This is a genomic window from Flavobacterium sp. GQ95 (assembly GCF_059758655.1).
Map to the genome: position 1 here is coordinate 1 of NZ_JCAXEB010000015.1, position 115,343 is coordinate 115,343.

Genomic DNA, 115,343 nt, shown 5'->3' on the forward strand with positions numbered 1-115,343 from the left:
GTTGATTACGTCTGCAAAATTATTCGTTACATCTCCCACAACATTAATAGGGGTAACAGTTCCGTTCTCACTCGTGTACTCATAAACACCATTTCCTTTATCAACCAAAGTAGTCAGCGTCTCGTTCGCCTTAACCATAATGCTCAAATTGATAGTCTGGGTATTTCCAGAAGCATCAACGTATGTAAAGACATTGTTAACCGAATCATAGATTACTGTACCTTCTGCCCTATTAATAATACTTTTAATAAGCTCCTGATTAGCAGGATTATTAATTATAGTATCAAAATTCGAAGTCACATCACCCACAACATCAACATATGTTACATCTCCGTTTTCGTTCGTATAAGTATAATGCCCTTTGCGATCAGTGTCTTTATGCAAGGTTGAAAGCGTATTCTTATCTACATCCTGAGAAGTTCCCGTCAACACTTTTACCCATTTTAAGTCTGCTTCTAACCAAAAATAGTACCCCGGAGTCACACCATTATCACCAACACCAGCTGTAGCAGTATTATAAACAAACAAACTGTTTATATTACCAGACGTAATAGTGATTGAATCATCTTTTCCTCTAAGAGCAACCTGAGGAAACAAGACCCCTTTATTATTTGAAACAATTTCCAATTGAGTCGAAGGATTTGGTGTTGTAGTACCAATTCCAACCTGCGCATTTGCTGTAAACCCAAGCCCTACTAAAGCTGCAAGGCAAATAAATCTTCTTTTCATAATTTCACTTTTTAACCTTTTTAAACACACATCATTATGCAAACAAAAAAAAGGAATAATGACATTTAATTAACTTCAAACAAACTACAGACACCCGTCTATAAAATTTCAATAATCTTAATTTAAATTGTTCTTTTATACTTAAATCACAATGAATCTTAAACCATTAAAAACTATTTACTTACTTAAAAACTTGAGGCAAAATTATTTCTAATTTCATTTTAAAACCTCCTCAAAAAGCCATTTAACTATCAATATAAGTCTTACTTAATCAAAACACCATATTAACAATACCCCTCTTCAAATAACATCACAAAAAAAGTTCACAACAATCAAAATTAAAGTCTTTTAAACACAACCTAACACAGTGCAAAACCTTAATTAAGTAAACCAGCTAAACAACATTACAAAGAAATAACACTTTCCTACACAAAAACACCGCAATAAGACACCTAACTAACACAATAGGACTTATATTCAACATCACTCATTTCAACACTTGTACTTGCATACTTTAAAATTCCTGTTTAGCCCACACCTTAAACCTTAGCAATAGCGAAAAATTCAATAACCGTTATTATGTAAAAAACTGAAGAGCCGTTTCTAACAAAACGTTCTCCAAAGTCATAAAAAATAATTATAACAAAAAAAAACTTTAGACATACTTGCATAATCATATCACAACTTTAACTCAAACACTTTGTTATGATTATCTTTTTTTTTACACTCTCACCATTAGTTATACAAGATCAACCGCCAACACTTCCATTTTCTATACTTTTCAAAAAACACCTCATCAATATTCTCCATAACAAACAGATCAATACATATAGTTATAAGGAATATTAAAAAGTCGTTTTTTTTTGCATTTAAAATTTAATTAGAAATAAAAGCTTCTTTTACCAACCATCTCAAGTTATTATTACCACAAATAATAGTACGCTATTTTAAGCTTACCTCTTATGAGAAAGGAGAGGAGACACTTCATTTGCATTTAAGAGAGATTAATTCGATTCCAAAAAAATACAAAGACTCTAAATTAAACCCGAAAGGATTCTTTAAGCAGATAGCTGTTCAGGATTTTCCAATTCATAAACATCAGAGATATCTTCATATTACCCGCAGAAGATTACTTAATAAAAATACTGGAAAAGTAGTTTTCAGGGACTGGAATTTACCAGCAGACGGAACTCGCGTCCCCCAGGAGTTTGCGTCTTTTTTAAAAGAAATCAATAGATTCCAGGCCAAATGACTGTAATACGACCACTTCTTCCTATGGTGTTTCCGGCAGAAATTTACAATCTCAATACAGCTTGAGATCAAAAACCACATGCCAAAAAAATGGCTTGTTTCCCTAAGAAAATTAGAAAACGCTTGTCCATAGACAAAACATCTCTCTCCAATGGAAAACTTCACACTATTATAACTAACAACTCCACTAAAGGCAGAAAAGGGAGAATCATTGCTATGGTTACCGGAAATAAAGTCGATACAGCAATTTCATTTCTTAAACAAATACCTCTCAGCAAAAGGAACCTAGTAAAGGAAATCACTTTGGATAAGGCCGGTAATATAGAATTAATTGCCCGTAAATATTTTCCTAATGCATCACGTATTACCAACCGTTTTTATATTCAAAAGCTGACCACTGAAGCCCTAGATAAGATTAGAATCAAATATCACTAGGGAGCTATAGATCAAGAAAACCAAGCTATGAGGAGAGGCAGCAAATCAAATGTAAATTTTGAATCCAAGATACTTCCTAACGGTGATACACCGAAACAATTACTTGCCAGAAGTCGCTATTTCTTATACAAAGACAAATCTAAATGGACTTCGAACCAAATAGAACGTACTGCATTATTATTTGAATTGTATCCCGATATTCAAAAAGGCTATAATCCAACCTAAGAACTTCGTAGTATCTTCGAGAATACAAAAAATAAAATCATTGGTTTTGCCAAACTAGCCAAATGCCACGAAAAAATAAACCAATCCGGCTTTAAGCCTTTCAACACAATCTCCCGAACAATTATGAACCATCATCAAACGATATTGAATTATTTTGACAACAGAAGCACCAATGCTTCAGCAGAATATTTTAATGCAAAAATAAAAGCTTTTAAATCTCAATTCAGAGGTATCAGAAATCTAGATTTTTTTCTTTTCAGGCTAACCAATATTTATGCTTAAATTTTAACATTCCACAGGTTTTAGTGTTGATCCATCAAAAGTCATTTATAAAAAATTGATTTCTTTTCGCTAAAGACATTGAAAAGCACTTACAAATAGACCAAACACCTCTCCTCTATGAAGAACCATATATTATTGCAACAAAAAAATCGATAAAAAAAAGGAAAGAAACAATAACAGCAATGGCTACTAAAACCAAATCAGAAGCTTATCATATTATAGCTATTGAAAAAAAAGAAAAAAAAAGAAAAAACTCTCATAGAAAGGAAACCACGTTAAACATAACTGACAATATAAGGAGAGTTAATTACCCTGAAATTTTTCTCTAATACAACTCCTGTTAATGATCGTCCTTACATCCAAAAGACAACCACGGAAGCTTTTTACAAGAAATTATAATAAAATACGCTAGCAAAGATCCAAAAAAAACAAAAAAACAAGGTAAACCAAAAAGCCAAATGTAAATTTACAATCTAGAACACTCCTCAATAGCAGCACACTTAAACAATCACAACTAAAGGTTGCTACATCTTATACAAAAGCAAATCTAAATGAAGCATAAATTAAAAAGAATACCGACCCAACTCAAGAACTTTACCGTATCTTCGACAAAATCATTAGCTTTGCCCCACTAGCCAAATAGCATAAAAAAACGAACCAGTTTGAACTCTAAACCTTTTAATACAATCTCTTGAACAATTACAAATCACTATAAAACCACATTAAATTATTTTGATAATATAAAAACACTAATACTCCGGCAAGAATCCTTCAATGTCAAAACAAAACCTTTTAGTTCGTAATTCAGAGGTAATAGGAACATAAAACTCCTTCTCTTTTTTATACCAACAAATATTTTGCTCAATTTCATCACTCCACAGATTTTGGCCTTGACCCTAGTAAATCTTAATTCTTTTCTATCATTTAAAACAGAATACTAATCAACTTTATCTAATACTACCATCCACATCACACTTCCTCTACTCTTACAAGTCAATTTAACCACACAATCCTAACATTCCGGAAATTGATTTTCTTTTTACAAACAAACTATCAAAAGCTATTTTTGAATCTTAAAGGCAACTTCCATCAAAATCTCATAATTTAAATACACTATATAAAAACCCAAATAATGAGCTGTTTTTTTTTTACGAAAATAATATTTAATCAAAAAAAAATTCTAACTCACACACCACTTATTAGGAAACAACATTCAAATTCATCATTTATAACCTATAGACACTTCTAGAATGATAGTAAGCAGGCAGCCAATTATATCGTTTGCTATACAAATTCTCCAACCCCCCTCCATTGTAACTCCATACATAACATCCTCTTTCATCATACATATACAACCCCTTGTTCGTTATAGGATCTAAAAAAAAAATCCCCTGGGAAATATTCGATTCAAATTCCACTTTATAATCAACAAGCACTTTTAGTATTTTCGACACACCAATTTCTGATAGTTTTATTTTTCCAAAAACCACTCTGGCACAATCTTCATCATTTTTTTTTGCCGTGCTTTTAATTGTTGAACCCTTTTGAAATTCGTTTTCTTTTATATTGTCATAGAAAACCTCTCTAGCAATCAATGGAAGTTCATCTAATAAATTCTCAATAAAATTATTGCTGAATTTTCCAGGATATTCATAAATCAGCATCCAAATTTCAGCATCTAAATTCTCAAAAACATCATGAAAAAGCACGTTTGACCTAAAGATTGCCCGAAATTTTTTATTTTGAATAGCACATTTATGATCTATTTTACCCGTTTCTACCATTTTTTCTTTATCACCCCACCACTCAAGTTCCTTACCCTTCCTAAAAATCTTAAACATTTCATTACCTCCGAATTCAAATCGCAAATTCATATCACCTAACAAGGAATGAGGCGTTTCAATCTTTGCACCTGGACAAACAGAATTCAAATAGAATCGAAACTCACTTCTTATATCTACCATGACTCACTATCATTATTTTTTCCTATACCTCTTTCTCTAATCATAAACTATTACTATTAAAAACTTTAAAGAACAAAAATAAAACTAACGCAAAAAAAACAAACACCTTTGAAGACATAACAACAACAACATAAGACTTATTTGGTTTAAATTTTGCTATATATAAATAAATAAGTTTTGCAGCAACAAAAACCAAACAAACCTAACAAACCTAACAAACCTAACACAGCAGCACGATAATAAACTCATCATTTGCCAGTCCCTAGATTTTTTTGCTTAATAAGCAAAAAAAAACTGCAACAATACAGAAATAGCCTTATGATCCAAAAAATCCGACTATATCTTCTGTCAATATTCATACTTTCAATGACAAAAACTTAACCATTAAATTTAATGCCGAATTTGTAAAAAATCTAATATTTTAATACCTATTTCAATTCTCGATTTCAATCCCGCATAATAATTCAACGAGTTTACTAACGCCTCAAGCCAATAATATTTTGATACGTATTATTTCATTTTACAACTTCCCACTGCTAAACTTCAAGATCTCAACCAATATCCGATCCAACACTATACCCCTAATGGTTTTCTAATTACATTATGATTGCTTATAGTTACATTGTATAGATTAATTAAGGAACCGTATAAATTCACACCATATGCAGATGGACTAGTATTATAAAAACTTGAATTAATTCTCATATAATGTTCACCACCTTTGGCCGACCTGGGAATAAAAAAACTCAAATTAGTAACCTCCCATCCTCCATTACAATAGCCATCAACAAGAACTCTTTCATCATTTATATACAGCGTTGTCATTAAAATCAATCCAAATCGATACTTTTTGCGCATTAAGTGTACAAATATTCAATTTATACTGAGTACCTATTGAAAAATCAAATTTCTGATTACTATTAATCGCATCAGCAGTCCAATTCCAATCACTCACAACATGATCTGACGAATTATCAGTAATTTTCACATAATGCAATACTACGTTACCATTTTTCCCTATCCATGTTGATTCTGAAGAAATACCTCTATAGAGTCTTTTTTTGCTCCAAATCAGTAACACCAAAATATACCTACCCTGATTAAACATTTCGCGTACCTTATAACCGCCTAAATACGCATAATCATACTCATGACCATAACCGATAAAGACATAAAAACACAACAATCCGTTTCTTTTACAATAACCAAGATCAACTTCAAAGCAATTTAAAAAAAAAGACTTAAGACACACTATACAAACAACTTAATACACAAGAGAGCACTTATCCCAATTCAAACAAAAAAGACTTATTTTAATAGTTTTCAGACTTACTAAGGAGGTTCTACAAAAGATTCCATTCTACTTTTGCAAAGTGCAGTTAAACTAAAAAAACGATCAACTCTATAGACATTAAATATCAAAATTAAGCATCATTAGGCTTGTCAAAAATACAAATCCAAGGACAATCTAAATCAATAAAAACAGCTTTAAACATCCTTAAATTACTATTTTAAATAAAATCGGACATGAAAAAAACAGTTCATTACGGAGCAGATTTAGACTGGGTACACTCTGTAGCTAAAGAATTAGAAGGAACAGTGGACGGTAACTTTATAAGGGTTCCTGAAAAAATACATACCGGCGATCGCTACTATTTAGATTGCGGGGGAGGGATAGTAACTTTATACGTAGATGTGGTATACAACAGCGACATTACATTTATTACGAAAAATAAAAAAGATGACTATATAGCACTCTATTACAATCTTAGCGAAGGAGATTCTGAACTTATAATAAATGGCATTAAAAACAACGTGGGGATTTGGGCTTATAATCTATCTGTATTTGATAGCGTTTCCAGATTTCAGCACAATGTCAAAGCTGGCACAAAAACGTTCATATTGTTTATTTTTATTAAAAAAGAAACTATTAATTCTTACATAAAAGATGATATTATTCTACAACATAGAATAAAAAAAACATTGGATCCAAAAAAAAGACCTTTAATCGATTGGGGAAGAATGAGCAATCATAGTCAACAGGCAATTACAGAGCTAAGAAAACTTAAGGTTGGCAGCACCTTATTTGATCTTAATTTAATGGGGACTGTGCAACTGTTAATCTCCGACTATTTGTTTAAAATTTCTGACAATGATATAATTACACAATTATCAGATCAGCCTGATTTACCCATTATTATTGAAATTCAAAAATTTTTAACAGCCCACCTCAATGACGTTTTCCCTGGCAATGAAACAATCGCACAAAGATTTAATCTATCAGCAACCAAATTAAAACGTTTGTTTAAACAAATCACAGGCCAAACACCAAACTCTTTTTTCATGGAAAACAAATTGCAAAAAGCAAAAGAGATTCTGGAAAAAAAAGAACTATCCATCGAACAGATTTCAGAACAATTTAATTTTTCAAATCAGTCACACTTTACTTCAAGATTCAAAAAACAGTTTCGAATGACACCAAAAGATTATATTAAACAATTATAAAATGACAGAGTTAAAACACTACTATTCCCTTACGCCCGAATGGCAATATGACTTTGCTAAAAAATTACAGACAAACCTTATCTATGATAAGATACTGATGCTTCCAAAAAAAATCGGGCATGGCTTCTTTTATTTCTCACAAGTCATCCCTGGCGTGTCTATTGCCCTGCTTGACGTTGTTTTTACCACTGAAGTCGTAATAAACAGACTTAAATCACAAGATAATTTCTACATCATACAATATGATCTTAGCGATGAAATCAATCAAATTATTATTAAAGATGAAAATAATAAAACAAAACACAATGGAGATTCTGTTTTTGCCGTAATAAATAATCATGCAGAAAGCTATTTTAAACCTGTAGTTGGCAAAAGAACATTCACATTACGAATGCTGGTAGATAAAAAAAAATTAAATGGTTATATTAAAAAGGAAAAAATAGAAACCAAAACAAATGATATTGGAACTGAATTACTTTTTTATAAAAACATGGATAGTAAAAGCCAACTACTAATTCATTCCATAATGGAAAAATCAGTATTTGACATTGAATTTGATACCTGCATAAAAAGCATTACATTAAAAATGCTGGCCAACTTTATTAGCGGATATGTGAAGCCAGCTAGAAATAAAATTAACCGAATTGAAAGGGAAAGTATAATAAGAACAACCGAATATCTATCGAATAATTTATACGAAAAATTTCCTTCAATAAAAATTTTATCACAAATGGCAGGAATGTCAACTACTAAATTTAAATCAATATTCCGCAAAATGCACAACAGCCCTCCAAAACAGTTTTTTATTGAAAAAAAAATACACTTAGCAAAAGAGCTGCTCTCAAGTCAAAAATATTCTTCCCCAACCGAAGTAATAAACGAACTAGGATATAATAACATAGAATATTTTCATGTCAAATATTTTGAATATTTTGGAAAGAAGGTTTCAGATCATTTTATCAAGAAAGCCAGTAAGTTTTGAAACAAACAAAAAAGACGCCATCAATCCGGCAACAAAAATGTTACACCATAAAAATACAAACAACAATTAAAAACACACCGAGAATAAACAAACGATACCATTATCATTAAATACAAAAATTAAAAGCCTCCCTAAAACGAAAGGCTTTTATATTTTCTTTCCGAGTCTCGTCCCAAAATAAGTTGACACTAAATCGACTTTTTCAAAGAGAAAGAAAACAAACTCACTAGACACCCTTAACAGGAGGATTATATAGTTTTTAATTAGCTACATCTACAGCATTGAAAATAGCGAGATGATATATAAAACAAACTCAAAGAATTTATACCACACAAAGAAGAAGTACAACTTTAATATTGCTCAGAAAATTTACCTCATTAAATTAAAACAAACCAAAACTCAAAAACCAACAAGAAAACAAGAAGTAACAGAAATAATTAAAAAACAAAATTACAGCAGCCTACTTATTCCAATTACCACGATAAAACATCAACACATTACAATAAGACATACTTTCCAATTCACAATTCGCACCTGTATTCATTAATAAAGTTCAATTCTAAAACCAAACAAACAACAGCCTACATGCATTTCAATTTTAACAGAATCACATATATTAAAACAGGACTCTTGATAACAAACTAATATCTTTATAAACTAAATTGAATTAATAAATTAATCAATATTTGCCATCTATTTTATAAAAACATAAACCGAGCACTATAACACAAACACCTCGATATTTGTAAAAAAAATTAGCGATGAACACATATAAAATATCCATCTATTAGGACAGAAACAACAATATCATCCTTTTTATAGGTAATAACCAGAATAGCTTCGCATATTCTTACACAATACTACCCATTATTTAATATCCCTGGCAATATATATAGTACCTTTAACAAAAAACAGCTATTTACTGTCTCGAATTTATATCCAGAGTAAGACAATGAAAACTATACAAAACTAGTTGATAACTACACATGGCAAGCAATACATATTGAAATGATAAAATACACAAGAGACATTCTGAATGCACACGAACAGAGGCCATCAAAAAACACGAAGCATATCAAAAGTAAATCATAAAAGACAGCATAATACATTCAAAATAAATGCAATAACATATCAATACCCCCAAATACCCAACAACAGACTTCTACAGACTTCCTCAAAATTTAAAATGCGATAAAAATCCATCTTTACATATATGTTCTCAATATTTAAACCCCAATATTACTTAAAAGACTTAATACCTGACAACTATATCGATATTCATAATCATATACTACCAGGAATAGATGATGGCGCTAAGACAATTGAAGAAACCATAATGCTTATATCCCGTATGAAAAAAATAAATATTGCGGGCGCAATAGCTACACCTCATACTTTTATTAAATACTGGAACAATACTCCTACTATAATAAAAAACACCTATGATTCCGTTACAGAAATCAAGTCCAATAAGTCATTTATCAAAAGCTACGCCAGTGAATATATGCTAGACGCTTCTTTAATAACCAGAACTAGCAATGAAAAGCTTTTATGCATTCAGGATCGATACATATTAGTCGAACTACCTTTATCTGGTTTTCCTCTAGATTCGTATGAAATGCTATTTGAGTTAAAATGCAGAAATTACAAAATTATAATAGCACATCCAGAACGCTATATCTATTTTCACAACTATACTGAAAAATTTGAAAAGTTAAAAGCATTTGGTACCTACTTCCAACTTAACTTACTATCCTTAACTGGATACTATGGAAAAAATATTCAAAAAACCGCAGAGCGTTTAATTGAAAATGATTTGTATGACTTTACAGGTAGCGACATTCATAATGAGCATCATATAGATCAATTTACAACAAACCCTATTCAATTCAATAAAAATAAAGTTGGTGATTTATTACGTAAGAACAGCCTTTTTAATAGAGACTAATATTCAATGAATATTTTTCAATACATCATAGTAACCTGAAAAAGTATCAACTGATAATTTAATTTATTTAAATTATATAAAACGCAAACTACAGTCAAAAACTTAAACAAATTTGTAACTAATAAAAACAACAAAAGCCATCCGCAAACGACAGGAAAACAAATACCCCATAACGGATTCAAAAGGATTTATTATACTAATTAGTCAATACAAAAAAGTTTAAAAAAAATAAAAAACTTCTAAATTATTCGATAGACCACGAAGCTTAAAACCTGAATATTTAAGAAAAGTAACTCTTAAAATTCCCTTCCCTGAACCACAAGGCCCAAAATAACAAACACAGCAAATCGCCAAACAACCTACACTGATATAATACTTTTTAAAAATATTAAAGATAATACTACTAAACAGAAATCACTACCTACTTCTTTTCTATTCTAAATATCACATATTCTATTTCAAAAAAAAGTATTCAATAAAAAATCAAGCATCATTTTTATAAACCTTAAATTTAGAAAATAAAATTAACTACAACCCTTTATCAAAAGAGACACGTACTTACAATCCCCCCCAGTCTTACCAATACATTTAGTCGCTCGCCAACAAAAGCAAACACAGGATCCGTAACCATTGGACAAAAAAAAATCAAATATATTACCTCAAAGGAAAAGTTTTTGTTCATAAAAACAATTCAACCTGTATGATTTATTAGAAATTCAGTACATTAATTTTTTTTTATAAAATCTCATTTAAAAGTGTTGCTTTTGTTCATTAATAAATTATACTATCAATTTACCAACTACACCCTATTATTCATTTGGGTTAGTTTTGAAAAAATAAATTGCATTTTATTTTTCTGTAAAAATACTTTATTATATTTCTAATAAAAATAGAGGCTGCCAAAATTGGCAACCTCTATATTAAGAGCGGTAGCATTTATTGCACTCTAAATGTCACTCTTCTTACTAATTTTCTAGCACCATCAGAATCACTATCTACCGAATTGTCTTCACCACCTGACATTGTTTTTAATCGAAAGGATTTTACACCAGCTTTAACTAAAACATCTTTAACATTTTGAGCCCTTTTTTCAGCTAATTTAGCATTATAATCACTACTACCCAGCTCATCGGCATGCCCTACAATTTCTAATGAAGCTGAAGGATTGTTTCTCAAATAGGTTAGGACAAAATCAATTCCTTCTGTAGAAACATTTGTTGGAATCGATTTGGCATAATCAAAGTAAGCACACACATACCCTTCATTTATCAGATCTTTAAGCGATTGTTTATTTGTCAATAAAGACTTGTCGGAGTTTCTATCGTAAGTCTTAAGAATATAAAGTTCTAGCTCATCCGGGATATTATTGTTATTTGCATCTATTGACCTTCCTTTTACATCAACCATTACTCCGGAAATAGTATTAGGTTCACGGTCTAAATAATCCTGCACCCCATCTTGGTCAGTATCCAACATTTTAGTTTCAATATCAGCAATTTTTCCTTTGAGTTCCTCATTTATATTCTCTACATTAGAAACTATCCAGTCGGCATGTTTATCATTTTTACCTAAATAAACAGTTAAACCTACCGTGCCATTAAAAAGAATTCCTGTAAAACCTCTAGGATTTGAAGTATTTACCCCATCAAAAGTGGCATTTTGGGATGCATTAACGATAGTTGTTAAATCCCCATTTAGAACAAGTCTTTTAGAAACTTTAATTTGCCCAGTCACACCAGCCATAAAATTACCCATCCTGTCCTTTAATGTAGAATTATCACTTTCCAGTTGAGCCAGTCCAAAACCAGCATGACCCAATAAACCAACGGTATTTGTCCAATCTTCAAAACTCATAATTCTTCCCAAATTGACAATAGCCTGTATATTTGCACTATAATATTTGGTTTCGAAATCTATAGAATTATCTCCTTCCTTAAAACTGTTGTAGCTAGCATTAACTTTTAAACCAAACTTATTGTTAACCATATATCTAACTCCAAGAGCAGCAACATAAGGACTTAATGGTGAAGTGTAATAGCTCTTAGTCATTGGTCTTTGAGGTTTATTGACCCCTGCGGCTAATTCAATAGACCATTTATTAAAGCTACTTGATGGATCATTTTCTATTTTTGATTGCGCACTTGAAGTAACCATTACAAAAGCAAAAGCCACCATAACCATAATTTTTTTAGTGTTTTTTTTCATTTTCATTTTTTATATATAATTCAAGTCATCAGTTAATTATTAACGACAATTTTTAGCAAAAATCACCGAAAAACATGACGCAACACAACTCGATAAGACATTATTTTACCACAATAAAGCTTTAATACAAATGTTTCTAATATTGATCATTCACATGGCTAAACTCCACTTTTCTTAATTATTAAAACCTCTTCCTTGACAAGCAATAAAAACAAAAAAAGGCAGCAAAAATATTCTTGCTACCTTTTAACATTTCAATTTGCCCAATAAACTGTATCGTTTTTTCAATATCAGACAGATTTATGATTAATTACAGATTTAACGACTTTTAAACAAACGATTAAATAGTGTTTTTTTTTCTACAAATCCATCATAACCATAATTATAACCATAATTATAACCGTTAATCGTATCAATACTATTAATAACATACCCCATATTGTTAAGTTTTTTTTCGTCATTAAGCTTATTGGAATAAGATATTAATTTTTTTTCTGTTATTCCAGAACGCACTACATATAAAGTTGTATCTGCATATTTTGAAATAATGAGAGAATCCGAAACTAATAATGTTGGAGGCGTGTCAAAAATAACAATGTCATAGACCTCTTTTACTTCATTCACAAAAGTATTGAATTTCATACTCGACAATAAAAGAGTTGGGTTAGGAGGAATATCTCCAGACAATAAAACATCAAACGAAAAGTCATTAACTTTATTCCTATAGATTAGGTCATCCCACCTCAAAGAATTAATATGCAAATAATTGGAGAGACCTTTACTATCATCTTTATCTTGAGCCAAATGCTTATGTAATTGTGGATTTCTCAAATCAGTACCAACAAGAAGTACTTTTTTATCTAATTGGGCAAGAGCACTTGCAAGATTATAAGAAACAAATGTTTTCCCCTCTCCTTTAATAGATGAAGTAACAAAAAAGATCTTCCCTAGCTTGTTAACATTAAAAGGAGTTATAAATTCAGTATTGTGAGCTAATGTCCTAAAAGCTTCTAGAATTTCTATATTATCTTCAATATTTTTAACTTTATTTTCATCTAGTGACGGTAATTCACCTATAATAGGAATTTGGTTATTTATATTCTCTATATCGCTAGCATTATATATTTTAACATCATACCTGAAAATTACATATAAAAGACCAAAGGGAATAAATGTTCCTAAAGATAAAGCTACAAAAACAAGTAAGCTAGCCTTAGGATAAATAGGAATATTACCGGTAATTGCATAATCTATAATTTTAGTATTAGGAACAGTAGCAGCAAGATTAATAGCCGCTTCTTCTCTTTTTTGGAGTAGTAATAAATATAAACTTTCTTTAAGATTTTGTTGACGTTCTATACTACGCAATACCTTTTCTTTTTCAGGTAAGGAAGAGAAAGTATTATCCGCAGATCTTTGAGCTACTTCTCCCTGATGATGAGAGCTTTCTAATTGCTGTTTAAAGCCTTTTACTGAATTTATAATATTGTTTTTTTGATTTTTAAGCGAATTAAATAGAACTTGAATAGAAGGATTATTACTCCCTGCGCTAGTCTGCAATTTTTTATATTCTAGTACAGATGTGTTATAAACAGCAATTAAGTGATTAATCGTTGTGCTTTGAATTCCGATATCTGCTGGTAAAAGATCAAAACCAGCCTCTTTACACAAGTTATCATATAAAAGTTGCACTAATATCAATTGGGATTCTACATCAAAAAGAGCTTGCTCCTTAGCTGATTTTATTTTTATAGTAACCCCAGCATCTTCTTGAATAAAACTTAAATTATTGTGTTTTTTATAGTCTTTTTTTGACACTTCAATAGCATTTAGTTCTTGCTTTAAAAAAACAAAGCGATTGTCAACAAATTCGATAGTTCTTCGAGAAACTTGTTGACTATCTTTAACACCATCTTCTTCAAATACTTTAATTAAATTATTTAGGACAACCTGGGCATGTTTGCCATCAGAATTTTTTAAAATTAAAGAAATGATATCACTATCTTTTCCCATCGATGTAACCTGTATATCATTGCTTAGTTCGAATGAAGCTAATTTAATCGGTTTTAAAATTATCTCATAATTCTTATCAATAAATGATTTTATACTACCATTAACAGATGGCTGAATGATTATCGGAAAATTAGGCACAGGTTTATTTAACCAATATCCATTTGTTTTAATAATATTTCCTGATTCTTTCTCTACTATGATGTATCCTGTTTTGGTAATGCTAACATCAAATTTTAGTGTTTTCAGCAAACTATCTTGTGGTAATGCATAGCTTACAACAAAAGGAGGATTGAAATTAATTTTAGAATTTATTTTTCCCTTTGAAATATAAACCACATTTAATTTCAAATTTTGAACGACTCGTTCAGATAGACGATTTGATTTAAAAAGAGCAATTTCATTTTCTAGGTTAATTGTAGATTTACTTAATACTTTGGATATATCTAGAGAAAAATTAGTATTTTTTTTATCATCTATCAATTTAACTTTAGCTTCCGTTAAATACATTACATCTGCATAACGTAAGTATATAAATACTATTACCAGCGAAATAACTATTGAGCAAAGAAACCAGGGCCAGTAGGCTGAATATTTTTTAAATGAATCTACTAGATCTATAGTACTTTCATTTTCGCTATAGTCTGAAAAATTAATTTTATTTGTATTTTTAATCATATCAAAATTATCGTGTTAACAAAATTATCGAACTCAAAACCAATGAAGCAATCGTCAAGATGGTTGCCGTATTGCCTATATATCCGGATGATTTTACTTTGGAATTGTTTGGATTTACTATCAACACATCATTTTGCCTAATACTATAGTCTTGATCATTCATCCAATTGGTTGCAGTAAGATCAAGATGTTTAATTGTTCGTATACCCTGTGATTCCCTGATCAGTATAATATCTTTTCTTTTACCATTAATAGTCAAATCACCTGCGTATCCTAATGCTTGAGGCAAAGTAAGATATTGTTCTGAAAAAGAATATGTTCCGGGTCTATTCACTTCTCCCAAAATAGTAACTTTGGCATTTAAAATACGAATCTGTACAGTGGGATTTACTAGATGATCTCCAGTTTCTAATGTACCCTTTAATTCCTGTTCTAGTCCGGAAGTAGTTTTATTGGCTACAGAAATGTTTCCCAATATTGGAAAAACTATACTACCTTCTGGAGACACTAAATAACCTTGTAATTTTATTGTCTCAATATTTGACATGCTATTGGTTCCCAATTGCTGAATATTATACGAATAAACGGTTTCCGGAACTTTTGCACCTACGGTAATGCTAAGTATATCATTAGGCTGTATCAACGAACCAGAATATGAAATGGAACTTGATTTGTATAATGCACTATCTTGGAAGTATAAAATATCTTTTTTAGAAGCACATGATTGTAAAATGAGAATGAAGAGCGCTAAAGTGCACATTAATTTGTTCATGATTTATATTTATTGTTTAAAACTTGTTTAGCTGAAGTAATGCAAAGAACCGAACTAAATGAATTTGCCTTGTTATTCTTAAAGGCTGGTATATCAGACGATAAGCCCATTCCAAATTCTTCTTTATCCACCATTCTGGTGCCCGTCGGACATGACCCATATATACATCGAAACTGCCACCCAATCCTTGATAAGTTGCCTTGTGTCTTTTGTGTAATTCTTCCATAAGTAATTCTTGTTTAGGAGACCCCATAGCTACAAAAATCACATTAGGTTGTTTCCCTACTATATCTTTTATAAGTTCTTCTTTTTCTTTATCATTTTTTAAAAAACCGCTTCTGTAATTTAAAATCTGAATATCTTTAAAGTCTCTTCTTAGATTTATAACAACAGCTTCAATTACTTCCTCTTTCCCTCCAACCAAATAAAACGTTTTGGTTGTATGGTACTCTTTAATTATATCTAACCAAAGTTCGCAACCTGGAATTTTCACGACTTTTTTTAACCCTTTCTTTCTTAGCGCCCACACTGCACCTATTCCATCAGGATAACCCAGATTTCTATTAATGAGTAAACGACTTTTATCTGTTGCATGCACTATTTTTTCAGCATTTACAGCAACTAAAATTTTATGATTAAAAATAGCATAACGCATAAGTTCAGTTCTGGATTGTGGAGCATATATATTGATACCATTTGACAAACTTGATTTCATCGCTTTTTTTGTGTTATTATAACCTTAATAGCTTAATGCAAGGCTACATTCTATTTTAAATAATTTTTAATATCCTCTTCAATTTTACTCACAACAGAACTGGCCAAAAATCTGTTAATGGAATAAATATGATTAAATAAAGCTGTGTTTCTTGTTTTGGCAGGATTAAGGATAAAACTTTCTAACTCACGGGCAAACGAATCTGGCGACAGGTCATCAATTAGACTCCCCATTGTTTTAGGATCAAAAAAATCATTTATCCCCCCTATAGGTCTTGTAATTACCGGTAAGCCAAATACCATGGCTTCCAATACAGAAGTCGGCATTCCTTCACCATGTGTAGTAGGCAAAACATAAATATCAGACTTACAATATTCATTAGCTACATCCATACCGTAAAGCGGGCCAGTAAAACAAATATCCTTTATATAATGATCTACTGCATGTTGCTTTGCATGCTCTAAAAAGCCTCCCGATCCAACTATAGTTAACGTAAGCCACTCATATTTTTCCTTTAATATGCCAAATGCATCTATTGCTATTAATACTCCTTTTTCTTTCTCAATTCTTGCTAAAAAAAGGATATTCCTCACACTACCTAGTCTTGTTTTAATATCAAAATTTTTTAATAATTTATTATCAACTTTAGTACTTGTTAATAAGATTGGTCTGTTAATCCCCATATTTAGTAATTGCTTTTTAAACGAAGAAGACAATACATAAATAAAAACAGATTTATTATAAACCAATCTGAACATTAGCGGACTACTTGTAATAATTTTAGAGTATCGTTCATTCCAACCATGAATAAAGGTTATAACTTTAATTGCTAATACATTTGCTATTAATAAATATATACCATCTCGTATGAGCTGGTATCTCCTAAATGATGGATTAATAATTACTACATCTGGTCTTTTAAGAACCAATTTTAGAACATACTTAATTAAGTCATAAAAAAAAGTAATAAAAGCGGGAATGTTTTCCCTTTTTCCATAGTATTCGTATTTAATAGTAGTACTCCAAAAATCATTTAGTCCTATATAGTTATTTGCTACACCTCCAAGAAGTTTAGGATGTGGGCTTACAATTAATATCTTATTTTTCATATATATATTCTAAAAGGCTTCGAAACATCTCAAATAATTTAATACAGTTGAATTGATATGATACTTTTGGATCACTAAATCCCTTTTAATTACCACTTCTTCTCTATCTATATCACATATTTTTTTATTTTTCTTAAATAAATCAACATAAGAATTTACTGTATTGGCTTCAGGAAAATAACATGCTTCTAAATCACTAAAAATTTTTAAATGCTCCTTTATTGGGGATAAAATGAGTGGTAAGCCCGTGTTCATTGCTTCCAATACAGTTATGGGTAATCCTTCATATAATGATGATGATATATATAAATCCGATGAATACATTAAATCATTGACATTATCTTTGACTCCAATAAATTTGATGCAATTTCTAAATTTTAATTGGTTACATTCCTTAATTATATTTTGATAAAAACCAGCATCAGTATGTTTACCGCATACTAACAAATAGAGTGAGCCTTTATATATATCACTATTTAATCTTTCAATTAAATTCAAGAGCAATAATTGATTTTTCCCTTCTGTAATTCTTCCAACATTCAATACAATCAAACTCCCTGAAGGTATGCCATGCTCCCTCTCTATAAATTTTCTGATATTTTGATTTTTGTGCGTAGAAATACCATTATCAATTACAGTTCCTTTTCCTATATTTTTTGTTAAGCTCCTGCAAACTTCATCAGAACAATAAATATTCTTATACTTTAAAATGAATAGCTTTGAATAAAATAATTTTCGCCACTTTGTTTCAAAAATATGCGTACTATGTATCGTTTGAAAAAACTTAATTTTAGAAAAAAAGAATGAAAACGGGAAAAAATAGACTGCTGCTAAAAAAGAATGAATATGTATCACTGTTGGACGATGTTTTTTTAAAAGTTTATATATTTTAAAAAATATTACAAGAGACCAATCAGAAGGCGCCCTATCTAAACTTATAACTTTAATACCATTTTCCCGCAATTGATTTATTTTCGATATTTCCGAAACATCATCAGAAAACTGATCAATTATAATTACTACGACTTCATTATTCTCTTTTCTTAATCCTATAGATAAATCTTTTACGAGTGTTTCTGCTCCTCCTGCCCCAAAACCAGCAATTACTTCAATAATTTTCATATAATACTTGTTTGTTAATTTTTTTTAATGAAGACCAAGCTATCAGAAAACTAAAAATATTAACAGTTTCTATTAAATCAGAACTTAAATTAGCTCTCATAAATAATGCAATAAAAATTGGCAATATGAAAAAACCGGAATTTGCATGGTCACTTAGTAAAACTTGATTTTTTTTCAAGAGAGCAAATACATATATAAATAAAAGCAGAGTTCCAACAAAACCCGTTTCACATAGTAATTCCAAAAATATATTATGAGGATAATATCTGTCATTATTGTAAGACGATGCAAACCCTCCTAGTCCACGACCAAATAATGGATTGGTTTGTATCAATTGAAGCGCTTCTAAAATTTCTTTGGGACGATGTATTTTTTCGGAAATTGTACTTCCTTCCTCACCTTTAAAAACAGAATCTTTACTTCCGAGAGTGACTAAAAAAAATAAGGATATCAAAACGGCTCCTATTGTTGCATTTCTTAACAAATCTTTCTTATTTACTTTTCTATCAAAAAAAATATACATAAAATAGATAATCGGCAATGAATAAAGTGATTGCCTTGATCCGGAATAAAGAATAATTAGTAAGCAAGTACTAAGCCCTAAATAAAAAAACACATCATTTTTCTTAACTGTATTTTTATTTGGTATGAAATTCAATAAAAAACCAAAAACAATTACAGCCAAAAGACCTATCTCCTGATAATTAATAAGTTCGAACCTTAATTTAGCCGAGCCATTTAAAAAAAATCTACGATAAGATCCAAAATCAGCAAAAAAATCAGGGCCGCTCCAGTTCAAAGTAACATACATGTATGAATAGTACTGAAATACCGAGAGTAAAACCAAAACTATCAATTTTATTAAATTTATATGAGGATTTAGAAGAAATACTAAAAAACATAAAATAAAAAAAACACCTTTGTAAATAATGTAAACCATTTTTTCGGTAGCATAGGAATGCATTGGTCCAAAAAAATAAAAAAATAAAAAAATAAATATTACAGGAAAAAACTTGTAAATGTTTTTTTTAAAATCAATCTTATGATTATAGCGCGATATATAAAAGTAACCTAAAGCCATAATAAAAGCTATAAGTCCCATTTTCTGGATTTTATAGACATCACTCCAAAGTCGCGAAATATTAAAAAAGAACCAAATTAAATACACTCCGGTGGTTGATGTATTTGCTCTAAACAAAATTAAAAGAATCAACACAGATGATAGAAAAAAAAATTTAATGCCATACAGCCCAAATACAATTAAGGCTAGTAACAGAAAGACAATTGTTATATCTAAGTTATTTGCTTTCATGTCCTAGTCTATTAATGGAGTAATTCAAAAAATCAATTAATTCATTTGATTTAATGTGCATATCAATATTTTTAATTGCATATTGCACTAATATTTGAGATACATTTTCCTTTTTATTGTTTAAGCTTATTATAAAATCCAATAATTTTAAAAAATCGACAGGGGTTTCATTTGCCTCAATATTGAACAAATATTTTGAAATTGAAAAATCGATATCTTCATCACTGCCAGAATAAATAAATGGTAATCCGCGCGACAAGTACTCCCTGTGTTTTAATGGTACTCCATTTAGAATATTTATACGATGTAATCCCAAACTACCAATAGCACAGTCCGCATTATTAAACAGCTTGTCCAAATACTCTCCGGTTTTAAATCCTGTAAGGAATATATTTTTATTCAATAATTCCGTTAATTCTAACCTCCTAAGTATATCTATAAATGTAATTTCTTTACCCACTAGAAATAAAGAGTAATTCAATGTTCCTTTATAATCCTTTATTCCTAATAACAATCGTTCTAATCCATGCCAAACAGATGTATTTCCAACAAAAATTAAATTTATATGATTTTCTATCCTTACATCACAATATCTTTTTGTTTGAATTTTATTTACTGACACACCATTTGTTATTGTTTTTAAGTTTAATTTATATCCTACTTTCAACTCTTGATGGATTGAAAATTCACTAGCCTTTCCTACATTTCCTAAAGCATACTTAAATCCTTTTTTGGCAAAAAAAACTTCTTTCCAAACATCAAATTTTGGTCTTATAGATCTTAATCTAATTTCTTCTAATTCTTTGGTATTATGTTCCAGAATAACTTTATTCTTAAATCTTTTAAGAAACCTGCAGAGAAAAAATGAAGACCCCGGGTATCTAAAATAGATAATGTCATAATTTTTAGAACTAGAAGACTGAGAAATCATTTTCCATAAATTAAATAGCAAAAAAGGTCTTTTCCAGCCTGAATAAGGATATTTTGTGAAAGTAAAGTATTCCGGAAAGTCATTTTTATTCAAAAAAGCCGATTCACTTTTATAAAACAAAAGTACATCTACACTTATATAGTCATTTTTCATACTCTCTGTCTGCTCTTTAATCTTTTTAATAACACCAAGATTTTCATTAAGTAAAGGCAGAATTGATAAATACAGGATTTTCATTTTATTCATTTTTAAATTTAATTTTAAAATATACAAACTGAGTTAATCCGTGGAATAAGTAACTCAGAAATACGGCATAAGCCAAACCAGTCGCTCCATACCCTTGCTTAATAAAGTAAACTGTAAAAAAGATAAAATAAACAGCCCAGAATAAATTAAAGAAAAAACCAGACCACATTTTGCCTTTACTTGCAAGTGCTAGCCCAATAACTGAACAAAAAGAGGAAAATAATGCCGAAGAAATAAGTACAATAAACAATTCTGTATTAATATATTCTTTTCCATATAGAGATAGAATATATTTAGAGAATAGCATTAATGGTAATATTATAATCATAGTAAAAAACAGATTTGTTTTAACATTAAAATTCAAAGTTTTTTTGAAATTTTCCTTATTACAAATTGTTAAAGCTGGCAAAATAATATGCATTAATGCCGAAGGAATAAACAATACTATTAACCGCCATTGATCAGCCACATCAAAAAAAGCCATTTCTTTAAAATCACTATTTTTTATCATAAAGCTTTTTGCCCACCAAAAAACAGGTGTTACCAAAAATGATGAAAATGCAGCCGGTAAACTGAAAGACCATGGAAATGTTTTTTTCTCAGAAAGAAAATCATTAAAACAAACAATTCTTTTCTCAAGACCAAAACATTTATCCACTGCCCTTTTATTTAAGATATAGAGATAAATATAACCCAAGCCAAATCCAATTAATGAACCGGTAACTCCAAAAAAATAAGCTCCAATTAAAGATAACACTGATTGAATGGCAGTAGATAAAAAAGTATTTTTGGCAATTGTTTTAAAGTCTTGAAAGCCAGAAAGACTCCCCGAAAACACACTATTCATTGTTACAAAAAACAATAAAAAGGAACATATTCTAAGTTGCTTATACAACGCTACATCATTAAAAGACCATATGGAAATTTGCTTTGCAAAAATAAATATATTAAAAGATACGACTATTGCCAGAATGAAATTGAATAGTAATGATATGTCAAATATTCTTCTTGCTTTGCAAAGATCATCCTTTCTATGAAGCGCGATGAATCTTGAAGTTGTATTACCTAATCCAAATCCAGTAAAAACAACAAAAAAATTTAACGTAGATCTTAAAATACCTAATTGCCCATATGCGATAGAATCCAAAATTCGGACCAGTATAATTGCGGATATCAACATATTACCTCTGGAAAGTAAAGCACCAAGAACAGACCAGAATGAATCCATTATAAGATGTTCAAATTGATTTAATTTAAATTTGTCAATTAGGAAATGTATTTTTCCTTTAAGAATCAGTTTTATCATTTAAAATAAATATGTTGGATTAATTATTTTATAAATTATTTATTTAAAACTCCACAAAAATCCAAAATCACCTTGCCTTTTGTAATTTCAATTTCCTTAAATTCGTAATGATTGACTAGAAAAACAATTATATCTGCCAAGCCAACTGCCTCATTATAATTGGTTAATTTAAAAACATTGTGTTCTGTAATATTAGGTTCTACAATGAAGTACTCCTCGCCATTATTATCATTCTGCAGCACTTTTTGTACAATATATTTAGCTGGTGATTCTCTCAAATCATCAATATCAGGCTTAAAAGCTAAGCCCATGAGTGCAATAGTAGCTTTTCTTTTGTGCTTTAGTTCAAATTCTAATTTGGCAGATTGAATTTTCTCTGCACACCAAAATGATTTGAAATTATTAATCTCTCTTGCTGCATTTATTATTTTTGATTCCAGCGGATATTCTGATACTAAAAAATATGGATCTACTGCAATACAATGCCCTCCAACTCCGGACCCTGGTTGTAAAATATTAACCCTTGGATGTTTATTTGCTAACGCTATTAATTCCCATACATTTATATCAGCTTTATCACAGATCAAAGACAATTCATTTGCAAAAGCAATTTGAACATCTCTTGAAGAGTTTTCTACTAATTTGCACATCTCCGCTGTTCTGGCATTAGTTGGATGTAACCTCCCCTGTACAAAACCTGAATAAAAACCAATAGCTTTTTCTGTAGATTTTTCATCTACTCCTCCAATAACCCTATCATTATGTACCAATTCATGCATTACATTTCCAGGTAATACACGTTCAGGACAATATGCGATATATAAAGTTTCTTCTAATTCAGGACGCATGCTATAAATAAAATCCCTCATTTTTTCAGTTGTTCCAATGGGTGAGGTTGACTCAATAATAAATAAATCTCCATTTTTTAAAATTGGAATAATACTTTTGGTAGCAGCCTGAACAAATGAAATATCTGGTTCATTCCTCTCTTTAAATGGTGTAGGAACTACTACTAAATAAATACTCGCCTCCATCACTGTCGTAGCAGCTTTGAGGAATCCCTTTTTTACAGCATTAGCAACAGCAGTATCCAATTCGGGTTCTATAATATGAATTTTACCTTTGTTTATGATATCGACTACTTTTGGATTAATATCGACACCTAATACATGAATATTTTTTGATGCTATTAACGCTGCAGTTGGCAAGCCTATATACCCTAGACCAATCATTACGACTTCTGGTTGATTCATTTTACTTTTTTTATTCTATTTTTTTACTAAATTTTATTTCAAAACCTTCTATTTCAGCAATAAAACATACAATTCTATTGCTGGCATTACCATCTCCATATGGATTATGTAGCGCACTCATGCTTTCAAAACGTTCTTTATTATTTAAAAGATCCAAAGCTTCTTTTACAATTAATTTCGTATTAGTCCCTACTAATAAAACTGTTCCAGCTTCTACAGCTTCAGGACGCTCTGTAATATCTCTCATGACCAAAACTGGTTTTCCTAAACTCGGAGCCTCTTCCTGTACACCACCGCTATCGGTAATAATGAGTCTGGACCTATTCATCATCCAAATAAAATCCTCATAGGCTAAAGGACTGATGAGTAAAACATTAGAAATATTAGATAAAATTCGATTTACAGGTTCTTGCACATTTGGATTCAAGTGCACAGGATAGACAATTATCCGTTGCATATTATTAGTTGCTATAGCTTTTAATGCTTTACATATTCGAATAAATCCTTCACCGTGATTTTCTCTACGATGTCCTGTTACTAAGATTATTTCTTTTTTTCCAAGTTTTTTTGACAGCTCTTGGATTAGATCACTTGGCTCTTGATTTATTTTGTCCACACTTTGTAACAAAGCATCAATTACAGTATTTCCTGTAATCACAATCGAATCTTCTGCTATATTTTCGTCTATTAAGTTTTGCTTAGACATTTCTGTAGGAGTAAAATGGAAATCACACAAGCGTCCTGTTATTTGTCTATTCATTTCTTCGGGAAATGGTGATCTTTTATTGTGAGTTCTTAATCCCGCCTCAACGTGACATACCTTAGCTCCACTATAAAAAGAAGCAATACTGCCTGCCATTGTAGTAGTTGTATCACCATGAACAAATACATAATCTGGCTGAAACTCTTCTAATATAGATTTCATATTAATAATAATATCGGAGGTCAAACGATACAAATCTTGATTCGGCTTCATTAAATCAAGATCATAATCAGGTACGATATCAAAAAAACTTAACGCCTGATCTAGCATTTCTCTATGTTGTGCTGTGACGCATACTTTGGTTTGAAATAAATCAGGATACTTTTTAAATTCTTTTATTAATGGAGCCATTTTAATTGCTTCTGGTCTAGTACCAAGAACAACAAATATTTTTATCATTTATTTTTTTATTTATTATTCGTAATTATCCACCTCCATTTTCTTACTGTAAAAGACAGATAGGCAATAGAAGAAATCATGACAATTAAAAATAGACTGAGATTTATATTTAAGTCTTGTAGCAAAAAAGCACTCATAACTACAGTTAGAAATAAACATGCAATTACAATTGTTGCTTTTATATGAGTCAAACCAGAATCTATAAAATTATGGTGAATATGATTGCGATCTGGTTTAAAAGGATTTTTGCCTTTTTTGATTCTAATAGCAAAAACCCTCAAAGTATCTGTTAGAGGAAAAGAAAGAAGTGCTAAAATAAAAACAGGTCCATTGTTTAAAGAAAATGGAATATCAAAAGTTTGATTTATTGTTAGAAATCGTATCGATTGATATACTATAATAAAACCAATTACCATAGTACCTGTATCACCCATAAAAATCTTTCGGGTTCGTGAAATATTAAATTTAAGAAAAGCTATTAATGAACCTATTAAAGAGAAGGACACCAATACTTGCCTAAATTGATGGTTAATTAAAAAATAGAAGCCAAAAAATGCAAATATAATTAAAGCAATTGTACCTGCTAAACCATCTATCCCATCAATCAAATTGTATGCATTAATAACTAAAATACATATTAAAAAGGTAAAAACTATTGATATAAGGTATGGAAGTTCATATACACCCAGTATCCCTTCAAAATCATCTATCCGAATGTCTGAAAACACAATTATAACACTTGCAGCTAAGAATTGCGAAACTAGTTTTTTAAAAGGTGAAATCACCAATAAATCATCTTTGATACCGGTAAAAAACAAAATTAAAAGAGAAGCCATTAAATCCAACAATGTCTTTATTATTTGATACTTAACTAAAATTGAACCTATAAATGACATAGTCAATGCAAATCCAAAAAATATACCTATACCACCCAGAGTTGGTGTTTTATGCACGTGGGAACTCCTTGTTTCTGGTAATATGGATAAATTCTTAACAAAGCATAAATAAATAATTACAGGGTATAATTTATAAGATGCTAAAAAAGAGAAAAAAGTAATTATAAACGCTCCTAAAAAATGGTAATCCTCAAGATATGATATTATTTGCATAAGATTATTTTTAAAAAAAAGTCATTCAATTTATCTTAAACATTAAGCAAACAAAATTAAAGACACTCAATAAAGACAATATTAAAATCAAAAAGTCTTCCCTTCTATCTAAAAATAAAAAACATAATGTATGTTTAGAAAATAGAAACCACGCATTAGCATAGTAATCTAGTAAATCCAATAATTGTCTAAAAGGCCGACTCTCGTAATATGCAAAAATAACAGAGAAATCATCTACACGAAACCATAACAAGACATATAAGCAACATAATAAGGCACATTAATACGCATTAATATAAATTTATTAATACCACTAAATTAGCTAAATTGTCATTTTAAAGTTCTCATCTTAAACATCCAGCAACCCATACCATTATTTGCGATCGTGAATTTACCACCTAACCTACTTGAGAAAACAAAACATTGATTCTCTCATAACCTCCTAAACTCACCCTTCCCCATATAACCTCCACATCAAAGCAGCACTCAATTACTCACTCTTCTTTTATAATACCTGACAAGTAAAAAAATATAGCATGTACAAAAACTAAAACGATATTTATCAAGAAATTACACCTGAACAAAACCAATAAAACCATAAAAAATTAGCCGACAACTATACCGAGAATCTATCTTACAAATTGCCGTTATTTAATAAATAAAAACATGGAATTCTACTATTTTTATAGTTATTTTAAAGGATATTGCACATATAATTACTTCAAACCTTATTTAAAGATCAATTATTTTTACAAAGAAGACAAGTGCTAAAATTCATACAAATATAAACACATAACAAATCACAGCACAAGTCAAACAAATGCCTTTTAACGGTATTTTAATGTCTTTTTAGACAACCTACACTTAAACACCCTACCTACATTTGCCTAACCTTGTAGGGAATAGTAGTTTCAATTAAGTTAATTTTGAAAAGGCGCTTAATATCATTCTTTATTGCGATGATATAAAGCGTCTTTTTTTATATCTTAGATAAAACCATAAAAATAATACTAAAAGATAGCATAGTGACGGTAGTAGAAAAAAATAAAGAAAATATTTAAAGACAGGTCTCTAATTCAGAAAAAATATCTGGTATATGGTTCAAAAAAATCTATTTACAATTGCAACGTTTAATAACTGCTAAGCAACGGCATCTAACCTCATAACTAAGGTATCCAAAATAGCTTAAAAGCTCACAAATTTGCAATTAGCCTCATGTATAGTATTTTTTGGAATTTTTAAGCAAAAAAAACATTACGTAATTAAAAGGATTGTACAGCCTATTATAAAATTTAAAATGCTATTCTTTATTGAAAATTATTTTGTATTTTACTGTACCTCAAATACATTATTATGTTCTGAATGCTGGAAATTAGTTTCTAGAAATCAAATGGATTGTATTATAATTTTATCCGCAGTATTTAATTTCTATAAAATAAAACCTTTAATTCTTTTTTACCTTGCCGTACAAACCTAATTATTTCATATGTTATTTACAGCGGCTCATGATACTAAATATCCTGAATTTTGTAACTCTACCGTAATTCGCATACATCCATAAAGTTGTTTAAAGGCAGAAAAGAATATGGTGGCTATTTTCATCACTCTGATAGAGTAATTTTTTAATTGTTTGACAAAGCAAATTCTCATCGTTAACAGCTACAAACACAGCTGTAAAACTTAGCAAAATAACTTACAAATCAAATATTTATATTTACTATAATCTCATACTTATATTCAAATTCGCAATAGATGCAAAAATAATACACCGAAAAATTAAGAGAATATCCTTAATAAAATTTTTATTACAGAACAAAGGACTGGTTTATACAATAAATACTTGCTTGAGATTCGATATAAAGCTATCTATATGAGTGATCCATACAATTAAACAGAACTATAGATTAACCAATCAATGGAAAGAGCCAATTTATAAAGCTTATAAAAACAAAAAAAAGGGCCTCTTGGGATGTGTGTGACACTCATTTGAGGAAATAAAAATCGCTACAGAGTACTACAAATCTATTGCTTTAAATTATTAAAATTACACGTGTATACCTATGTAGTGTTTTTCTATAGATTTTTCCATTTCTTAAGTAAATTTGAAATAAGTTTTTGACTAACTAAGCATTTTTTTTAACTCTGGAGAAGATGTTCAGAAATGAACATCTTTTTTTTGTAAAAGCAATTACTCAAATTCAATTTAAAATTTAGTTTGAAATAGTACTGCTTTAAACACTCTAATATTATAAAAATGAAACAAAAATTAAACAAATTTAATTTACCATTGTGGCTGTTTATTTTCAATTTTATTTTTGGAACAATACTGATGTTTTGGGCGTATTTTTTTAATGATAAAAAATTTAGTTTATCAATACTTTTATATCATTATAATAATCCGCAAATGTATTGGTGTTTGCTACGTTCTTTATTATCAACCATCTTTCTGTTTTATTATGTTACATATTGGTTTAAACCTAAAACTATTGAAAATAAATTATAATAAATATTTAAAATAGAAGTTTTATACTTACCTGATTGAAACAATATACTTTAATTAAATAAAATACAGTTATTTGAAATTTATTTCTTTTAGAATTATCGGTTTTGGAAAACATCTTTTATTACTGGAACAGACTTTAAATAAGTATTTTTAGAATAATTATTTACACGCGTGTATATCTGCGTAGCATTTAATCTAATCTTTATAATTTATTTAAGCTACTTTTGTAAAGATAATTAAATTCCTCAATTAATTATTTCTATTTTTTCTTTTGCAAAGATGCTCCTTTCGAGCATCTTTAATTTAGAAATTTTAATTGTATTTAAAGCTATTTATATTATAATTTTAACTCATGAAAACATTTTTTTATCAAGATGCAGAAAATCATCTTCTTCTTGATAATAATATACAAAAAATTACAGAAATGGCAAAGACATTCAATATACCAGATAGTGAAAACGTAGATTAAACATGTCAAATTCTCACTTTAAAAAGATATTTTAGCTTCAAAAACTACGGAATCTATATCCATAATACATTAGCTTTTAAATTGCCAGCATAGCTTAACACAAAGTTTTAAATATGGATATATAAAATTATTGAAAACCTTCATTTTTTTTCTCATTACGAGATTAAAATGGAACATCATAAATAATTTAAAATTTAAGTAAACATAAAATGGAAGATTGTGTTTATGGACAGCCCGTCAATACAACAATGTAGCTGACGGGTTTTTTAACAATTATTTCCACTTGTTTTCAGTCAACTACTTTCATAATTTACAAAGTACCACATGACACTATAAAATATGTTTGAAACTTTTTGATTCATTCTTGTACTAGAAACCCAATTTTTGTGCTTATTTTTTTAATAATTTGAATAATTTATGCTAACATTTTTCGATTAATTAAAAATTATAGTTTGAAACTTTTTGATTCATTCTTGTACTAGAAACCCAATTTTTGTGCTTATTTTTTTAATAATTTGAATAATTTATGCTAACATTTTTCGATTAATTAAAAATTATACTATGTCTTTTTCGCGTCTATATAATGCAAAATAAAACCTATATCAAAATACTTTTGCATTTATTTTAAGAACTAATTTTTCAAAAATAATGCACAAAATATGAATAATGGAAAGGGAAAAGTTTTAGTATTTGATGACAAAAGATTGTTTTTAGAAATGTTCAAGAAGGATCTTATCAATGAATTCAAATTTATTGAGTCTTCATCTTTGAAAATCAATCAAATTAAAAAAAACAAAGATTTTGATGCTTTTATATTTGTAGTGTATAAAAAATTAGAGTTGATTGAATTTTTAAAACTGGAAAAGAAAGGTATAACTATTTTGGTATGTCTCTTTGATGAAAGATTGCATGATAACATTTCTTTTTTGGAAGAAATTAACAATCTGATAATGCTAGATGGTTATAAGACACGACAAGCATTTATAAGAGATTTGAAACAACACCTAAAAAATATTTCAAAAACTAAAAACCAATTTGGCAACTTTAGAATTCAAAATATGGAAATAGATCAAAAACAATGTAATGGTTTCTTTAAAACGATTCTTCTTTTTGTATAGTTTGGTTAAATGCGATTTACTTCTGAAAACCTGTACATATTATAATGTAAAAGAGAGGTTTAATGTTCCTGAACAAAAAAACTGCCAAATGAAGTTGTTTGAAAACCCATCGGGTCTTCTACTTTAGCAATATTTTTTAATGCAACCGAAGCGTTCATCATCAAATATGAATTTACAAAAATAATAGAGTTGTTTTTTAGATTATTCTTCCCTTTCAAACCAAAAGTATTTAACGCCTAAACAGAAGCTGCATCTACCCCCTGAGAAAATTCATCACTAGAAACTCTATGATCAATATCCTCATTTATTTCTTCTTTAATTTCTGCATTATGACTTTTAAGTTGATTGCTTTCCAAACCAACAAAACCATACCCTAGAAGAACCTCGGGAATGATTAATTATTTATAATTGAATTTTAATTTATGCACAGTATCTTGTACAGTAATCGTATCACTTATTGTGTTTGACAATTACACTTGGTGATAAAAATAATTATAAAGCAAAATTGAATATGAATAATCCAGAAAAGCAGGTATATATAAAGATTTGTTAGCTGGCATACTCACAGAAACTTAATTATGGTGAATATATTTTCATTATGAGGGAACCTTAATATTAAAGAAAATCCGAATAGTTTCTCATATCTACGATAACAGTAAGGTAAAAACCATATATTTACAAACGTCTATTCCTTTTTTTGAGGGATTAATATCGTATTCAAAATAAGGATCCAAGAGCGTCTTCCGCCAACCGTGGAAAGTTTATTACTCTTCCATTTTCCTGATAGTCATTATTTATATATTCATAATCTAGCTCTCTGTCCCTATTTTTTATTCTTTTAGCAAATACCGCTACTAAGTAATTTTAAAATCTGCAATTTTTTTCATTTTTAAGATATTCAGATTATTATACCAATTAGATTATTTTTGGAACTAGTGCTTTACTTTTAAGCACTTCAAAAATTGCAGTTAATGATTTGACAGTATAATTACCGATTGCCTTAACAAACACACCTTTCTTTATTTACCTATTATTCAATAATAAAATTGCTTAGATCTTTTTAGCATATAACTTACTCCCATGCCTACCATCTACATGAACTATTTCAGACAAGGATATTTTTTGCCTTTTTGATCCAACTTTATTTTTTACATAATTTCTTAATAGTTGAGCCAAGCTATTTTTAGTTGCACAGATTTATATATATATAATTGTGCCTTAAATAACACAATTATATTTGATCCTTTTTGACTCATAATACCGCAATAGTAACAATAAGCCTATCAAATATTTTCCTGCTTTTGATGGTGATTCCTAGGACGTGTCCAATATATTGGCTGGATGTTTTTCTTTTGAATTTGTAATAATTAGTTACTGATATGGTCCAGACTAATAAACCTTATACCGATTTTCCTTGGCTTGAATATAACTAAATCTATTTAATCTAATTCTTTCCTAAAAATATGAATAATGTCTGCCATCTATTTGTAAAGCATAAAAAAAAAGATGCCCATTGCGGGGCATCTTTATCAAGAACAAATGTTTGAATTTAATACCACTTAAATTCAATTGAAAATTACTTTAACACAAAAGTAATCAAGAAATAACATGATTTAAAGAAAAGAGCTACACATATATACGTGTGTATCAATTTTATATTAATTTTTTAGATTGTAGTTTATGTAGTAAATATGAATATACTATAATGTTATTTCGATATTTACAAACAACTTCAACCGCAATTAAGAAATAAAAACAATCACAAATGCGATTGTTTTTGTTCTAAATAAATTTCGTCTTTTAAAAGAGCAGACTTAGTTGGCGACTTATTTATAAATCTCAACAAAGTTATGCGTCTTTAAAACTAACATAACTTCTTCCATTGTTCCCATAATTTTATTAAGTACAAGCAAGGCATGAATCAGTTGAATGTGTTTTAATTTCATGAAATTGTTTTAAACAAAAAAAGATGCTCAATTAATGAGCATCTTTTAGCCAAAATCTATCAAAATACTCTAAGTCCATAAACCATTCAGCTCAAAGTAAATTACCTAATCTTTCAAAAGTGACTAAGAAACAATATAATTACACAAAAAATACTTACAGAATTATACGTGTGTAAGTAGAAAAAAATTAATTAATCGATATCGAGCTGTTTATTTACTTTTTCACATGAAATGTGTAGAGAAATTTAAAGTCACTTAATTAACTTTAGTAAAATAAAATTTCCCCGGATAGTATTTTTAGTTCAAATAGACATAGCTTTCAAATTTTAATATCTCAACTCCTTCAATCCCCCCATTTCATGGGCTAAATAGAAATCAATTATTACTTCTTTTCTCTTACAAATATCGACACAATCAGTCTCAATGTCTCAATAAGGATAAACAATTACCTCTATAAAAAGAAATCCCTTTCAGGTTTCTGGTTCTCAAAGAATAATATATGGAAGTAAAGACAATAGAAAATCTTAGTAATCAAAGCCCGGTTTTGGGTAAAAAGGAATTTACCTCAAAATCTTTTTAATGAATGTAGAGAAACCCTGACAATGAAATTGAAAAGAGAAAAAGCGATCAATAATAAAACGATCGCTTTTCTTTTTTTGCATTCGATTTGAATTGTCGCCGTAAGACAGTTCTCTAAACTTTTCAAAGATAAAAAAAAGTTAATCTAAATGCCAGATAAATGTCGGCAAACTACAATAATTTAGATATTACAATTTATTTCATAGTAATAATGTGACCTTGGGTACAGAATTCAAACCTTTTATTATGTAAAATAAAAAGCAGGGTCTTATTTTGACTTCCTGGTATTGGTAATTTAAGTTATTATCCTTTTGAATAGGTTATTATAAATAAAAAAACACTTGCTAAACTAAAGTAAGATGTTTCGAACAAAAAAACTTTTATTTAGATCCTTCTTTCAAATAATATTATCCATCAATTAAAACAAAAAAATGCAAAAAAAAAAAGATTTTCCTACTTGAAGAAAACAGAGACACATCCTTAAGTAATTAAAAATAAAAGTTTTAAAAAAAAACACAATTACACGTGTATATTTGTGTAATATTTTTTTTACAATAATCCATTTTATTGCTTCTATTTGTTAATCATAAATATTAGAATAAAATTTTATTATGCTTAATTTTTAACCCATAAAGATGATGAAAAAAGTAAAACGTCCGGTCTATCGTAAAGCCGGTATTGATGATTTTTTTAAAAAGATGCGTAAGGAAGTAAACGAAACTATTTTACAAAATTCTTCCCTATACTTACTTAATATTATTAAGTCATTAGCACTTGTAGTTCTTTTCTTTTCATGTTATACTTGTATTTTATTGTTTGGAGACATTTTACCATTATTATTTCTCTTTTATATTTTATGTGGTATATTTATGATTATGCTTTTTATAAACGCTTTTCATGACGCAGCTCATGGTGCATTGTTTAAAAAATCAAAACATAATAAATGGTTTATGTATACACTGGAACTTTTCGGGAGCAATCATTGGCTTTGGAAATATCGTCACATAAATCTTCATCACACTTATCCTAATGTTCCAGACTGGGATATAGATATCAAACAAAGTGATATTATTAGAATTTTTCCAAACAGCCCTTTGTTTGACTACCATAAATACCAGCACATTTATATGTGGTTTATCTATCCTTTTTACAGTCTTAATTGGATTTACATAAGAGACTTTAAAGATTTTTTTGGAAAGAAAAATAATTATGTAAAAAAAATAGTTCCTGAAATTCCTAAACGTGAAATTTATAAGTTATTTACCTCAAAAGTTTTCAGTCTTTTTTATTTGCTTTTTATTCCAATGATCTTACTAAGTCATTCGTGGCACATTGTTTTAGCAGCATGGATTACAATGCATTTATGTGGAAGTATGTTAGGTGTTGTTGCATTAGTATCTACGCATGTTGATGAAAACGCTCTTTTTCCACAAACAGACAAACATGGAAATCTTTCGGCTACTTGGGCTATGCATCAAATGACTGTTACAAAAGATTTCAGTACCAATAGTAAATTAGCTAATTTTTTATACGGAGGGTTTACTCATCATGTAGCACATCATCTTTTTCCAGATGTTGGCCATACTTATTATCCGTACATTACGCCTATCATAGAACGGTATGCCAAAGAATATAGTCTTCCTTATACTTCATACCCTTTTTATCATGCCATTCGTTCGCATTTTAGAATGTTAAAAAATACAGGTGCAAAAGATAATATTATGAATGGTGCAGAAATATAAAAAATAAATCATTTTAGTTTGAAAATATAATAAACTAACCCGTAGCGCATTTAGGAAAGTTGTTCAAGCCACTAAAAATCAATAATTTTTAATTTATACAAAATAATTAAGACACACAACTTTGAGCTAATTTTTGTAAAATTTTAAAGATTAGATCAATTAGGTTTGCAATTAAATTATAAGTGAAAAAGCTTAAAAATGAATAGCAATATGTGGTACCACTACGTAATTGCTTAAGCTATCCTTCTATCGATGAAAGCCTTTTTTATATTTAGGATAATAAGCACAGAATCAATAAGGCTATGGGCGCAAAACAAACTAGAATCATACGATTTGTTATTATTTCTATCAGATAATAGGAAGTCTTTATTTTGATTTTCATCTGTCTTGTTTTAGTATTGAAAATAAAGTGGACAAAATACTTTTACACATGTTTCGGATTTTTCAAACTAACTTGTATTCAACCATAACATAACATTATGAAAATAAACACATTAAATATCATCACAGCGACACTATCCTAAAAAGTATGTAAGTTTAAAAATAATGGGGCTTGACTTTTTAATTAAAGTTGAACCCTTTTTTCAAATATAGTTAAGAACTCATTGAGTATTAATCCCCAATTACGGATTGGCATTGTCCTTTCTTTACTAGCTTCTCTTAAAGCCAAATATACAGATTTTAAAACTGCTTCATCGGTGGGGAATGATAATTTATTTTTGGTATATTTTCTAATCTTACCGTTTAAATTTCCGATTGGATTAGTGCTATAAATTATTTTCCTATTTTCAACTGGGAAGTCAAAGAATATGGTACGCTCTTCCAATTTTCTTTCCTTTATTTTACAGCATATGGATATTTGTTATTCCATTTATTTGCAAAATCTTCAGGAGATACTCTGGAAACCTCTTTTGTTGGAGCATCATAAATCTGCTTCATATCTTTAGAGAATTCTTTCTTATCTTTCCATACTACATAACGTGCTGAGTTACGTATTTGGTGAACGACACAGATTTGAGTATGTGAATCAGAGAATACATTTTAAGTCTGAGTAAGGCCGTTTAGGTTCTCTGTAGCAGTAATTAATATATTCCGGGCACCTCTAGCTTTTAAATCGATTAAAATTCCTAACCAAAAACTGGAACTTTCATTTCTTGCCCTAGCCACATACCTAAAACTACTTTTTTACCGTCTCGATTCAGACCAACAGCAAGATAAATAGTTTTGTTAATGACCTTGGACTTTCATCCATCCAAGCGATTAAATAAACAGGTTCTAAAGGTCGATTTTCTCAAGCTGTTATCACTGGAAACTGATTCAGGAATTCTAGAAATACTGGAGGTTGATATGTCAAATTTATAGACTTCTCTTATTTGTTCTTCAATATCACTAACGGTCATCCCTTTGGAATAAAGAGAGATAATTACATTCTCTAATCCAACCATACTTTACGTTTTGGAATAATCATAGGATTAACAGACGCTTCTCTGTCCCTGGGAACCTGGATATCTGATTCTCCAAATGAAGTTTTAATCTTCTTATCGGAAAAACCATTACAAGAATTGGATGAAGCTGTATTTTCATGTTTCTCATATCCTAGATGAGAATCCAGCCCTCCTGATAGAATAGCTTCAATTCCTCGTTTTTGCAATTGGGACAGAAAATCATTTAGGCCTTCGCATGTTTTGAATCGCTTTAAAAATTCATCTGACAATAAATCTTCTTTTTTCATAAAACGGCGTAAAAATTAAAGTAAAAAAATGATGGTGGTTTAATAACCCATCATTTTTTTAACTTACACAGTTAGTGAAACACTACTTGTATTCAATCAAAAAATTATGCTTTTTCTTAATTGTGTCGATAAATTAAACTTCCTTTTTACTATATTCTTATATAAATTATAACTAATCAAATTTACAGTAGTTTCAAAAGATTTGACATATCTTTTACGCAGCCATCTCTGATTTTATTGAAAGCTCTAAATGTTGGGGCTATATTACTATTTTACATTTCATATCCTATTTTTCTACTATCCATAACGTTTAAATTTTTATCAAAAACAAAATTAGCACTATCTAAAACAAGAACTCCTGTTCTATTGTTTATTCTAAAAACATGATTCATAGTGAAAGCATCTATTTTAGGCTTATATTTTCTTTCAAATTCTTTTAATTCTTTTAAAAGAATCTTTTGTTTTTTTATGGATAGTGTTCTGTCTTTTATATCCATAGCCTTTATATATTCTTGTTGTAAGTTTAAGTATCCTGACTCAAAATATATAGAGCCTGTTTCTTTTAAGATAGTAAAAGAAACAGGCTCGTAACTTTTAGGATTATCTGATTTTTTGGCGATATATTCCTTAATGCTTTGTTTCATTTTCTCTTCGGAAGTTTTTTTACAGGAAGACAAGTTCAATATCGCCAATCCTAATAATAAAATTTTCTGCATTTTGTTTAATTTAATTTGTTTAAAAATTGATTTCACTAAAGAATTGGATAAAAAAAGCGCCTAACATGCCACACGTTAGGCGCTTTTACCAAAACCAAATTGCTACTACCCCAAGTAATAGTTCACAAATATCTTTAAGTTAATTAAATCAAAGGAATAAACAAGGACATTAAAATAGTAGATTCGGTCATTTTTACCCAAAAAAACAATCCAAGTAATATTTTATATTAGTTGATTTCGAAAAATTCATTTCTCTCAATTCCTAGTTCTTCTTCAATAGTAACTAAACACCATTTTTTGGATAAAGAATCTTAAATTCATTTCAATTGTCAAATCAAGCTAAATTATTTTTGACGGATAAACTATAAATTTCTTTAAAATGAGTTTGAAATAGAAAAGAAACAAAAAGAAATGGGTAAAAGTTATAGATTATTATGTCCTCGAATAAAACAATTCTTAAAGACTACTAATTAAAATATCCCGGAAATCCACAACATTATTTATGAAAAGAAATTAATAAATGGTTTTATAATTAAATAAAAAAATAAAATTCCAATAAACAATTTCCTATCAAGTCATATTCACATGATGCTCAATAGACAATACAAATCAAACAAAGAGAATATGAATTATTTATGATCCCCTATATAGATTATATAAAACTTTAAGTTATAAAATCTAAAAATACTTTTTTGTTAAGCAATTACTACTTCTGTTAATTTGCTTCAGATCTTTCACAAAATGATTCAAGAATTCTTCCGTTAAGGTTTACTTACAAAGGAAATGAAGAATCCCGAATTTTTAAAAACAACGGATTAATTTATAAAATCCTTGATAAAAAACAAAAAACAGTCGGGGCTTAAGATTAATGACTCAAAAAAATCACATAAAGGCCATGTTAAAAATGCTCTCATAGAGATTTTATAAATGAAATGACAAATCTCCTCAACAATTAATAAACAGATAAATCCATCTTATTTTCAGAAAAAGCAAAGAAAAACAAAGAACACATTTAAGTTAAAAAAGAAAAACCAGTGAAATCACTTTCACTGGTTTTAATTAGTCCTGCAAAATTGTTAATCTATTTTAAGTCGGACTCATGTTAAAAAAATCCTTAAAAAAAGACTAGCATTTTTATAAAACCTTTTCTACATTTAATTAAAAAACTACAAATAAGATAAATAAATATTGTTGGAACGACAAGGTCAAACAAACTTTCCACCGAAAATGTCTTGCCGTTAACAAATAAATCCTGAATAAAATGAATTAGATTCTGAGGATAATGCAAAATTGAACAAGGATTGAGAATAACTACAAAATAAAAAAGCAATAAGATAAAACAATAATTAATCAAACCATAAAGCAATAAAAGATAATCTTGCCAGTTCCATAGTTTTTTCGATCCAAAAATACCTTTCACTTTCCGCGTACTATGACTCATTAAATTTGGTCTTTCAAGAATATCTGATAAGATCCAATAGCCATCTGTTCTCCCAAAGGGATAAAGATTATCCAACGTTAAAAATAAAAGAAAAATAGCTAAAAAAGTTAATAATTGGCTGTCAAAAATAAAACCTGTTATAATTAAAATAAGTCCATATATTAATTCGAAATAGATTCCTGCAAGATTTATTATTATCCTTTGCTGTTTTGGCAATTTCCAAATATCGGTAACATCAGCGTAAAAAACAGGTATAAATAAATAAAACCCAGCACCAATTCCACCGTGCTTTGCCCCATAGTAATGAGTCGCCGATGCATGACCTAATTCGTGAAAAATAATCCCGACAAACCCTAAAATAAAAAATAAAAACCATTCCGCTTTTTTTATTTCTTGACCAAAAATTTGATCGCCATAAAAATATAAACAGACGGATAAAACTAGAATCACCACTACTAAAACAATACTCAATACCAAAGGAACAAATAAAAATTTTAAATATCTAGTCACCTTTAAAACCGTCTTTTCATTAAAAATTACAAAACTCAACTTTAAATAGCCTGGTCTCTCACTAGTGATTATTGAAACTTCTTCGCTCACAATTATACCATATTTTGCCAGTTTGTTGTATAAAAAATCATGAGCAAACTCAGTAGTTAAATTTTCATTATATTTTTGATTATACATCAAAACAATGTCTTTTAATTCAGTTTTATTGTCTATTAATTGTATAAAGTCATACAAATTTGATGAAATTTGTACCCGATGTTCATGTACCGTCTGATGAATAAAATAGTTTTTTTTATTTATCAGATGAAAAGTAATTTCTTCAGAGAGTATTGGTGTCATATTTTTAATACGAAAGTACGAGCAATTGAAAAATTGTAAAGATGAAAAATATAAAAAGTAATCCAATTTTTATATAATTATGATTTCCCCCCTGACCTTTACTCGGTATTTAACTTTTCGATTAAAGTCTCAACATTGGGTTGATCTTCTATTTTCTCAATTAGGATTTTATTTTTATCATAAAGAACTAGAGAAGGCAATCCGTGAATATCGAAAGCAGTGGCGAGAATAGTTTCTCTATCAGATATAAAATGAATATTATCATAGGTTGTCAATTTATATTTGGATGCAAATGTTTTTACTTTTTCAATGTCTTCAAATGACACAAAAACAAGTTGAAAATTGGCAAACTTCAGGATTTTTTCTTTTATCATTTGAACTTCTTCATGACAAAATTCACATTCAGTATTAAAATAAATGAATAATGTTGGAGTATTTTGCTTTAATTTTTCTTCAGTAAAAAAACCACCTTTTATATCATCGAGTGAAAACACAGGAATTGTTTTCATATTTTCGGCAACTCCTTTTTCAAATTTTATTTTAACAAGAATTTCATAGCATATTACAGCAAATACACATAGACTCAAACCTAACAATACAACTTTAACTTTATTCATTATCAATTAATTACATTATATAAAAATCCATTTCTCAGTGACGATATCGGTCGGAAAAATAACACAAATAAGATCTGAAATATTCAAAAAAAAATTGTTTATCAGAATCATTATTACTTAATATTTGACCAACTACTAATATCTTCATAAATTTTCAACCTCATACTTTTGTTGATAATCTATCAACGATTGTAAAATGCTACCCGTTGTAAAAAGCCTGTTAAACTCCTTCGCCCTAACATTTAGTCCTGAATTTGTAACTGGATATTCTAAAATATAAGGATGCGGATCTTGTGGGTGTGGAATTACCAATGCATCAGAACCTTCCCAAGAACCGTCATTAAATTGATTTGAAATTAAGAATTCAACTGTTTTTTTAATTTGAAATGTTGTGTGATTTGTTTGATCAAGCATCATAATCCCTAAACCCATACCCGTATAAAACATATTTTCTCCAAAAACATCAGAAAAACTACCGTTATTATTCTGCTTTAACTTTACTTCACATATAATTAAGTTAACTTTTTCCATTTCGTTTAACAAATAATAGGTTTGGGCTAAATAATAATACGTATAAATATCATTTGTCCACCAGTAGGGTTTTATTTCAGCAATACTACTTTTTTTATCAAAATAGCTATCAAAATATTTTTTAACATTGACAAACGAATTTTCCTTTTGATTATAATTTGCTAAAAAATAGAAACTCACAGAACTAACACAATTATGAACAGCTAGCCAATCATCAACATTTAAATTTTCGATTCCAAAAGCTCTTATTAATTCATTTTCATTTGAATAAGTAGAAAAACCCCCATTTGCATGCTGAAAACCTTTCCATTTTTCTAAAACACAAGAATCTATTTGTTTATTATTAATTAAATATGATAAAAAAGCAAAATTTGTACTGTCAGCATCTTCTATAAAATTTTTATTATAACCCCACAAATTTGAAATGCTACTTTGGTTTTTCTCAACAAAAACTAAGGCTTTTTCTATTTCTTTCTCAAAAATTAATTTAAGACTGGAATTTTGACCAATTTTAGTTATAAGAAAGGCTGATGCCCAAATATTACTAAGCCCTTTTTGTGTAGTATGCTCTTTCCACGAGCCATCCTCATTCTGTTTCAATTTTATGTAATTAATTGCAACCTCTACACTCTTTTTGATACTATTTTCTAATATTATTTCCCTAGACAAGCTAATATTGGCTTTTAAAGGCTCCAAATAATTATCAATACTCTCTATAAGGTTAATTAGGCTTCGTTTATAGAAAATTATAACTTTTTTCCATTCCAAAACTTCAATATCTTTGATAACATCCAACGCTTTATCGCAATAATTCAACGCTAGGCGGTAAATTTCTTTTGCAACTCCTCGTATATATAAATACTTCTTTAATTCATTTGGATCTTGACTTGAAATATTTTGTTTTTGCAAAAGATAAACAGCCCAATTAAACTGTTCTTTATTCATATCTTCTTCCAAATCCTTTATATCATCACAAAGTTGAGAAACAACCGCAGAATATTTGTGAGAAAGCAACAATTGCCTATAAATCGTTTCATTCTGATCATCAATACTATACAAACTATCAATAGCCACCTTGCCAAAAGCAGATTTATATTCCGCTAAAACTTCATATTCCTCTATAGAAATTTTTTCTTTATTCCTAAAAAACTTCTCTAATGCTACCGCTTCAAAATATTCACGCCTTCTATTATTCCAAATAACCCAAAATTTATTTTCTAGTCCATAAATACTAGTCAAAATTTTAACACTTTCCTCCTGGCAAATCGCAATTAAAGGGAATTTTGATAAATCTCCATCATCAACAAGCTTGTCAGAAAACATAATTGATTGAAAATATAAAAACCCAGCTATGTCTAACAATTTTAACTCCTTTTCCGATACCAAAAAGGCACTCTCAAAAAGAGAAGCATAATTTTGAAAATGACCTCCATGTGTCATCAAAAACTCTTCATCTAATATTCCAGCTTTAAAATTCTTCGACAAAGACAGATTCTCAACATAAAATTGAATTTCCAAATTATTGAGCCCTCTGATTCTTTTCTCCTTTTGCATATTACTTTAGCTTAAATTACTAACTCTTAAATGATAAAAAAAAGCATTTAATTTTAATTACCTCCCCTCTCAATGTACATACTATTTTTTCATCTTTTAAATAGCAGGGTAATTTAAACCAAATCAAACACCCTGCATATAATTACTTGCTAAAAGACCGGCATTCTAGTACCAGTTTGTCTTTTCACATTTCCATTCCCAAGCTCCAATACCACCTGTTTGAGATTTTACCCACGAGCAAACCTGACCTGTTTCGTATCTCTTTTCAAGCTCTTCCACTTGGAATTTCTCTAATAATTGATTTTCTAAATTCATCTTAATTATTTTTTCGTTAAACAATGTACTTTTCTTTCTATTTCGGCCTATAGTCTCTTCCTTCTGTGGTTATTTTTCCGAGTTTACAATTTCACTTATTCTCAAGATGTAAATTTATTTTGGTACAAATATCGTTCTGTATCAATTTAAGACCACCCTGTAATAAGACAAAAAACAACAACATTAAGCTTTTATTTTCAATTAGGATAGTTTCAGACATTTTGAGAAAAGCGGTCAAATTGACCATATTTCACTACGTATCTCAATGATATGATGGAACAATTGGAAAATCAAGTAGCTCTGCAAAAACATCCATGGCAAGGCTTGCTTCTTCCCAACTATTAAGACTTTAGCCAGCTTCGAAAGCATTACGGACAAGAACAGGCAGATTTGATTCTCAATATTATCGAAAAATATCATCAACAGGAATCCCGATAAAAATCATTTTTTTTTTGGCTGTTCAAAATCACACTGAAAAATAATGCTTATCACTTCAATTTTCACAGTCTAAGTACTATTAATGAACCTTTTTTACCTCGCATAACTAACCTTTTACAACAGTTTATTAAAATATATTCCCCGGAATTCCCCAAAATTCTATAAAAGTTTTGTCACTATTAATTAATTTAAAAATGAAGAAGTTATGCTTGAAATCTATTTTTATTTAAAATCAGAACGAGCTAATGAATGAGATGAATCTATTATTTGTGCGCGTATAAAATATAAAGAGCAATCAATTACAATATCCACTGGCAAGCATATTTCAAAAGAGAGATGGAATTTTACTAAAAAACTTCGAAATATCCTTAGACTAGAGAAAGTCATTCGTCGAAGTCTTGATTTATTTTATTTTGGTATTGAGAAAAAATTTAATGAACTGATCCGTGATTATAGAGAGATTTTATTAATAAATCTTAAAGACAAATTGAAAGGGAAACGAACAAGTAAACAAAACGAAATTTCAATAATTACGATTCTGGAAATGCATATTGAATACTTTAGGAAAAAAGTTTCAGTTGCGGAAAGATCAAAGACTTCTTTACAAAAATATGAGCGTTCCAAAGAATTATTAGCATCCTTCATCGAAAGGAATATAATGAAACTTATTTTGCATGCTCAAAAATTGAAAGTCTATTTGTATACAATTTAGAATCATATTTAAAATATGAAAGTAATTTTAAAAGCATAAGAGGGATTAAAAATAATTCTGCTGTAAAATAAACATAAGAATGTATAAAACAACCTGTAATTATGCTTTTAAAATGTGACAGTTGTCCAATAATCCTTTTAATGTTTACGATGGAAAACTAAATACTAAAAAATGCTGCTTATTTAAGTCACGACAAATTAAAATAATAGAGACTAAAAAATTGGCAACGAAAAATTAAAAAAGTTAGAGATGTTTTTATTTTCTGCTGTTATACCGGCTATGATCCTATAGATGCATCCATTCTGACAATAAAAAATTTGGCTACTGACAGTAGTGATTCGAACCGATAGAACCAATTTTATAAGTTAAAAATCCTCATAAATAATAGTATTTTATAAATAAATTATTATTAGGGGACTAATTAGATGTTTCTATATCTACCCCAAGTTCGTATTACCTTATAACTATTTTATATTTTCAATTTAAGCTCCTTACTTTCAATTTTTTTTATGAAACTATGGGTTATAATATTATTGAATGTGTTACTCTTTTCATTTTAAGATATATATTTAAACGTAAAGCTCTTTTGCTATTGGTAAAATAATTAAGTTAAATCTTTAATTAAAAGTAGACATTTACAATTAATAATAGTTTTGTCTTTCGATGTTGCTTAAATATTTATTAAACAATTTATCCTTTAAGATAATTAGCTGCCGAAATTTCATTTTTAAAAATATGTTTCGAAGGAAATTGTATTCTGTACTTTACATGTTGTTGTTCTCAATATTATACTAACAACTATATAATCTAAGGTTACATTTTTTATTCTTAGCATTTAAAGTTAAAAGATATTTTAAACACAAAAAAGCCCCAAATTATCGGGGGCTTTTGTTTGGATTAATTTTATATTTACAGAATTAATCATTAAATGCATGATTATCGTTACTATTTAATTTAATTCATTTATTAAAGTTATTTCATTTAAAGCAGAACTACTTTAAGTTATTAAGCTTTATTTGTAATTGATCATGAGTCCAACCGGTAGTACAGTCGCCATAAGATTTTTGATCAGTATCTAAAAAGAAATCAATAATTATTTCTTTTTTATTATAGATATCGATAAAATCTGTTTCAATTGTATTATAATACATAGCGGCTAGGTCCATTTGAAAAGACTTCCCTTCAAGATTTCTAGTTTTAAAAGAGTATTCTCCATCAGTTGTAGTCAGAAATTTAAAACAACCATCTTTTGCCACTGCATAAGGTATTGGTTTACGTGTTTTCATATCAAAAACATGACCTCGTATAGTAACTACATCAAAAACCTGTCCGCGTAAATTAATAGTGTCATTTTCACCTTTTGATCGACTTTTCCCTACTGTTACCGTATACCTACCTTTGTTATTAGTTGGAAACTTCCTTTTAAAAGAAGTGCATCCGGCAAAAAAAATGAGAGAAAGGATCAATAGTATAAAATTATATTTTTTCATATCAATAATTTTTTGATTACGTAATGCGAAATTTTAAACATTTGTTTTAAGCCATAACAATCAATTTAACAACCAGCTTTTTTACCTTTTTGTGGTTTTTTATTTCCACTGTCATCTACCCCATACATTTCAATATTTACTGTATTTGATATTCTTTTTTTGTCATCCTTTGGCAAATTAGTAAAAGCGTCAGTTTTTAAAAGGCCACCCCATGCCATATCCTGATAAAATTGTTTGCTTAACTGATACCCTTTACTAACTCCATAGGCTTCAAATGCCTCACCAAATAATTTTACAAGATTTCTTGCAATTTCTTCATGCTGATATTTATTCAAATCCTTATTTCCATTAGCACACCAATCTTCAAAAAGCACAGGATATTCAGCTATAAAACCAGTTGCCTTCTGCCTGTAATAGGTTGTCAAATAACCATGAATTGCTTCGTGCATCATTGTCCTTGCCCAAGATAAATCAGTAGCATTTGGGTATGACTCTACGTCAAAGACAGTTGTTATACCTGTCGTTGCATTATATGTGTCAGCCAAAGTATTGGCAGGAACATCAGGACTTGTTTTACCTTCTACCAAAGTCCAGTTATAATCGGTAGGTAATTCTCCTGTAAACTTAACAATCATATTTCCTGGACTTGCAGGTGTCTTTTTTAAATCGTCCAAGATTTTTTTCAAACAAGGAGGCAAAGTTCCACCGAAAATTTTATTATCAAACTTTTTAATTGCTGTTGCTGTTGCAGTTCCTCCACCTCCGCTACTTCCACCACCATTAGGCGAAGTATAGCCTCCTGGACCTGAGCCTCCAATTACAGGTGTACGAGGTCCAAAATATGCAACCGGCGTTCCTGTGCTAGGAGCTTTTATAATAACTTCTCTTAAGGGAATTCCTGTACTATCACCACCAGATAAACCACCACATCCACCATCACCAAAATCAGCATAAACACATGGAGGATCCGTTGGAGCTTTGTTTGTTGTGTTTCTCTGAGTATAATCTACAACTTCTACATCTCCAGTTTCTACAACCTGATTGTTTTCAAATCTCGCAGCTCTCACAAAACCTGTTTTTAAATCCCACACACTCATGAAGCCCGTAAAATCACCACCATCTATTGATTGACTACTCGGCTGAACATCTTTATTGGTATATATTTCGTAAACCAGTGCCTTGTAATCTTCTTTGCCTGTTTTGTAAATATACAATCTTTGTTCCCAAAATTCGCGTTGATCTTCTTTCAATTCTTTAATGGGAACAATAATTGTTTCTGTTCCGTCCTCTGATCTTGTGTTTTTTGCCTTACTCCAATCGTATTCTAAATCTTGCATCAATGCAATATTTTCACCTTTTGCTTCATAGTCATTAAACCATTCTTTAGCCTGAGCAACTTTCTTCTCCTGACTTGTTACCTGACTGTCAGATGAAGAACCATCTTCACAGCTAAGCATAATTATTGCTACACAAGCTAATAATCCTTTTGAAAATCTATTTAATTTTTGTTTCATATTCTATGTTAATTTTATTAATTACAAAAGAGATTGGTTAATCGATTCCTATTTCAATACACAATACTGTTTAAATAAAAAAGATGCTCCTGACGAGCATCTTTCTTAACTAACTTACCAAAATATTAAAACATTTGAATCTGTAGTCATACTAGAATTCAAATTATCTACTTTTCAAATTTAATCAACAAAAGGTTTTTGTTTTCGGAAAAATACTACACAACTATACACGTGTAAGTCAATTATTACTTATCTAATTTGTTTTAAATTATTTGCAAAATTGATTTTATCTAATTATGAGTAGTTAAAAATAAAAGTGACTTGATAAATAACATTTATTCGCTTGCGATTCCGTTTTATCTGTGTCAATTCTCTAGGATTATAATTTAATATAGTAATAGTTTTCTTTTTATTAGGTATCTAAGTCTAAAATTTCCAGAAGTTCCCACGCATCATTGTAGGTGTTTAATAAATAGCAATACTCAGGATTGAGTTCGATAAAATCTAAAATGATGCTCGTTATATTAATTCTCATTGCTTTGCGGTCTTCTATGTTTTCAATTAACTGCGTCGGTTCTATGATTTTATCAAAAGAATAGCCATTGCGAATTAATTTGATAATGAAAATTTTCAATTGAGAATCATTTTTATCTTCACGTCTTAACATTGGAGATTTTGTGTTTTTTGTCATTAGTCTTTGTTTTAATTTATTATTTTTCATAATTGTTTATTTAGTTGTTGAATGCTTTGTTTTTGTCGTCCAATCTTTTGTACAATGGTAATGTTTGACGATTTAAGTTTATCATTTTTACATTTATCATTAGCCGGTTGCTATGGGTCTTTTACTTCAAATTCTTTTAGTATAGCATCGAGTTTTTTAAATTCTTCAATAAAACCCGAATCAGTATAAAAATCTGTATAGAGTTCTGAGACTTGTCTGGAACAATTCCAGATCTGACATTTAAATTTATCATTGTTCTTTGTAACATACTTTGTAACGTAGGAAGCAATTGAGCGGATGTTATTTGAATTTAGTTCCCGAACATCAAAAGCCGAAGATGGTTTATAATTCTCGTCTCTTGGCAGAATGCCGTTTTTCTTTTGCAAATCAATCCAGTAATTCCACCACTTATCTATTTTCCAATATTTATTAGTTATCATATGAAAGTGTATATTTCCCTTAAACATATCATTTTTTGTTTGCCTTTCTGCAACCCATAAATATTGAAAGTTTACACTTCTCTTTTTTACATTATCAATAAACTTTCTTAAGATATTTACCGCCTGCTCGTCTGTTACTTTGTTTAAAAACGTAAGGGTTACAAAACTTAGTTTTTTGTGGCATCTTGCAAAACAGATTAGTTTCTTTCTGATTTTCTGTTTTGAGCGTTTGGATAAAAAACGAAGTTTGGTTTCTTGTGTTCTTTGTGTTTTTAGTGTTTTTAGTTTGTTTGGGGTTGGTTTTTTGTGATTGGTTTTTTGTGATTGGTTTTTTGCGCTGTAGGGCAGAGCCTGTAAATTCTTCTTTTGGTATTCTGCCAAATTCCGTAACCGAATAGGCGACACTTGTCCCGTATGTATTTTTAACTATCATAATAATCTGAATCGTTGCACATTAATTAAAACCATTAAAAGGTTATTTATTAAAAGTTATTAAATTAAAGGTGTATATTATTAAAGGTTAAAAAAAAAGGTGCTTAAATAATCGGAGGTATAAAATTGCCCTTATAAAACCTCTTTATATATTTTTGCGTCCTGCGCTCATAAACATTTATATATGCCCAAGTGGGATGCTCCTTGTTTAAAAACATGGCAAAGCCATTGAGTTTATGAACGTAATTCCATTTTTTTGGTTTTGGTTCATTCTCAAAGAATACAATAACAGAGTAATCATTTTTATTAGGTTCCATGTGTGCCTCCTTTCACAGTTGAAGTTTTGATCTGACACAGCGAACTATTGATTTCTTCACTTTTATAAAGTACACGGTTTCCTATTCGGTGCTCCTGAATAATTCCGGTTTTAGTCCAAAGATGAAGCGTGAGTAATGAAATACAAAGAAAATCAGCGGTTTGTTTTCTTGTAAGTAGTGGTGTACTCTTTTGTTCTGTTACAGGAACAAAATGTTTTAATTGTTTTAAAATTGCATCTTCTACAATTTTTTTAAGCTCTGGAAGCTCAATCGAGGTAAGCATAATTTTTGTCATTTTTCACTTTATTTAAGTTTATAATGACACAAAAGAAAATATTATTAAAATGCAGTTTTGCTATTTGGTACTTTTTGACACTTATTTGCACTTTTTGATGCTTTTTGATGCTTTTTGATGCTTTTTGATATCTTTTGATATCTTTTGGTATCTTTTGGTATCTTTTGGGTGATTTTGAGTGGTTTTTTAACACGCTTTAACGTAATTTAAGATAGCTTAATTAGGTAGGCATACTTAAAGCAAATATCTACTTGCTGTATAACTTAGCCTAATAAAAGAACCAAAAAATCGTCCCTTGAAGGTCAGATTAATTTTAATAGTCTTGTTTTTGTGTTGATTCTTACATTAACTCCTTATGTTATAGGTAATAAGCTAATTTAATTATTATGCGCATTTTATAACTATTATCAACATTATTAGTTGCAAGTCATTAGATTTTATCCGAAAAAAATGCCCCAAATAGTGTCTAACTTTTTGAGGCATGTTCATTACGGCGTGGCTTTTTAATACTTTTTAAAATTGTTTTTGTTACAGCATTATTAGTTGAAAAATGGATGTGTTAGTAATTTATCTGCATTTTCTTCTTGGTTAATTCTTATATAAGCCATAAATGAGCGCTCTGTTTTATGTCCTGTTATTTTCATTATGGAAATAGTTGGAACACCTGCTAAATATATATTTGTTGCGAAACTTCTGCGGGCGGTATGTGTTGATATTAATTTGAATTTTGGTAATGCTGTTTTTTCAACTTTCCCCCCGCGGGTTATTGTTGTTTCTACTACCTCATTTATGCCTGCCAAACTTGCAACCTCTTTTAAGTAATTATTCATTACCTGATTAGTGTATGCTAAAGGTAGTTTGTTCTGGTATTTTTTCAATATTTGTTTTACTGTTTTATGTAGCGGGATGGCAACACGTTCACTCGTTTTTTGAGTTCTTATGAAAAGAATTGTATTATCTTGGTTTACGTTCTCGGGTTGTATCTGGGTAAAATCTGAAAATCTTAAGCCAGTATAACACCCAATTAAGAATAGGTCTCTAACGAGGTCTAATTTGGGAGTTGAGGACAGGTTTAATTTTTCAATTTTTTTCAGCTCCTTTATGCTTAAGTATACGGTGTCTGCTTCTTCTCTGATAGTTTTGAATTTCTTTTTTCTAAATTCTAAATTTTCATTAATGCCTCTCTCGGTTGCTTCATTTAAAAAAGCTTTAATAATTTTTATGTTTTTCCCAACTGTGTTAGCTGATAATGCATGCTCTTTTGAAAGAAAAGCAATATAATTGTTGTAGAACTCTAAATTTAGATTCTCAAAGTCAACAGCTTTGTATTTGCTGGAATACTCTTTAAGATATTTAAAAGTTGTATTGTAAGACCAAATAGTCCCTTCTTTTTTATTAGCCTTGCTTTCTTCTATATATTTTTCAATAAAATACAAGAATGTCTGTTTTTTGGGCTTTAAAATATTACCGCTTAATTCGTTTTGAAGTTCCTTTTTAATTAAAGGATTAGTACCGATAGAGCTAAAACCTCTATCCGATCGAATGCTCCCGTCCTTCCTCGGTTTAAACAATACTTAAAAAATACAAAGACAAGCAACCTTAATTAATACCCGAAATTTTAAATCAAAAAATGAATGAATCCCTAAAGTAACTTGTAGCGTTATACAAAATTGATAAAACCTAACTTGGTATGTATCAAGACATATCTTTACCACAACAGTTACTTTAGGAAATGGAGTAAAGATTTAGAATGTCTCTTCTATGATGGGGCATACTAATATTTTGCAAACCCAATATTATGCTAAAGTTTTAGAATATCAAAGAAGATATGTATAAGCTAATAGAGAAATATAAAAACACATAATGGGAAGGAATCTAAGCTCAACAAAAAGATAAATGGAAAAAGTGTTATTTAACACTAGCACTTTGAATTTAATGACATAATTGTGCCTTGTGTGTGTTTAACAACTAAGAATCCAGCAAAAGCAATACATAAGAAGTTCAAGTTCGAATATATAATAAATTTTCTGAGTGCACCTATTGATGACCCTTTTTTAAGTCTTTTTTTTGTACAAAGCTATAAACAAAGAGCTCACAGCAAGGCTTTGGGATTCTACTGGAAAAACCAATACAATCGAGCATTGTGTGTCAAAATGAAATAACCATTTAAATTTGGTTTAAATTTATCTTTTACTTACTATAACATAGCAGTTAGTCAAACAAAATACTCGAGCCTCATTAACATTTTCACAATAAAATTAATTTAAACTACTGATCGATCTAATTATGCAGAAAGAGCTTGTTCGAATGACCAATTACCCATTTAATGTAAATTATCGGGAATTGATTTGTAAACCTGTAGAACTGCCAGCAAAGGAAATAGTATTGATAATCTTAATTTACCGAAAATCATGTATAATTTCTAAAATAGCTCTCTATAATTTAAAACCTATGATTAATTCCGAATTGTATAATCTGATTGATAATCGGGAGCAATTCTTTTCCTAAATCCGTTAAAGTATACTCCACCTTTGGCGGAATTTCAGGAAAAGCTTTTTTGTGAATAATACCTTTTTCACATAAAAACTTTAATTGGCTAATAAGCATTTTTTCACTTATACCAACTATACATCTTTTGAGTTCACCATATCGGATAGTTCTTTCATTAATTTGAAAAATGATAAGCATTGTCCATTTTCCACCTATGATCTCAAGAGTTTTTCGCAATGGACAATTTTCATCTGAAATATTTATATTCATAATATACTGATATTCAATCATTACCAACCTAATTACAGTACTAAACCTAGAGGTAAGTACTTGTATAATAGAAAGTAAAGATAGAAATTTGTAAATAGTAATAACTCAAAAATAAAATAGTATGTCAAAAAATGTAGAAATCGTTCAATCGTATTTTAACGCTGTAGCAAAAAGAGATTTTGATACAGTCAGTTCTTTATTTTCTGATGATGTAATTTGGCATCAACCAGGAAAAGGAATCCAGTCCGGGATTTATAAAGGTAAAACCGAGCTTTTTGTCCATTTAGGAAACTTTATGAAATGGAGCAACGGTACCTTCACTATAGACCATATTGAGTACATCACTGATAATGGACAACTTGTAACGGCTTCTATAAACTTTAAAGCTGAAAAAGATAACAGATCAATTTCTATGAAAGGAATTGATTTGTTGAGAATCCAGGAGAATCTAATCACAGAAGTCTGGTTGTTTTCAGAAAAAATTGCAGAAGAAGACAAATTTTGGAATGCTGCCGCCAAGAGCTAAAAAAACATAAAAAAGTGCGGTCTTAATGAACTGACCCCAAAGGTTAAACACTATTTGGGGGCATTTTTATGGCAAGAAAGTAATGGAGTGGATACCTTTTTTGCCACAAAAAAATAAGGCGCTTTTTAAAGATATTTCACCCGTCTAAGTTTTGTGGCACAATCGTGGCACATAGGTATTTTAATAATTAAGAATCCAGCAAAACCAAGATGTAAAAAGCTTAGGTTCGAAACTTTAATAACGCCAATAGAAGACGCCTTTACCTTGATGTTATCAAAATATCGTTGCTTCACTAACTATTTTATAAAATTCAAAATGGCCTGACTAACTAAATCAGGATCTTTCAAAGCGTTATCTGTGTTACAAATCTATCTCATGATTAGCCTAACATTGCAAATTTCTGCTTACTTGCAAACCATTTTGTTGAATAACAGTTCTGATTACAAAGATATAAGTTTGATTTTTTTTGACGAAAATGTATAAAAAAAACGTCAGCAATTGAATGCTGACGGTCTCTCTTAGTAAATGAATTACAAAATTTAGAAACTAAAACTTAATCTTGCAAAAACAAAGCGTCCGTTTTGACCAAATTGAGATACATTTCTGGAATATACAAATTGATTTTGATTGGATAAGTCGATAGCAGTTGCGGCCGGGGCATACGTGACATTTCCACCTGCATCAACACCAGTAGCTCTTCTTGCCGTTTGTGGCCCTAAATTTTTGTCCGGATAAATGTCAAGAATATTATTGGCACCAATTACGACTTTGGTAATAGCAGAAATTTTAAAACCAACAGAAAAATCAGTAATAATTTTACCTCCCCAAACAGGATGCTCATTTTCTACGGCTTTGCCATTTACAATAGTCGCGCCTACAAAACCATCACCATTTACATCCGCGACGTTTGGATCTGTAACTTCTCCAAAATAAACATTTCTCAAAAAGAAATCTAATTTTTTATAAGTAAGATTGTTGGTCAGGTTTACTTTTACTCTTGGGATCGCTTCTTCCAAATAAATTCTGGATGATTCAGAAAAATAAGTATTTACCTGACCTGCAGCTTCAAGGACTGGTGAGGCATGAATTTGGCCTACCTGACGGGTCTTCGAAAAAGTTCCTGATAAATCATTTTTCAGAGTCATATTTTCATTTAAGTTAAGCTTGTTGGTAATCACAACATCAATTCCTTTTGATTCGGTATCGATGGCATTGGCAAAGAAAGTTGCCGCATTCGCACCCGCCTGATCATATAAAGGCTGCGTAACTGGTGTTGGAGTAAATTGATCTGTAAGTACAACTCTGTCGTCTATTTTTATGTAATAAGCATCGGCAGTTATGGTAATATTCGCAGAAGGAATTTTAGCCGTAAATCCGGCGCTGTAACTGGTAGATTCTTCCTGTTTCAGTTTAGGAATTCCTAGAAGTTCGGCAATTTTAGAATCATTACTGAAAGTTCCTACTTCAAAAGGAACGCCTCCTGTAAATTGCGTAGCTGTTGATTCGTAATAAATTTGGTGTAAAGACGGCGCTCTAAATCCAGTTGAAAAAGCACCACGTAAATTGATATTGTCTGTTAATTTATAACGAGTTGCTATTTTATAATTGGTTGTATTTCCAAAATCAGAATAATTTTCAAAACGAACAGCGCCATTCAATAACCACTTATCGGTAATATCCCATTCTAAATCTGTGTAAAAAGCATAACTGTTTCTGTTTTCTTCTTTTGCATTTTCTGCTCTGTATCCCGGAAAAACCTGAGCTCCTCCAGGCCTTGCAGCGCCAAAGAAGTCAGTAACCCGAATATTGGCTGGAGTTGTTCCTGTAACGACATTTCCATTTATATCATATTGACTATAAGAATCAGGAACTCCGGCATTAATTCCGTATGTTTCATAACGGTATTCAGCACCAAAAGCAACGTTTAGTGTGCCGAATTTTTTATTCATATCAAAATTCGTAGTGTTTTGGGTAAAACGCAAACCTCCGGCATCAAATTCATCAGGAGAGTCCTCTCTTAAGGTTGCATTTACGGTGTTTTCTATATTATAATCAAAGGCATTTCGACCATACGTATTACTCAAATCAAAATTCCAATCTTTGAAAATGGTTCCTCTTAGCCCTGCTGCCGCAGAAAGATCATTTATTGTCGAATGAATTTCAGGTAAAAAACCATCTAAATACAAGCCTGTGTACGATCTGGATTGATTAGGTCTTCTGTAAAAGCCGGCAGATTCACCTTCTCTGTAACTGGTTCCTCCAAATACATAAACTTCCAATTTGTCATTTATAGGATAAGCAGCATTCAAAAAGAACTGAACACTTTCAAACGAAGACTGACCGATTCTCATATTAAAATTCTTTCTTTCAAGATTTCTATACGCCAGTTCTCCATCGGTGGCATCAAAGTTTAAAGCGGTTTGCAATTGCGCAATACTGGTCGCATTGCTGATCGCAGTTTGTTGTGCCCCTGTAAAGTAGCTTACTTGCGGCGCATATCCTTTTATTGTATTGATGATTTGAGTAGAATTGGGTGTGTTAGAAATATTTCCAAAAAGAGAATTGATATTAATTCCGTCTTCGGAAGCTCTTTGTTCAATAGCGTTATAGGCATTGTAAATTGTACCTGTTGCATCATTAGCCCTGCTTGTTGCATCGCGTAATTGTAAGCTTCCTGTTAAGTTAATAAAGCTTTTTTCTTTACCTAAATTTGTACCATAGTTTAGATCCAATTGATAATGGTTACCGTCATTACCGCCTCTGTGATCGTTCGCATTTCTCGAAAAATTACTTCCTGAAAAGAGATTGATATCGAGTTTTTTAGTGTCTTTTTTTATATTAAGATTGATCACGCCTGCAATCGCATCTGATCCATATTGAGCGGAAGCTCCATCCCTTAAAACTTCAATTTTATCAAGGGCAAAAGACGGAATAGCATTCAGATCTGTCCCTACGGATCCTCTTCCCGGTGTCCCGTTAATGTTTACCAATGATGAGGTATGTCTTCTTTTTCCATTTAATAAAACCAATACCTGATCAGGACCTAAACCTCTTAATTGCGCAGGGTCAAGATGGTCAGTTCCATCAGCTACAGTTTGGGTATTGGAAGTAAACGAGGGCGCCACCATATTCAAAATCTGATTTAAATTGGTTTGTGCGCCTTGCGTAGCAATATCTTTCATTGCAATTACATCTATAGGAACGGCTGATTCTGTTACTGTTCTGGTAGGATTACGCGAGCCAATAACAACTACGTCTTGCAGCGTTTCACCACTTCCTCCCGATAATGTAATATTTACAACAGCTTCGGTGACAGTTACGGTTTTTGTTTCTAAACCTACATACGAAAATTGCAGAACATCACCAATTTTGGCTTCAATAACATAATTTCCGTCAATATCGGTTACGGCTCCTTTTTTGGTACCAACTACCAAAATGCTAACACCAGGTAAGGAAGCACCAGTTTCGTCGGTAACTTTTCCTTTTACAAGATCAATTTCTTTGTTTTTAAAAAAAGTTGAATTTCTGTTTTTTTTGCTGTCTGAATACTCAGCAGCGTTTACACTAACATCAGTCAAAATAACAACTACAATAAATAAAGGAAAGGTTGCTTTTTTGAGTCGAAAGAACATTCTGTTTGTCAATAAATCGTTTTTCATAATTTTTATATTTGTTACTTATTTTAATCTTGAATAGAAAAGCAAAAAAGGTGTATAAAGTATTTCTGAAAACTTTACAATTATAAAAATGAGGATTATAATTATTTTTGAAATCTATTTTAAAAAAACAAAAATTAAGAGCGACTTAAAATAGTTTTCTTTTTCCAATATTTTAGGATTGGTTTTCTTAGCAATTGTTTGTACGTTATTCATGCTATTGTATTAAAACTACACTAAAAATACTACATTTGGAATTGTAAAAATATGACAAAATTCTTATTTTTTGTTAAAAAACTACATTATTTTCAATAAAAAAGCAATCGCTTGATTATGTTTTTTTTTTAGAACTGCTTTGGATTAATTTAGGCGATCTGATCAAAATCTTCTTTTATCAAATTTTTAAGCATAGCTGCTAACATGTCTTTTGCAGAACGGTGATTCCGCACCACATAAAAGTCAGTTCCAATGAGTCAAAAGAATTTTATAAAAGAAGATTTTAAAATTTTAAGTACTTTAAGTTTTGTGGCAAAATCGTGGCACATGACGTTTGGAGTGGATACCATTTTTGCCATAAAAAGTTAAGGCGGTTTTTAGGAATATTTCACAAGTCTAAGTTTTGTGGCAGAATCGTGGCATATGGTGTTTTTGAAAAATAGAAAATCAGTAAAATAAGACTATAAGAAGTTTAGATTCGAAACTTGATAACGCTGTTTTTATTGACTTATTTTTTTTCGATAATAGGTTCGAGTCTCGTTATCGAAACAAAGCTTCAAATTTCTCTGAAGCTTTATTTGTTTTTAATAAAACTATAAGAAATAATCTTATCTGATTTAAATTTTGTCTTGCGGGTAATAAGTATCCGGTTAGTGGATTATAATCCTCCATTGGTTTTCCTTTTTGCAGACGTTTCAATGCACAAGAATAAGCCCTTTTGTGCTATCTCAATCAGTGCTGTTTGATGTATTAAACTAGCCTTACGTGTTGTACTAAAATTAGCCTTGCATGCAAATTATATAATATGATATCCGATGTTATTCATTATGTCTGACTGTTCATTTAAAATGAACAAGAAAAAAGTTCAAGATAATTCTCTTTTTTTAGTCTCTATTTTACTTTATCATATCCACATATTCTATAATAGGAATTGGTGCGTTCTGCACCAATTCCTATTATAGATAATTTAATAAATAAATGTTTTATTGTATACTTACCTCAGCGATATGACTACTTTACAAAATTAATTTATTGTAATACAATTTAGAGAATCACAATAAAATCCAAGAGGTGTCTGTGTTGTTTTGTTCATTATATGTGAATGTTCATTTAAAATGAACGAAATATAATAATGAACAATAAATTACAGGAAGACATATCAAAGTAAGCCATTATAATCTTTATTCACTTTATAACTTTAATTTTTGTAAAAATTTGTACTTTATAAATAGAAAAATTTGTGTGCACTAGCTAATTTAGTGTGGTTGGCTTTAAAAACTTGTAAAAACCAATCTATATCTTTAAAAATTTGTAAAATAAGCACCTTATAAATGGAAAAATTTGTGTATACTAGCCAATTTAGCGCTGGTTAGCTTTAAAAACTTGTAAAAACCAATCTATATCCTTAAAAATTTGTAAAATAAGTACCTTATAAATGGAAAAATTTGTAAATAGACGTAAATAATTGTAATTTAGCTGTAAATATTTGTGCTATGGATAAAACGACACCACTGTATTTACAGGAAATAATTTTTTCATCTAAGGATCCCGAAGTCAGCAGAGCTATCTCTAAATTAGTGAAAGAAGGACAACTTCGAAAAATTGCTCCAAAAATATACACTTCAAATTTTGATTACAATGCTTCTGAGATAATTAGAAGAAATCTTTATAAAATAGTGGGACACCTCTATCCTGGTATTTTATTAAGCCATCGCTCCGCTTTAGAATTTACGCCGACAGCAAAAGGGGAAGTTTTTTTAACTTATACTTACGATCGTAAGGCATCGCTTCCAGGTATTAACTTAATTATAGCAAAAGGACATGGCCCATTGCCGGGAGATAATGAATTAAGCAATGGCTTATTTGTTTCCCAAAGAGAAAGGGCCTTCTTAGAAAACTTACAAGACTCTAGAAAATTAGGAGTAAACTCGAAAACACTAGAAAAAAAAGAAGTAGAGGAAAAACTGGAACAAATCATAAGGATACAAGGTGAAAAAGGACTCAACGAGTTGAGAGATAAAGCCAGGGAAATAAGTGAAGAATTAAATCTCCAAAAGGAATACGGCAGATTAAATACAATAATAGGTGCACTCCTTACTACTCATACCTCCAGTATCCTTACTTCGCCTCTTGCACAGGCCAGGGCATTTGGAAACCCTTATGATTCCTCAAGAATTCAGCTGTTTGAAAAACTTTTTATCAAATTGCAGCAGAGAATTTTTGCTGATATTCCCGATAAAAATTTAGATCCTGAACAATTTAGAAATTTTGCATTTTATGAAGCTTATTTTTCTAATTTTATTGAAGGGACAAGATTTGATGTAGAGGATGCACGTAAGATAATCACAACACAAAAGCCATTTCCGGCAAGAAATGAAGATTCACACGATGTCTTAGGCACATTTCAAATTGTAAGTAATCATAAAGAAATGTCCATTGTTCCTGCCAACGCACTAGAACTTATTGATATACTGAAGTACCGCCACAAAATACTTATGAGTGCGAGAAAGGATAAAAGTCCTGGGATCCTTAAAGACAAAAACAATTATGCTGGAGATACAGCTTTTGTAGATTTTAATCTAGTCCTAGGCACGCTTAATGAGGCGTTCAATTTCTATCGTGCCTTGTCGCATCCATTTGCAAAAGCTGCTTATATGATGTTTATGATTAGTGAAATCCATCCTTTTTTAGATGGCAATGGAAGAATTGCCAGAATAATGATGAACGCTGAACTAGTCCACTCAGGGCAGTCAAAAATCATAATTCCCACTGTTTTCAGGGAAGATTACTTAGGTGGTCTGCGACAGCTTACCAGAAGATCAGAACCTGACACTTACATTAGAATGCTACAACGAGCTCAGCTTTTCAGCAGTTCTATTTCCGGCATCAGTTCAGAGGAAATCAAAAATGTTCTGGAGCAGAGTAATGCCTTCAAAGAAGGTGACCAGTACATCTTAAAAATAGTTGCATCTTAGCATAAAATTGGAGTTGATATAAATAGTGCAACAAAAAGTTAATCTTCAATTCCTTCATATCACATAAAAATAACTAAAAAATGTTTTGTTAGTGATGTCATAAAAATTTGTATTTTTACCATGCAATTAATTAAGAGTTATAAATCGCTAATAAACAGCAAGTTACATCTTTAAAATTTGACAGTTTGAAATTTGTGGCACATTCATGGCGCAGCAGTAAAAAAAATATTAGAAATGCAGTATACAAGCGGGCTGCGGGCTTAAGGTTCGAATCCCTCTTTCTCCGCTGAAGGCTAAAAAGGAAACGTTTCAAAGTTTTCAAAAAAGGACAAAAAGAGCGGTAAACCCTGCAAATCAAACGATTTTCAGGGTTTTTTCTTTTATACCGCTTTTCAATATTTATAAAATCGAACAAAATCTTTGTGGCAATATCGTGGCACAAAAGCTTTAAAAAATTAAAAAACTAGTAAAATTAATGTCCTCCGAATTAGGGTTCGAATGTACAACTAAATAAAAGAAACAAGACTTGGTCCTGTAATTCTGGAGATAAATCTAAGATTTATCTCCAGAATTACATCTGCGAAAAAAAATAACCATTCATTCTCAAACAGGCGAATATAATTCACGAATTGGTAGTATTAAACTGGATTACCAACAGTGAAGGAAAAACATGTTCAGATACAGAAATGAAGATCGGATTATTTGACACCCATAGGCGAAAACTGGTAGCGCCTACAAAGAATGGCTTGACGCAATAATTTTTTGTTTTTTGAATTACCTCGTTTTTGTCACAAAAAGCCAGAATTACAATAAATAACCACGACAATTACGAAGACACATCATGATTTTTTAATTCAGAAAGAATGAGGTAAGTAGTCGGGCTTCCATATGAAATGAGCTTGTCTATAAATTGTTGAAGATGTAATTGGTCGCGAAGCACCACCCGCATATGTATATTATATGGACCAGTAATTCTAAAAACTTGCTGTACCTCAGGGTACGTAGTGATTTCTGACAGTATATATTTAAGCTTATTGTCAAATATTTTTAACAATATAAAAACTTCAAGCCCATTCCCCATCATCGCATGGTTTAGCTGAATGTCAAAAGATTTAATAACTCCTATATCTTTTAATTTCTCAATACGTTCGCGAACAGAAGATGGAGAGAGAGCTATTTTTCTTCCTATTTCTGCAAATGAAGATCGTGAATCCTTCTTAAGTATATTTATTATTTGAATATCTATATCGTTAACCATTGATTCGATGTTTATTGATCAAAAATACATTTTTTATTCAAAAAAACAGCAAAATATCCATAGAATCAATTTCTGTACTAATTCAATTCGCTTTAATTTTAAGATGAATAAATATTGTTTTTTTACATGAATTTACACGTCTTTTTTTTACTGGCAATTGGAATATTTGCAGGATTTTATGTGCAAACTGTAATTGGATTTGCAGGAGCTTTAATAGCTCTTCCTGTTTTACTTTTAGGCATGCCATTACCAGATGCAGTTGCATACATTTCAATTTTTTATTTGTTTTCAAGTTTTTTCTTAATTATAAAAGAATGGCAGGATATAGATAAAAAAATAATTTTAAAACTTGCTGTCACGTGCATAATCGGGGTTATTTTAGGAATCTTAGTTCTTACCTTTTCAAAGCCTATTATACTAAAAAAAGGTCTTGGGGTTTTTATTTTATTATATGTGGCATATATTTTTTATGGTAAAAAGAAAATTGAATTAAACAAGATAGGTTTCTATAGCTTTGGAATTATGGCTGGTTTTTTTTCGGGTCTATTTTCTACAGGAGGTCCTCTTCATGTTATATGTGTTGAAAATACTGTTACAGATTTTAGAAAGTTTAGAGCCACAATGATAGGCGTAATGGGACTTGTTACTTTAACAAGAGTCCCAGCTCTATTTTTAAGCGGAGCTTTAAATTTCAGTCATTTAAAAATGACATTGTTTGTGTTTCCTGTTTTTCTTTCTGCTCAATTTTTTGGAAAACGAACTTTTATGAAAATTAATGAGGAGATGTTTAAAAAGATGTTGTTATTGTTTTTATGTATTTCAGGGATAATTCTTATATTTTAAAACAATAATGATTTGAGACGTCCAATCGCTACCGTTGCCCATACAAAATACTTTTTTATGAGGGTTTGAAAAAACATCCTTAATTCAAGCGCAATAGATTTTTATTCAAATATTATTTGCTCTATTTTCATACTTATGTTTTCTTGTGAAGAAGTTGGAAAAAGTAGTGTTTGTCATTATAATATAAAGATAAAAAATATGAAAAAACCCCTTAAAATAGAGGGGTTTGAATGTGGAAAGGGAGCAAATAAAAACCTTTTATCGGAAGATTTGAAACTATTAACCGGCTCTTTTAAACATATTTTATGGTACTATACCGATGACACATGATTGACTAAAGTTTCAGCACTATTTTTTTTCCATTATAGGAAATATTTTTAACCGGCTCGCCTGAGCTATCACCTACTACTCTATTAGCACCAGCAACAATAATTTTGAAAATACGCGATTTTAACATTCCCGGAAAAGCGCCTTCTCTGTTTTCTATAGTAAGCATTCGTGTTTTATCATCCCATTTGAATTTGATAATTGAATACATATTTTTCTCATAATTGTAATTATCATTTTCATCTTCATATAATATAAATTCACCATTGGCACCAGGATAGATACGTATTTCAAGTTCATCCCATTTTTTTTCAGTGGTATATTGAACCTTAGGCCCAAAAGGAAGAATTGCACCTGCTTTGATATAAAGTGGAATTTCATCAACAGCTGATTCAGATACAATTGTTTGTCCACCCTTGACATATGCATTAGTCCAAAAATTGTACCAATCGCTGCCGAATGGCAGATATACAGACCATTCTTTTACCCCGTATTTAGTTACAGGTGCCACAAGAATTGAACGCCCAAACAAATACTCACTGCCGATATTGTGTGTTTTTTTATCAGATACAAAATCCATAATGAGTGGACGCATAAATGTCCCATTGTTATTGCTGACATCCCAGGATGTGCTGTAAATGTAAGGAAGCAGGCTGTAACGCAGATTAATTGCTTTTTCCTGAGCATCAAAACACCATGTCCCCCGCTCACCAAAATTCCATATTTCGCGTGGAAGATCAGTTCCGTGAGAACGCATCATTGGACAAAAAGCACCGAACTGCATCCAGCGAACATACAATTCCTGAAATTCAGGATTTTTATTTCCACCATCTTTTTTCCAACCTCCTGCAAAGAATCCGCCAATATCGCTATTCCAGTTCGGAATTCCCATCAGAGTATAATTCAATGCTGCGGGAATTTGCTTCTCCAGCATGTCCCAAGAAGAAACTACGTCTCCGCTCCATGTATTGGAACCGTAAAGCTGCTGTCCTATAAATCCCGAACGCGTTAATATAACAGCTCTTTTATAGTCGTTGACTTTACGCTGGTTAACCGCAATACCGCGATTGTGTAAAAGACTGTATGCATTCTTTACACTTCTATAACTGCCCAGATGGGTTGGAAGATTATAATCTGAGTCCTTTCGGTTGATGTGGTCAGGCTCTGTCGAATCAAGCCACCAGCCATCGTTTCCAATATAGCTGAAGATGCCTTTGTTGAGATAACGCCAATAAATATCCAAAGCTTCCGGGTTATATACATCATAAGGTCTTGCACCGCTGTCTGGCGGCCAGGTATCAAAATTGATAATCATTTTTTTACTGTCAAATTCCTTACGCTGCTCTGTTTTGGGACCAAATCCAGGCCAGGTTACAATTAATAATTTTGCATTCAGCTTGTGAATTTCGTCGGCCCATTTCTTCGGATTTGGAAATCTCTGCCTGTCAAAACTTTGTGAATTCCATAAACTGTCACTCTTGTTGAATTCAGGCCAGTATCTCCAATCCTGGATAACCACATCTATGGGTATTTTGAGATCTCGGTATTTTTTTAAAACGTCCAGGCTCTCATCTTCTGTGTGATAACGTTCCTTACTTTGAAAAAAACCATAAGCCCATAAAGGAAGCATCGGTGCTTTACCAGTAAGATCACGAACTTGTGCTATAACACCGTCTGCGTTTTTACCATACATAAAATAATAATCTGCACAATGGCCCAGACCTTCAAAAGAAAGTTCCTGCGCATTATCGTTGAACTTAGAAATTGAATAATTATCCCAGAAAACAGCATAGCCTTTCACTGACATAAAATAAGGTGAATACGTCGACATGTTTTCATTCTGCATATGATGGGAGGAATTACGGCGGCTGAATTTATTATCCATGATTTGTCCTACACCATAAACGGCTTCATCACTATCTAGTAAAAAACCTTCCCGCACGGTGTAAGAAGGTGTTCCGGCATCATCTAAAGCTGAGAACTGCGTTCCGAAATCCTTATCTTTAAGAAGGAGCTTTCCGTTAGAGTCGTAGAAGCTTATACCGCCCGTTTCAGGGTTAACTTCAACTTGGATGGAACTGCTCTCTAATAAAGTTTTATTTCCTTTTTGTGTAGATTTAACCGATATCGTTTCGGGAGATTTAACTACAGAAAGACTTTTTTTATTGTATGGAAATCCTTGTGGAGTTTTAAACACACGCACAATATTGTTCGAATAGAATTCGATCTGAATATCCATATTCTGTGTCGCAAATTTTACACCCTGTCTTGTTTCTTCAATAGATTGGGCATTTAAATTTACTGTTATGAAGACTGCAAGAGTCAGCATAAAACTGGTTGTTTTAGAAAATTTCATGGTTGTTTTATATTTTGTTATCTACAACATCAAAAGTATCCCGGAACTGCCAAATTTAAATAGCAGTCATGTTGAAACAAATAACAATCATGTTGATTTCTTAATCATTTCTGCGTATTCAGAAGGTCGGCAGCTGTACATTTCCTGGAAGCATTTACTGAAATAGCTCGAGCTGCTGAAGCCTACTTTTTCTGTTATTTCTGAAATAGTGAGTTCGCCTTCAAGAATTAATCCTGCCGCTTTCTGCAGACGTATACTTCGAATAAACAAAGATGGCGGTTTATCTAGTAATACAATTAATTTACGATAAAGCCCTGTCCGATCCATACAAAGGTCACGGCTTAGATGTTCAACAGAATAGTCAGGTACATCCAGATTTTTTTCTACCAATTCTAAAGCTTTCGCTAAAAACATTTCGTCCGACCTGTTTTCATTCCTGCTTTCCCCGGATTGTACAGTTTGTAATTTTGTTTGCGCAATATAATTCTCCTTTTCTGTCTCCAGATATTGACATTGTTCTATTAGGTTCCGTATTCGAACTAATAAGATGTCCTCTCTGTGATTTTGTTCAAGTTTTTTACGGCTATAATAGAGAAAGGAATAAATTCCTGCACCAATCAATGCTGTGAAAAACAGTATAAATATTACATATGCCGAAGTAGTTTTCCACCATGGCGGCTTAATGCTAATCCTTAACTCAGAAACCAAACCATTCCATTTTCGATTATTGCCTGACGACATCACTAGAAATGTATATGTGCCATGAGGAAGATTAGTGTAGGAAGTTGTCAGAATACCATCATTTCTGTTTTTATTTCGTCCTCCCGTTGACGTTTCCCGCCAGTCATTGTCTATGCCCTTGAGCTGATACCTGTAATAAGTTTGAGAAGGGTTTTGATAGTTTAATGCTGAGAACTCGAAAGTCAGGAAATTCTGATCATGTGAAAGTTCTATTTCTTTTGTGTATGGCGCTGCTACAGGCATAATAATCCTCCCATCATACCGGGTACCTGGTACGATTTTTTCTCCTTTTAAGAATAAATTTGTAAAAACGGGTTTAAAAGGTAGTTTTTCCGACGATACAAGGTTTGTTTTTAATGTATTAAAACCGTTAATGCCTCCAAAATATAATGTTCCGTCTACAGCCTCAAATGCTGCTCCATTAGAATACTCTCCCTGTAACGTTCCTTCATCTGAACCGAAAGTAATGAAACTAATTTTTTTGTTTACAGTATCTATTTGCAGTTTTGTTATTCCATAACTTGTTGTTATCCAAATATTATGATAACGATCTTCTATTATAGCATGTACAAAATTATTGGACAACCCGTCTTTTGTATAAAAAATCCTTTCTTTTTTGTCTTCAGGGTAAAAAAGTTTTAACCCGTCCTGCGTTCCTCTCCATTCCCAGCCGCGTACATCCTTAAGAAATGCAGTTTCGTTATTGATTCCGGTAAAAGTACTTGCATTATGGAGCTTTTTTAATATTTCCAATGGTACTGACGACGGTTGTATGAGGGTCAATTTATCATTTTGACGCGAGGAAACATAATGATAAATAACCGCACCTGCTTTAATGTAAATATTTCCATTTTTGTCTTCTGCAAATGACTGCACCATAACATCTCCCCTTTCCTCTGACTGGAAACCGGATCGTCCAATATGTTTGAACTTGTAACGGGAAGGATGATAATACAGGAGCCCCTGATTCAAAGTCCCCAGCCACAAGCCACCTTGTTTATCATAAAAAAGCGTGCTTACCTCGGTCTTCAGAATACTTCCATCTACTTTTTTAAGTGTTGGAAAATATTGTTTTTGTTCGCTGTGGCAGTTAATTATCCAAATCCCATTAGTACAACTGATATAGGCAATATCATCTTTAGTAACCGCAAGAGTATTTAAAGTATAGGGGGTCTCAAGGATTTTTTTCCAAATTCTTTTTTGAGCATCAAAGAAGAAAAAACCACCTTTAGATCCGTTGCGTAATTGATAAAAACCATTCTTCCCTTTTACCACCATCGAAGTAAAATTAAAAAAATCACGCTGCGAAGAAGGATAAGCGGAACTGCTGTATAGCTTCTTTCCTGTTTTTAAATCATAACAAACCACTTCACCGCTGCTGAAGAATAGATATAAGATGTTATTTTGAGTATCCAGATCCTGCAATTGGCCATGATTCGCTTTTATATCTATAAAATCAGAAGAATTATATTTCCATAATCTGCCGGAAGACAGAAACCACAGCTGTTTGCCTGAATCCAGAAAAAGGTCCTCAGCAGATTTTTTAAATCCTTTTTTCTTAAAATAAATATCAAGGTCTGGTAAGTATTTTTCTGTACGAAGATCAACACACATTAATTTGTGTGTATCTTTTATCCACAGCAGAGAATCTTTTCCCTGATAAATACGATAGAAGCCATTATAACCTTTAAGAGGATAAATATGACGTGTATTATGGTGGATATACTTAAAGTGTTCTCCATCATAAAGATTTATATTACCGCTGGTTTTAAAAACCATCCTTCCGTCTGAAAGCTGTAGAATAAAACGTATTTGATTATCACTTAGTCCATCTGAAACGTTGATTGGAGAAAAAACCAAATCGTTGGTCTGGCCGATAGCAGAGCTTAAAAAAATCAGGCAAATTAGTATAATCTTAACTATATCATTCATTCTACTTATTGATTTCGCTTCTGTGCCAATTAGACTTTTAAATAATGTAACTTTCTACAAGGTAAATTTTTAATGAAACAATAAAGCATGAAAAAGTATTTTTCGTACTTAGTAATCATTAATATTCATTTTAATAATCAAAATTAAATTTAAAATTTTTAGCTGATAATTATTCATCTATCTGATATTTTTTATTAAAAAATGTTATTTGTGGTGTTATTGTAAGAGTTGAATTTTGTTGTTTAGTTGACGTTTTAAGTTTTGGCAAAATCGTGGCACATAGTATTTGGAGTTGATACCTTTATGCCATAAAAGCTATGGCAATTTTTCCAATACATACAGCAAAATTTTATGGCATAATCTCAGGACAAGAAACTAGTAAGAAGCATAAAAAAATCCTTATTCTTTTTTTGAATAAGGATTTTTAGTTTAATTTTTTTAATTTTTGATCCACCCTATTAAAAAAAAATCTTTAATAGGTAAAGCTAGCACAAATCAAATTGAGAAAAGCGCTAGTGCAGGCAGTCCTGGTCTATCTAGGCGATGGAATCACTAAGTTTTAGAAAAAGAAATAACCAACAGATATTTGAAATACGCTGTTTTTATTTTTACTGGAAGAATTCTCTAAATTATTAATATCAGTTAGTCCCAGATTATATCTTGCACCAAAATTAAGCCCGTTGTCAAGTTTATAGCCTAAGCCAAAATTAACGCCAAAATCAAAAATATTAAACGAATCTTTTACATCTGTCTTTTCATTTTTAGCAGCAAGTAAAAAACCTATTTGAGGTCCGGCTTCAACACTCAATCCTTTTGTTACATAATATTTTCCCATTAAAGGAACGTTCAGATAACTTAAGGCAATTGTATTATCATTGAAACTATATCCCTGACCAGAATACATTAATTCAGGTTGAAAAGAAAATTTATCTGAAATCGGAATTTCTGATAAAACACCAAAATTAAATGATGTTACGAGATCAATACCTTTGGCATTATCTCCACTAATAGTTGCAAAGTTTAAACCTCCTTTAGCACCAAATTGAATTTTCTGGGCATTAACATTTACAAATCCTAAAACTGTAACAACAGCTAGTAATAAAAAATTTTTCATAAAAAGTGATTTTAATTATTTATATGCAAAATTCACCTAAGAAAAATTAGAAAAGGTTTCAAAAGCTTAAAACTGTATAAATTGGTACTTATTTGCTGCTATTTTTATATTCATTTGGTGTCTGACCAGTAACTTTTTTAAAAGCTTTGTAAAAAGTCGTTTTTGAAGTAAAGCCAGATTCTAATCCCATCGTCAACAAATTATAGTTTTCATATTCAGAATTTGAGATCATTTCCTTGACAGCTTCAACCCGATATTGATTGATGTAATTGGCAAAATTGTCTCCTGTTATCGTGTTTATAATTTGTGAAACATATCCGGCGCTTATGCCTAATTTTTCAGCAATTTTTTCTCTGTTTAATGTACTGTCTGTATAAATGTGCTTCTCTTTGCAAAGAAGTTCCAGTTTTTGAAAATAAAGATTATCTGCCGTGATAGATTCCCTATATTCTTCTGGTGTACTATTTTCTACAATTTGCAGATTGCTGTACGAAATAGCTAAATCATTATTGAGAAAATTGTAAACAGCATCTTTGTCTTTGGCCAGTTTGTATTTGTAAATGCCTATATAAGCTGTCCAATGAATTATGAATGTTGCAGATAAGGCCAGAACGCTCATAGTAGAAGAAATGTCATATTGAAGAAATAAGCCTGCCAGAGCGGTAATAAGAAAAGCAAATACCAATGAAGAAATAATTGTTAATAAAGTAATTATCCATTTTTTTTCCTGTGAATCTTTTAAATGTCTTATCATAAAATAACTGTAAAATAGTAGGAATGGGATGAATGTGACGGCTAAAGCAAGATGGATCAGACCAAGTATATTGATTAGATCAATGCCTGACTCAGGAATAGTATAAATTCCTGCAACATGATCAAGATCTTGTGTAATATTAAGGACAGCGGAATAAGCAAATGGAATTAGACACAGATAATTTTTTTGTTTGCTTTTTACAGTATCGTCAATCCGGTTTATAACAAACAGGAATAGGAAGGCAGGTATTAAAAATACCCACTCGATGTGGTCAATAAAGCGTAGAAAAGGATAGGCAATAAATACTTCTTCAATCTCAAAAACATGATTCAGTAAAATAATTGAAAGTGTAAATAGTAAGTATGCCAGATATTTATTTGAATTACTATTGAATATGGAAGACTTTAAAATAATTAAACCTAAGACTATTCCCTGGAAAATCGCAATATTTAAAAGTGTTGTATAAATCAATTTTTTACTATAAGAGTTGTTTTTAAGATTTGTTTTGGGATATTATGGTAATTAGTCATTTTTAAAACATAACTTATTTTATGCGGGTTGATAAAGCGAATTTATATTAATACTGATGACTTTTTTAAGGGATTAAGAAATGATTAACTAAATCCCCTGAGTTCTCATTAAAGCTGTGCGAATGTGGCCGACTTCGCACCTGCTATCTGAATCATACATTGTTTTATAAGGCTAAATAAACGAAAAAGCTCCAGATTTCTCTGAAGCTTTGTTTTTAGTAGCGAGTGAGAACTAAATTCGAACTATCTGTGTTTAATAAATTATAAATATTCATAATTTTTTGAACCCTTCTTTCAAGCTCTTATCCTCTTTTTGCTATATAATTTTAGATAGGTCTTTTGTAAACCGTTACATCATCTACCCACATCATTACAGATGAAAATAAGTTAATTTTATTAGGGTCTATAAAATTAGAGTCTTTAGATCCAACATTCATATTGAAAATGATCGAATGTGTTCCAAAATTATTGAAATTTAGATTGGCCACACTACTGTTTGTATATGTTGCAACAGTTACATTGTCCACCTTTATGGTTACTGTTACAACATTGTCTTTCATTTTCCAGAAGGATTCATATAAGTGCCATCCGTTATTTCCGTTTAGATTAAAATTACCTGGATAGTTTCTTTCGGCAGAGTTTCCGAGTTGGTTTGTTCCGGAAGTAGTTCCATAAAAAATATTTGAAGTATAACGGCTTGCATTAGGGGCAAAAGAGTAGCCTTCCAGAATATCGATTTCTCCCTTAGTTGGCCATGCGTTTTGCTGTACAGACCAAAAGGCCGGCCATGCACCGTAAGTATCTGAGAAAGATTTGTAGGTTCCGCCCTCCATCGCTATTAATTTAATATTAGCAGAAAGCATATACTCTGTATTGTTTTCTGGTTTGTACTGATAATGAGAAGTAATGAAGCCAGATTGATATTTGTAGGTACTCAATTTGGTTGTTTTGATTTCTAAACATTGTCTTCCGTCCCTCAATTGCGTAGTTGGTACTGAACTATTATAGTCACAATACCAGGAATTATAATCCGCTCTTTGCTCTTTTGTCCATTGTGATAAATTAGAACCGACATTGAATGTGTCTTCAAATTGTTTCACCCAGGGTGCAGCGGCTATTTTACCTGTACTTTTAGAGTTATTTACACTTGCTAATTGTGCTTCTTCCAATACAGGAGTTGTACTATCTGAGCAGGATGCAAATCCTAAAACACAGGATAATACTAATGATAACAAATTTAATTTTTTCATATTTTTTTGTGGTTAATTAATAGTATAGTAAAGTATTATGCTTTAAAATTTAATCTAAACCTTCTAAGAATCCGGTATGCGAACTTTTAATTGTAAAATTGGAATCATACAGCAAAGGCCAGTCATTTCCAACGTGGTTCAGATCTGTACTATATGGAATCCAGGATTCATTGTCCTTCATTCCCCAAACCGTTAAAGCGTATTTATTTGCGGAGGGAAGTGCATTATAAATTTTTACCATTTCCTTGTATTTCTCTTTTTGAGCTAACCTCCTTTCATTTGTAAAAGTAGAAATGTCATTAAATTGATTTACTTGTATATCTAACTCCGAAACGTGAATTTTTAACCCTTTTGTCACCGCTCTGTTAAGATCAGTTTCTATTTGTGTTTTGGTTGGACTTAAATATGTATTATGCATTTGGAAACCAAGGCCATCAATAATATTGTTTGCTTTTAAATCATCGACAATGCTAAAAACTTTATCTTGTTTTGCGATATTAGTTGAAGTTGCATAATCATTATAAAACAATATTAAGTTTTTATCACCAGCAGCATTTGCAGCATTTCTTGCCCATTGAAAACAATCTTTTACATAATTTGGCCCCATTCGTTTCAGGAAAAGAGTATTTCTCATGTTACCGCCATTATCATCTACTGCTTCATTTACCACATCCCAGGATTTTACTTTTCCTGCATAATGGGTAACAACATCAGTAATGTATTTTTTTACTTCTGCCGCAAATTCAGCATCAGTACCAGAAAAATCTTTTAACCACGTTGGTACCGAATTATGCCATACTAAAGCATGACCGTGAACATTGATACCATTTGCATTTCCATAAGCCACAATTTTATCCGCTGTAGTCCAGTTATAAACACCACTTGCAGTAGAAATCTGATCCATTTTCATTTCGTATTCGGCAGAAATACTGCTAAATTCATTTTTTAGAATCAAATCATAAGGACTTCCGGTAGTTAACTGCGAAGCTTTTATTGCCATACCGACAAAAAATGGATTTGCTACTTTATTGGCTTTTACTTTTAAAAAAGTAGGATCCTCAGGAATATTGCTTGATCCGGTAGTTACCACACTAATAACATTTGAATAATCGGAGATTTGTGTCTCTGATTTGGCTCTAACTCTGTAATAATATTGCGTACCTCCCATTAAACCAACTACAACTTCATTTAAATCAGTAACTTCTTTTGAATTGTAGTTAGGTACAAACGTTGCAAAATTTTCGGTTGTAGAAACATCCAGAAGATAGCTTTTAGAATTGGAAACATAATTCCATTTCGCTTTAAAACCGACGTCGTTCACATCTTTTGGTGCGTTGGCTACGGGAGTTTCTAAATTATCAGCAACTTCGTTGTCGTCTTTAGAGCAGGCGCTTATAAAAAAGAAAAGGCTGGTGAGTACTAGTAAAAATTTAGTTTTCATACTGTTTTGTATTATAGAATATTCTCTTAGTTAGAGAGAATATGCTTATTTATGGTTTCTGTTTTATTATTTATTGTATGATTTACTTTTATAAAGAGGCTGCTTTTAACAACAACCTCTTTTTTTAATCAAAGCATACAACCCTCAATTATTGGTAACGAATCTTGATATTATCAAATTTAATTACACTAGGATTTGGGGTGTCTCCCTGAGCGATCCCTACTTTGATTTCATTAACTTTAGAAGCATCCAACGTAGCAGCTGAATTTGAACCAAACCCATAATTATCTTTAAAATCAGCTAAATTTATGGTCTTGGTAATCCAATTAACATCGGTTACTTTAAAATTATATCCATAATTTACCCCTTCAATCGTATTTAATTGTATGGCAAATTGAGCTCCAATTACGTTGGCACTTACATCAATATCTATAAAAGTTTTGGTTGCATCAGTATTGGTTGCACTTAGAAAATTAGTTCCGCCTCCACCGCTGCTTCCATTATAGCCATTAGCTGTTGAACCAGACCATGCAAGTGTTGCGTAACTTCCTGCTGGGCCGCCTGTGGTATTGGCGTTAAAACTATCGATATCACCATATGCACTCCAACTGGTTCTGGTGCCATTTCCGTCAAAATCAGATACAAGAATTAATGTGGCAAACTCTATTGTTTTTTTTGCCATACCTCCCGGTGTTGTGATTACCAACTCTGATCCGGAAACGGCATTTGCCGGTAAACCGATAATGATTGAAGAAGATGAATTGACAGAATAACTAACCGCCTTTCCTGCTAGTGTGATCGAAGAAACATTATAAAACCAGGTACCTTCAATTTCCAATGGGAAACCTGGAGTCGCTACAGCCGGAATTGTTTTTACAATAGTAGGGGTTGGTTGTAATATCTCAATATTTTTTGTAAACGAGCCAGCACCAGTTACAAATGTAATGGGTTGCACTCCAAATCTGCTCCCTAGTTTTTCATCAAAAGGAATAGTAAAAATAAACGCCCTATCTGAATTATAATTAGGATTGAAACTGATATTAATTTTATTATCCAGCGTAATTTTTTTTAGTCCCGTTAATCCCTGGCCTTCCACTCTAACTTTATTTAATGGAAAAGCCTGATTAAGTAAATCTCCAGGTTCAGCAACCATTGCATCTATATTTGCAGTAGCTACATTATCATCATTTTGACAAGCTGTAAAAGAAGCCAGTGCCAAAAGAATTATAATTCTATATTTTATTTTATTGATCATAGTATAAAAATTAATTGAAGTTAAAAGGAACCGGAGCCTCTAATAATGATGGATTGGTATCAATTGCAGATTGTGGTAATGGCAATTCAAAATAATTACTTCCAGGAGTTATTTTTCTGGAAACCAATTCCGTTCTGGCATCATCAGAATAAAAACCAACTTCCTGCTGTGAAATAATTGCTGTCGCTTCAGCCAGACCACGGCGTTTTAAATCAAAGAAATACTGTCCTTCAAGTGCAAATTCAATCCTTCTTTCATTAAACAGATCATTCCTTGTAAGTACCGTTTTAGCTGGTAATCCGGCTCTCGATCTCACTTCATTAAAAGCGCTTAAAGCAGCTGCAGAAGTAGTCGAACCTGCTCCGGCCAAAATCGCTTCGGCATGCATTAATAAAACATCAGAATATCTTAATATAATTGTGTTTTGTGATGTTCTCATGAAAAACACATCGTTTCTTTCGGCTGCAGAACCTACAATGTACTTTCTAAAATTAGCTCCTGTAGAAGAAAGGATTTTTTTGTATGTGAAACCTCCTTGATTTTTTAATAACTCAGGATAAAAATCACCATCAGTCATAATCGTGTTCTTTTTTCTTGTATCCTTTGGCTCAAATCCAGCTTGTAGTGAGACAGAAGGCAGGTAAACTCCCCAACCATCACCACCACCTGTTATTCCTGTACCTCCGGGAACTATATACGCCTGGTTTGTGTTTTGTGTTCCCCATTCTGTAGCAATCGCTTTCCATTGTAAGGCAAACATACTCTCAGCACTATTATTATTTTCAGGGCTGCTAAATAAGTTTCCGTAATCCTGAATTAAAGTATATTGGTTTCCAATAATTTTCTGGGTTAAAGCGGAACTTTCAGCATATTCATTTAAAGTTAAATGCACTTTTGCAAGAATACCCATAGCGACATATTTAGTGACATACCCTTTTTTTGCTGCTCTTTCAGGTAGATTTTGAACAGCATATTCTAAATCCAGTTTTATAAATTTATAAACATCTGAAATGAGATTTCTTTTTGGTTGTGCCGCAGAACCTGCTTTACTAATAATAGGTACAGCTCCAAAAGTTCTCACGAGATAGAAATAAGCATTGGCTCTCATAAATCTGGATATTGCAATAGCATTTTTATATGATGCTTCAGGCAATTCGCTCTTTCTTTCTTCCACTAAACTCATTAGGTTATTGGATTGATCGACAACAGAAAATAATGAAACATATCCCTCTGTCAGTATTGGGTTTTGGGAGGTTACCTGCGCATCCTTAAATTGCGCGTAAGCACCATCAAATGAAAAAGCGTTTCCCGCATACATATCTCCTACTGCAATCAGGAATTTATCATTAAAGGTAAACCACGGCTTAAAGTACAAACTCTCAGCTATTCCGTCAAAAGCGGTAACTCCTTCGGGTAAGTCGGCCGGGGTTAATTGGTTTTCAGATGGTGCATCCAAAAAATCATCTGAACAGGAAAATAAAGACAGCAATGGTATTAGCATTCCCATCATAAAAAGTTTAAAAAGTTTTTTCATAACTATTTTTTTTATGTTAACGATTATGAATCATTAAGTTAAATGTGTGTTTTATAAATCTTAGAACTCTAAATTCACTCCTATAGAAGTCGTTCTTGGCACAGGATATCGCCCTAAATCAATACCGCTTAGTGTTATATTTTGATCTAAATTTCCTAAAGCAGGGTCAAAACCTGAATATTTAGTAAACGTGTATAAATTTTGAACATTCGCATACAATCTGATTTTAGAGAAAATAGATTTTTCGAATATCTTCTCTGGCAAATCGTAGCTCAATGAAACATTCTGAATTCTTAAATAAGAGCCATCTTCAACAAATCGATTCGAAATTCTGCCATTACCATTTGGATCATTAAGTGTGATTCGGGGCACATCTGTATTTTCGTTTACTCCAGGTTCGAAAGCCTTCAGAGCCTCTGTACTAACATTTCCAAAACGGTCTCCAAATCCCGGATATATACCATCCGTATAATGGCGCGTAAAGTTGTAGATCTGGTTACCCTCGCTTCCTGTTAAAACAACAGATAAACTAACATTTTTGTATTTAAAGTTATTGGTGAATGCATACGTAAAATCAGGAATTGCATCTCCTATGGCTGCCTGGTCTTTACTATCGATTTTTCCATCGCTGTTAAGATCCTTAAAACGAATATCTCCAATTCCGGTTCCTGCTTCCTGAGTTGGTCCTGCAGCTAATTCGGCAGCATTTTTGAATAATCCATCGGTAACATAGCCATAAAATTGGCCTACTGGCTGTCCTTCTGTTGTTCTTGTCACGTTATATAAATCGAATTGTACTTTTCCTAACAAAGATTTGCCCTGGCCCTGAAAACTGGTCAGCTCATTGTTGTATTTAGATAAAATAATGGTGCTGTCCCATGTAAAATTAGGGGTAACAATATTTCTTGTATTCAATGTAAATTCAACTCCTTTAGTTACAATTTCGCCTGTATTCAGGTAGTAATTAAGTGCACTTTGATTTGATTCATCGTTGATTTGTTTGGTCAGGAAATCTGAAGAATTTTTAATATAATAGTCAAAATCTATTTTTACTCTGTTATTAAATAATCCTAGTTCAAAACCAGCATTGAAAGATTTAAGGGATTCCCATTTAATATCCGGATTACCTAAATTATCAATTGTTGGAGATACACCTCCAAACGGAGATGAAAGTAACGACAGGATCGTTTGATATCTGTTTGCCGGAATATTTTGATTTCCCACAAGACCGTAACCTGCCCTGAATTTTAAATAATTTATGCTGTTTGACAAAGGCTCAAAGAACTTCTCGTTACTTACTGTCCATCCTCCTGAAAATGACGGGAAATAGCCCCATTTGTTGTTAGGTCCAAAGTTTGATGAAGCATCTGCTCTTAAAGAAGCAGAAAAAGAATATCTGTCAGAAAAGCTATAGTTTAATCTCGAAATATAAGATGCCATAGACCATCTGCCAGAACCATTACCGTTTACTGCAGTATCAATATCACCTATGTTTAAGTTCGTAAAGTCTTTACTTAAAAACTCACCCGTTCTGTAACCACTTATATATTCATAACGGCTTTCCTGAGCTTCCTGACCTAATAAGAAAGTAAAACTGTGTTTATCGTTTATCGTTGTATTATAGGTAAGATAGTTTTTAATGTTCCAATAATAGCTTTGATCCTGTTGTTTGAATGATTTGTTTAAAAGTTCAGACACATTTCCTAAGGTATATTTAGGTGCAAAGGCACTGCTTTTTGAAAAATTCAGATCATATCCTAATTCAGATCTAAAAACCAATCCTTTGATAATTGTAAAATCAGCAAATAAATTACCATTAATTTTAAATCTTTCTGTAGTTGAATTATTGTATTCCGACAAAGCTATAGGGTTTGTTGCTTCATTTGCAGAAGACCCTAAACCAGTTATTGGTCCTGCATAAGAACCATCGGCGTATCTAACCGGTAATTCAGGAGATTGTCTTAAGGTATTCATGACTAAACCACCTCTGTCATCGTTTCTTACTACCTGTTGAGACGACTTACTTACGGATAAGTTATTACCAATCTTTAGCCACGATTTCACAGTAGAATCTACATTTAATCGCATCGATAATCTGTTAAAATCTGAATTTAAAACAATTCCTTCCTGATCGAAATAATTTAAAGAGGTGTAGTAACGTGTTCCTTCTTTTTCACCAGAGAATGACAGCTGATGATTATACATTGTAGCGGTTCTAAAAAGTTCATTCTGCCAGTTTGTTCCATTTCCTAATAAATCTGGTTTCTGATATTGAAAAGGAACTGGCTCACCGTTTAATTTAAAAATTTTTGCCTGATAGGCAGCATATTGTGGTAAGTTCAAAACATCAACCGTATTGGTTACTTCCTGGCTAGCTAAATAGGTTTCATACGTAAACTTTGATTTTCCTTTTTTTCCTTTTTTGGTTGTAATCAAAACGACACCATTTGCACCATTTGCACCGTATATTGCTGTTGCCGATGCGTCTTTTAAAATATCAATAGTTTCGATATCCGAAATATTCAAACCAGACAAAGCGGAATTTTTAGTTTGTCCGTTTCCTCCGCCTAATGCGCTGAATGAAAAGGAGTCGTTGTTTTTGTCAGCAAAAACTGGTGTTCCGTCAATAACGTATAAAGGTTCATTACCGTTAATAGAAGTAATTCCTCTAATTTGAACCGAGATTCCACCTCCGGGAGTACCTGAATTTTGAGTAACATTTACACCTGCGGCCTTACCTACAAGAGCCTGATCGATAGAAGTAAAGGGCTTGTCCTGAATTTCAGAAGCTTTAATTGAGGAAACAGCACCGTTTATATCTTTTCTTTTTGAAGTTCCGTATCCTATCACCACGACTTCATTTAATTTTTCAAGGTCATTTACCATGACCACCTGCATGACTGATTTTGTATCTGCTGGCAGTGTCAAATTTTTATATCCTACGTAAGTAAAAAGCAATGCCGTATTTGGTTCAACATTGCTTAAGACAAAACTACCGTCAAAATCCGTGACAGTTGCGTTTTTTGTTCCTTGTACTATTACACTAACACCTGGAAGGCTGGTTCCTCCTGATGTTACTTTACCTTTAACAGTTTGAGCAAAGAAAAAATTTCCCCACATACATACTGTTAAACACAATAGTTTTTTTAATGTTCTTTTCTGCATAAAATTTGGTTGTTAGTTTAAGTTAAATAATCAGTTGTTTTTAGTTTGTAAAAACATTTAATAAGTTGTTTTTGTCAAGCTCATTATGTGAGCTGTAATGCAAAAACTATTTCTTAAATATTTCTTAACGAAAGTAAAATCTAGAGTCGTGCGAGTGTAGAACAGATGAAGCAAATCATGCACCATTTGATGCAAAAACAACATCTCAACCTCCTGTATAAGTGAAAAAACAACTTAAACCATTAAAATCATCAATGAAGCATTACCAAAAAACTGGCAAGAAAAATATATTTTAAAAAAATATATTGTAGTAATTCTATTAAAAACGCAAGTTTTTAATAGAATTCAAAAACAAAAATTTTCAGGTAATAGTCTGACAAAAAAAAGCCCTGATTAAAAAATCGGGGCTTTCTAAAATTATATTGAGTCTTAATGACTCTCTTATCTATATTCTATATTCTATATTCTATATTCTATATTCTTTACTCTTTACTCTTTACTCTTTACTCTTTACTCTTTACTCTTTACTCTATAATCTTTATTCTATAGTCTTTATTCTTTCCCTGTTATTTCCTGCGTCGGAAGATGTCCGTATTTAATTTTATAACATTTGGCGAAATAGGAAGGCGTTGTAAATCCTACTTTATAACTAATTTCATTGATATTAACATTTTTATTGCCTTGTTCGAGCAATTGTTTTGCTTTTTCTAATCGTACATTTCTAATAAACTCATTTACTGACACACCAGTTAGTGTTTTTATTTTTCGATACAATTGACTCCTGCTCAGGAAAACTTTAGAAGAAAGCAACTCCACACTTAAGTCAGATTCACTCAGATTTTCATTAATAAAATGAAGAATTTTTTGAATGAAATCATTGTCTAATGAAGTTGTTTTTTCTTTCCCGTCTTTAGTGATACCTGTATAAAATTTCTTAAACATTATTTGTCTGCTTGTAATAAGCTGCGCGAGACTGGATTTTAAAATATCCAATTCAAATGGTTTGCTCAAATACATATCAGCACCAGAATCTATTCCTTCAAGCCTGTCATTTACCATTGCTTTTGCAGAGAGCATTAATAACGGAATATGACTTGTTTTTAGATCTCCTTTTATATTTTTACAGAATTGCAAACCGTCCATTACCGGCATAATAACATCGGTAATTATGATATCCGGTAATTTCTGAACGGCTAGTTCATATCCTTTTTTACCGTTTTCGGCTGTAATGACCTTATATAATTTACTTAGCTCCTGTTTCAGATAATTTCTTAACTCAAGATTATCCTCCACAATCAGAACGGTATATGCTTTTGCAGTATCTTCTACAATCTCTTTCGTTGACTCATTAGTAATATTTTCTTCATCTATTTGTTTTTTATTCGATTCAAACAAGAATTTATTTTTGTTTTTTTCTATTTCGAAAACCTCATCAACTATTTCATTTTCCTTATAAAAAGATTTGCCTAAAGGAAATGTTACCATGAATTTTGTTCCTTCTCCCGGTTTACTTTCAACATCAATCTTTCCTTTATGCAGCTCCACAAATTCTTTTACTACCTCTAAGCCAATTCCTGTGCTTCCGTAATAATCTTTATTCAGGTTATTGACCTGATAAAATCTATCAAAAATTCTTTTCAAATCCTCTTTTTGAATTCCTGAACCTGTATCTGTAATTGTTATTGAAAAGGATGGAATTTTACTTCCATTAATTATCAGTGAACTATCCTGATCTAATTTATCTACAGCAATAGCTATAAAGCCGTCATCAGGGGTAAATTTAAAGGCATTTGAAATGATATTAAATATTATTTTTTCCAGCATTTTAGGATCTAACCAATCTTCGAGCTCCTCAAGTGATGATTCAAAATCAATTGTTATGTTTCTCGCAGCAGCTTCCTCATCAAAATAGCCTATAATTTCATTAACAAATGCGATTACTTCAATTTTTTTAACCTGAAGGAAAACTTTGTTAAACTCCAATTTATTAAAATCCATGAGCTCATTGATAAGCCTTGAAAGCCTGTCTGAGCTTTTGTGTACGATTTTTAATTTATTATGTATTTCACGCGATACGTTCTTACTTCTTAAAATATCTTCCAGAGGATTAATAATTAGGGTGAGTGGTGTTCTGAATTCATGCGAAATATTAGTGAAAAACTGTAGTTTCTTATTATTTAGTTTCTCTAACTGAATCGTCTTTTCCCTTTCTAAAATTATGGATTGTCTGGCTTTAAAACGATTTTGATAAATCTTGTTGAAATATATAATCAGGAAAACTAAAATAGAGGCGTATATTAAATAGGACCAAAAAGTTTTCCACCAGGGTGGCAGGATTTTTATTTTTAATTCTAACTGAACATTGCTCCAGGAACCATCTGCATTGGCAGATTTTACTTTAAATACATAATTACCAGGCTCGAGGTTTGTATAGGTAGCTGTTCTGTTATTCCCAACATAATTCCAATCTTTTTCAAAACCTTCAAGGTAGTAGGCATATTTGTTTTTTTTAGAATAATTGTAATTTATCCCCACATATTCGATCGTAAAAACGGATTGTGCATGATTGAGAATAATTTCTTTTGTCTGAGAAATTACTTTGGTTAACGGCGAAGCCTCTTCATTTGGTTTTACGGATTTGTTGAATAATTTGAAATCACTGAAATATAAGCTCGGTGCTTTTTCTGCTTTTTTAATTTCATTCGGATTGAAATAATTTACTCCCTCGTAACCACCAAAATACAGCTCGCCATTTCCATCTTTAAAGACCGCATTATTATTAAAATCGTTATCAATAAGACCATCATCTTTATTAAAATTGGTACTTTGTTTATTTTTAAAATCGAGTTTTGTTAATCCGGATCCACCGCTTATCCATAAGGATCCATTATTGTCAGAAATTATAGCCCGGACTGATTTCTCTTCAAAACCTGGAAAATCATCGTAATTAGAAAATATCTTATTTTTTTTATTGTAACTAAACAGTCCTTCACCATCTGTACCTATCCATATTTTTTTATCATTGGATTCATAAATTGATAAAATGGTCTGAATACTGTTATACTTCGTCTTATCCCTGAACATTTCATCCCGCATATTTATCACTCTAAAACCGGAGTCGGCATTTAAGTTTACCTGATATAGTCCTAAAATTGTCCCGACCCACAAAATATTATCAGAGTCTACAAAAACTTTACGAATAAAAGCCTCATCCAGAGCGTTTTCTGCAAATTGTTTAGTGTTACAATGCACAAATGTGCTGTTTTTATTGTCAAAATAATGAAGTCCTTTTATGAAAGTTCCAATCCAAATTCGGCCTCCTGAATCTTCAGAAAAACTAAAAATTCGATTCGATTTTAATCCCGGTGTATTTGCTGTATTGTAGTTTGTGAATCTGGTAGTTCCATTTTTCAAAAAGTATATACCACGATCCCAGCTTCCTACCCAGATGTTTTGTTTGCTATCTATGAATATAGTCTGAATATCAACAGCATCCAGACCGGAATAGTAATTTTGGTTATTTTTGTTAACGTGAATATACCTTTTATCAGTAAGATTATAAATATCAAGCCCTCCGCCTTCATTACTTATTAAGAGATTACCTTTTTTATCTTTTATAACGGAAGTTACATAACTGGTCTGCAAGGAATTATCATTATTCACAAGCGACTCAAGTGAATTAAATTTGTTATCAGGCTTATCGAATACACCAAGCCCTTTATTAAAATAGCCTAACCAAAGTCTTTTGTCCTTGTCTTCGTATAATGACCAAACGGAATTCGATTTTAAGCTGAAATTATTGTATTTACTATGCAAATATTTTTGCAGTACTTCTCCTTTATAATTTACAACTAATAAACCATCATTTTCAGTACCGCAAAGTATATAATCGTGACTGCTTTGTATAATCGATAAGATTTTGTTTTTGGTGATAAAAAAATTCTCAAATTGATAGTTATCTGTTTCAGGTTTAATTTTTATCAGCCCGTTTTCAGTGGTTCCCAGCCATAAATATCCAAATTTATCTATAACAAGATTTTCTATATCGTCTAATAAAGGTTCTCTTTTAAACTTGTCTTTATAAACCTGCTTCACTTTTCCGTTCAGATCAATCTCTAAAAGGCCATAACTGGTTCCTAAATAAATAATTCCCTGCTTACTTTTTACCGAACATTTTATTAAAAAATTTGGTTTTTCCAGCACCTTTGAATGAACTAAAGATGCTTTTAAGTTTTTTGTATTAAGTTTAAATATTCCAAAACCATAGGCACCTAAGATGAGATTGCCGTTATTATCCTCAATAATTGTTTTTACAGTAATTGGCTGTTGATAACCTTTTACGATTGCATCCTGAATATTAATTTTAGTGAAATTATCGAGATCCCTATTGTATAAACACAAACCTTCATCTGTACCAATCCATAAGTTATTTTTAGAATCAATAAAAGTGGCATAAATAAAGTTACTGTTTACTGAACCTGGTTTTTTATCATGTTTGTATCCAAAATAATTTACCCCGTCATATCGATATAGACCTGCGCCGTTTGTACCTATCCAAATAAAACCATTGTGATCCTGAATAATAGAAGAAATAGCCCTTTTTGAAGTAGTTTCCTGTATGCTTCTAAATTGGTAGTTTTCAAATTTATCCTGAGAAAACAAACAATTTATAAGCCCAAAGCAGCATAGAAGAATATATCTGATATTTTTCATTTACATTTTAATATTTTTTATCAAATTTATTTGAATAAAATTTATAATTGGTTATTTAATCTCTAAAACAATATTAATAAAACTAAACAGAACACTTACTTTTTTTCTCCACATTTACCATATTGCTAAAAACCTGAGCAGATTAAGGACCACATAAGGATTAATCGTACTCAGGCTGTAAATTGCTTACTGATAAACTAAAATTATGAAGCGTATCTTCTTGTTTTTAAGTTCTTCAGCATTTATTTTAGTTCAAATTTACTGGTAAGTCCTTCATTAGAATTCCAGCCGACCATAACATTAAACAGACCGGATTCTGTTAAAAATTTACCATTGTTGTCATAAAATCCAAGCTCCTTATCTGTTAGAGTAAACTGAACAGTTTTAGTTTCTCCTTTTTTTAATTCTATAAGCTCAAAACCTTTTAGTTCTTTAACTGGCCTTACTACACTGGCAGCAACATCATTTACATACAATTGAACTACTTCTTTTCCATCAACATTTCCGGTATTGGTAACATCTACAGTTATTTCAATTTTTTCTCCTTTCTGGAAAGAGGTTTTTGCTATTTTCAGATTTTTATATTCGAAAGAAGTATAACTTAATCCATAGCCAAATGGATATAATGGTGTTTTTTCGACATCAATATAATGCGACCAAAAAGCGTTTTGGTCTTTATTGGTTGGTCGTCCGGTATTGTACAAGTTGTAATAAATTGGGCATTGCCCTACGTTTCTTGGGAATGACATTGTCAGCTTACCACTTGGATTATAATCTCCGTACAAAACCTGTGCAATTGCATTTCCGGATTGGGTTCCTAATTGCCATCCTTCAACGATAGCAGGAATATTTTCTGCTGCCCACGGTAATGCCAGCGGACGCCCATTATTTAAAACCAAAATAATATTAGGATTTACTTTGTAAACTTCCTCTAATAATTGCTGCTGATTACCAGGCAGTCCTAATTCTGTTCTACTGCGTCCTTCACCACTTTGAAAACCAATTTCTCCTAAAACCATTACCACAACATCCGCTTGTTTTGCTGCTTTTTTAGCGGCTTCAAATCCAGAAAAATCAGTTGTGTTAATTTTTACTTCATCAACAAATGCCTGTTTATTTAAAGCCACATCAGTTCCTTTTTCATAAACTAACGTATTGTTCTTATATTGCTGCATTCCTTCAAGAACTGATATGGCACTATTATCATCAGCCGCAATTCTCCAGCTTCCAAGAGGACTGTTTTTATCATTGGCCAAAGCACCAATTAAGACGATTTTCATTCCTTCTTTTTTTAATGGCAACAGGTTTTTATTATTTTTCAATAAAACAATTGATTTTTTGGCCATATCCAGAACTGCATCATTATTTGCCTTGTTTCCAATACTTGATTTTTCACGGGCTTCATCACAGTATTTGTATGGATTGTCAAATAAACCTAACTCAAATTTTACTCTAAGAATTCTGCGAACGGCATCGTCGATCACACTTTCTTTTACTATTCCTTTTTTTACCAACTGAGCTAATTCTGTTACATACACATTTGATTCCATATCCATATCAGAACCAGCAATAGCGGCTTTTTGAGCTGCATCGGCTCCATCAGCTGCATAACCGTGGGTAATCATTTCGGCTATAGAAGCCCAATCAGAAACCACAAAACCATTAAATCTCCAGGCTCCTTTTAAAATGTCCCTTTGCAAAAAGCTATTTCCGGTTGCAGGCACACCGTTTAATGTATTAAATGAATTCATGAAGGTACGAATTCCGGCATCGACTGCCGCTTTAAAAGGTGGTAATACACTATTGTACAACTTAGAATTACTCATATCGACACTATTGTATTCCCTGCCTGCTTCTACAAAACCATAACCTGCAAAATGTTTGGCACAAGCAATAATAGAGGTGTTAGCACTTAAGCTCTCGCCCTGAAAACCTTTAACCCGGGCAGTAGCAATTTTGCTGCCCAGATAAGGATCTTCTCCGGCACCTTCCATTACTCTTCCCCATCTTGCATCATTGGAGACATCAACATTAGGCGCAAAAGTCCAGTTTAATCCGGAAGCAGAAGCTTCAACAGCAGCAATATGCGCCGAATTTTTAATGGCTTCTAAATCCCAACTTGCTGCTTCTGCCAATGGAATAGGGCTAAGAGTCTTGTAACCATGTATAACATCAAAACCAAAAATTAACGGAATCCCAAGACGGGTTTCTTCAACTGCCATTTTTTGTACGGCTCTTACTTCTTTTACGCCTCTTATGCTCAGCATAGAACCTACCAACCCTTTCTTTATATTATTGTATTTCTCTTCATTTGTCCCTGATTCTGGTTTTGGTCCTGTAACATCCCATGAACCATTATATTGATTCATTTGCCCCACCTTTTCTTCTAATGTCATTTCTTTCATCAAAAGCGAAATTCGGTCTTCAATTGGTTTACTGGCATCCAGATGTTTTTTTGATTGTGCATATCCATTTCCAAAAACGATTAGCAGTAAAAATGCATAATTCTTAATTTTTCTTTTCATCATAGTTTTTTAGTTTTTTGTAGTGTTGCTGAATCATGTAGTTGCCAGTAGATTATAATTTACTTTGCATACTATAATTTTACAGGTTCATTTACATGAAATCAGTAAATTCAAGATTGTAAATGTAGTTTTCCCCTGAACTATCAGGATAGAACATTTGAAGCATTATGTACGACAAATGATGTATTTACATATTTCTACAATCCATAAATCAAAACCATTACTTCTATTAAAAAAAATGGAGAATGCTCCAGATCAACCGCTTTATGAAGTCGTAGTGTAATTCTGAAAAAAAACAATATTAAAATAAATGCTACAGAAAAGCATATTTAAGAAGAGATTCTTGAAATTTAAAAAATGACAGATTTTTTTTCCATTGCTAACTTTTCATACTCCTTTTCATTAAATTTATATCGTCTTTTCGTTTCAATTTCACTACCTTTTTGCTCATCACCAAGAGGTACTATGATTTTTTTCTGCATAATTTTTTTGCAAAAACTCGATTCACTAGCCTCAACACTCAGGATTTCTCTATAAAGATTTGTAAGCTCAGTTAGTGTAAATTCCTCTGGCAGAAGTTCAAAACCAACTGCTGAGTCGCGTAAGACATTCCCTATTTGATACAGACTTAAATCTATAATTTTCTTATGATTAAATAATAAATCTGGTACATCTGTAACTTTCCACCATCTTTTATAAGAGGGGCTGCTGCCAAAAATCGTTTTATATTTATCAATATTTATCAATCCATAATATCCAATCGTTATATCTCGTTGTGAGTCCTGCTGATTTGGATCAGTAAAAGTCTTTAATTGTCTTAGCAATATATTTTTTTCCGCTCCATACTCCTGCGCCAGACGAAATGCGGCATCATCGGCACTTTCATTGTCCTCAAGCATGCCACTTAAAATACCCCATTTGGCATTTGCATAATTGCTTTTCTTTGATAACAGAACTTTAAGAGTACCGTGATCATAACAAAAAACAGCACAGTCTATAGCAATTTTAATCATAACATGTATTTAGTTCATTTTATTTTTAATAATTCATCATTCACTCCAAACCAACACACCAGCAGGTTTCAGCGTTTTCTCCCCAACCAGTACTTTAGCATTTACAGGTACATTCATTGTATAATCGTTTGAAGAATAATTTACCGCCATATAAAATCCATCGCGCCAGTAAACATATATTCCTTCAGGATAATCTTCGGTGGTAGTGCCAGCCTTGGCGTAGATTTCACGTAAAATATCCTTTTCAAGTTTTGAGTCATCGGTATCCACACCTATGTAGGTAACTGTTCCTTTTCCTAGCTTGCGTTGCACCACAGCAGCTTTACCTTTATAAAACTGGTTATCATAAGTGGCAAGTACTTCAGTGCCTTTATTTGCTTCGAGAAGATCAGCCCAGTTGTTCCAATTGTAGTGTGATGATTTCATCGAAACATCTCCTTTGGCAGACCCCGAAAGCATATCAGTGGATTTGATATGAGCACCGATAAGATCCGAAATCGGAGCAGCCCACTCGCCTTCCCAGAAATGTCCTGCTCTATTTTTGGTGGCCGTACGACAGGTAATGATCAGATGACCGCCATTTGCTGTATAGTCGTTCCATTTCTTTACTAATGCCGAATCGGCCAATTCGTAAGCCGGAACAATAAGAAATTTATATTTGGAAAAATCTGCCGTTTCCGGAATCACAGCTGTAGGTGCTCCCAGAGATTTTGTCATTTCAAGAAACTTTACAGGATAATTCCATGTATCCCACTGAAAAGTTTGTTTTTGTCGCTCTATAGACCAGAAATTCTCTAGATTCCAAAGGATAGCTGTTGACCTTTCAGCCAATTTTTCAGGCAGCTTTGCATTGGGTTTATATTGTTTTCTGAGCTCTTTGATTTCTTTTATGAATTGAATATAATCCTCTCCTCCCGCTGATGGAGTCACACCGTCGGTCTGCATAACTCCGGCATGGTACTGCTCAGAGCTGTACAAAACCTGACGAAAACGATAGGAACAGGCAAGTTTTCCACCAGCGGCAAAACTATGATACAACCACATACGTACCGTACCCGGCATCAAAAGAGGATTATAAGATCCCCAGTTAACGGGTCCGGGCTGCATTTCCATTACTCCGGAAACACCTCCGACAGATTTGTAATATTCGGCCGCAAAAAGAACGACCTTACTATTGCCCAATCGAAAACCCAGGTCGCCAATATTATCAGTACCTCCATTCGGATAGGCAGTGTAGGTCGCAAAATCCATTTTTGTTGTTCGTCTTGGATCTGCACCGGTACAAATGGCGGTGTAATTTGTAGTAATGTATTGTCCTTCCAGGATAGACTTTCGTAAAATAGTGGCCTGTAAATCGAGAAACTCGGCCTGTGCATCGGCCTGATAACGTTTAAAATCGAGCAATGCATGAGGGTTGTTACCCCACCAGCCTACTAAGTTGGGATTGGGAATAATAACCTGATCAAAACTGTTGAACCACTGGCTCCAGAATGCGGTTCCCCAAACAGCATTTAAAGTATCAACTGTTTTATATTTGTTTTTTAACCATTGTCTGAAAGCCTCCTGAGAAGAAGGGCTGTAATCTGAGATTGCAGGAGGCTCGTTATCAAGCTGCCATCCAATCACATTTTTATTCTTCCCGTATCGCTTCGCCATTTCGGTCACAATTCTTTCAACAAATTCGCGGTATTTAGCATTGGTGATTGAGCCTAATCCTCGTGTCCCATTCTCAGCACGGATGTAATGGTTCTCCATAATAAAAGTTTCAGGATAATTCACACGCATCCATGTAGGTGTAGTTGCTGACGGCGTACACATTAGTACTTTAAGATTATTTTTTACACATAGCTCAACAACTTTATCCAGCCATGCAAAATCAAATTTTCCTTCTTCAGGCTCCATTTTATACCAGGCAAATTCCGCCAAATGAACAAATTCGAAACCCATATCGGCAATTTTCTTAATATCCCTCTCCCATTGGTTTTCGTTCCACTGTTCAGGATAATAATAGATACCGGTTGTTACCAGATTTTTATCCGGAAAATACGAACTGGCATTTTGTGCTTTCACGGTTATTTGGGAAATCGTTATTATCACTAATGCTATTAAATACTTCTTCATCATCTTATTATTATTATACTTATTCTACGTGAGGTGAATATTGTTTAATTCCTCTTTTTATTTTACTGCTAATCTATATTCCATAGATTATTTTTTGCCTGTGAATTCAACCCACTTCTTTACTTCTTTCTGATTTCGGAAAATGACCACTTCGGTTTTATCTCCAATAACCGACTTTTGAGCTTCAGACAAATCATTAAGATTATTGGTCTTTCGAGAGTTGTAATTCAGGATCACATCGTTGGCCTGCAAAAACTTAGCTGCGTTTGAATTAGACGTTACTTCTACTACCAATATTCCACGAATATCATCCATACCTGTTGCCGACTGTTCTCCCAAAGTTGTCAGGTTCTTTACTTTTGCACCCATAAAATCCATAATTTCATTGGTGTCTTCATTGTTGGGATTAATAACGGAGGGTATTAATACTTTTTTTGACAAAGCTTTTAATCGTGGCGAAACAACACCAAAACTATTCATATCGAAATTTTTGAAACCAACAGTAAAGGCAATTGAACCATCCTTTATCCGAAAATCACCCGCTTGCGGATTTATAAAATTTAAGCCTCCGTAAACAGAATTTTTATCTGTTCCCCTTTCCTGCGCATCTCTAAGTGAAATCAAATCAGGAAAAACATTATAATCTGTTTCTTTACCCCATGAATTAATATGTATTGGTGCATATTTTGCAAAAACAATATTATAACGAAATACGTCATTACTATTTTTAAACCAGACATGTGGATGAAAAGTATTGTTTATGAGAATGTTGTTTTCTACCACCCGATTAACTCCTTCACGAAGCTTGATGCCTCCATTCAAACACAGGTTGTTCCTGATAATATAATTACTGGATCCATCATCCAGATCGATATCCCAGCCATGGTCGCATCGCATACGGTTATTCTGGATGACAATAGGCTTTACAACATCAGCCAGAGCCAGATTGTAATTATTTTCAACAATCGAATCAAGAAGTTTTTTATCAGGGTGCCAATAACGATCACGTCCCCATGAGTTAAAAGATCCATGATCACCACTTTCCTTAACAGTATTAAACACATCGTTATACTCGATAATATGGCCTCCCCAGGTTCCTTCACTTATATTAATTCCTGCACGTGGAACATCGTAAATGGTATTATGGCTTACCGTAATGCTTTGACACATGGATAACTCCACTCCAGCCGATTGTTTTTCAACAATCCCCAGATTAAACATCAGGTTATCAAACACTCTACAATCCGCAGGATAATTATTTGTTTTTGGACCCGGAGTACGATCTATCTGCTCCAGTGGTACAAACTGATTATACTCAAAACTTGGAGATCGTACAGCAGCAGGATCTCCTACAAAGCAAAAGGCACTGGCACCAATATCCGAAATCAAACATCCGGACACTTCACAATTGCGATTATAATTATTAAAAAATACGGCATTACCTCCCAGGTCATTTAGGGAACAGTTTTTAAGGGAACAATTTTCTGCTCCATCATAAAACACAGCTGCACCACGATAAATAGTCCAGTCACTACGCAACAACGGCTCTTTATTTTGCATGAAGGTTCGCAGAGTTTGTGTGAAGCTAAGACCTTCGATTATAATATTTTTTACCGGCTTTGTTTCCGAACCTTTAAATTCAAATAAGTGAGCTATTTGCGGTGTTTCAAATTTTGCCTTTTTGATATCTAAACTCTTTGATGGATAATAATACAGCGTTTTGTTTTTCTTATCGTAAAACCATTCATTTATAGTGTCTAATTCTTCGAAAATATTTTCCACAAAACGGTATTTGTCATGCATCGGCATACGGCGATTGTTTTGCCAGCCTCCTTCAAGAGCCAGTTCATCCTTGTCGTCTTTTCCGTTAATTCTATAATGAAAGCCACCCCACATTGAAGAATGTAATGCATGCACATAGCCTCCTTCTGGAAATTTCCAGGATGCTATCCGTTCTTTTGAAAGAGCATCTTCTGCTGTTCCTCCATAATATTGAGCGGTTGAATTGAAGTTTGGATATCGGGCCATTCGCTGCAATTTCCCATTTACAAACAGTTGATCAAAAATGAGGTCCTGCGTTACTTTTGCCTGCCAAATTCCATTTTTATACGCTTCCCATTTCAAATTCAGAATTTTACTTCCACTAATAATCACTTTCTGATTATCAAAACTTTTAATGGTGAGTTTTTCATTTTCTTTTCGGGAATCTTCCGATGTAAATATCACGGGCTGCTCTAAATAATAAGTCCCTCCTGTTAGGCATATATCCACGTTTCCCTTGATTTTACGAGCTTCTGTTAAAGCCTTTCCTATAGACGCAAAAGGCTTTTTTTTTGTTCCCTGTCCTGCATCATTTCCTTTCGGAGCCACATACAAACTTGTCTGGGCAAACAAACTTGCCGAACATAAAAGAATTAATACTATAATTATTTTTTGAGGTTTATTCATCTTAATCTACATATAATTTTAAAAAAGCCAAACGATTACTAACCTGTTTAATCCACTCACGAGCCATCAGTTCATGACCAAATGCAGTTGGATGTACACCATCCCAAATCCAATAATCAATTGGAGCTAACTGTTGTGCAGTATCGAAAACCTTTGGATAATCAACCAAAACAGCATTAAAATCGACAGCAATTCGTCTTACAATATCAGCTCTTTCGATTGTCAATGGATGCCACTTTTGATACTGGTCTTTACGCCAGCCGGAAGCAAAAAAGAACGGTAATCCCAATACTATCAAAAGATTTGGATTTTGTTCTACACATGAAGTCAGCAGCTTACGGTAAGTACTTTCAAACATTTTTGCATCCATTGCCTCTTCTTTTCCTTCTATTAATGCGTTCACATCATTTATGCCAGCCAATAAACTTAATATATCCGGTTTTAACTCTAATGTATCTGTTTGCCATCTTTCCTCAAGATTTTTAACCGAATTGCCACTAATACCCCTGTTTATAAACTTAAACCCGTACTGCGGAAAATCAGTACCAATTCTACTGGAAACAGCAAAACAATAACCATGTCCCAAAATATGATTCGGATCTTCACTCCTTCCCCGGTTGCCATCAGTTATAGAATCTCCCTGAAACAAGAATACCAAGTTCTTCTTTTTTGGTTTTTCAATTACTGATTTTGTACCTAAACATGCAGCAGGCAATCCTGTTACAGCCAACCCTGTCACAGCCAATCCGGCTACTGACATGAATTTAATAAAATCTCTTCGGGAAGAATCTTCTGTTACCATTCTATTTTGTTTTTTGATGCTGAATTTTTTATTTCACCTGTAACAGACCTCTTGCTTCAAGCCATTTACGGCAGGCTTCTGGCCATGTGGATTCCGTATTTTTCGACCTTCCAAGTCCATATCCATGACCACCTGATTGATAAATATGAAGTTCACAAGGAACATGATACTTTTTCATAGCCAATGCATAATCAATACTGTTTTGTACCGGAACGGCGCCATCGTCTATTGAATGAATTAAAAAAGCTGGCGGTGTTTCCTTGCTTACCTGTAACTCATTTGAAAAATGTTTCACCAATTCTGGTGCTGGATGCTTTCCTAATAAATTCTCACGAGATCCGGTATGTGTAATCGCGGAATCCATAGAAATTACAGGATAAATTAATACCGAAAAGTCCGGACGGGCACTGGTAGTATCAATCGGATCGTATATTTTTTCATTGAAATGAGTTGAAACAGCTGACGCCAAATGTCCTCCTGCCGAAAAACCTATTATTCCTATTTTATGTGGATCGATACCCCATTCTTTTGCGTTTCGTCTTACGATACGAATTGCCTCTTGTCCATCCTGCAGGGGCGCTATGGATTTGTTTTCCATAATGGCATCATTAGGCAAGCGATAATGTAATACAGCAGCTGTAATCCCCAGCTGATTTAGCCATTTTGCTATTTCAACTCCTTCACTTAAAAATGATACACCGTAATAACCGCCTCCAGGACATACCACCATAGCGGTTCCGGAGTTATTATTGGCAGAAGCGGGATAAACTTCAATAGTGGGTTTTGAAATATTCCTTAGTTTTATGTAATGTGCAGAATCTACTATTTGCTTATAATTTGGATCTTTAATTTCACCCGGCACTTTCCCATTCCATACTTCAATAATTTTATTTTGACCAGAAAGAGTAGCAGTTGCAGTAATCAGAAAAATTAATGCTAAAATTGTTTCTTCTAAAACTGAATTTCTCATCTTCTTTTGTAATAGTCATTCATAATATACCACGCCTTCTTCTTTTCTCCTTTTTCAGATAACAATCCTTTTCTATTGTATCCCTTTTGATAGACCTGATTCATTCTTCCCAATGATTTATAATCAAATAACAGCCACGGCGAGATGCCGCATAAATTTGGAATCGTCTTAAACATTTCCAGCTGATCGATATAAACTTGTTTCTGATATTCTTCTGTCCAGCCAGAAGCTTCATCTGCAGGGCCTGCATTACTTCCGTAAAGGGCTTCCGCTCCAAACTCTGAAATAAATACCGGTTTATCCGGATAAGCGAAGCTCCATTTTACATTTGATGATTTACCTTGCCAGGGAATATACCAACCGATGTATTCATTAATACAAATCAGATCAGAATATTCATAGAGCGGATCTGAAACGTTGAATGCGTTATTGGTGTAAGATTGTGTATTGATAACATGGTTAATTAACCGTGTTGAATCAATGGCCCTACATTTTTGGGTTAGCTCAATAAGGGCATTAGTTCGATTTGGTGTACCCGAATAGGTTTCGTTTGAAAGACTCCAGATGACAACCCCACAGCGATTTTTGTCCCGATGAATCATTTCTTTTAACATCGTTTCCATTTTTTTTGGAACAAGACTGTCTGAAAATTGGATATGCTGATAGGTGGGAAGTTCGCTCCATACCATTAACCCCAATTTTTCAGCTTCTTTAATCATGTTTTCGTTATGAGGATAATGCGCCAGACGAACAAGGTTACAACCTAATTCTTTTGCGGAATTCAATAACACTAAGGCATCTTCTTTTGAATATGCCCTGGTTCCTTTATATGGATTCTCTTCGTGGATATTTACTCCTTTAAAAAAGATTTCTTTTTTATTAAGCAGTACTTTACTCCCTTGTACTTCAATACATCTGAAGCCAATTGTATCAACAATGGTATCTGTTTCACTTTCAATTATTACTTTATAAAGCTTAGGATTTTCCGGAGACCAAAGCTTTAGATTCGAATCAAACGCTATATTGGCATGCCCTTTACTATCTGATTCCGTTTTGTACGTTTTGTTGAGTTCAGGAATTTTTAGTTTAATCTTTTGTTTTGCGTTGCTCCCATTTAGCTGAACCCATCCCAGTACCTTATTCAGGCTTCCTTTTTTTAGCTGAACAGCATAATCTTCTATAAATGTTTTACCGGTTTCAATTAAATTAACCTCACGGGTAATACCTCCAAAATTAAACCAGTCGTATCCAACGCCGGGCAAACCATTCTGCAAACGCTGATTATCTGCTTTAACGATTAGGGAATTTTCTCCTTCTTTTACTTTGTTCGTAATTTCGAATTGAAAAGGAGTAAACCCACCTTCATGACTTCCTATTTTTTCACCGTTAAGATAGATGTCCGCCAAATAATTTACCGATCCGAAGTGCAGAAATAACCTTTTTCCATTATTAGATTTGTAATGAAATACCTTTTTGTACCAAACGATACCTTCTAAATAAGTCAGTTCGGGTAATTGCGAATTAAAGTCGCCAGGTACTTTTAGCATTGGCCCGCCATCAAAGGAATACTCCACAAAGTCGGTTTTCTTTTGCGGTTTTTTTTCCAGCCAGACCTGTTTCCACTCTCCTATTCTGGTTGGATCAAGAATAACCTGCCACTCACCATTCAAACCAGATAAGTGTCGGGACTCAATATTCGACATTGCTGTTTGGGCCTGTAAATAATTGCTTAACAACAGCATGATTACAGCCAGTAATCTCCCTTTTTTAAACCCTGTTTTCTGCGCTTCTATATTCATAATTTAATTGCTTTAGTACATCATGTAATTCGTCAAACCTGATGTAAGTGTTTAGAAATTAAAAAATTACAACTATTCTCTATTTTCTGCAATCTTTTATTGTACTACTGTAATAAATACATTAAACATTTATTTTAATATACCAACAAAACCTCCGTCTGGAAGACATTCAATTTTTACATTACTTCCTTTTTTGATCTTTATTATTTCTGAAGAAAAAGATTTACCATCCTTCCCGTCTTTGATAAGCTGAAAACTATATTCTCCTTTATCAATAAAATCAAACTTTACCAGTAAAGTCTGAGGTACATTTTTTCCGTTTAGTCCTGCTATATACCACTCCTTTCCTTTTTTACGGGCCATAATAACTTTTTCCCCCGGATAACCATCGATTAATTTTGTATCGTCCCAGGCAACCGGAACATGTTTTAAAAAGTCTTTTGGTTCTGTTGGTAACGATTCATAGGCTGAAGGTCTGTCGGCAAAGTGCTGTAACCCTGATTCAAATACAACAGACAAAGCCAGCTCGTGAGCATAAGATGTTATATGTGGATGTTGTGAATCTGAAAAGGTAACAGGAGTATAATCCATTGAACCAATTACATTTCGTGTAAACGGAAGCGTCGTATTATGAGCTGCAGCTTTATTAGTCAATACCTGATCATTATTGTACCATTCTGCACCATATACCGCCTCTGTTGTCATGAGGTTGGGAAAAGTACGAGCCCAGCCACGCGGCACTGTTGCGCCATGAAAGTTTACTAATAAATGATATTTGGCCGCATCTTTAAGAATGTCAATGTAATAAGTCATCATATCCTGATGGTCACCGGCAAAAAAATCAACCTTAATTCCATAGACACCTATTTTATTGAGCCATGAAAATTCTTTGGCACGTTTTTCTGCTGTAAGTAAACGATCATTTGGTGTCGGGTCAAGCCATATTGTTCCTGAATTGTACCACATCAATGGTTTTATTCCTTTGCTTTTTGCATAATTTACGGCATCGGTTATATTTCCTCCATTACTCATTACATCCCATTCCCAATCAATTAACACATAAGGCCAATTCATTTCCACGGCTAAATCAACGTATTCAACTACCTTTTTATAATCTTTAGAACCGTGATTGTTTGCCCAATAAATCCACGAAACTGCACCTGGTTTAATCCAATCAGTATCTTTTAATTGGCTTGGTTCGCTAACATCGCTAATCAACGTTGATTCGACAATATCTGATAATTTACCAATGATAAGTGTGTGCCACTGAGAATTCCAGGGTAATGTAGTCATAACACCTGTCTGCTGAAAATTATCACGGGCTGAAGGGTATGTAACCTGATATTCATTTGTATTTTTTAAATCACTTAGCTTTGCTCCGCAATTATTTTCTGTTATATCTGCCTCCGAAATTAATCCCCAAATTGGCTGATTATTCACTTTGTATAAAGCCGGAAAACCCCATTCCTGGTATTTATCAATGTTCAAACCCGTTTTGCCCAATGGATAAAAACCTTCATAAGCAAGATTGAAAGGCTGCATCCAACGGGATGTGCTATCAGGCAAAACATACGTTGTAGCCTCACCTATGACATTAACTTTTGAGTCTGATTGATTTGGAAAAGTATAACGAAATGCAATCCCATCATTATAAACCCTGAAAACAATATCCAATGGCTGATGATTGGAATTTTGAAAACTGAATGTCTTTTCAGTCCCTAAATTCTCGCACAGCTGGCGTTTACCACAAACCATTTTATAAGAATCGTGTATTGAGACAGGTTTTGATGTGGCAATCAAATGCAAGTTATCTGCAAATTGTTCATCGCTACGATTAATGCCTAATTTAGAATCAGGTAATACTTCTGTAAACTTGTTTTCAATTTTATACAATACCTTAAAAAAAACATGGTGTGCAGTATTTTTTTCAGACAAATTCAAAACAACTTTTACTTTCCCATTAGGCGAAATTATTTCCTGCGCATTTATATTTAAACTTAAAATAACAAATAGTAAAGAAATACCATGTTTTATTGATACTCTCATATGTTAATTTTGTATTGATTTAATGACTATACTTTTTCCTTCCAGTCCATTGGATGATACCGATAATTTAATTTCACCAGCCTGATGATTGCTTTTTATCACTATTAAAGCTCTGCCTTTCCATGCTTTACGTGTATCGCCTACATATTGTTGGAAGTCTTTCAAATCAGCATTATCTACTCCGGCAATGACACCCGGTCCATCAATTTTAAAATTCAAACGGTTGGTAGCGTTAGGTTGAAATATTCCATCCTTATCTGTTATTTCAATAGTTATGAATGATAAATCCTGTCCGTTGGCCAGTATTTCTTTTCGATCGGCTGTCAATTTTATTTTTGAGGCATCACCGGCAGTTTGAAGAATTGTTGATTCCATTTCCTTATCATTTTCTACTCCGACAGCTTTAAGCAAACCAGTAGCATATGGAATCGAAAAAGTAGCCTTAAATTGCTCCTCTTTACTCGTTTTTTGCTCACCAATCAGTTTTCCATTTAGATATAGTCTCACTTTTGGATATTTTGAATATACCTCAACCTCAACTTTTTTTCCTTCAAAACCCGGCCAGGTCCAGCTTTCCCATGTTGGATAAACTGACCACCATGTTTCTTTGATTTCTAACGGTTCCGGGGCTGGTTCGCGAACTGCCAAGTATAATTTTTCGTTATTATTATAGAGCATACTTCTGTAATGCGAAATAGGTTTTCTCCAGCCAATCAAATCTATATCACCACAATAAGCACCATGATAAGGGAAGAAATCATTTTCCCAATGCTGGCCGGGAACTTCTCCCGAATAATAATAACGACCAATTCCTGACTCCCCTAAATAATCCATGGCTGTCCAAACGAAATCCCCGATTACATAATTGTTTTCCTGCACCAGTTTCCAGTTATTAAAAGCATCTTTAGGATAGGATTCCGTTTGAACGATGATACGCGAAGGCACTCTTTTATGATCATCCGGAGCTGTATGCAGATTGTAATTATAACCGGCGACATCGTGTACCGCCATCAACGGATCGAACACTTCCCAATTCTTACCACTATTTACAATTGCAGAGGTAACAGGACGGGTATTGTCTATTTTCTTTAATGCGTCTGAAAGCATTTGGGCTGTTTTCACAGCTTCAGGATCTGCCCTCTCAGGTATTTCGTTACCTATACTCCACATAAAAACGGAAGGATGATTGCGATCACGCAATACCATTGCTTCCAAATCACGTTGCCACCACTCCTTGAAATACTTAGAATAATCGTTACTATTTTTTCCAATTTTCCAGCAATCGAAAGATTCATCCATTACAAGTAAACCTAATCTGTCACAGGCATCAAGAAACGCTTCAGAAGGCGGATTGTGAGAAGTTCTCACGGCATTGAATCCACCGGCTTTAAGCAATTCTATTTTACGCTCTTCGGCACGGTCAAAAGCAGCAGCGCCTAAGCAACCGTTATCATGGTGTACGCATCCGCCGTTTATTTTTACTGTTTTTCCGTTCAATTGAAATCCATTTTCAGCAGTAAATTTTAGGGAACGGATACCAAAATTTGTTTTAGTATCGTCCAGCACTTTTTTATCTTTTACTACCTGAGTCTGAGCCTGATATAAATTGGGTGTTTCCGGTGTCCAAAGCATCGGGCTTGACACTTGTATGGTTTGCGTTATTTCCTTCTCGCCATTGGCAGGAACCTCAACTTGTGTCTGATTGTTTCCTACACTTTTAGAACTTTTATTCAAAAGATCGGTTTTAACAACAATTCTCTGGGCAGTTGCTGTTTCATTTTTAACCTTAGTTTTTACCAGTACAGTAGCCTTTTTTGAAGATACTTCAGGAGTTGAAATAGCAACACCCCAATTTGCAACATGTACAGGATCGGTAATCATCATCCAGACATGGCGATAGATTCCTGATCCACTGTACCATCTACTATTCATCTGTTGTGAATTGTCGACACGTACCGCAATGACGTTTTCTTTTCCAAAATTCAGATAAGGTGTAAGGTCATAACTAAATGAGGAATAACCATAAGGATAAACACCAAGTGATTTTCCGTTGATAAAAACTTCAGAGTTCATATAAACACCTTCAAAATAAATAGAAGCTTTTTTTGCTTTCCAATTATCAGGTACCAGAAAGGTTTTGCGATACCAGCCAATTCCTGACGGAAAATATCCTCCACCTCCACCAGTAGCATTTTTAGGATGAATTTTTCCTTCAATACTCCAATCGTGTGGCAAATCGAGTTTACGCCAGCCCGAGTCATTGAAATCGTTTGCTTTGGCTTCAGCCGCATCTCCTAAAAAGAATTTCCAGTCATAATCAAATAACTGTTTTCTTTCCATGCCATTTTGCGCATATCCTGAAAAACTTATAAATAGTATAAATAAGAATACTAGCTGTTTTGCAAAATATTGTCTTTTGTATGAATTTAAGCGCTTCATTTTGTTGTGTTTATATTTCTAATTTGTATTATTGAATATTCATTCATCGGTATTTATAACATAGGTTTTAGAGCAATAAAGCCTTGCAGAGATTATTATCTTATCGCAAAGGAGTTATCCTATACAATCCTGCACCATGTTGTGGTAATTCACGCTCAAAGCTTCCATCAAAAGTTCCGAGATCTTTGTGATTCCACAAATCACGCACTTTTACTTTGCCTTTTATATTAATAGCTTCAAAGTTTACTTTTACATTGGCCTTGTCGGGAAAATCTAATGTTCCTTTATCAACCAAAACTCCAAAATTCACTGAGCCTATTTCCTGTGTTACATAACCGGTTGCGGTAAAAGAATCATATCCTTCAGGCAATTGATAAACGATCACAGACTCTGCATGAGCACCAATTCCCTCTCGTGTTTCATTATTTATAATAATTGGGTTATTGTCGCAGGTACGATTGACATTCGCTTCTCCCCAGCCCGAGGTTGCGCTCAGCCATTTGAGGTCAGTCAGTTTCAAATCGCCTTTGGATCCGTGAAGTACTGGATCGACCCAAACGATATGATCCCAATCAGAACTGTTTCCACCATCTTTCACAAAGAGAACAAGTTTTTTACCCTCTTTTACCGATACTTCTACCTTTTGCAAACTTCCTTTGCCGGCAATTATCGGACTGACATAATCGGCATTATTGAAATCAAGATTCTCTCCCTTGCTTTGCGCGTTGAAAAGAGCCACATACTTGTCTTTGCTATTAGGCACATCGGCCGTCCACACAATCAGATTCTTTTCGCGTGAGACCTGACGGTTATTTAAACTGTGTTGATTTACTTTGAGCATTTCGGGATTGGTGAGCATTTCCCTGGTAAAATCGTCAAGCCTGGTCATATCTCCACCAAAAATAAGTGGTGAACGACCAATAGCCCAAAGGCTCATAAGCGTATATTGTTCGTTTTTGGTGAAATTGGTTGGGCGTTTGAATTCAACAATTCCAATGGGTAACATATCAGCATCGGGGAAATGTCCGGGTCCACGAAAAGGTGTCCACACATCCATTCGCTCAAACATGCCTTGCAGCAAACCCCAGCGATCCCAAAAATCATCGGTGATACGCCACATATTGGCATGATTCATAACATGCTCACCCATTTTAACCGGCGTTGCTCCCGGAGATAAACTTAGCAGAATATGACGCCCGGTTTTGTCTATTGCTTTGCGAAGCGCTTCAATTTCTGCTTTTTGCACATCATCGTAAGGACGTGAAATATCGTCACACTTGATAAAATCCACTCCCCAGTCGGCATACAGCTGCACAATGGAATTATAGTAAGCCTGACCTTCAGGGCTATTGGCATTAACGCCGTACATATCAGGATTCCATCCACAGGTAGAGCTTTTAATGACAATATCCTGAGCTTTTACGTTTGTCCCGAGTACGGGAGTATTTTTTTCGACAGCCTGACGAGGAATTCCGCGCATAATATGAATACCAAATTTCAGTCCTTTGGAGTGCACATAGTCTGCAAGGTGTTTGAAACCTTTTCCATCTGCAGCCGAAGGAAATTTTTTCAGACCTGGCGTTAAGCGGCCATATTCATCCATGGTGAGCATCGCCTTCGGGTCGTAAGCATGTCCTTTTGATTCAGGCTCATACCATTGAATATCCACTGTGAGATAGTTGTATCCGCTTGGTAAAAGGTATTTTGCCATCGCATCTGCCTGTTCTTTGATCTGCTGTTCGGTAACGGTTGTTCCAAAACAATCCCAGCTGTTCCACCCAAGAGGTGGCGTTAACGCCCATTGATGGTATTTTTTTGAGGTTGTTTGTGCATTTATAACACTAAAAACAAGTACCAAAACGAAGGTCAGTTTATATTTCATTTTATTTTAATTAGGTTAAAAAACAAAAAAGTATAGTTTTTCTGTTTTAGTTTATAGTTATCCGGTGTTAGGAGTGCAAGCTGATACTAATACTCATTTCGGATAGTCGCATACACTCCGTACGACTCATTAGCTACTTTGTAAAAAGGCAGAAGTGTATATTCTTTTCCATTATTTTTCAATGTAAATGACATAGAATTCTCTCGTTTAGAGATATTTTTCAAAATATCTGCCTCATTTCCTTTTAATATTGTTTCTTCATTAACTTGAAATGCTAATAAAACCGGCCCATAAAACAGTGCAACTACTTTTGGATTATCAGGCATTTTTTTTAAATTAAAATGATAATTAAAACGTATTTCTATCTTATCCCCATTTTTCCACTTTCTGTCAATTATAAAATAAGACATCGGAGTTACATTAGTTGTAATTGGTTCTCCGTTTACCAAAACCTGAGTTTGTTCGTCAACCCAGGATGGGATAAATAATTTCAATGCAAATGGCGTAGTTTTATTAGCCGTTACGTTAAATTTTACAATAGAATTATCCGGAAAATCGGACGATTGTGACAAAGTAATTCCTTTAGATTTCCATTTCACAGTCGAAGGAACATACAAATTGACCCAAAGATTATCATTGTTATGAAAATAAATATTAGCATTTAAGTTGGTAAACGCTTCAATAGTTGTTCCGTTACAACAAAAAAACTCACTGGGGCTCGCAAAGCTCTTTTTATTTGGAGAACCCAATGGCAAAGAATAAACATTCCATCCAGTTTCGGCATTTTGTAGTGCAAAAACGGAATTATAAAGCGTATTCATATATACATCAGCATATTCTGGTTGGGCAGTCCAACGAAACAAAATACTTGTAATTTTTTGAGTGTTATGTGAAACGCATGACTCAGATGTTCTGTCAGTAAGAGTTGTACTTAAACAATCTGTTTTTCCCCAATGTTCTGAAGTTTGAGCAGTTGGAGTTGTAGCAATAGGCCTTGGACCACTACTGGAACCATTCACATAACAATGATGGTGTTCCAGCATATCCCAAAAATGAGAAACAACATCACGATAATAGCTGTCTCCGGTATTTTCATACCTTTTGGCAAAACCAATTATCAAAGGCAAATGAGTATTAGAATGCAACCCTGACAAAATATCTTTCCCCTCATACAATGGTTGGCTGAACCACTTACGATCGAAAAGACAAGCCAATTTGTAATGCGTTGAATCTTTGGAAATTTCAAATAAATTCTGTAATACATCATTCATTCCTCCCGCTTCATTTGCGGGATTTGCCTGAGGAGTATATAGCATTTTTTCAATAGTTTCAGGCGAAAGTTTATCCATACGCTCTTTTACATAAGCAGCCATATTAACCACTATTGCATAGGCTTTTTTATTTCCTGTATGCTGATAAACATCGAGCATTCCCTGCATAATTTTATGATAGGTATAGTATGGAGCCCAAACCCCACTAAATTGTGTTTCCAGTGTAGTAAAATCTTTTTCGGGGAATGCGCTCAGGTATTTACCACCAAGTTTTTGCTGACAATCACCCAGCACATCAACCATATATTTCACACGTTTTTGAAGCAAAGTATCACCCGTTTTTTCAATCAAAGAAGCACAAGCCGACAAATAATGACCTACAAAATGCCCACGCAATCCGACTTTAGGCGACTCCCAACCTTCAAGCGGTTTCGCTTTCGATTCAATTCCTGCATTTATCCTAAAATTGTGTAGTAGCCTATCCGTATCAAACTGATAAATATACTTTGTATTAGCAGTCTCCCGCTGCCTTATCCAGGACTCAGACAAAACAACTTCTTCATTTAAAAATGCAATGGGCTGCTTCGCCTTGTCAAGAAATGATTGTCCAAAAACCGTCTGACAAGCAAATAAAATCAACCCAACATATTTTATTTTATTTTTCATATTGAAAATTGAATATTAGAAAAATTGCATTACAATATTGAAACTATCATTCTAAATTAGAAACAATTACTTCATAGTTATTTTAAAAACAATCGCAATATTATTCGGAATAGATTTTGGTTTTATAATTACCAAGGAATCTGCTTCTTGTTTCCAGGAAATTTTTTCTTTACTACCAAGAAGTTCAATTTTTTTGATTTTTCCTGTTCCTTCTTTTTTTGCCAGCGACTTCAATAAAATATTTTCTGTTGGTTTACCCATCACTGTAGCATACAATACATTTCCTTTCTGATTGTATCGAATATCTTTTGCTGAGTATTGTATTTTTCCTTCATTAAATCCCTGGCTATTAATAGGGTTCGATAGATCAACGGATGGCCCTTCACCGTATAGTTTCCACGGGCGGGTGTCGAAGATGCTTTCTTTGTTTATGTCCATCCAGGCTGCAATACCTTCAAGAACAGCAACCTCTTTGTCATCAATTGTACCATCTCCACGCACAGGAATATTAAGTAATAAATTTCCATTTTTACTGACAATATCCACTAGAGTACGAATGACACTCTCAGCCGATTTATAACGGTTTTCATCATACACCTTTCTATTATAATGCCAATCACCTATACAAGTGCAGGTTTGCCATGCTTTGGCTTGTGGTTTGTCAGGTGCTCCACGTTCTACATCCCACACCATACATTCCTTTTGCTGTTCAGTGAGTATTTTACCAAACAAAACCGCTTCAAGTTTACCTTTGTGGCTTGCCATATTATGGTTGTAATAGTGAGCTGCTATTTTTAAACCAGCATCGCTAACCGGATACAAGGGGAGTGCTGTATCATCAAAATATAGCAGGTCGGGGTTGTACAAATTAATAAGATCCATAGTGCGGTTATAAAAATTTTCGCAGTACGCTTGGGAAGGCCATGAGCTTTTATCCTGCCATTCCCAATTCCATCCCTTTCCCTTGCTTACTTCATGATTTTGTGCATACAATTCCTGAGGATCCAATCCTTCCCACCAAGTGCCTCTTCCAGCTGCTTTTGTAAGTTTTCCATCGTATGGAATACCGATAAATTCTCCAGATTTATCAGCGCCCTGTGCCGTTTCGTACCACATCCATGCATGGGCAGCATGTACACTCAATCCAAAAGGAAGCCCCTCTTTTTTAGCGGCTTTTGACCAACCATTTATAATATCCTTTTTAGGACCAACACGAACAGAATTCCATTCCTGGTACTTGCTGTTCCATAAATCCAGGTTGTCGTGGTGATTGGCCATCGCAAAGAAATATTGAGCACCCGCACGTTTGTATAACTTTACCAATTTTTCAGGATCCCAATTCTGGGCTTTCCAATCATGAATTACATCTTTAAAGCCAACTTTTGAAGGATGACCGTAATGTTCCACATGCCATTTATAGTAATCAGAACCTTCTTCATACATGCCACGTGCATACCAGTCGCCCTGTTCAGGCTGACACTGTGGTCCCCAATGTGCCCAGATACCAAATTTTGCATTGCGAAACCAATCAGGAACTTTGTATTGGCTAAGAGATTGCCAAGTTGGTTCAAACTTGCCTGAGGCAATGGGTTGGTTGTTGGTGTTAACTACCACTTTTTTATTATCCTGTGCCAATATTGTAAAACTGTACAGAAGAAAAATTACTGCTGACGAAATGATTTTCATAAAGAAATATTTTTTTACAAAATTTGTTTATACTTTTTTTTTAATATTACTATACCATCGCCTATAGGACACAATCCAATTCTTTTTTGCACGATTGGGTGATACTGTGCTTCTGTAAAAAAAATTAATATAAATAACCTCAACATTTATTAATTTCCTATTAAGATTAAGCATCTTTAAATTATCAATCTAATTTATAAATCCGTTCCATTAATTGCCATTTTTGGTTAGCGGTTGCCTCGGCATCACTATCCTGAAATTGTGACATATGCGCTTCCCATTCGCTTTGACGCGGTTTTAGTGCTAATTTGATCATCGCCTTATCGTGATCAAAATCAGCTACGGTATCCATAATCATGAAAAGCTTTGTTCCAAGAAGGTAAATTTCCATATCAACAATCCCTACCTCTTTCATTCCCTGTGTTATCTCAGGCCAGGCAGCTCCTTTAGCATGCGCTTTTTTATAGGCTTCGATTAATAGAGGGTCATTAATCAAATCCATGGTTTTACAGTAACGTTTAAATGAATTTTGCATTTTTTACAATTGTTATTCTATTGATTAGCGAATAGTATTTTTTTGTTGTTTTCAGATTCTTGTTATTACATAGAAGCTTTAATATCCATTATAAAACATCTAATTCTTTAAAATTCTTTTCTCATTAAAACCGATTAAAACTAGGAAGTCTACATATATTCTTTATTTATTTTAAGCACTAGTGCGATATCATTCGGAATAATCTTCGGTTTTACAATTACCAATGAATCTGCATATTGTTTCCACGAAAGTTTCTCTTTACTTCCAAGTATCTGAATACTTTTAATTTTATCCTTATTTTTATTTTTGCCAAGTGCTTTTAACCAAATATTACCAGTAGGTACTCCTAAAAGAGTCGCGTAAAGAGTTCTTCCATTTTGGTTATAGCGGATGTCATTAGCTGACAACTTTACTTTTCCTTCATTGAAACTTTGGTTGTTAACGGGCTTTATCGCTTCAGAAGCAGGTCCCTCACCATAGAGCTTCCAAGGGCGTGTATCAAAAATACTTTCTTTGTTTACCTCCATCCAGACCGCAATTTTTTCAAGAATTGCTACTTCCTTATCATCGATCGTGCCGTCTCCCTTAACAGGAATATTAAGCAGCAGGTTTCCGTTTTTACTGACAATATCAACCAACATGTGGATTACTGTAGCTGCAGATTTGTATCCATTATTTTCATAAACTGATTTACTGTAATGCCAATCTCCTATGCACGTACAAGTTTGCCATGAAAGATCCTGGATTTTATCCGGAGCACCTCTTTCTACATCCCATACCATGCATTTTTTTTGTTCTTCGTTTAGCATTTTCCCGAACAGGACAGCCTCCAGCTTGTTATTGTGGGTTGCCATATTATGGTTATAGAAATCAGCCGCAATTTTTAATCCCGCATCGCTTACCGGGTAAAGCGGCAATACGCTATCATCAAAATAAAGCAAATCGGGATTGTACTTATTGATAAGGTCTATGGTACGATTATAGAATTTCTCACAGTACTCCTGTGAAGGTATTGATGCGCCATTACCCCAATCCCACTGATTCCAAAGAGCAAATATATCTTTGTCACTTTTTTCGCTCAAAGGATGATTTTGGGCATAAAGCTCCTTCGGATCAAGTCCTTCCCACCATGTGCCTTTACCATCATCTTTCGTAAACTTTCCGTCGTACGGAACACCTGCCAGCGCTCCGTTTTTATCTGATCGCTGGGATGTTTCAAACCAGGTCCATGTATGCGAAGCGTGTACACTAAGTCCGAATGGTAGATTATATTTTTTGGCTGCTTTTGACCAACCGGTGATAATATCTTTCTTTGGCCCCACACGTACAGAGTTCCATTCCTGATATTTGCTATCCCATAAATCCAGATTGTCATGATGATTTGCCATGGCAAAGAAATATTGGGCTCCAGCACGTTTGTACAATGCTACAAGTTTTTCAGTATCCCAATTTTGGGCTTTCCAATCATTAATAACTTCTTTAAACCCAACTTTTGATGGATGTCCGTAATGTTCAACAAACCATTTGTATTGGTCACTGCCTTCGTTATACATAAATCTCCCAAACCAGTCTCCTTGTTCCGGCTGGCATTGAGGCCCCCAATGTGCCCATATGCCAAACTTGGCATTTCGGAACCAGTCCGGAGTTTTATATTGCTGCAGTGATTGCCAGGTTGGTGCAAACTTTCCGGCAGTAACAGGTTCATTACCTTCCCTGATTGGGGATACATACTTTTCCTGAGCTGCCAAAAACTGTGAAAACAGGATACAAACCACTATAAATCGGTTCATTTTCATATACCTTTATTCTTTTATATTTATAATTTTTTCAATCACAACAAATAGATCTATTTTTTAAGAATCTTAAATGATTTTGAGAAATTTGAGTTTACCCCTTCAACCTGCACTATGTATAATCCGGGTTGCAATGAAGCCCCCATTAACAATTGCGCAGATTCAGGAGAGGATTCTGCTGCTTCTACTTTTTTACCCATCAGATCAAAAATTCTAACACGAATTGGTTCATTCAATTTTTTAGCTTCAATCTTAAAACCATTAACAAATGGATTTGGATAAAAATCTATCGAAAAGTTTGAATCCCCTGAAATATCATCTATAGACAAGGTAGTGTTATCCCAATAAATTAAACCTCTTCCTCCGCTAGCACTCATGTATACTCTTCCGTCAACATTCATATCTCCGATCAGCATTGGCGCTCCTCCAAACTCATGGGCATCATCATTCATTCTGAGCCATGTAGCACCCTGATCAGTTGATCTGAAAAGACCCGTAACGCCTGACACGGTTCCCCAGATAAAAATGGTAGGATAGCTGGCTCCGGTTATTGCTTTTCCTATCCCAACCGTTGTGCAGTAAGGTACATTGGAAAGAGTAGTATAAGTCGCTCCATGGTCGATAGAATATTTTAAACCATTGCCACCAAGAGGCACCCAAATATGTCCTTCAAAGCCAGGCACCGAGCGGATCAAGGTTGTTGCTACCCAGGGCTCAAATGTATTAGTACCAGGAGTACCTGCTACTGAAAAGCTGACCCCCTTATTGGAACTTGAAAGCATCTGCCCGTTCGTTGGATTATAGATATAGAAGTAATTTGAGTTTACCTGGTCGGCCACCGGAACGGCGTCTGGAGACGATACACCCGAACAACTGGACCAGCTTGCTCCATTATTGGTCGTGTAGTAGGTAGTTGTGGAACCTCCAGGGCGGTGCAGAATCGTTCCTCCATCGGCGCTGATGGTAACCCTACCGTCCTTACCCATATTAGTAGCGGAAGCCATCCATGTTGCCCCCTTGTTGGTAGAATAGTAAATAACGCTTCCTCCACTAGAAGCTCTTACTACTTTGTTTGTGTTGCCAGCTGCGTAAGCAATGCTCTGGTTATTCCCATCTGTAGGAGAAAGTTTTGCTGATGGAAAAGAAGTCAACGGATCATGTACAAAACCACATACGTCTCCGAAAGAGGAAATAAACGGTCCTCCGGGTATACTTATCCCGTCTAGGAATGCGGTCTCTTCAATTCCAATCACATCACACTTCCAAGAAGGATTCGTAGCTGTAATATCAGAACAGGTATATACGCCACCGCCACCTATTACCCGTACTTTTGAAGGATTGGACTGGTCAAACTCGATACAGTCCATCCAGTTAACCGGGCCATCACCTGTCCATGCCATGCCATTATTGTTATAAGTAGCGTTAGTACCATTCTTAAGGGTCCAGGTCGATCCTCCATCAGTAGAGAGGAAAATAAAGTCTCCCCAGCCACCACCGTACTGGTTATTGCTATAACTACCACAAGAAGAAACTATTACCCGGTTTACATTAGTTGGGTCTATACTTACCCCGCCGTATGAATGGTCCTTCCAACTAACAGGGGTAACGTTTGTCCACACTCCTGTAGACGTGTTGAGCTTATATAACTTCCCATCACCATTGGTGGCCGGACCTGCACCATCCGCATAAGTGGCATACATGGTAGTTCCCTGCAAAGCAACCCGATGCGGCATAAAACCAGTGGTTGCGGAAATGTCTGTAAAGGTAGCACCTCCGTCTGTACTTTTATAAATGTTTCCTCCCTCGGTCCGGGAAACACCAATGTAAATGGTTTGGGTCGCCCCACTTACTACGCTGCCTGAAGGATCAAATTGGACAAAACATATTCCGTTCCCACTGGAAGTGGTAGTTACGCCGTTCCATGCTTGGTTCCAGGTAACGCCGGCATCTGTACTTTTCCATAATCCGTTAGCCCTGCTTCCACAGAATAAAATATTACTGTTTTTGGGATCTACCGCAAGACGTTCCCCGTTCCCGCGTCCGTTCCCATTTCCATGTGTTTTAAATTTAGCCGTAACATCTGTATACGTGAAGGTATTTCCTTTGTCGGTGGATTTCAATATTGCCGTTCTTCCACCCTTCATATACTCGGTGCCGCAGAGCATATAAACGTTATTGGAGTTCTGCGGATCCAGAGCCAAAGCATCCACGCCAATAAATCCACTTTCCGACTCGTTTAGCCAGTCTAACAATTGAACCCATTTATTGTTGGCTTCATCCCAGCGGTAAGCTCCGCCTACATCCGTGCGGCAATACCTATCACCAGATGTTTTATGGGTAACAATCCCTGTCACAAATCCGCCCCCCCCAATGGGTGCATTCTGCCATGTATAAGTCTGGGCGTTTGTTAAAACCGAGCTAAATACTAAAACAAGGTATAAAAAGAAAATTTTTAGATTATGTATGTATTTTTTCATATTTAATATTTTGATATTATTATTTTATCTTTTCTGTTTCAAATTCTGAATCATCTGAACTAAAAAAAAACTTTATTCCCTTTTCGCCCTTGTGGTTATCACCAACAAGAAAGCATGGGGATAAATGTGACGTAATGTTATGGCCAGTTTTCTTATATAAAATCCGTTTTTATCAGAACTTAAGTTTAATACTAAATTCGTTTCCTTTTTTAAGAATTAATAATTCCTGCTTAGTTTCATTGTACTTCCATTCATCAGCGTTAACCACTTCAATGGGTTTAGCAACCTGTTGAATTAAAAATGCATACGGGAGTTTATTGTTACCTTGTACAATTAATTCATTTAATTGACCATCATGAGTAATCTGTATAGAATCAAACTCTATCCCATCTCCTAACGGTCGATAATATTGATATACGGTTTTCTCTCTGTTTGGAACAATGTATATGGTTTGTTTGCCAGCTAAAGTTGAATCACCGATACCCGAATAGCTATTCGTAATATTCATTGGAATAATTGCTCCTACTTTAATGAATAAAGGAAATTGGTTAAGTGGATATGTTTTAGTAATATTTGCACCTCCGTCAAAAATAGTTCTTGACCAAAAATCCATCCATTTACCTTCCTTTGGAAGACTAAAATTTACAGAATCGTCTGCCGACGTAACAGCTTTTGTAAATAAATAATTACCAACCATGTGGCTTTCTTCTTTGTACGATACATTTTTAATTAACGAACCACTTGTTTTATGTACATCCACTATGGTGCTGAATAAATAAGGAATTAACTGACTATGCAACCACACGGCCTGCTGGTAACATAATGTTGCCTCGTTGCCATGATACCAGGGTAAATGATTTGTAAATGCACCATTTTCGCCTCCATTTATCATGCTGGCAGTTAAAGCACCAAACTGGGCATAACGTATCAATTCTTTTTTACTCGCACGAGCTCCAAAAAAGCCTCCTATTTCGCATCCGGGAGCACCGTATCCAAGTTCTGCACTTTTATATATATTGTTTATCTGAAGTTTCAAACCACTCCATGAACCTTCGAAATCGCCACACCATCCAAGGCTTAATTTTTCTACCGATGCTTCTACACCTCCCTGATGTGAGAATGGTCGTCCAACTATTGCACCTTCAGCTTTGCGACTAGTAATGTATTGAAACATACTATTGTAATAATATGGCCGAAATTCAGTGTTCGTTAATTTCCCGATTGATGTTTGAATGGTATCACCAAAATATATTTCACCTTGGTCTACTTTAAATCCATACACTCCATCAATTAAAACTTTATCGAGTTGCGAATTCCACCATTTTACGGCATCCTTGTTTGTAAAATCTATATGCAAGCCATCTCCTTTCCACCAATGCGATGTTTTTCCATTGTTTACTGCATATTTTTTTGCAACAACCTCATCAAATGAAGGGTGTTTTTGAATCGCCATATCTGTAGCTGTACTATTTACACATCCGGTTAGCCACAATATCACTTTTACATTTCGTTTTTTGAAGCTATGGATCATTTTTGTTGAATTTGGATAACGTTTTGTATCCCAATCAAAGTTATTATATGCTGTTGACCACGGACTATCAATAATAATAGACCCCACAGGTATTTTATGCTTTAAATATAAGTCTACAAGTCTTAGCGAGGAAACCTGGTTGTTGGCACTGTCCTCCCAAACAATATGTTCTAATGCCCACCTTGGAGTAATAGGCGCAAATTTTGAGTTTTGTGAAAATAAATTTAATTGGATAAAAAGACAAACACTAAAACACGCAATGATTTTTTTCATAAAATAATAATCGTTAATTAAAAATTATTTATCAAATAAGAGAAAGACTATAGTAGCCATTCAATCCGTTTTTCAAAAATTAACAATACTAACATTTACTATTTACCACTATTCGGAGCGATTTCAAAATTGGCTATAACTAGTTATAATTAGCATCAAAAACCGGCAAGCTGAATTAATCAATGAATTTCCATTCATCAAACAAAAAATCTTCTCCATTGAATACAAAATAGATATTCGCTGTTCCTTTATCTATTTTCTGTTCTATTTTCTTTGAGAGCGTAGTCCAGTCCTTTCCATCAGATATAATGGAAACAACAGCTTTATCTTTAAGATTATTTAGATAAACATCGATTCTGCCTTTACCTTTCACTCTGGCTTCAAATTTGGCAGGAAGCTGTTTGCTAAAATCGGCTCCACGGACCATCAGACATTGTTTATCTGCTTTTCCTTTGGCAACCATATTACCAACATTACCAGCAGCTTCAAACTGAACCCGACCCGAAGTACCTCCGGTAGTTTCTGCCTGCTGAAGAACGAATGGATTTAAGAGGTTAATTTGTGACGGACCTTTAAAAGTTGCTTTGCCCATTTGGATATTCACATTCTCTTCATCCACCTGCATTTCTTCGATACCTACATTACGAAAACCGCCCTTGGTGCCAAAATAATCCTGCAAATACATGGCATGGTAAGCAATATAATATTTCCCTTTAAACTGGAACAGATGAGTATGATTGTTTGTTAAAGGCCCCACGCCAACGTCCCCGGTATTTTTAAAGTAATTATCGCGATACGTCCAACTATCCGGATTTAATGGTGTTTTAGTCGTCATATAGGACATACTGCATTGGGTTGGTTTATCTTTATTCGTATAAGGCCATTCAGTACGCTGTTCCCAACTTGTATTATAGGTATAGGCCCAGGTTCCATTGATAAAATTAAGGTCGCTGGCCTCAAAAAAATAAGGAGCGGGTATCTTGGCAACGTCACTTGCCAAACTGATCATATCTGATCCTAATTTGACGATTCTGGAATTGTCCGGCATATATTTCGTTTTAGGCGTTCCGCCTCCAAAAGTCAGCCAGCCTGTACCCTTGTCGTCTATCACAACTCCCGGATCGAACGGAGCTTCGCAATCTACTCCCGAAACAGAGCGGTCGACTATATTCTTTCCTAATGGGTCACTCCACGGACCAACTGGAGAAGTGGAAGTAAGGACGGCTGAACCAACACCGCTATTGGAGTAATATAAATAGAAGTGCGTTTTACCATCTGCTTCCAGTCTGGATGTAATGGAAGGCGCCCAGGAATTCTGACTCCATGGTGCCAGCTTTGCAGTATCTATGAGACCATGATACGTCCAGTTGACCATATCATCGGTAGACATCATGACCAGTGTATGGATATGCTCGTATGAATTTTTCCCATCCTTTCCTACATGCTCATACTGTTGATGATCATTTGTGGCATACACATAAATTCTTCCATTGTATTCTACAGCAGTCGGGTCGGCCGTAAACATAAAATCTAATAATGGATTCGCATTATCCGAGGTAAGTTTCGGCGAAACATTTGCAAATTTTTCCGTCAGGTTTTCTTTTTCTTTTTTTGGTTTACCTGCTTTAGTCTGCGCTTCTGTGCATTCTCTTCCTCCCATAAAAGCCATAACAATGACTGTACTTAACAATACTTTTTTTCTAAACATGCTTTTTTATTTTTACCCAAAAAACGGATACTCGTTAAGGGTTAATTTCAATTAATTAATTATCGTATCACTGGAATCTCTGTGTCAATTCCCAGTACCCTTTTTTACTTATAAAAGGGGGGCGGTTAAGAAATTTTATCCTGCTATTTAACCGGCATAAATTTGTACAGAGCCACTCCATGCACCGGAACCTTCAGCGAAAGAGCCTCTTTGTCTGCATGGATTGTTATAATATCTTTCTGGCGCCAAAGATCACGCACCTTTTGCTTTCCTGAAATACCAAGTTTTTTCAGATCCTTGTACGAGATATCTACTTTCTCCAGACCGAAATTGCAAAAGCCGACTGTACGACTGCCATCCTCTAAATCTTTTACGTAAATACGTAAATCACCTATAGTCTGAACACAGGTAGCCTGTTTGCCAAGAGCATCCTGATTAACAGCAATTACTTCATCGTTTGTCAATAAATTCAGGGTAAAGGCATCCAGTTTTTCCAAATCGCAACCCAGTAGCAGCGGAGTAGAGAAAAGGCTCCAAAGGCTGACGTGAAGATATTGCTCATCTGGTTTAAGTTTGGTCGGATGCAGGTTACCCCATCCTACGGTTCCTACGACCAGCATGTCTGCATCGTTCCAGTTACCGGGTTTAGCGAAGGCTGCAGACTGATCCTGCGCTAATGCAATGCCTTTAACGTTGGACCAGGTATCCAATATATCATTGGTTGTACGCCAGCTGTTTCCTCCTACCGAATCACCCCATTTCCAAACATCCGACATTCCGTATTGACACAGGCTGAAAACAATGTCACGAGGTTGCTGACGGATATACTCTCCCATTAATTTGTATGGTTTAACTGCGGTAGACAATTGATAACCTCCATTATACGATATGGAGATTACTTTATTCGGGTCGTTATCGGGTAGTCCATTTAGCGCCCCTCCGTAGCTACACCAATCGTATTTCAGATAATCAAAACCCCATTTGGCATAGGTTTCAGCGTCTTGCTTTTCATGACCATAACTACCAGCACAGCCACCACAGGTCCAAGGGCCAGGACTGGAATAGATACCGATCTTCAAACCGAGACCGTGCACATAATCTGTCAGGGCTTTCATATCTCCAAACTTTTTATTAGGAACTATAGTACCAGACTCGTCCCGCAGCTTGCCTTGCAGGGAAGGATCTGTCGAATCGCGGTTATTTTGCCAGTAGTCGTCAATATTTACATAATTCCATCCGTAATTTATAAGTCCGCTTTTCACCATTACTTCCGCAGCGCGTTTAATTTTTTCACCAGAAACTTCATGGGCAAAACAATTCCAGCTATTCCATCCCATTGGCGGGGTAAGTGCAATTTTATCACCACAGCTAATACGCAAACTTTTTTGGGCTATACCTTTCGCATTCTTTGCCTTCAATTGAATAACGTAAGTGCCGGCTTTTGCAAGCTTGCCCGTGATAAGTCCTGTTTTTTGATCCAGCTCCAGTCCCTGAGGCAACCCGGTAACCTGAAAGGTCATTGGCCGTTCGCCGGTAGCCGGTATCCTGAACTGAAACGGCGAGCCCGGACGGACACCGAAAACACTTGCACTATTAATCTTCGGTTTTGCCGATGGCTTAGGGGTAAGAATGCAGGGTTCACTTGGGACAGGATAATAAGTAGCAAAAGTTGATACGCCTGCCGCCTCAAATTTAGCATCAGCCCAATTGGCATGATCGCTGCCACCATCTCCTGCGTCTGTTACCCGCAGCTCAACTTGTTTCACACCCGAAAGTTTAACACTACAAAGCCGGGCAGCATCACCTTCATGCATTACACCGCTCGCCCAAAGCTTCTCTCCATCACCGAATACTATAAACTCTACGGCGGGCTGACGTCCTTTCACTTCATCATCAATGCCAACCTGTGCGGTAAACGAATTTGCCTTACCATTAAGTTGGATAAAAAGAGAACTTTCTGCGTGTGTGCCGAAGCCACGCTCAAAGGTTTTGCCTGCAATGGTCATGATGTTGTCATCAACCGTCCTGTTTTTTTTAGGTAAACCCCAGCCCTGTGAAGTTACGCTGAGATCCAGTTCATCTAACCAAACCGTTTGTGCGGAAAGAGTACCGCTAACGATCAGCAGTAAAATAATTTTATAAAAATGTTTATGTTTCATTTTTTGTTTATTTTTAGAATCAATAAATTTTAAATTCATTGTTTCATTGAGAATTCTTTATAAGTAAATCTGTGACTCCTAAAAGTCACAGATTTTTTAAATTCAGTCCTTGCTTAATGGTACCAATACCTGATACCCTGCGAAACTGTATTTTATTTAGTTGTAGTGTCTTACTTTTTACTTACCTCCTTTAATGATGGCATCTAACATAGCCTGGTCTTTTACCTTATTATTAGCTCTGTCTAACATAAAACCTATCTCCCACCAGAATGGCACAATACCATTCGCTTTAGCCTGTTTCGTCACATAATAGGACCAATAATCCACAGATTTGTTGTGCATTTCCATATCCTTAGGAACAGGCTTGCCCAGGCCTGGAGTTCTTCTCCAGGTTGCATACTCGCCCAGCATCACAGGGATACCTTTATCAACAAATTTTTGTTTCATCTTTTGGAATTCAGAATCAATCACATCCTCTTCTCCAAAGGTGGCATTGCGTTCCGGCTCAATAGTAGAATGATTCCCAGCTCCCCAGTAATAAATCATCTTACCCCAACTTACATCTGCATCTGTTACTATCGTAAATAAAGATGGCGTGTAGTTATGTACCTCAACCATCAATTTGTTAGGAATGTTGTCTGTTGGCATCGTATTCATCAGATCAAAAGTTAAAGTGGCATCAGTTCTGGGGCCCTGTACAATCAGCACCCTGTAACTGTTTCTGCCTCCGGTGGCACGAACTGCTTTGATGAATGTTTCGTAGTAACCATTAAGTATGGCCATCTGCTCGGCATTTTCAGCCGGAGGTTCATTTGCACCGGCAAATATAAGGTGCTCATCAAAATCACGCATGGTTGTAGCAATCTGTTCCCAAATCGCCTTTTGCATTGCATTAATGGACTCTTGCTTTGCCTTAGTGATATTATTATCAAGCCAGCCATTATCCGCGTGAGCATTTAGTATCACATACATATCATTATCCACACACAATTTAACAACTTCTCTCACGCGGTTAAGCCACGCAGGGTCAATTTTTGCTTTTGTCGGATCGCTTAAATGGGTCCAAACCCAGCCACATGGAATCCTTACAGAATTGAAACCTAATTCTTTTACAAATTTCACATACGATTC

The 115,343-nt window shown here is 33.1% G+C and carries 73 protein-coding genes and 1 pseudogene (1 of these 74 running past the window's edge); 12 read left to right on the plus strand and 62 right to left on the minus strand.

The features are described from left to right. A partial coding sequence (locus AC6CH4_RS22335; protein WP_498106921.1) for a phage tail-like protein occupies positions 1-729 on the minus strand: 729 nt, incomplete at its 3' end. A gap of 934 nt (positions 730-1,663) precedes the next feature. On the opposite strand from AC6CH4_RS22335, the gene AC6CH4_RS22340 reads away from it, so the two are divergent. The 4 genes from AC6CH4_RS22340 (at position 1,664) to AC6CH4_RS22355 (ending at position 2,922) form a co-directional block, all read left to right on the plus strand. Then, positions 1,664-1,981, plus strand: a complete 318-nt coding sequence (locus tag AC6CH4_RS22340; protein WP_498107075.1) for an ISAon1 family transposase N-terminal region protein — start codon at positions 1,664-1,666, stop codon at positions 1,979-1,981. A gap of 89 nt (positions 1,982-2,070) precedes the next feature. Further along, positions 2,071-2,415 carry a transposase gene (locus AC6CH4_RS22345; protein WP_498106923.1) on the plus strand — a complete coding sequence of 115 codons (345 nt, stop codon included), beginning with the start codon at positions 2,071-2,073 and terminating at the stop codon, positions 2,413-2,415. A gap of 27 nt (positions 2,416-2,442) precedes the next feature. Then, a complete protein-coding gene (locus AC6CH4_RS22350; protein ID WP_498106925.1) occupies positions 2,443-2,640 on the plus strand; it encodes a hypothetical protein in 198 nt (65 codons plus the stop codon). 39 nt (positions 2,641-2,679) lie between these two features. Then, positions 2,680-2,922, plus strand: a complete 243-nt coding sequence (locus AC6CH4_RS22355) for a transposase (RefSeq protein WP_498107077.1) — start codon at positions 2,680-2,682, stop codon at positions 2,920-2,922. A gap of 1,226 nt (positions 2,923-4,148) precedes the next feature. Here the strand turns inward: AC6CH4_RS22355 and AC6CH4_RS22360 are convergent. The 3 genes from AC6CH4_RS22360 to AC6CH4_RS22370 form a co-directional block, all read right to left on the minus strand. Continuing rightward, on the minus strand, positions 4,149-4,886 hold the full coding sequence (locus AC6CH4_RS22360) for a DUF3885 domain-containing protein (RefSeq protein WP_498106927.1): 738 nt from the start codon (positions 4,884-4,886) through the stop codon (positions 4,149-4,151). A 573-nt stretch (positions 4,887-5,459) separates the two neighbouring features. Then, complete coding sequence (locus tag AC6CH4_RS22365; protein ID WP_498106929.1) at positions 5,460-5,711, minus strand: hypothetical protein; 252 nt, start codon at positions 5,709-5,711, stop codon at positions 5,460-5,462. Continuing rightward, on the minus strand, positions 5,689-6,138 hold the full coding sequence (locus AC6CH4_RS22370; protein ID WP_498106931.1) for a hypothetical protein: 450 nt from the start codon (positions 6,136-6,138) through the stop codon (positions 5,689-5,691). Before AC6CH4_RS22370 ends, AC6CH4_RS22365 begins: the two co-directional genes overlap by 23 nt. Before the next feature lie 275 nt (positions 6,139-6,413). On the opposite strand from AC6CH4_RS22370, the gene AC6CH4_RS22375 reads away from it, so the two are divergent. From AC6CH4_RS22375 to AC6CH4_RS22385, 3 genes are all read left to right on the plus strand, one after another. Beyond that, positions 6,414-7,391 (plus strand): helix-turn-helix domain-containing protein, encoded by a 978-nt coding sequence (locus AC6CH4_RS22375; protein WP_498106933.1) that lies wholly within the window; start codon positions 6,414-6,416, stop codon positions 7,389-7,391. A gap of 1 nt (position 7,392) precedes the next feature. Further along, positions 7,393-8,373, plus strand: coding sequence for a helix-turn-helix domain-containing protein (locus tag AC6CH4_RS22380; RefSeq protein WP_498106935.1), 981 nt, complete (start codon positions 7,393-7,395; stop codon positions 8,371-8,373). Positions 8,374-9,586: 1,213 nt separating this feature from the next. Then, complete coding sequence (locus AC6CH4_RS22385) at positions 9,587-10,321, plus strand: tyrosine-protein phosphatase (protein WP_498106937.1); 735 nt, start codon at positions 9,587-9,589, stop codon at positions 10,319-10,321. 936 nt (positions 10,322-11,257) lie between these two features. Here the strand turns inward: AC6CH4_RS22385 and AC6CH4_RS22390 are convergent. The 12 genes from AC6CH4_RS22390 to AC6CH4_RS22445 all read right to left on the minus strand — a co-directional run bounded on the left by AC6CH4_RS22390 (position 11,258) and on the right by AC6CH4_RS22445 (position 26,251). Then, entirely contained in the window at positions 11,258-12,526 is a 1,269-nt protein-coding gene (locus AC6CH4_RS22390; protein ID WP_498106939.1) for an OmpA family protein, read from the minus strand. A gap of 318 nt (positions 12,527-12,844) precedes the next feature. Further along, positions 12,845-15,214: an exopolysaccharide transport family protein gene (locus AC6CH4_RS22395; RefSeq protein ID WP_498106941.1), complete on the minus strand. Its 2,370-nt coding sequence runs from the start codon at positions 15,212-15,214 to the stop codon at positions 12,845-12,847. Between the two features lie 7 nt (positions 15,215-15,221). Then, positions 15,222-15,986: a polysaccharide biosynthesis/export family protein gene (locus tag AC6CH4_RS22400; RefSeq protein WP_498106943.1), complete on the minus strand. Its 765-nt coding sequence runs from the start codon at positions 15,984-15,986 to the stop codon at positions 15,222-15,224. 16 nt (positions 15,987-16,002) lie between these two features. Continuing rightward, complete coding sequence (locus AC6CH4_RS22405) at positions 16,003-16,701, minus strand: WecB/TagA/CpsF family glycosyltransferase (protein WP_498106945.1); 699 nt, start codon at positions 16,699-16,701, stop codon at positions 16,003-16,005. A gap of 50 nt (positions 16,702-16,751) precedes the next feature. Beyond that, a complete protein-coding gene (locus tag AC6CH4_RS22410; protein WP_498106947.1) occupies positions 16,752-17,810 on the minus strand; it encodes a glycosyltransferase in 1,059 nt (352 codons plus the stop codon). Between the two features lie 9 nt (positions 17,811-17,819). After that, positions 17,820-18,932, minus strand: a complete 1,113-nt coding sequence (locus AC6CH4_RS22415; RefSeq protein WP_498106949.1) for a glycosyltransferase — start codon at positions 18,930-18,932, stop codon at positions 17,820-17,822. Beyond that, a complete protein-coding gene (locus tag AC6CH4_RS22420) occupies positions 18,919-20,244 on the minus strand; it encodes an O-antigen ligase family protein (protein WP_498106951.1) in 1,326 nt (441 codons plus the stop codon). The genes AC6CH4_RS22415 and AC6CH4_RS22420 overlap by 14 nt, the downstream gene beginning before the upstream one ends. Continuing rightward, positions 20,231-21,412: a glycosyltransferase family protein gene (locus AC6CH4_RS22425; RefSeq protein WP_498106953.1), complete on the minus strand. Its 1,182-nt coding sequence runs from the start codon at positions 21,410-21,412 to the stop codon at positions 20,231-20,233. The genes AC6CH4_RS22420 and AC6CH4_RS22425 overlap by 14 nt, the downstream gene beginning before the upstream one ends. A 1-nt stretch (position 21,413) precedes the next feature. Further along, the gene (locus tag AC6CH4_RS22430) at positions 21,414-22,649 is read right to left on the minus strand and encodes an oligosaccharide flippase family protein (protein WP_498106955.1); all 1,236 of its coding nucleotides are present in this window, start codon (positions 22,647-22,649) and stop codon (positions 21,414-21,416) included. 113 nt (positions 22,650-22,762) lie between these two features. Then, entirely contained in the window at positions 22,763-23,980 is a 1,218-nt protein-coding gene (wecC, locus tag AC6CH4_RS22435) for a UDP-N-acetyl-D-mannosamine dehydrogenase (protein WP_498106957.1), read from the minus strand. Between the two features lie 10 nt (positions 23,981-23,990). Next, on the minus strand, positions 23,991-25,142 hold the full coding sequence (wecB, locus tag AC6CH4_RS22440; protein ID WP_498106959.1) for a non-hydrolyzing UDP-N-acetylglucosamine 2-epimerase: 1,152 nt from the start codon (positions 25,140-25,142) through the stop codon (positions 23,991-23,993). Between the two features lie 8 nt (positions 25,143-25,150). Beyond that, positions 25,151-26,251, minus strand: a complete 1,101-nt coding sequence (locus AC6CH4_RS22445; protein WP_498106961.1) for an MraY family glycosyltransferase — start codon at positions 26,249-26,251, stop codon at positions 25,151-25,153. Between the two features lie 3,631 nt (positions 26,252-29,882). Between AC6CH4_RS22445 and AC6CH4_RS22450 the strand changes: the two genes are divergently transcribed. Further along, the gene (locus AC6CH4_RS22450; protein ID WP_498106963.1) at positions 29,883-30,341 is read left to right on the plus strand and encodes a hypothetical protein; all 459 of its coding nucleotides are present in this window, start codon (positions 29,883-29,885) and stop codon (positions 30,339-30,341) included. Positions 30,342-30,400: 59 nt separating this feature from the next. Here the strand turns inward: AC6CH4_RS22450 and AC6CH4_RS22455 are convergent, their stop codons facing one another. Continuing rightward, positions 30,401-30,559, minus strand: coding sequence for a hypothetical protein (locus AC6CH4_RS22455; protein ID WP_498106965.1), 159 nt, complete (start codon positions 30,557-30,559; stop codon positions 30,401-30,403). A 2,942-nt stretch (positions 30,560-33,501) separates the two neighbouring features. Here AC6CH4_RS22455 and AC6CH4_RS22460 point away from each other — a divergent pair. Next, positions 33,502-34,608, plus strand: coding sequence for a fatty acid desaturase family protein (locus tag AC6CH4_RS22460; protein WP_498106967.1), 1,107 nt, complete (start codon positions 33,502-33,504; stop codon positions 34,606-34,608). A 565-nt stretch (positions 34,609-35,173) separates the two neighbouring features. Here AC6CH4_RS22460 and AC6CH4_RS22465 read toward each other — a convergent pair. The 14 genes and pseudogenes from AC6CH4_RS22465 to AC6CH4_RS22530 all read right to left on the minus strand — a co-directional run bounded on the left by AC6CH4_RS22465 (position 35,174) and on the right by AC6CH4_RS22530 (position 51,482). Continuing rightward, positions 35,174-36,340 (minus strand): annotated as a pseudogene (locus tag AC6CH4_RS22465) (IS256 family transposase). Positions 36,341-36,612: 272 nt separating this feature from the next. Further along, positions 36,613-37,056 carry a hypothetical protein gene (locus AC6CH4_RS22470; protein WP_498106969.1) on the minus strand — a complete coding sequence of 148 codons (444 nt, stop codon included), beginning with the start codon at positions 37,054-37,056 and terminating at the stop codon, positions 36,613-36,615. A 1,114-nt stretch (positions 37,057-38,170) separates the two neighbouring features. Then, a complete protein-coding gene (locus tag AC6CH4_RS22475; protein ID WP_498106971.1) occupies positions 38,171-39,346 on the minus strand; it encodes a M50 family metallopeptidase in 1,176 nt (391 codons plus the stop codon). 98 nt (positions 39,347-39,444) lie between these two features. After that, entirely contained in the window at positions 39,445-39,963 is a 519-nt protein-coding gene (locus AC6CH4_RS22480) for a TlpA family protein disulfide reductase (RefSeq protein WP_498106973.1), read from the minus strand. A 144-nt stretch (positions 39,964-40,107) separates the two neighbouring features. After that, entirely contained in the window at positions 40,108-42,048 is a 1,941-nt protein-coding gene (locus AC6CH4_RS22485) for a hypothetical protein (protein WP_498106975.1), read from the minus strand. A 165-nt stretch (positions 42,049-42,213) separates the two neighbouring features. After that, positions 42,214-42,363 carry a hypothetical protein gene (locus AC6CH4_RS22490; protein WP_498106977.1) on the minus strand — a complete coding sequence of 50 codons (150 nt, stop codon included), beginning with the start codon at positions 42,361-42,363 and terminating at the stop codon, positions 42,214-42,216. Between the two features lie 2,142 nt (positions 42,364-44,505). Continuing rightward, complete coding sequence (locus tag AC6CH4_RS22495; protein ID WP_498106979.1) at positions 44,506-45,003, minus strand: hypothetical protein; 498 nt, start codon at positions 45,001-45,003, stop codon at positions 44,506-44,508. A 65-nt stretch (positions 45,004-45,068) separates the two neighbouring features. After that, entirely contained in the window at positions 45,069-46,517 is a 1,449-nt protein-coding gene (locus tag AC6CH4_RS22500; RefSeq protein WP_498106981.1) for a hypothetical protein, read from the minus strand. A 412-nt stretch (positions 46,518-46,929) separates the two neighbouring features. Continuing rightward, positions 46,930-47,208 (minus strand): hypothetical protein, encoded by a 279-nt coding sequence (locus AC6CH4_RS22505; protein WP_498106983.1) that lies wholly within the window; start codon positions 47,206-47,208, stop codon positions 46,930-46,932. Positions 47,209-47,348: 140 nt separating this feature from the next. Then, entirely contained in the window at positions 47,349-47,891 is a 543-nt protein-coding gene (locus AC6CH4_RS22510) for a rolling circle replication-associated protein (RefSeq protein WP_498107079.1), read from the minus strand. Next, positions 47,773-48,111 (minus strand): hypothetical protein, encoded by a 339-nt coding sequence (locus tag AC6CH4_RS22515; protein ID WP_498107083.1) that lies wholly within the window; start codon positions 48,109-48,111, stop codon positions 47,773-47,775. Before AC6CH4_RS22515 ends, AC6CH4_RS22510 begins: the two co-directional genes overlap by 119 nt. 305 nt (positions 48,112-48,416) lie before the next feature. Then, positions 48,417-48,722: a helix-turn-helix domain-containing protein gene (locus AC6CH4_RS22520; protein WP_498106985.1), complete on the minus strand. Its 306-nt coding sequence runs from the start codon at positions 48,720-48,722 to the stop codon at positions 48,417-48,419. Between the two features lie 539 nt (positions 48,723-49,261). Next, entirely contained in the window at positions 49,262-50,158 is an 897-nt protein-coding gene (locus AC6CH4_RS22525; RefSeq protein ID WP_498106987.1) for a site-specific integrase, read from the minus strand. Between the two features lie 1,006 nt (positions 50,159-51,164). Further along, complete coding sequence (locus tag AC6CH4_RS22530; RefSeq protein WP_498106989.1) at positions 51,165-51,482, minus strand: winged helix-turn-helix transcriptional regulator; 318 nt, start codon at positions 51,480-51,482, stop codon at positions 51,165-51,167. Positions 51,483-51,603: 121 nt separating this feature from the next. Here AC6CH4_RS22530 and AC6CH4_RS22535 point away from each other — a divergent pair, with 121 nt between their 5' ends. Continuing rightward, positions 51,604-52,008: a nuclear transport factor 2 family protein gene (locus AC6CH4_RS22535; protein WP_498106991.1), complete on the plus strand. Its 405-nt coding sequence runs from the start codon at positions 51,604-51,606 to the stop codon at positions 52,006-52,008. A gap of 539 nt (positions 52,009-52,547) precedes the next feature. Here AC6CH4_RS22535 and AC6CH4_RS22540 read toward each other — a convergent pair. After that, positions 52,548-55,667 (minus strand): TonB-dependent receptor, encoded by a 3,120-nt coding sequence (locus AC6CH4_RS22540; protein WP_498106993.1) that lies wholly within the window; start codon positions 55,665-55,667, stop codon positions 52,548-52,550. A 1,706-nt stretch (positions 55,668-57,373) separates the two neighbouring features. Between AC6CH4_RS22540 and AC6CH4_RS22545 the strand changes: the two genes are divergently transcribed. Further along, the gene (locus tag AC6CH4_RS22545) at positions 57,374-58,855 is read left to right on the plus strand and encodes a Fic family protein (RefSeq protein WP_498106995.1); all 1,482 of its coding nucleotides are present in this window, start codon (positions 57,374-57,376) and stop codon (positions 58,853-58,855) included. An 826-nt stretch (positions 58,856-59,681) separates the two neighbouring features. On the opposite strand, the gene AC6CH4_RS22550 is transcribed toward AC6CH4_RS22545, so the two are convergent. Next, positions 59,682-60,113 (minus strand): Lrp/AsnC family transcriptional regulator, encoded by a 432-nt coding sequence (locus tag AC6CH4_RS22550; RefSeq protein WP_498106997.1) that lies wholly within the window; start codon positions 60,111-60,113, stop codon positions 59,682-59,684. Between the two features lie 126 nt (positions 60,114-60,239). Between AC6CH4_RS22550 and AC6CH4_RS22555 the strand changes: the two genes are divergently transcribed. Continuing rightward, the gene (locus AC6CH4_RS22555) at positions 60,240-60,956 is read left to right on the plus strand and encodes a sulfite exporter TauE/SafE family protein (protein WP_498106999.1); all 717 of its coding nucleotides are present in this window, start codon (positions 60,240-60,242) and stop codon (positions 60,954-60,956) included. A 334-nt stretch (positions 60,957-61,290) separates the two neighbouring features. Here AC6CH4_RS22555 and AC6CH4_RS22560 read toward each other — a convergent pair whose 3' ends face one another. From AC6CH4_RS22560 to AC6CH4_RS22700, 29 genes are all read right to left on the minus strand, one after another. Further along, positions 61,291-63,639, minus strand: a complete 2,349-nt coding sequence (locus AC6CH4_RS22560) for a glycoside hydrolase family 31 protein (RefSeq protein WP_498107001.1) — start codon at positions 63,637-63,639, stop codon at positions 61,291-61,293. Between the two features lie 87 nt (positions 63,640-63,726). Then, positions 63,727-66,312 carry a two-component regulator propeller domain-containing protein gene (locus AC6CH4_RS22565; protein WP_498107003.1) on the minus strand — a complete coding sequence of 862 codons (2,586 nt, stop codon included), beginning with the start codon at positions 66,310-66,312 and terminating at the stop codon, positions 63,727-63,729. A gap of 559 nt (positions 66,313-66,871) precedes the next feature. Beyond that, positions 66,872-67,426 (minus strand): porin family protein, encoded by a 555-nt coding sequence (locus AC6CH4_RS22570; protein WP_498107005.1) that lies wholly within the window; start codon positions 67,424-67,426, stop codon positions 66,872-66,874. 88 nt (positions 67,427-67,514) lie between these two features. Continuing rightward, positions 67,515-68,180, minus strand: a complete 666-nt coding sequence (locus tag AC6CH4_RS22575; protein WP_498107007.1) for a helix-turn-helix domain-containing protein — start codon at positions 68,178-68,180, stop codon at positions 67,515-67,517. Between the two features lie 856 nt (positions 68,181-69,036). Beyond that, a complete protein-coding gene (locus AC6CH4_RS22580) occupies positions 69,037-69,960 on the minus strand; it encodes a glycoside hydrolase family 16 protein (protein ID WP_498107009.1) in 924 nt (307 codons plus the stop codon). Between the two features lie 49 nt (positions 69,961-70,009). Continuing rightward, positions 70,010-71,401, minus strand: coding sequence for an endo-1,4-beta-xylanase (locus AC6CH4_RS22585; protein WP_498107011.1), 1,392 nt, complete (start codon positions 71,399-71,401; stop codon positions 70,010-70,012). A 148-nt stretch (positions 71,402-71,549) separates the two neighbouring features. Then, entirely contained in the window at positions 71,550-72,656 is a 1,107-nt protein-coding gene (locus tag AC6CH4_RS22590; protein WP_498107013.1) for a hypothetical protein, read from the minus strand. 10 nt (positions 72,657-72,666) lie between these two features. Beyond that, positions 72,667-74,190, minus strand: coding sequence for a RagB/SusD family nutrient uptake outer membrane protein (locus AC6CH4_RS22595; protein WP_498107015.1), 1,524 nt, complete (start codon positions 74,188-74,190; stop codon positions 72,667-72,669). 60 nt (positions 74,191-74,250) lie between these two features. Further along, a complete protein-coding gene (locus tag AC6CH4_RS22600; protein ID WP_498107017.1) occupies positions 74,251-77,355 on the minus strand; it encodes a SusC/RagA family TonB-linked outer membrane protein in 3,105 nt (1,034 codons plus the stop codon). 552 nt (positions 77,356-77,907) lie between these two features. Further along, positions 77,908-82,068 carry a hybrid sensor histidine kinase/response regulator transcription factor gene (locus tag AC6CH4_RS22605; protein ID WP_498107019.1) on the minus strand — a complete coding sequence of 1,387 codons (4,161 nt, stop codon included), beginning with the start codon at positions 82,066-82,068 and terminating at the stop codon, positions 77,908-77,910. Positions 82,069-82,310: 242 nt separating this feature from the next. After that, the gene (gene bglX / locus AC6CH4_RS22610; protein ID WP_498107081.1) at positions 82,311-84,593 is read right to left on the minus strand and encodes a beta-glucosidase BglX; all 2,283 of its coding nucleotides are present in this window, start codon (positions 84,591-84,593) and stop codon (positions 82,311-82,313) included. 350 nt (positions 84,594-84,943) lie between these two features. Then, positions 84,944-85,606, minus strand: a complete 663-nt coding sequence (locus AC6CH4_RS22615) for an NUDIX hydrolase (protein ID WP_498107021.1) — start codon at positions 85,604-85,606, stop codon at positions 84,944-84,946. Positions 85,607-85,642: 36 nt separating this feature from the next. Then, positions 85,643-87,730, minus strand: a complete 2,088-nt coding sequence (locus AC6CH4_RS22620) for a beta-galactosidase (protein WP_498107023.1) — start codon at positions 87,728-87,730, stop codon at positions 85,643-85,645. Positions 87,731-87,814: 84 nt separating this feature from the next. Next, the gene (locus tag AC6CH4_RS22625; RefSeq protein ID WP_498107025.1) at positions 87,815-90,175 is read right to left on the minus strand and encodes a right-handed parallel beta-helix repeat-containing protein; all 2,361 of its coding nucleotides are present in this window, start codon (positions 90,173-90,175) and stop codon (positions 87,815-87,817) included. Position 90,176: 1 nt separating this feature from the next. Further along, positions 90,177-90,977, minus strand: coding sequence for an SGNH/GDSL hydrolase family protein (locus AC6CH4_RS22630; RefSeq protein ID WP_498107027.1), 801 nt, complete (start codon positions 90,975-90,977; stop codon positions 90,177-90,179). 28 nt (positions 90,978-91,005) lie between these two features. Further along, entirely contained in the window at positions 91,006-91,947 is a 942-nt protein-coding gene (locus AC6CH4_RS22635; protein ID WP_498107029.1) for an alpha/beta hydrolase, read from the minus strand. Then, a complete protein-coding gene (locus AC6CH4_RS22640; RefSeq protein WP_498107031.1) occupies positions 91,944-93,746 on the minus strand; it encodes a glycoside hydrolase family 2 protein in 1,803 nt (600 codons plus the stop codon). Before AC6CH4_RS22640 ends, AC6CH4_RS22635 begins: the two co-directional genes overlap by 4 nt. A 129-nt stretch (positions 93,747-93,875) precedes the next feature. After that, positions 93,876-95,792, minus strand: coding sequence for a glycoside hydrolase family 97 protein (locus tag AC6CH4_RS22645; RefSeq protein ID WP_498107033.1), 1,917 nt, complete (start codon positions 95,790-95,792; stop codon positions 93,876-93,878). Between the two features lie 3 nt (positions 95,793-95,795). After that, positions 95,796-98,231 (minus strand): glycoside hydrolase family 2 TIM barrel-domain containing protein, encoded by a 2,436-nt coding sequence (locus AC6CH4_RS22650; RefSeq protein WP_498107035.1) that lies wholly within the window; start codon positions 98,229-98,231, stop codon positions 95,796-95,798. 100 nt (positions 98,232-98,331) lie between these two features. Beyond that, positions 98,332-100,113 carry an NPCBM/NEW2 domain-containing protein gene (locus tag AC6CH4_RS22655; protein ID WP_498107037.1) on the minus strand — a complete coding sequence of 594 codons (1,782 nt, stop codon included), beginning with the start codon at positions 100,111-100,113 and terminating at the stop codon, positions 98,332-98,334. 86 nt (positions 100,114-100,199) lie between these two features. After that, positions 100,200-102,050, minus strand: coding sequence for a beta-L-arabinofuranosidase domain-containing protein (locus tag AC6CH4_RS22660; protein ID WP_498107039.1), 1,851 nt, complete (start codon positions 102,048-102,050; stop codon positions 100,200-100,202). A 66-nt stretch (positions 102,051-102,116) separates the two neighbouring features. Continuing rightward, positions 102,117-103,736, minus strand: a complete 1,620-nt coding sequence (locus AC6CH4_RS22665; RefSeq protein ID WP_498107041.1) for an alpha-L-fucosidase — start codon at positions 103,734-103,736, stop codon at positions 102,117-102,119. Positions 103,737-103,920: 184 nt separating this feature from the next. Further along, positions 103,921-104,271, minus strand: a complete 351-nt coding sequence (locus AC6CH4_RS22670) for an L-rhamnose mutarotase (protein ID WP_498107043.1) — start codon at positions 104,269-104,271, stop codon at positions 103,921-103,923. A 149-nt stretch (positions 104,272-104,420) separates the two neighbouring features. Continuing rightward, positions 104,421-106,061, minus strand: coding sequence for an alpha-L-fucosidase (locus AC6CH4_RS22675; RefSeq protein ID WP_498107045.1), 1,641 nt, complete (start codon positions 106,059-106,061; stop codon positions 104,421-104,423). A 56-nt stretch (positions 106,062-106,117) separates the two neighbouring features. Beyond that, a complete protein-coding gene (locus tag AC6CH4_RS22680) occupies positions 106,118-108,316 on the minus strand; it encodes a T9SS type A sorting domain-containing protein (RefSeq protein ID WP_498107047.1) in 2,199 nt (732 codons plus the stop codon). A 397-nt stretch (positions 108,317-108,713) separates the two neighbouring features. Next, the gene (locus AC6CH4_RS22685) at positions 108,714-110,345 is read right to left on the minus strand and encodes a TIM-barrel domain-containing protein (RefSeq protein ID WP_498107049.1); all 1,632 of its coding nucleotides are present in this window, start codon (positions 110,343-110,345) and stop codon (positions 108,714-108,716) included. A 175-nt stretch (positions 110,346-110,520) separates the two neighbouring features. After that, positions 110,521-112,053, minus strand: a complete 1,533-nt coding sequence (locus tag AC6CH4_RS22690; RefSeq protein WP_498107051.1) for a glycoside hydrolase family 43 protein — start codon at positions 112,051-112,053, stop codon at positions 110,521-110,523. A 143-nt stretch (positions 112,054-112,196) separates the two neighbouring features. Next, positions 112,197-114,251 carry an NPCBM/NEW2 domain-containing protein gene (locus AC6CH4_RS22695; RefSeq protein WP_498107053.1) on the minus strand — a complete coding sequence of 685 codons (2,055 nt, stop codon included), beginning with the start codon at positions 114,249-114,251 and terminating at the stop codon, positions 112,197-112,199. Positions 114,252-114,389: 138 nt separating this feature from the next. Then, positions 114,390-115,343, minus strand: partial view of a cellulase family glycosylhydrolase gene (locus AC6CH4_RS22700; RefSeq protein ID WP_498107055.1) — the 3' portion only. The gene runs 513 nt beyond the window's last position; 954 of the gene's 1,467 nt are visible here — the last part of the coding sequence; its start codon lies off the right edge, out of view — the gene reads right to left on this strand; it ends in the stop codon at positions 114,390-114,392.

Bases quoted from the DNA above. Each gene is read 5' to 3' on its own strand.
- AC6CH4_RS22345 (WP_498106923.1), top strand. From the start codon at position 2,071: ATGGCTTGTTTCCCTAAGAAAATTAGAAAACGCTTGTCCATAGACAAA.
- AC6CH4_RS22350 (WP_498106925.1), top strand. From the start codon at position 2,443: ATGAGGAGAGGCAGCAAATCAAATGTAAATTTTGAATCCAAGATACTT.
- AC6CH4_RS22360 (WP_498106927.1), bottom strand. From the start codon at position 4,886: ATGGTAGATATAAGAAGTGAGTTTCGATTCTATTTGAATTCTGTTTGT.
- AC6CH4_RS22365 (WP_498106929.1), bottom strand. From the start codon at position 5,711: ATGACAACGCTGTATATAAATGATGAAAGAGTTCTTGTTGATGGCTAT.
- AC6CH4_RS22375 (WP_498106933.1), top strand. From the start codon at position 6,414: ATGAAAAAAACAGTTCATTACGGAGCAGATTTAGACTGGGTACACTCT.
- AC6CH4_RS22380 (WP_498106935.1), top strand. From the start codon at position 7,393: ATGACAGAGTTAAAACACTACTATTCCCTTACGCCCGAATGGCAATAT.
- AC6CH4_RS22385 (WP_498106937.1), top strand. From the start codon at position 9,587: ATGTTCTCAATATTTAAACCCCAATATTACTTAAAAGACTTAATACCT.
- AC6CH4_RS22390 (WP_498106939.1), bottom strand. From the start codon at position 12,526: ATGAAAAAAAACACTAAAAAAATTATGGTTATGGTGGCTTTTGCTTTT.
- AC6CH4_RS22395 (WP_498106941.1), bottom strand. From the start codon at position 15,214: ATGATTAAAAATACAAATAAAATTAATTTTTCAGACTATAGCGAAAAT.
- AC6CH4_RS22400 (WP_498106943.1), bottom strand. From the start codon at position 15,986: ATGAACAAATTAATGTGCACTTTAGCGCTCTTCATTCTCATTTTACAA.
- AC6CH4_RS22405 (WP_498106945.1), bottom strand. From the start codon at position 16,701: ATGAAATCAAGTTTGTCAAATGGTATCAATATATATGCTCCACAATCC.
- AC6CH4_RS22410 (WP_498106947.1), bottom strand. From the start codon at position 17,810: ATGAAAAATAAGATATTAATTGTAAGCCCACATCCTAAACTTCTTGGA.
- AC6CH4_RS22415 (WP_498106949.1), bottom strand. From the start codon at position 18,932: ATGAAAATTATTGAAGTAATTGCTGGTTTTGGGGCAGGAGGAGCAGAA.
- AC6CH4_RS22420 (WP_498106951.1), bottom strand. From the start codon at position 20,244: ATGAAAGCAAATAACTTAGATATAACAATTGTCTTTCTGTTACTAGCC.
- AC6CH4_RS22425 (WP_498106953.1), bottom strand. From the start codon at position 21,412: ATGAAAATCCTGTATTTATCAATTCTGCCTTTACTTAATGAAAATCTT.
- AC6CH4_RS22430 (WP_498106955.1), bottom strand. From the start codon at position 22,649: ATGGATTCATTCTGGTCTGTTCTTGGTGCTTTACTTTCCAGAGGTAAT.
- wecC (WP_498106957.1), bottom strand. From the start codon at position 23,980: ATGAATCAACCAGAAGTCGTAATGATTGGTCTAGGGTATATAGGCTTG.
- wecB (WP_498106959.1), bottom strand. From the start codon at position 25,142: ATGATAAAAATATTTGTTGTTCTTGGTACTAGACCAGAAGCAATTAAA.
- AC6CH4_RS22445 (WP_498106961.1), bottom strand. From the start codon at position 26,251: ATGCAAATAATATCATATCTTGAGGATTACCATTTTTTAGGAGCGTTT.
- AC6CH4_RS22450 (WP_498106963.1), top strand. From the start codon at position 29,883: ATGAATAATGGAAAGGGAAAAGTTTTAGTATTTGATGACAAAAGATTG.
- AC6CH4_RS22460 (WP_498106967.1), top strand. From the start codon at position 33,502: ATGATGAAAAAAGTAAAACGTCCGGTCTATCGTAAAGCCGGTATTGAT.
- AC6CH4_RS22470 (WP_498106969.1), bottom strand. From the start codon at position 37,056: ATGCAGAAAATTTTATTATTAGGATTGGCGATATTGAACTTGTCTTCC.
- AC6CH4_RS22475 (WP_498106971.1), bottom strand. From the start codon at position 39,346: ATGACACCAATACTCTCTGAAGAAATTACTTTTCATCTGATAAATAAA.
- AC6CH4_RS22480 (WP_498106973.1), bottom strand. From the start codon at position 39,963: ATGAATAAAGTTAAAGTTGTATTGTTAGGTTTGAGTCTATGTGTATTT.
- AC6CH4_RS22485 (WP_498106975.1), bottom strand. From the start codon at position 42,048: ATGCAAAAGGAGAAAAGAATCAGAGGGCTCAATAATTTGGAAATTCAA.
- AC6CH4_RS22490 (WP_498106977.1), bottom strand. From the start codon at position 42,363: ATGAATTTAGAAAATCAATTATTAGAGAAATTCCAAGTGGAAGAGCTT.
- AC6CH4_RS22495 (WP_498106979.1), bottom strand. From the start codon at position 45,003: ATGAAAAAATATAATTTTATACTATTGATCCTTTCTCTCATTTTTTTT.
- AC6CH4_RS22500 (WP_498106981.1), bottom strand. From the start codon at position 46,517: ATGAAACAAAAATTAAATAGATTTTCAAAAGGATTATTAGCTTGTGTA.
- AC6CH4_RS22505 (WP_498106983.1), bottom strand. From the start codon at position 47,208: ATGACAAAAAACACAAAATCTCCAATGTTAAGACGTGAAGATAAAAAT.
- AC6CH4_RS22515 (WP_498107083.1), bottom strand. From the start codon at position 48,111: ATGATAGTTAAAAATACATACGGGACAAGTGTCGCCTATTCGGTTACG.
- AC6CH4_RS22520 (WP_498106985.1), bottom strand. From the start codon at position 48,722: ATGACAAAAATTATGCTTACCTCGATTGAGCTTCCAGAGCTTAAAAAA.
- AC6CH4_RS22530 (WP_498106989.1), bottom strand. From the start codon at position 51,482: ATGAATATAAATATTTCAGATGAAAATTGTCCATTGCGAAAAACTCTT.
- AC6CH4_RS22535 (WP_498106991.1), top strand. From the start codon at position 51,604: ATGTCAAAAAATGTAGAAATCGTTCAATCGTATTTTAACGCTGTAGCA.
- AC6CH4_RS22540 (WP_498106993.1), bottom strand. From the start codon at position 55,667: ATGAAAAACGATTTATTGACAAACAGAATGTTCTTTCGACTCAAAAAA.
- AC6CH4_RS22545 (WP_498106995.1), top strand. From the start codon at position 57,374: ATGGATAAAACGACACCACTGTATTTACAGGAAATAATTTTTTCATCT.
- AC6CH4_RS22550 (WP_498106997.1), bottom strand. From the start codon at position 60,113: ATGGTTAACGATATAGATATTCAAATAATAAATATACTTAAGAAGGAT.
- AC6CH4_RS22555 (WP_498106999.1), top strand. From the start codon at position 60,240: ATGAATTTACACGTCTTTTTTTTACTGGCAATTGGAATATTTGCAGGA.
- AC6CH4_RS22560 (WP_498107001.1), bottom strand. From the start codon at position 63,639: ATGAAATTTTCTAAAACAACCAGTTTTATGCTGACTCTTGCAGTCTTC.
- AC6CH4_RS22565 (WP_498107003.1), bottom strand. From the start codon at position 66,312: ATGAATGATATAGTTAAGATTATACTAATTTGCCTGATTTTTTTAAGC.
- AC6CH4_RS22570 (WP_498107005.1), bottom strand. From the start codon at position 67,426: ATGAAAAATTTTTTATTACTAGCTGTTGTTACAGTTTTAGGATTTGTA.
- AC6CH4_RS22575 (WP_498107007.1), bottom strand. From the start codon at position 68,180: ATGATAAGACATTTAAAAGATTCACAGGAAAAAAAATGGATAATTACT.
- AC6CH4_RS22580 (WP_498107009.1), bottom strand. From the start codon at position 69,960: ATGAAAAAATTAAATTTGTTATCATTAGTATTATCCTGTGTTTTAGGA.
- AC6CH4_RS22585 (WP_498107011.1), bottom strand. From the start codon at position 71,401: ATGAAAACTAAATTTTTACTAGTACTCACCAGCCTTTTCTTTTTTATA.
- AC6CH4_RS22590 (WP_498107013.1), bottom strand. From the start codon at position 72,656: ATGATCAATAAAATAAAATATAGAATTATAATTCTTTTGGCACTGGCT.
- AC6CH4_RS22595 (WP_498107015.1), bottom strand. From the start codon at position 74,190: ATGAAAAAACTTTTTAAACTTTTTATGATGGGAATGCTAATACCATTG.
- AC6CH4_RS22600 (WP_498107017.1), bottom strand. From the start codon at position 77,355: ATGCAGAAAAGAACATTAAAAAAACTATTGTGTTTAACAGTATGTATG.
- AC6CH4_RS22605 (WP_498107019.1), bottom strand. From the start codon at position 82,068: ATGAAAAATATCAGATATATTCTTCTATGCTGCTTTGGGCTTATAAAT.
- bglX (WP_498107081.1), bottom strand. From the start codon at position 84,593: ATGAAAAGAAAAATTAAGAATTATGCATTTTTACTGCTAATCGTTTTT.
- AC6CH4_RS22615 (WP_498107021.1), bottom strand. From the start codon at position 85,606: ATGATTAAAATTGCTATAGACTGTGCTGTTTTTTGTTATGATCACGGT.
- AC6CH4_RS22620 (WP_498107023.1), bottom strand. From the start codon at position 87,730: ATGATGAAGAAGTATTTAATAGCATTAGTGATAATAACGATTTCCCAA.
- AC6CH4_RS22625 (WP_498107025.1), bottom strand. From the start codon at position 90,175: ATGAATAAACCTCAAAAAATAATTATAGTATTAATTCTTTTATGTTCG.
- AC6CH4_RS22630 (WP_498107027.1), bottom strand. From the start codon at position 90,977: ATGGTAACAGAAGATTCTTCCCGAAGAGATTTTATTAAATTCATGTCA.
- AC6CH4_RS22635 (WP_498107029.1), bottom strand. From the start codon at position 91,947: ATGAGAAATTCAGTTTTAGAAGAAACAATTTTAGCATTAATTTTTCTG.
- AC6CH4_RS22640 (WP_498107031.1), bottom strand. From the start codon at position 93,746: ATGAATATAGAAGCGCAGAAAACAGGGTTTAAAAAAGGGAGATTACTG.
- AC6CH4_RS22645 (WP_498107033.1), bottom strand. From the start codon at position 95,792: ATGAGAGTATCAATAAAACATGGTATTTCTTTACTATTTGTTATTTTA.
- AC6CH4_RS22650 (WP_498107035.1), bottom strand. From the start codon at position 98,231: ATGAAGCGCTTAAATTCATACAAAAGACAATATTTTGCAAAACAGCTA.
- AC6CH4_RS22655 (WP_498107037.1), bottom strand. From the start codon at position 100,113: ATGAAATATAAACTGACCTTCGTTTTGGTACTTGTTTTTAGTGTTATA.
- AC6CH4_RS22660 (WP_498107039.1), bottom strand. From the start codon at position 102,050: ATGAAAAATAAAATAAAATATGTTGGGTTGATTTTATTTGCTTGTCAG.
- AC6CH4_RS22665 (WP_498107041.1), bottom strand. From the start codon at position 103,736: ATGAAAATCATTTCGTCAGCAGTAATTTTTCTTCTGTACAGTTTTACA.
- AC6CH4_RS22670 (WP_498107043.1), bottom strand. From the start codon at position 104,271: ATGCAAAATTCATTTAAACGTTACTGTAAAACCATGGATTTGATTAAT.
- AC6CH4_RS22675 (WP_498107045.1), bottom strand. From the start codon at position 106,061: ATGAACCGATTTATAGTGGTTTGTATCCTGTTTTCACAGTTTTTGGCA.
- AC6CH4_RS22685 (WP_498107049.1), bottom strand. From the start codon at position 110,345: ATGAAAAAAATCATTGCGTGTTTTAGTGTTTGTCTTTTTATCCAATTA.
- AC6CH4_RS22690 (WP_498107051.1), bottom strand. From the start codon at position 112,053: ATGTTTAGAAAAAAAGTATTGTTAAGTACAGTCATTGTTATGGCTTTT.
- AC6CH4_RS22695 (WP_498107053.1), bottom strand. From the start codon at position 114,251: ATGAATTTAAAATTTATTGATTCTAAAAATAAACAAAAAATGAAACAT.